Origin of the sequence: Amycolatopsis kentuckyensis (assembly GCF_041679295.1) — a bacterium.
GTDB lineage: Bacteria > Actinomycetota > Actinomycetes > Mycobacteriales > Pseudonocardiaceae > Amycolatopsis > Amycolatopsis kentuckyensis_A.
Genome location: NZ_JBGDMD010000010.1, coordinates 335692 through 420469 on the forward strand (window position 1 = coordinate 335692; position 84778 = coordinate 420469).

Here is an 84778-nt window from a genome sequence, read left to right on the forward strand (position 1 = left end):
TCGGAGAAGGCGCAGGTTGCGGCGTCGAGGGCACTTTCGCCGAGCACGAGGCCGTCGTCAGGGCCAGGACCGCCCCGAGTGCCGCCGTCGCTCTCCCGCGCATCCGGTCAGCTTGACAGAGGCGTCTGTTCGGTACGGAGTCCACCCGTTCCAGTGACACCGTTTTGGGCCCCCTCGGATTAGGGTATTGAGCGCACGTCGTTCACGCACCGGAGTCATCCGGGTGCCCCGCGTGCGCTGTCTCGTGCTGTTTCGAAGAGGGGAAAGTCCCATGTCCGTGAAGTCCCGCCGATCCCTGCTGCTCGCGAGCGGCGCGCTCCTCGCGGTCGCCGCGGTGGCCGTCCCGGTGGTGGTCGGCACGGCGTCGGCGGACCCGTCTTCGGCCAACCAGCCGCGGATCGTGGGCGGTGACAAGGCTTCGCTGTCGGACCACCCCTACGCGGTCTACCTGACCGACGCGGGCGGCAACCAGTTCTGCGGCGCGGTGATCGTCAGCTCGACGGCGGTCGCGACGGCGGCGCACTGCGCCAAGGCGGTCGCGAAGCAGGACGTCCGCGTGGTGGCGGGCCGCGAGGACAAGCGCACGGACGACGGTGACGTCCTGGGCGTCTCGAAGGTCTGGATCAGCAAGGGCTACAGCGACCCGACGCAGGGCGACGACATCGCCGTGCTGACCGTCCGCGGCCAGCTCGGCTACCGGCCCGCGAAGCTGCCCGAAAGCAGTGACCCGGCGTACCGCGAAGGCACGCAGGCGACGGTGCTCGGCTGGGGCCGCGTCGCCGACGGCGGCGACCGGTCCGACTACCTGCGCAGCGCCCAGGTCCCGGTGGTCTCGGACAACACTTGCCGCTCCGACTACTCCGTCTACGACCAGAAGACGATGGTCTGCGCGGGCTACGAGAAGGGCGGCATCGACGCCTGCCAGGGCGACTCGGGCGGCCCGCTCGTGGTGGGCGACACGCTGATCGGGATCGTGTCCTTCGGCGACGGCTGCGGCAAGCCGGGCAAGCCGGGCGTCTACACGCGCGTCTCGGCGTACACGGCCGACATCGAGGCCCAGGCCAAGCCGCGCCTCTTCGGCTGAGCGTGATAGGCAGGGGACATGCCGACCCTGCACGACGCGACCGGGCCCGAACTGACCGCCGCCCAGCTCCACGACATCCTCCGCCTGCGCGTGGACGTGTTCGTGGTGGAGCAGAAGGCCGCGTACCCGGAGCTGGACGGCCGTGACCTCCGGCCGGATACCCGCCACCTGTGGTTTTCGGACGCCGACGGCGTCACGTCGTATCTGCGGGTGCTCACCGACCCGGACGGCGTCCGCCGCATCGGCCGCGTGGTCACGGCGGCCTCCGCCCGTGGCCAGGGCCTGGCGGCCCAGCTGATGGACGCGGCTCTCACGGTCCCCGGCGAGTACGTCCTGGACGCGCAGACGTACGTCCAGGGCTTCTACGCGCGCTACGGCTTCGTCGTGGAAGGCGCGGAGTACACCGACGACGACGGGATCCCGCACATCCGCATGCGCCGCCTGCCGTCCTGACGCCTCCTCGACAGGATCCGGGGTCAGGCCTACTCTCGATACGAGACGGTACCGTTTCGTATCGAGGGGAGAGGCCGTGCCGGGACGACCACGGGACGCCGGTCGTGACGTCGCCATCTTCGACGCGACGCTGAAGCTGCTGATCGACGTCGGCTACGACCGGTTGTCGATCGAAGCTGTCGCGGCGGCGGCCGGGGTGGGAAAGGCGACGATCTACCGCCGCTATCCCGGCAAGGCCGCGCTGGTCGCCGCGGCCGTCGACCACCGCGCGGGCGGGTCACCGCCCGAACCCTCGGCTCGCGACCTCCGCGGCGTGCTCCTGGAGACCGCGCACTGGCTCGCCCGGGAGATCGCCGAACAAGAAGTGGGGCTGCTCGGCGCGCTCTTCGCCGGGATGCGCGGCGATCCGGACCTCGCCGCTGCGATGCGGCGGATCCTGCACCGCGACCAGGCCGCGATGACCCGGCACCCGCTCCTGGACCCGCGCGGTGCGGCGCTGTTCGCCGAGATCGTCCCGGCGCTGCTCGTTCACCGCCTGGTCGTCACCGGCGAGCCCTGCGACGTCCCCTTCGTCGAGCACCTGGTCGACGACATCCTGCTGCCCCTGCTGAAAGAGGAACCCCCGCGATGATCGTGATCACCGGAGCGACCGGCGCCCTCAACGGGGCCACCGTCGAGCACCTGCTGACCCGTGTCCCGGCCGAAGAGATCGGCGTCAGCGTGCGCGACATCGCGAAGGCCCGGTCCTTCGCCGACCGCGGTGTACGGGTGCGCCCCGGCTCTTATGAAGACCCGGCCGCTCTGCGCGAGTCGTTCGAAGGCGCCGACCAGGTGCTGCTGGTGTCGTCCAACGACCCGGCCGCCGACGCCGTCGCCCTGCACCGCACCGCGATCGAGGCCGCCGTCGCCGCGGGTGCCCGGCGGATCCTCTACACCAGCCACCAGAACGTGCGCCCGGACAGCGCGTTCGCCCCGGCGCGCGATCACGCGGCCACCGAAGAGCTCCTCGCCGGGGCCGGCGTGGCCTGGACGTCGTTGCGCAACGGGTTCTACGCCCACAGCCTGGGCTGGCTGCTCGGTCCGTGGCAGGAGACCGGCGAGATCGTCGCGCCCGAAGACGGTCCGGTTTCGTGGACCCACCGCGCGGACGCCGCCGAGGCCGCCGCGGTGCTCCTCGCCGGGCACGCGATCGAAGGCCCGGTCACGCTCACCGCGCCGGCCGCCGTCACCTTCGACGACCTGGCCGCGATCGCCGCCGAGCGCACTGGTCGCGAGGTGAAGCGCGTGGTCGTCGACGATGACCAGTGGGTCGCCGGCCGGATCGCGGCCGGCACGCCCGAGCCCGTGGCCCGGATGCTGCTGACCTTGTTCACCGCCGCGCGGCGGGGCGACTTCGCCGAAACCAGCCCCAGCTTGGGCGCACTGCTCGGCCGAGAGCCGCTGCCGGTGGCGGTCTAGACCGCCGCGCCCCGCGGCGCGGTCGCCGTGATCACCTTCACCGCGCGGTCCACGTCGGCCTCGGTGAGGTCGGCCCGCGCGGTCAGCCGCAGCCGCGAGATGCCGTCCGGCACCGAGGGCGGCCGGAAGCAGCCGACCCGGATCCCGTGCTCCGCGCACGCCGCCGCCCACGCGACCGCCGTCTCCGCGGACGGCGCCTGCACCGAGATCACGGCGGCGTCCGGCAGGCTCGCCTTCAGCCCGGCCGCCTTCAGCGACATCGCCAGGTTGCCGGCGTTCTCGACGACCTTCCCGGCCAGCCCCGGCTCTTCCTTCAGCGCGTGCAGTGCGGCCAACGCGGCCGCGGCGCTCGCCGGCGCCAGCGCGGTGTCGAAGATGAAGCTGCGCGCGGTGTCCACGAGGTGCTTGATCACGCGCCGCGGCCCGACGACAGCCCCGCCCTGGGCGCCGAGCGACTTCGACAGCGTCAACGTCGTGACGACGTCGGGCGCGCCCGACAGCCCGGCCGCGTGCACCGCGCCCCGGCCGCCTTCGCCGAGGACACCGAAGCCGTGCGCGTCGTCGACCAGCAGCGCCGCGCCGTGCTCGCGGCAGATCCCGGCCAGCTCGCCGAGGGGAGCCAGGTCGCCGTCCACCGAGAACACCGAGTCGGTCACCACGAGCGCCCGCGGCTTCCGCCGGGTCGACAGCGCGTGCTTGATCGCCGACGGCGTCGAGTGCGCGACCGCGGCGACGTCGGCGCGCGACAGCCGGCAGCCTTCGATCAGGGAAGCGTGGATGTACTTGTCGGTGACGATCGCCGATTCGGAGCCCGACAGCGCCGTCACCGCGCCGAGGTTGGCGGCGAAACCGGAGGAGAACACCAGCGCCGCCTGCGCGCCGCAGAACCGGGCGAGCTCCAGCTCCAGCTCGGTGTGCAGCTCGGTCGACCCGGTGACCAGCCGCGAGCCGGTCGACCCGGCGCCCCAGCGCAGCGCGGCGGCCGCGGCGGCCCCGGCGACGCGCTTGTCGCGGGCCAGCCCGAGGTAGTCGTTCCCCGCCAGGTCCAGCTCGTCGACCTGCGCCGGACGCGGCCGCAGCTGCCGCACGAGCCCCGCGTTCGCCCGCTTCTCCGCCTCGACGTCGAGCCAGTCGAAAACCTCATCGGGCGGGGGCGTCGGCGGCGTAGTCACGTCCCGCAGTCTCCCATCCGCGGTGCGCCGGGCCGTGAACCAGGGCCCGGAAACGCCGAAAGCCCCGGACCGGAGTCCGGGGCTTCCAGGGGGAATCAGCTGTCGTAGCCGCGACGCGGGCCACGGCTCGGGCGGCCGTAGCCACCGCCGTTGCCCGAGCGGGGCTGCCGGCCGCGGCCGCCGAAGCCGCCGGGACGACCCTCGCGGTCGCCGCCGCGGTAACCGCCACGCTCGCCGCCGCGGTCGCGGTCGCCGCCGTAGCTGCTGCCGCCGTAGCTGCTGCCGCGGTCGCTGTGGGTGCGGTCGCCACCGCGGTAGCCGCCACGGTCACCGCCGCGCCCGCCGCCGAAACCGCGGTCGCCGCGGAAGCCACCGCCGCGACGCGGGTTCTCGCGCCGCCGCTCGACGACCGGCTCGCCGCTGGGCTCCTTGGCGCCGGTGATGCGGGACAGCGCGTCGTCGCCCGGGCGGACCGTCGTCGACTCCGCGCGCACGCCGGCGCGGTCGGTCAGGCGGCGGACCATCCGGCGCTGGTCGTGCGTCGCCAGCGTGACGACGACACCGGACGCCCCGGCGCGGGCCGTGCGGCCGGCGCGGTGCAGGTAGTCCTTGTGGTCGGCCGCCGGGTCGACGTGCAGCACCAGCGAGATGTCGTCGACGTGGATGCCGCGGGCCGCGACGTCCGTGGCGACCAGCACCGGGGTGTGGCCTTCCTTGAAGTCGGCCAGGACGCGGTTGCGCTGCCCCTGCGTCTTGCCACCGTGCAGCGCCGCCGCGTGGACGCCCTGCTCGCGCAGGCGCTCGGTGAGGCGGTCGACGTGGTGCTTGGTGCGCACGAACATGATCGTGCGGCCGTCGCGGGCGCCGATCTGCGTGATGACGTCCTGCTTGTCCTGGTGCGAGACCTGGAGCACGTGGTGGTCCATGGTCGTGACGCTCGCGGTCGACGGCGCGACCGAGTGCGTCACCGGGTCGGTCAGGTACTGCTTGACCAGGCGGTTGACGTCACCGTCGAGCGTCGCCGAGAACAGCAGGCGCTGCCCACCCGGCGGGGTCAGGTCGAGGATCTCGCGGACCTGCGGCATGAAGCCCATGTCGGCCATCTGGTCGGCCTCGTCGAGGGCGATGAAGTTGCAGTCACCCAGCGAAGCGGTGCCCTGGCGGACATGGTCGGACAGCCGGCCCGGCGTGGCGATCAGCAGGTCGACGCCGCGGGAGAGCGCGTCCGCCTGACGGGCGAAGGCCATCCCGCCGACGGCGGTGCGGCACCACAGGCCCAGGGACTTGGCCAGCGGGGTCAGCGAGTCGGCGACCTGCATGGCCAGCTCGCGGGTCGGGACCAGGATCAGCGCGCGGGGGCGCTTCGGCCGGGCCTTGCCGCCGTTGAGCCGGGCCAGCATGGCCAGGCCGAAGGCGAGCGTCTTGCCGGAGCCGGTCTGGGCGCGGCCCAGCACGTCGCGGCCGCTCAGGGCGTCCGGGATGGTCGCGGACTGGATCGGGAACGGGGTCGTGATGCCCGCGTCGGCGAGCGCGCGGAGCAGCGGCTCCGGCAGGCCCAGCTCGGCGAAGGTCTTGGTGGCCACGAGCTCGACGGCGTCGTCGCGCAGCATGTCCCCACCGGCCGCGCGGCGCGGCTTGCGGTCGGGACGGTCCGCGCGCGCGGACGTCGAGGAAGGGCCGGAGTTGAACGTGACGGTCACAAATGCCTCTCGGACATGGTTCGTCACAAGGAGGCCCGGGCTCCCCGCGCGCAGGCAGGGCAAGATGGTGTGCGGTGGGCGTTCACAGGGACGGACCCGGCACACTGTGTCTTGCGCTTTTCCGACACTGCGCGCCGCTTGGGGGTTACGGATCACCGCGAGCCATTCGGTGGCTGTGCTTTCGGTGGCTCTGGAGGCGACGGACACCAACTACATCCACGCCGCCGGTTGCGGTCTGTATCGATAGTACCTGAGGGAGTCCTGGTCCTCCGCATGGAGGTAACCCGTTGTGGGCGGCGTCGCAGGCGTGTTCCGTGCCACACCCGCGACGCCGCCGCGCGGCTACCCGAGCCCGGCCGCGGAAACGAGGTCCGCCAGCAGCCCGTCGGTGTTCGTGACGTGCTCGCCGAGCCCGCGGCCGTGGAACCAGCCGGCGAGGTTGCGCACGTCCCGGGCGAGGAACTCGGCGCCGCCGGGGTTGGCGACGACGTCGACGACCTGGGGCAGGTCGATCACGATCAGCCGGCCGCGGTGCACCAGCAGGTTGTACGCCGAGAGGTCGCCGTGCGCGAGCCCTTCCGACGCGAGCAGCTCGAGCGCCGCCGTCGCCTGGAACCAGAGGTCCTTCAGCTCGTCCGGGTCCGGGCGAACCTGGGCCAGCCGCGGGGCGGCCGTCCCGTCGTCCTCGCCGAGGAACTCCAGCAGCAGTTCGGTGCCGTTGCGCTGCACCGGGTACGGCACGGGCGCACCGAGCGTCCACAAGCGACTCAACGCGGCGAACTCCGCGACGGCCCACTGTTCGGCGATGAGGTTGCGGCCGAACGCGGTGCGGTGCTCGATCGCGCGCATCTCGCGGGACCGGCGCATCCGCCGTCCTTCGAGGTAGCCCGCGTCGCGGTGGAACAGCTTGTGTTCGTCGCTGCGGTAGCGCTTCGCGGCGAGCAGCGTGCCGGGGGTGCCGGGCAGGCCGCGCCGCAGCAGGTGGACGTCGGCCTCCTTGCCGGTCTTGAGGACGCCGAGGTCGGTGTCGACCGCGGCGAGCTCGGTGACGACCCAGTCCGGCCGGGGCCGCGGGCCGTGTTCGGCGTCGTCCCAGGTGGACCAGCGGTCGGCGCCGTCCGGGAGCTGGTTTTCGGTGTAGGCGTCGTCGCGCAGCTTGGCGAGCCGGACGCGTTCGCCTTCGGTGAGCCGCCCGCTGCGGGTGGGCTCGGGGTCGTCGAACCGCCCTTGGCGGCGTGACCGCGCCTGACGGCGGCGGACGGGTTGTTCGTCGAACGAGTCGAAGTCTTCGAAGTCGTGCTGGCGCACTGGTGGGGTTCTCCTTGGTCAGGGATGCCCCACCGGGCGCGTGGTCAGCTCCGGGGGGCGGGTGGGTGAGGGCGCGAAAAGGCCCGGACATCCATCACGACGGCACCTCCCCGCTCTTACCCCGGCTCCCTGCCGGTTGCGCTTCAGCTTGCCGGTTCGGTCACCCTCCGCGCAACCGAATAGCGCGAAAGGACCGTTCGCGACGTTTCCTTGAATTCCGGCGGCGGGCGTGGCCACGATGAACGGGCAGGCGAAACCCGAGGAGGGGCGGATGGATTCCTACGACGTCGTGATCGTCGGAGGCGGGCACAACGGGCTGGTGGCGGCCGCGTACCTGGCGCGGGCGGGCCGGTCGGTGCTCGTGCTCGAACGGCGCGGGGAGACCGGTGGCGCCGCCGTGTCGTTCCGCGCGTTCGACGGCGTGGACGTCCGGCTTTCCCGCTACTCCTACCTCGTCAGCCTGCTGCCGAAGAAGATCGTGGCCGACCTGGGGCTCGACGTCCGGCTGCTGCGGCGCCGGATGTCGTCGTACACGCCCGCCGGCGAGTCGGGTCTCCTTGTCGACACGGGCGACGCCGTCCGGACGGCGGCGTCGTTCCGCGCGGTCACCGGGTCCGAATCGGACTTCGCGGCGTGGCAACGGTTCTACGAGCTGGCCGAAGGCGTCGCCGGGCGCGTCTTCGGCACGCTCACCGAACCATTGCTGTCCGAAGTGGACTTCCGCGCGCGGGTCGGCGACGCCGAGGCGTGGTCGGCGTTGTTCGAGCGGCCGATCGGCGAGACCCTGACGTCGTGGTTCGGCGACGACACGGTCCGCGGCGTCGTGCTCACCGACGCGCTGATCGGCACGTTCGCTCCGGCGGGTGACGAGGACCTGCGGCAGAACCGGTGCCTGCTCTACCACGTGATCGGCAACGGCACCGGCGACTGGGACGTCCCGGTCGGCGGCATGGGCGCGGTCACCGGCTCGCTGGCGGCGGTGGCCGCGGCGGCCGGAGCGCGGCTCGTCACGGGTGCGGAAGTGCTGTCCGTCGCCCCGGACGGGGAAGTGCGGTACCGCCGCGACGACGCGGAGCACGTCGTGCGCGGCGGGCACATCCTCGCGAACGTCGCGCCGGCGACGCTCGCGAGGCTGCTGGGCGAGGAGCCGGCGGATCGCCCGGAGGGCGCGCAGCTGAAGGTGAACATGGTGCTGTCCCGGCTGCCGAAGCTGCGCGACCCGAACGTCGACCCGGCGGAGGCGTTCGGCGGCACGTTCCACGTCAATGAGACCTTCTCGCAGTTGGAGAAGGCCTATCGCGAGGCAGCGGCGGGGAGGATCCCCTCGCTTCCGCCGTGCGAAATCTACTGCCATTCGCTGACGGACCCGTCGATCCTCGGCCCGGCCGAGCGAGCGGCGGGAGCGCAGACGCTGACGCTGTTCGGCCTGCACATGCCGGCCCGCCTCTTCGCGGAGCACAACGAAGAGGCACGCGAAGCGGCGTTGCGCGCGACGCTCGCTTCGCTGAACAGCGTACTGGCCGAGCCCATCGAGGACTGTCTGTTGGTGGGCCCGGACGGCAAGCCGTGCGTGGAGGCGAAGACCCCGCTCGACCTGGAAGCCGAACTGGGGTTGCCGGCCGGCCACATCTTCCACCGCGACCTGGCGTGGCCGTACGCGGAAGACCCGGCCCAGCAAGGCAAGTGGGGCGTGGAGACCGAGCACGAGCGGGTGCTGCTGTGCGGCGCGGGAGCCATGAGGGGAGGTGGTGTGAGCGGCATCCCCGGCCACAACGCGGCAATGGCGGTCCTGGGCGGTTGAGTGGAAGTCGTTGCCTGCGCAGGAGGGCGGTTGTCGGCAGGTCGTCTGTGTGAGCGGACCCATCCCGGTGTGGGTCGGCCCGCGCGGGGGCTGCGCCGGTGGCGGTCTTGGGCGGTTGAGTGGAAGTCGTTGCCTGCGCGGGTAGGCGGTTGTCGGCAGGTCGTCTGTGTGAGCGGACCCATCCCGGTGTGGGTCGGCCCGTGCGGGGGCTGCGCCGGTGGCGGTCTTGGGCGGTTGAGTGGAAGTCGTTGCCTGCGCGGGTAGGCGGTTGTCGGCAGGTCGTCTGTGTGAGCGGACCCATCCCGGTGTGGGTCGGCCCGCGCGGGGCCTGCGCCGATGGCGGTCTTGGGCGGCTGAGTGCGTTGCCTGCGCGGGTAGGCGGTGCCTGTGCGAGCGGACCCATCCCGGTGTGGGTCGGCCCGCGCGGGGCCTGCGCCGATGGCGGGCTTCCGCGGCGAACCCCGGCAGCGAACCCTGCCGGCGGCGAGCCCACCGGTGGCGACGGGCACGCCGCCACCGGTGCTCACCCCCGTGCGGCTGCCTGTGCGTCGTGCTCGGCGCACAGGCAGCCGACCCCCGGGTCGATCCACTCGCGGCCGGCCCACTCCGGATGGCGTTCGACGAGCACCGAACGCACCTCGGCGGCGATCGCCTCCACGCCGAGGCCGGAGCGGCGCCGGTGCCAGGTCTCGTCCCGCAGCTCGCGCAGGTAGGCACGGACGTCGGTGAGCACCGCCACCCCACCGACCTCTCCGTGCCCGGGCACCACCGTTCGCGGTCCGTCCGAAACCAGCCGGTCCAGCACCGAAATCCACCCCACGGCCGTGACGTCCGTGTCGTGCGGCGGGAACCACGGGAGGATCGCGAACTGCCCGGTCTCGGCCAGGTCTCCGGTGAACAGGACACCGGCGTCCGGGACCTCGACGACCTGGTCGCCGGTCGTGTGCCCCCGGCCCGTCGGCCGCAGCCCGACGGTCCGGCCGCCGAGGTCGAGCTTCCGCGCGCCGTCGTACACCTCGTCGGGCACGGGCACCCGGACGTCCTCGAGCCGCGCGGCCACCACCGGGTCGAGGCCGCGGAACATCTCGAGGTAGCCGGCGCCCTTCGTGGCGAGGTCGCCGGCCTGGGCGCGGTTGGCCAGGTACGTCGCCGCGCCCGCGAACACCTGCGCGCCGTACGCGTGCTCGGGGTGGAAGTGGGTCGTCGTCAGGAACAGGCGGCGGCCCGCTGCCACCGACGTCGCGAACGCGAGCACCTCCGCCGCGTTCGCGGTGCCGAGGCCCGTGTCGACGACGAGGACGGCCTCCGTGCCGCCCACGACGCCGATGTTGGGCACGAGGTCGACGCCGTGGTTGGGGATCACCAGCAGGTCCGGCGCGAGTTCGACGGCGTCGGCCACCCGCACGGCGGGATCGGTCAGATCGGTCATGACCCGATTCCACCGCCGGAGGAGAGGAGCCGTCCAAGACCGATCGGGAGGTGCCGATACCGGGAGAACATCGTCGCCGGTCAGCGCTACTGTCGGCGCATGGCAGTCGATCAGGAACTCGTGGACGCGGCGATCGCGCTGGCGCGCAACCGCTTCGGCGGCGTGGCGTGGTCCGGGGCGGCGGCATTGCGCCTCGACGACGGCACCGTGCTGACGAGCACCGCGCCGGACTTCCCGAACCAGGCCGTCAGCCTGTGCCACGAAACCGGCGCCATCTGCGAAGCCTTCAAGCTAGGGCGGCGCGTGACCGGCTCGGTCTGCGTGACCGCGGCCGACGAGGAGCGCGGCTACTGGGTCCTGGCTCCCTGCGGGGTCTGCCAGGAACGGCTCTTCGCCCACGGCCCGGACGTCGAGGTCGCCGTCCCCGAGCCCGCGGACCCGCGCCGGTGGCGGGCGCTGCGGCTGCGGGACGTCCAGCCGCACTGGTTCGCGCGCGTCTTCCCCGACGACGTCTGGCCGTACGAAGCCGAGCGCTGAGGTGGAGCTGCGCACGCTGCGGTACTTCGTGGCTGTCGCCGAAGAACTCCACTTCGGCCGGGCCGCCGCGCGGCTGCACATGAGCCAGCCGCCGCTGAGCCGCGCGGTCAAGCAGCTGGAGGCCGACGTCGGCGCCGTCCTGCTGGTGCGCTCGGCCGCAGGCGTCGCGCTGACGCCTGCCGGCTCCGCGCTGCTCGACGAGGCCCGCGCCCTGCTCGAACAGGCCGACCAGGCGCGGGTGCGCGTGGCGTCGGCGGCCGGGGCCGCGGCGATCACCGTCGGCATCCTGGCCGACAGCGCCGACCCGGACGCGACGCGGCTGGCCGACGCCTACCGGCGGCGGCACCCCGGCGTCGAGGTCCGCGTCCGCGACACGGACCTGACCGACCCGACGTGCGGCCTGCGCGCCGGGCTCGTCGACGTCGCGCTGACCCGCGGGCCGTTCGACGACGCCGGCTTGACCGTGCACCGGCTGCGCGAAGACCCGGTGGGTGCGGTCCTGCGCGCCGACGACCCGCTCGCCCGTCGCGACCACCTGGTGCTCGCGGACCTGGCCGACCGGCGCTGGTTCCGGTTCCCGGACGGCACCGACCCGGTCTGGCAGGCGTACTGGCACGGCGGCGAACCGCGCGACGGACCGGTGGTGCGCGGCGTCCAGGAGTGCCTGCAGGCCGTGCTGTGGAACGGGACCGTCGGCCTGATGCCGCTCGGCCACCGGCCGCCGGGCGATCTGAAGGTCGTGCCGCTCACGGACCTGGCGCCGAACCCGGTGGTCGTCGCCTGGAAGGACGCCGGTCCGCTGGTGCGGTCGTTCGCCGAACTCGCGACCGCCGCCTATCAGACGACGGGCGGCCGACGGACGTCGTAGAGGTCCCAGTCCAGCTGCCAGAACGCGTCGATGCCGTGCTCGCGGATGTACTTGCGTTCGGTGTCGTGCACCGGGTAGCAGCCGGCGATGCTGACCGGCGGACCGCCGATGTCGATCAGCGTGTACTGGTGGGCGTCGAGGCCCGCGGGCGCCGAGACGGCGAACGCCGTCATCGCGGACTCCGGGGCGATCGGCTGGCCGAAGTCGATGGTGTCGCCGTAGACGAACGGGCACGTGCCCCGCAGCTGCTCGGCGAGGTAGCCGATGGCCAGCGCCCAGACGGGGTCGTCGGACCGGACGCTGATCCACAGCTCCGGTCTGACGCCGTGCCACTCGGCGTGGTCGGCGAGCGAGAGACCGTAGGTCGCGCCGGTCATGTATCTCGGCTCGGGTTCGTCGGCGAAGACGAACGCGATGACGTCGTCGAGCCCGGCGTGGGTCGACGGGATCGGCTGCAGCCGGGGCTCGACGTCCCCGGTCAGGGTGTCGAGATGGGCGACATACCGCTCGGCACGGCTCGGCATGGCGCGCAGCATACGACCGGGCACCGTGCGGCGCGGGGGAAGCCCGTTGGCCCGGGCGCGGCACTTTCGGGCAGGGTGGGGGACATGCGAGTGCTCGTGATCGGAAGCGGAATCGGCGGCGCGGCAACGGCGTGGCACCTGGCGGGCCGCGGCGCGGAGGTGGTCGTGGCGGACGCGGGCCACCCCGGGACGGCGACCGAAGCCGGCGCCGGGATCGTCAGCCCGTGGGCGGCGCGCTGGGAGGACACGCTGTACCCGCTCGCGTCGGCGGCCGGCCGGTACTACCGGGACTTCGCCGCGGAGCTGACGGACTCGTCGTTCGAGGTGGTCGGCGGGATGGTGGTCTCGGCCGACGACGCCGAGCTGGCGGAGGCGTACGACCGGCTGACCGAGCGGGCGGCGGACGCGCCCGAGATGGGAGAGGTCAGCCGGCTCGACCCGGCCCAGGCGCGCGAGCTGTTCCCGACGCTGGCGCCGGGATTGGGCGCGGTGCACCTGGCCGGCGCGGGCCGCGTCGACGGTCACCAGCTGCGCCGAGCCCTGCTGCTCGACGCCGGACGCCGGGGCGCGAAGTTCGTCGAAGGTGAGGTGGCGTTCCGCGCCGACGGCACGGTCGCGAGCCCGGACGGCCCCCTGGAAGCGGACAGCGTGGTGGTCGCGGCGGGCGCGTGGAGCCGCGAACTGCTGGCGCCGCTGGGAATCGACCTCCCCGTGACGCCGCACCGTGGCCAGATCAGCCACTTCGACCTGGCGGACACGGAGACGGCGGCGTGGCCGGTGGTGCTGCCCCGCACCAGCCACTACCTGCTGGCGTTCGCGGGCGGCCGCGTGGTGGCGGGCGCGACGCGCGAGGCGGAGGCGGGCTTCGACTACCGCGTGACGGCGGCGGGCCAGCGCGAAGTGCTGGACAACGCGTTGACGGTGGCGCCCGGCCTGGCGAACGCGACCTTGGCGGAGACCCGGGTCGGCTTCCGCCCGGGCACGCCGGACGGGTTGCCGATCCTGGGCCTCCTGAGGCCGGGCTTGGCGGTGTCGACGGGCTTCGGCGCGGGTGGGCTGACGAACGCGCCGTTCGCGGGGAAGCTGGTGGCGTCGGTCGCGCTGGGGGAAGACCCGGGCTTCGACTTGACGCCGTTCGCCCCGGATCGCTTCTGAGCGCTACCCGCGAGCAAGGCGGCTCGGGTAGCGCAAGTGGCCGCGGTGAGGCGGGGCCGCGGGCAGGTCGGTCGCGGTCGGGGGCGTCAGCCGTCCGTGACCAGCTCCAGCGCGTGGTCGCCGGTGCGCTCGACCGTCATGCCCGCCTTGGCTATCACCTTGACCAGATGGTCCACTGTGGACGGTTCCGCTCGCGTCTCCGCCAGCGCCCGCGCCAGGCGGCCCTTGTACGCCTTGTTGAAGTGGCTGACCGTCACGCGCTCGCCACGGGCGTTCTCCGTCACCACGCGGACCGTCACCGCGTCCGGGCGCAGCTTCGCGAACGCCGAGTACGTGCCCGAGCGCAAGTCCACCACCAGGCCCTCGACCTGCTGCAACACCGGCTCCAGGACCGGCTTCCAGTGCCCGCGGATCGTCCCGACCGAAGGCAGCGAGTTTCCACCCGAAAGCCGGTACGCCGGGATCAGGTCGGTCGCCGACACCACGCCGAACAGCGATGACGTCACCGCCAGCCGCCGGTGCGCCTTCTCCAGGCCCGCCTTCGTGAAGCTCTTCACGTCGAGCGCGTCGTACAGGACGCCCGTGTAGCGGCGCAGCGCCGGCATCGTCGGCGACGTCCACAGCTCCGCGTTGCGCGTCACCTCGCCGGCCTGACGTTCGGTGATGCCCAAGGCCGCGATGCTCGCCGGGACGTCGGCGGCCAGCTCGGCGAGCGCGTCGGCGAGCTTCGCGCGCGCCGGGTTCAGCTCGGGGAACGACAGCTTGCCTAGGTCGAGCGGGCCGCCGCGGCCGCCGTCGGCCTTGGTCTCAGAAGGGGGGAGGAGCACCAGCACACTCGGAGCCTAAATCGGGGTGCGTGACCGCCGCCGTGCGGCCTAGCCTCCGGGCATGGACCTCACCTGGCGCCCGCTGACCCTCGACGACGTCCCCGCGCTCACCCGCCTGTACGCCGCCGCCGAGGAGATCGACCGGACGGGTGACCACTTCAGCGACGAAGACCTCCGAGACGAGCTGGTCGCGCCCAACGTCGACCTGCCCCGCGCCACCCTTGGCGCGTTCGCAGGCGACACCCTCGTCGGCTACGGCCTGATCCGCCGTCGCGACGCCGCGAACCCGGTGCACATGATCCGGCTGCAGTCGGTCGTGCACCCGGATCACCGGACCGACGCCGTCGGGACTCACCTGGTCGAGTGGTTGACGCGGACGAGCCGCGAGGTTCACGAGCGTGCCTTCCCAGGCGCGCCGATGGAGCTGCACCACGGCCAGCACCAGAACGAGCAGTGGATCGCCGGCGTCCTCGCCGACGCGGGCTTCACGCACCAGCGGACGATGGTCAACATGCGCGTCGGCCTCGCCGACCTGCCGCCGCAGCCGCCGTTCCCGGACGGCGTCACGGCGGTGCCCTTCGACTTCAAGTACGACCTCGCGGCGCTCGACGCCCGCAACGACGCCTTCGCCGGCCACTGGGGCAGCACCGTCTACGGGCCGGACGCCTGGCACCACCTGGTCACCGGCTCGAAGGACTTCCGCCCGGACCTGTCGTTCCTCGTCCTCGACGACGACAAGGTCCTGGCGTTCGTGCTGAGCCACTTCTACGAGTCCGAAGCCGCGGCGACGGGCATCCGCGAGCACTACGCCACCTGGGTGGGAACGCGCGAGGTGCTGCGCGGCCGCGGCGTGGCGTCGGGGCTGCTCGGGCACACGCTTCTGGCGGCGAAGGCGGCGGGGTTCGACCGGTCGGCCCTGAACGTCGACGTCGACAACGCGCACCGCGCCCTGGGCGTTTACGAACGGTGCGGATTCCGCGTCGACGACGAATGGCACGTGTACGTGCTGTCCTGAACTGTCCGGGAAATGGGACGCCCCACCGCCGATCGGGGAATGGACGCTGTTCGTACCATCGCCCTATGAAGCCGAATTCCGCTTCCCCGGGTGCGAGAGCATTGGCCGCGTCGCTGCGGGAATTGCGCATGGCGCGGGGCAAAGGTCTGCGCGAACTGGCCCGGATGGTGCGGATTCTCCCGCAGTTGCTGTCGGCGTGGGAAAAGGGGCAGCGGGTGGCGTCCCCGGAGGACGTGGCCCGGCTGCTGGGCGCCCTCCGGGTCGACGACGCCACGTACGACCGCATGATGCGCCTGGCCAGGCGCGCCAAGGACGACAACTGGCTCGATTCCAACCCGTCGGACTTACCGCCCGCGCTGATCGGCATCGTCGAGTACGAGCGCACCGCCACCTGCATCACGAATTGGGATCTCGCTATCGTGCCGGGTCTTCTGCAGACCGCGGACTACGCGCGGGCGGTCTTGAGCAATTCGGAGATCGACCTGCAGCAGGCCGATGCGAGGTTGGTTGCTCGGCTGAACCGGCAGCGGATTCTCGACAAACCCGACCCGGTCCGGCTTGTCGCGCTGGTGGGCGAAATGGCGATCCGCGAGGCGATCGATAGTGCCGACGTGATGTCAGATCAGATGGATCACTTGCTCGGTATGATGCAGCGGCCGAACATTTCGCTGCGGATCGTTCCGGCGAACATCGGTTACCACCCCGGATTGATCGGGTCGTTCATCCTCTACGAGTTCGCCGATTTGCCGCCGATCGTGCACCTGGAGAACTCGCACGCCACCGCATTCCTTCACGAGGATGATGTGGTGGGCAGCTACCGGAAACAGGCTAAGATCTTGACTGGCAAGGCACTGAGTGAAGACGACACCCGAGGCCTGCTTCGGGAGGTCGCGCGATAGCCCGGGAGGCCTCGGCGTGAACGACATGGTCTGGCGCAAGTCGAGTTACAGCGGTGGCCAGTCGAACTGCGTTGAAGTCGGGTGGCGCAAGGCGAGCTTCAGCGGTGGCCAGTCCGACTGTGTCGAGGTGCGCCTTGACCGCGCCGTCGGTATTCGGGACACGAAGGCTCGCGAGCAGGGGCAACTGACCGTCACCCCTGCCGCGTGGAGGGCCGTCCTCAGGTCTCTACGAGGTTGAGCAGCTCCTCACCCGCCACGTACCGCCGCACCTGCTCCGCCGCCAGCTTCTTCGCGCGCGGGTAAAACGACGCCGACCCGCCGGCGATGTGCGGGGTGATGACCACCCCTGGCACCGTCCACAGTGGATGGTCGGTGGGCAGTGGCTCCGGATCGACGACGTCCAGGCCCGCGCGCAACCGTCCGGACCGGGTCTCGGCCAGGAGGGCGTCCGTGTCCACCGCCGTGCCGCGGCCGACGTTCACCACCAGCGCGTCGTCCGGCAGTGCCGCGAGGGCCTTCGCGTCGAACAACCCGCGCGTCGCCGGGGTGTCCGGGAGGATCAGCACCACGATGTCGGCGTCCGGCAGCAGCCGGGGCAGCTCGTCGACGCCGTGAACGCCCGGACGCGCGTGGCTCGCCACCCGCGTCACCACGGCCTCCGCCGCCACGAGCTGGCGCTCGATGGCCTGCCCGATCGAGCCGTACCCGACCAGGAGCACCTGGCTGTCGGCCAGCGACCGCGTGTGCTCGCGCGTCCATTCGCCCCGCGTCTGCTGTGCGAACCAGCGCGGCAGGTCCCGCTGCGCCGCGTGGATCAGCGCGAGCGCGTGCTCCGCCACGCTCAGGTCGTGCAAGCCCCTCCCGTTCGCCAGCCGGACGCCGTCGGGCAGCAACGGGACGAGCGCCTCGACGCCGGCCGACAGCGATTGCACCACGCGCAACGCCGGCAGCTCCTTGATCAGCTTCGGCGGCTCGGGCCCGCGGTCGTAGGGCAGCACGTAGAACTCGACGCCGTCCAGCCCGTCCGGCGGCGCCGAGACGCCGTCGTAGTAGGCGGCCTCGACCTCCTCTGGCACGTCGATGTCGGTCCACGGCAGCAGTACGCGAGCGCTCATGCCGCCTTTCTACCGCCGGGCTACCCCGAGACGCAGAACTCGTTGCCCTCCGGATCGGTCAGCACCGTCCACGCCAGCCCCGGCACCGAATGCTCCGCGACCTCCTTCGCACCCAGCCCGACCAGCCGTTTCACCTCCGCCCCGCGATCATCGCCGCCGAAGTCGACGTGCACTCTGTTCTTGCCCGCGCGGGGCTCCGGCACCCGTTGCAGCCCCAGCGGCAGCCCGCCCTCGGGCGGCGCGAGCACCAGGAACTCGCCGCCGTAGTCCTGGGCGACCGTGGTGCCCAGCGCCGCCGTCCAGAACTCCGCCAGACCGCGCGGGTCCGCGCAGTCGATCGTGATCATGCCCATGTGGATCGCCATGCCCCGAAGCTAGCGGTGACCACCGACAAAAACGGGCCGCCGAGTAACCCGTTGGAGTCACGGCCGGGGGAGTGACTACCCTGAGCGGGACTTTCACACCCGCCCGGAGCAGGGAGCCCCGCAGTGATCACCAGGACTTCGTCGTTGTTCCTTCGCACCTTGCGCGAGGACCCGGCGGACGCCGAGGTACCGAGCCACCGGCTCCTGGTACGCGCCGGCTACGTCCGCCGGGTCGCCCCGGGCGGGTACTCGTGGCTGCCGCTGGGCCTGCGCGTGCTGCGCCGCATCGAGAACGTCGTGCGCGACGAGATGAACAAGATCGGCGCGCAGGAGATCCAGTTCCCCGCGCTGCTGCCGAAGGAGCCCTACGACGCCACCGGCCGCTGGACGGAGTACGGCGACAGCCTCTTCCGCCTCAAGGACCGCAAGGGCGCCGACTACCTCCTCGGCCCGACGCACGAAGAGCTCTTCACGCTCACGGTGAAGGGCGAGTACAGCTCGTACCGCGACTACCCGGTCACGCTGTACCAGATCCAGACCAAGTACCGCGACGAAGCGCGCCCCCGCGCCGGCATCCTGCGCGGCCGCGAGTTCGTCATGAAGGACTCCTACTCCTTCGACCTCGATGACGAGGGCCTGGAGCGCTCCTACCAGGCCCACCGCGACGCGTACACGAAGCTGTTCGACCGCCTCGGCCTCGAGTACGTCGTCGTGAAGGCGACGTCGGGCGCGATGGGCGGGTCGGCGTCCGAGGAGTTCCTCGCGGTCGCCGAAACGGGCGAAGACACCTACGTCCGGAGCACCGAGTCGGGCTACGCGGCGAACGTCGAAGCCGTCGTCACGCCCGCGCCGCCCGCGCAGCCCATCGAGGGCCGCCCCGAAGCACAGGTGCACCACACGCCGAACACGCCGACCATCGAGACGCTGGTCAACTTCCTCAACGACGCGAACCTGGGCCGCACGTTCACCGCGGCCGACACGCTGAAGAACGTCATGCTCAAGACGCGTCAGCCGGGCGCGAAGGAGTGGGACCTGGTCTGCGTCGCGGTCCCGGGTGACCGCGAAGTGGACATGAAGCGCCTCGAAGCGTCGCTGGAGCCCGCCGAGGTCGCGCTGCTCGAAGAGGCCGACTTCGCGAAGAACCCGTTCCTGGTCAAGGGCTACATCGGCCCGAAGGCGCTGCAGGACAACGGCGTGCGCTACCTCGCCGACCCCCGGATCGTCCCCGGCACCGCCTGGGTCACCGGGGCCGACAAGGTCGACCACCACGTCGTCGACCTGCTGGCCGGCCGCGACTTCACCCCGGACGGCACGATCGAGGCCGCCGAGGTCCGCGAGGGCGACGCGTCGCCGGACGGCCAGGGCACCCTGGTCGCCGCGCGCGGCATCGAGATCGGGCACATCTTCCAGCTCGGCCGCAAGTACGCGGACGCGTTCGAGCTCGACGCGCTCGGCCCCGACTCCAAGCCGATCCGGATCACGATGGGTTCGTACGGCGTCGGCGTCTCGCGGCTGGTCGGCGTCCTCGCCGAGCAGAACCACGACGACCTCGGCCTGATCTGGCCGCGCGAGGTGTCGCCGTTCGACGTGCACATCGTCATCGCGGGCAAGGACGAGGCCGTCGCGGCGGGCGCCGAGAAGATCGCCGCGGAGCTGGACGCGGCGGGCATCGAGGTCATCCTCGACGACCGCAAGGCCACCCCCGGCGTCAAGTTCGCCGACGCCGAGCTGGTCGGCGTCCCGACCATCCTGGTGGTCGGGCGCGGCCTGGCCAACGGCGTCGTCGAGGTGAAGGACCGGCGGTCGGGCGAGCGCGAGGAGATCGCGGTCGACGCCGTCGTCGAGCACCTGGTCAAACTCGTCCGCTCCTGATGACCCGACGCCCGGACGACCCGACGCCGGGATACGAGGACAACGCGGCGCTCCGCGGGTTCGGCGGCTACGAACCCGCGGACGCGCCGCGTGCGCGACCGAAACGGATCCGCCCCGCCGCGAAGCCGCTGAAGTGGCGGCGGGCGCCGTGGTTCGGGCTGGTGTTCATCGCGTTGGTCGCGGGCGTGCTGAACGCGCTGGGCGTCGGCAAGGCGCGCCCGGCGGCGTCGACGCCACCCGCGCCGTTGGTCGTGACGCCTTCGCCGCGGGTGACAGTGCCTGCTTCGACGAGCGGCTGGCAGTCGGTCGCGGCCCGGGACGGTTCGTACGCCTACGACGTCCCGCCGAACTGGGAACCGGCCCCGACGACGCAACACGGCTGGGACGAGCCGTCGATCCGGCTAATCACCAGCGCGTTCCTGGGCAAGGACTTCTGCGCCCACGACACCCTCGGCGGCGCGGGCGTCACCACCGAACCCGTCGCTGATCCTGAGGCGGCGGCGAGCAAGGCTGCGACAGACCTGGCGAAGGGCGCGTACGGCGGGACGTCCCAGGTGAGTCCGGGTACGGATGTCCAGCTCACGAAGGCCGACGGCACCAAGGCCCCGGCCCGGCTGGTCGTCGCCGACGTGGTTCCGGTGGCAACGGGCGAGTGCGCGGCGAAGCACGCGTTGGTGGTGGCGATGGGCTTCGGGACCGGATCGGGCGCGTCCGGCGTGGTGGTGGCGTACGCGGACAGCGACCGTTCGGGGCCGACGATCCGCGAGGACCTCGTCAAGATCGTGGAGAGCTACCGGTTCGTCCCGGCGGCCGACCGGGGCACGACCACCCCGCCGCCGACCACCTACCGCTGACCGCGGAACTTCGGCAGGCTGTGGTGCCATGACCGGTGATGCGGACAGACGGCTGGACCGGATCCGGACCGGCGCGTTCGGGGTGCTGGCCGTCGGCGGGTTCCTGCTCCTCTTCGGGCCCCTGCTGGCGAAAGCGTGGATCTGGCTCGTCGAACCGCGGAATCCGGACTGGTGGGCCGCCGGTGGGCAGTGGGTCGGCGGAGTCGGCACGATCGGCGCTGTCGTCGTCGCGCTGTGGATCGCCATCCGGGACAACCGCGTGGCGCGCGCGGACCGCGTCAAACGGGACCAGCGGGAACGCCAGGAGCAGGCCGCCAAGGTCACCGCCTGGATCGAAACCACCGAGGCCGGCGGCGTCGACATGATCGTCTCCAACGCGAACGCCGAGGCCGTCAACCACGTCGTCGTCTCGTTCGATCTCGTGCAGCACCTGCCGATGACCGGGTCCACGCTGCACCGCGGGCCGGTCATCGAGGACGACGAGTACCTCTACGCGATCCTGCCGCCCGGAAAGTGGCGGATGCCGATCCGCGAAGGGTGGCAGCGCCCGGACATGACGCCCGGGGTGATGCTCGCCTTCACCGATTCGCGGAACGGCCACTGGCTCCGGCTGACCGACGGCAGGCTGATCGAGAAGGACCAGAACGTCGTCAGCCGCCGGAAGATCCGGTTCCCGCAGCGGATCAGCGTGCCCGAGAGCTACTGACCAGCTTCGCCAGCTCCCGCAGCCGGACGTCCGGCAGGTACGCCCGGCCCAGCGCCAGCCCGATCCGCGGCAGGTCGGCCACATCCCGGTAGGCCAGGTACAACGGCACCCGCCGCGGCTGGAACTTCGCTTTGAACGCGTGCAGCGACCGGAAACCGTAGTACGGCTCCATGACCCGGCCCAGCGACTCCAGCGCCCGGTCCAGCGGGCACGCCGGAGAAGCGCTGCGCGCCAAGGGTGCTCCCGACAGTGACACGAACCGCGCGCCCTCCGCGCGGAACGCCACGCACGCCGACGCGATCAGGAACTCCATCACCGGCCGGAATCCGTGGGCGCTGCGGCGCATGACGTCCAGCGTCCAGCCGCCGACCTGGCCCGCGCCGGTGTACACCGGCAGCCACGACGTCACGCCGTGGACCGTGCCCTCGGCGTCCACCGCCAGGCCGACCCGCGTCGCCGGGTCCATCGCCTCGTCGAGCCCGCCGAGGGTGAAGCCCATCTCCGGCATGCCCTTGTCCGACATCCACTCTTCCGACAGCGCGCGGACCTGGGCCAGGATCGGCTCGGGCTGGTCGGCCAAGCGGACCAGCCGGAACTCGATGTCCTGCTTGCCGGCCTTGTTCAGCGCCGACCGGACGTCCTGCCACGCCTTGCCGCGGAACTCCAGGCCCTCCAGGTCGAGCACGTTGTCCTCGGCGACCTGGACGTGCTGCCAGCCCAGTTCGCGCGTGGCCGCGACCGTCTCCTCCGTCGCGGAGAACACGCACGGCACCAGGCCGGTGTCCTCGCACATCGAGGCGAACTCGGTGACGGTGGCGGCCGCCGTGCCGTCCGGCGCGATCGGGTCGCCGAGCGCGACGGCGACACCCGCGTGCTTGCGGTAGGCGAGGTAGGACCGGCCGTCCTCGCGGACGAAGTACGTGTTGCGCGGCCAGGTCGTCATCCACGACAGCGTGCTGCCGCCGTGCCGGTCGAGCAGCGTGCGAGCCAGCGCCGGCCCGGGACCTTGGGCGTGGCGACGCAGCCGTCGCCGGGACGGGACGCGGAAAGCGTGCTGCGCGGCGATCAGCACGCCCAGCTCGACTGTCCACAAAAGATTGTCCACGAAGAACAGCGGCAGGCCGGTGGTGTCGTACTCCGACCCGAAGACCTCGGCCAGCCCGTAGACCGTGGCCGCGGCGAGCCCCTGCACGGTGACGAACACCGACAGCGCGACCGCCCAGCGCCACGCGACGCGGCCGCCCTTGCGCAGCCCGTTGAGCATCGGCACCACGACCAGCACGAGGAGCGCGAGCTCCGGCGCCGACAGCGAAACCCCTTCGTCGGAGCCGAACGGGCCGTCGCCGGGGACCAGGAACATGACGATCTCGGCGATGGTGAGCAGCAGCAGGCCGGCGACGGTCAGCAGCCGCCATTCCCGCGCGGTCGGGCCCGCCGACGGCACCCGGCGGGAGCCGACGAGCCGGTTGCCGAGCGGGATCGCCAGCAGTAGCGCGAAGAAGTGGACGAGGTCGGCCAGCGTGCCGACGTAGACGATCGCGACCCCGGCGTATACGCAGAGCCCGGCGCGCAGCCGCAGCGCCCACGGCGGCCGCAGCGTCGCGCTGGCGACGGCGACCGCGGCGAGCGCGCCGCCGGAGAACCCGACGTCGAGGCTGCCGCCCATGCGTTCGGCCCACAGCCAGCCGGAATTGCGGCACAGCGCGAGGAACTGCGTCGCGACGAGCACCGAGACGAACTGGCCGCCGATGGTCACGGCCATCGCGCGCCGCGTTCCCAGCTGCCACTCGGCGAAGCCGGCGAAGAGCGCGAAGCTGCCGACCATCGGGAGGTAGAACCACGGGACGACGGCGAAGAACGGCCCGGTGAGCATCGTCCACCACCGGCCCGCCTCCAGCGACGGCAGCCCGTAGGCGATGAACGGGTAGGCCGCGCGGTCCTCGGCGGCGTTCCACAACGCCCCGGTCGCGACGGCCAGCACGAGCATGGCGAGCACGACGGTGCTCGTGAACGGCAGACGCTGTCTGAGCACCGCGGCCACGCCCCGGATGCGTCCCCCTCCGGCGGTCACGGCCGCCGACGCTGCTTCAGTCATGCGGGACAGCATGGCGAGTGCCCGCCCCTACCCACATCGGGCAAACGAAGGAGATTGACCCCTAAGGGGTCGTCCCTTCGAATGAGGGTTGACCCCCTCTGAAGGACGACACTCAGCCGAAAACGGCCGTCCGGACGGCGTCGGTGTCGGCCAGGTCCGGCAGCACGGTGTGGGCGCCGGCCGCCCGCAGTTCCTCCGCGGTGTAGTGCCCGGTCGCCACCGCGACCGAAACCGCGCCGTGGTGCAGCGCGGCTTCGACGTCGTTCGGGGTGTCGCCGATGACGACCACCGCGCCGGCCGCGAACTCCGTGCCGTGCTTGGCGGCGGCGAGCGCCACCGCGTGCGGTACGAGGTCGGGCCGGTGCGCCGACAGCGTGCCGTAGCCGCCGATGTCGAGGTCGAGGTGCTCGTGCAGGCCGAACGCGGCGAGCTTGTGCCGCGAGATCTCCGGCAGGTTGCCGGTGACGAGCGACTGGACGACGCCGTCGTGCCCGGCGAACGCCTTCAGCGCTTCGGCGGCACCCGGCAGCGCGCGGCCGGACGTCGGCAGGTGCTCGACGGCGCGTTCGGACTCCGCGATCAGCGCCAGCCAGAGCGCCTGGAGCAGCTCCTCGGTCGGTTCGAGGCCGTGCGCGGTGAGCAGGTCGGTGCTGATCGCCCGCTCGGTGCGGCCGCCGAAGTCGGGGTAGGAGACCAGCTCGGTCCCGGTCGTCGCGGCGAGCGCCGCCGCGTACCAGGCGGAACCGAGGCCGGTGAAGTCCACCAGCGTGTGGTCGATGTCCCAGAGCACCAGCCGTGTCTTCGTCACGCTGCCGAGGCTACCGGTGACACTATTCAACACGCGTTGACTTTCTCGGGACGTGGTCGTACCTTGGCTATCAATTCAACAAGCGACGAATAACTGGAGCCGGCATGACTCGTCTTGTATCCCTCGCGGCCCTGGCCGGCGCGCTGGTGGCCGTGGTGCTCGGGTTCCTCACCTTCGGCGCGCAGGCCACCGCCGCGCCCGACGGCGTCCCGGTCGCGGTCGCCGGCCCGCCGGAGCTCGCGCAGCGCATCGCCGCGCACGGCGGCGGGCAGCTCGCCTGGACCGTCACGACCCCGGCCGAGGCCCGCCGGCTGCTGGAGGACAAGAAGGTCTACGGCGTGCTCGAACTCGGCTCGCCCGCGACCGTCGTGACGTCGGGGGCGGTCAACCCGGCCGGCACGCAGGTCGCGCAGCAGGCGCTCACCGCCGGGGCGGCCGCGCTGGGCGGCGCGCCGAAGCAGGAGGTGCTGCACCCGGTGAGCGTCGCGGGCCGGACCGCGCCGCTGGCCGCGTCCGCGCTGGCGTGGATCGGCGCGCTGGTCGCGGGACTCGCGCTGACGCAGCTGGCCAAGCGCACCGGCCGCACGATCGGCGCCGGCGCGCGGTTCCTGCAGGTCGTCGGCGTCGGCGTGCTGGTGACGGCGGTCATAGCGGGGTTCTTCGCGCTCTGGGACTCCGCCCTGCCGCTCGACCCTGGTGTCCTCGGGTTCGTCTTCCTCGCCGCGACGGCGTTCGCGGCCGTGCAAGCGGGCCTGCTGCGCCTGCTGGGCCTGCGCGCGATGGCCGTGCTCGGCCCGCTGTACCTGGTCGCGCCCGCGGTCGCCGGGCAGGTGCCCGAGCTGCTGAACCCGGCCTACCGCACGCTGCTGTGGTCGTGGACGCCGTTCCGCTTCTCGACCGAAGGCCTGCGAAGCCTGCTGCAGGGCGTGCCGGACGCGCCCGACGTCACGATCGGCGTCTGGGTGCTCGGCGCCCTGCTGGTCGCGGGCCTGGTGGTGGTGCTGTGGCCGTCAGCCCGCGAGCAGGCTGAACCGCACCTTGCGGACCGGGTTGTCGAGGTTGGTGTCCACTAGGCAGATCGACTGCCAGGTGCCCAGCGCGAGGACACCGCCGAGCACCGGGATCGTCGCGTAGGGCGGCACCAGCGCGGGGAGCACGTGGTCACGGCCGTGGCCCGGGCTGCCGTGCCGGTGCCGCCAGCGGCCGTCGCGGGGGAGCAGTTCGTCGAGCGCGGTCAGCAGGTCTTCGTCGCTGCCCGCGCCGGTCTCGAGGATCGCCAGGCCGGCGGTGGCGTGCGGGACCCAGACGTGCAGCAGGCCGTCCGCCGCGTCGGCGTCGCGCAGGAACTCCTCGGCCTCGTGGGTGAGGTCGTGGACCACGGCTTCGGTGCCGGTGCGGACTTCGATCTCGGTGGAGTACATGGGTTCCAGCCTAGGCTCACGGTTCCAGGTAGCGCAGCACCGCGAGCACCCGGCGATTGTCCCCTTCGGACGGTGGCAGGCCGAGCTTGCCGAAGATCGACGTCACGTACTTCTCGACGGATCCGGCCGAGAGGAACAGTTTCGCGGCGATCGCGGAGTTCGACCGGCCTTCCGCCATCAGGCCCAGGACTTCGCGCTCCCGCGGGGTCAGGCCGCTGAGCGCGTCGGTCCTGCGCGTCGCCGAGAAGAGCTGGCTGACGACTTCGGGGTCGAGGACCGTCTCGCCGTCGGCGACCCGGCGCAGTGCGTCGAGGAAGTCCGAGACCTCGGCGACGCGGTCCTTGAGCAGGTAGCCGACGCCGCCCGCGCGGTCGGCCAGCAGCTGGGCCGCGTACTTCGTCTCGACGTACTGGGAGAACAGCAGGATCGCGTGGCCCGGGGACTCGCGGCGCAGCGCGATCGCGGCCCGCAGGCCCTCGTCGGTGTGCGTCGGCGGCATCCGGATGTCCACAATGGACACATCGGGGGCGTGCTGTCCGACGGCGGTCCGCAGCGCGTCGGCGTCCTTCACCGCGGCGACGACCTCGTGGCCGCGGAAGGTCAGCAGCTCGACGAGGCCCTGGCGCAGGATGGTGGAGTCCTCCGCGATGACGATCCGCATCCCGCGACCCTAGCGGGGCAGCGGCACCCGCGCGGTCACTTCGGTCGGACCACCCGGCGGGCTCGTGACGGCCAGTTCGCCGTCGACGGTCCGCAGCCGTTCGGCGACTCCGGCCAGCCCGCCGCCCGGGAGGAGCCGGGCGCCGCCGGGGCCGCGGTCGCGCACCCGCAGCCAGAGGACGTCCCGCTCCTCGGTGACCTCGACGTGCGTCGTCCCGCCGTGTTTCGCGGCGTTCGTGAGCAGCTCGGCGGCACTGAAGTAGACGATCGTCTCGAGCGACGGCGGCGGGCGGCGCGCCAGGTCGACGGTGACCCGCGCGTCCATGCCGGACGTCGCGACGAGGGTGGCGAGGGCGACGTCGAGCCCGGCGTCGAGGGCGGCGGGGTGGATGCCGCGGGCGAGGTCGCGCAGCTCCGTGAGGGCTTGCTTGGCGTTCGCGTGGGCGGCGGTGACCAGCTGTTCGACCTGAGGCAGGCCGGCGTGCTCGAGTTCGTCCTTGGCCAGCCCGAGCTTCATCGCGAGCGCGACGAGCTGGGCTTGGGCGCCGTCGTGCAGGTCGCGTTCGATGCGCCGCAGCCGCAGCGCGGCGTCTTCGACGGCGGTGGCGCGGCTGGCTTCGAGGTCGCGGACGCGTTCGGACAGCTCCCGCGTGCCGAGCAGGCCGACCACCAGCAGCCGGTCGAGCGAGACGAAGGCGTGCGTGACCCAGGGGAGGGCGACGAGCACCAGGAGCCCGGACGCGGACCAGGCGACCGCACCCGGCCAGTGCTCGGCCCGGATTTCGAAGACCGGCAGGACCCGCTCGCCGAGCGGGAACCAGAAGACGGCGAAGGGGGTCGCGGCCACGGCGTAGAGCGTCCCGGCGGTGATCGCGAACAGCCCGGCGAGGGTGAGGGGCAGGCGCAGGAGCAGGTAGCCGGCGGCGCGCCAGCCGGCGGGGTCGCCGACGCGGGCCTTGACCCAGGCCCAAAGGCCGGGCTTCAGTTCGGGCCGCCGCGGGGCGGGGACGCTGACGCCGAGGAGGGCGCTGGCGAGACGCCGGTGGGCGGTGCCGAGGCCGCGGGCGTAGAGCACCGCCCCGGCGAGGACCAGGAACCCGAGCAGGACGGGCGTCATCCAGACGCCGAGCGCGAGCACGGTCAGGAAGCTGACCAGGGCGAAGACGGTGAGCGGCGCGGAGAGCCAGAGCCAGAGGTACTCGGCCCAGAAGTCCCGCGCGGCGAGCGGCCCGAAGACGCGGCGCAGGGGGTGGTCGGTGCTGGTCACGGATCCAGTCTGGCTCCGGGGTGGCTCGGTGCCCATCCGGTTTTCCCCCGGTCCCGGCCCGGGAAAAGTGCCCGGCTTGCCTCGGGGCCGCAGGGGCGCCCCCCGTTTTCCACACTACCGGCAGGCACCGACAATTCCGGGCCGCGGCAAGCGCCCCAATGTGGCCTTCGGTGCGTCAGACGCACCGAAGGCCACATTGGGTGCGTCAGACGCAACCAAGGCCACATTGGGGCGCTCGTCGCGACCTCGGGTCAGGGGGTGTCCGGGTCGTCCTCCCGGGCCTTCTGCGCCGCTTCCCGCATCTCGATCACGTCGGTGAGCCAGTCGCCCGTCTCGCGGGCGATGTCGCGGATCGCGCCCGTGATGATCGACGCGATGTTGCCGACGTGCGTCGCCGCTGATTCGGTGATCACCTGCAGGGTGTCCTTCTCGCGCTCGAACTGGCCCACCATGTCACCCTCACGCCGCTCGGAGCTGCCGGTCGGGTTCCACGGTAGCCGGGGACGGCGAGGAGGGCAGGGCCAGCTTCACGATCTTCTTCGCCACCGACCACAGCTGCCGGTGCAGCGGTCCCGTGTTGTACGGCAGCCCGTACTTCTCGCAGATCGCGCGCACCTCGCCGGCGATCTGCGGGTAGCGGCGAGCCGGGATGTCCGGGAACAGGTGGTGCTCGATCTGGTGGGACAGGTTGCCGCTCATGATGTGGAACAGCGGGCCGCCCGTGATGTTCGCCGAGCCCAGGATCTGGCGCAGGTACCACTGGCCCCTCGACTCTGAAGACGTCTCCTCTTCGGTGAAACTCTCGACGTCCGCCGGGAAGTGGCCGCAGAAGATGATCGCGAACGCCCACAGGTTGCGGGTCAGGTTCGCCGTCGCGTTGCCCAGGAACGTCAGCGGCGCGAGCGGGCCGGTAAGCAGCGGGAACAGGACGTAGTCCTTGCCGACCTGCCGGGACGCCTTCCGCACGATCTTCTTCAGCACCGGCACGTTGTCGGCCCAGGTCCGCGAACCCTTGACGACGTTCTCGACCTCGAGGTCGTGCAGCATCACGCCCCACTGGAAGAACAGCGCCAGCAGCGTCGCGTACACCGGGTTGCCCAGGTAGTACGGGTGCCACTTCTGCGCGGTGTCCATCCGCAGGATGCCGTAGCCGACGTCGCGGTCCTTGTCGACGATGTTGGTGTACGTGTGGTGGATGTAGTTGTGCGAGTGCCGCCAGTTCTCGGCCGGCGCCACCGTGTCCCACTCGAAGCGCTGCGAGCTCAGCGCCGGGTCGCGCGTCCAGTCGTACTGGCCGTGCATGACGTTGTGGCCGATCTCCATGTTGTCCAGGATCTTGGCCACCGACAGCGCGCCGACGCCGGCGAGCCACGCGGGTGGGAAGAACCCGGCGAACAGCAGCGCCCGGCCGGCCACCTCCAGGCCGCGCTGGGTCTTGATGACGTTGTGGATGTAGTCGACGTCTTCCTGACCGAGGTCGTCGACGATCCGCTGCCGCAGCGCGTCGAGCTCGCGGCCGAACTCCTCGACCTGTTCCGGGGTCAGGCGGTCCTGCAGACCGGTCATGGCACTCTCCTCACGCGTCGATCTCGACGTCCCCGACGGGGACGGAGATGCAGAGCTGGATTTCTTCGTCTTCGTCGCCGGACACCTCGCCGGTGCGGGCGTTGCGGACGCGCCCGGCGGTCTTGAGCTGGGTGCAGGAGAAGCAGATGCCCATCCGGCAGCCGTGTTCCGGCGACAGGCCCGCTTCCTCGGCCTGCTCCAGCAACGGCTTCCCGGAGTTGGCGCACTCCCGCCCGCTGCGCTTGAAGCGCACCCGGCCTTCGGCCGCGGCCGTGTCGAAGGTCAACGCCGGCGGCGTGAACTCTTCGGTGTGCACGCGTTCACCCAACTCGTCGCGGACCGCGTCCATCAGCGGCTTCGGGCCGCAGACGAACGCCTCCGCGTCGCGGTACCAGGGGGCGACCCGCGCGAGGTGCTCCGGCGCGAAGAAGCCGTTCAGGTCGCCGCCCTTCGAGTGGGTGTAGGCGTGCACGACCCGCAGCCCGGGGTGGCGGGCGGCGAGCTCGGCCAGTTCGGTGCGGTACAGCGCGTCGGCCGGCCCGTTCGAGTACTGCACGAACACGATCTCGCCGGCGTGCCCCTCGGCCACCAGCGTGCGGGCCATCGCGAGCACCGGCGTGATGCCACTGCCGCCCGCGATCAGCAGCACGCGGTCCGGCCGGGCGGCGGGCAGCGTGAACCCACCGTCCGGAGTGGACAGGTTGACCACCGAGCCGACGCCGATCGCGCGGTTCAGGTGCCCCGAGACCAGGCCCTGCTCCTTGACCGTGAACTCCAGTTCGCCGTCGTACTGCGAACCGCACGGCGAATAGCAGCGCGTGCGCCGGACGCCGTCGATCTCCACCTGCACGCGGACGTACTGCCCGGCGGTGAAACCGGGCCACGCGCGGCTGGGCTTGACGGTGAGGGTGACGGTGTCCGGCGTCTGCTTCCGCACCGCCGTGACCAGCCCGCGGATCTCGCGGCGGACCAGCATCGGGTCGACGAGCTCCAGGTAGCGGTCCATGCCGTGCGGTGTCAGCAGCGCCTCGGCCAGCGAAGCGAGACTGCGCACCCGCCGGGGGATGAGCGCCGTCATCCGTCCTCCTCGATTACAGTGAACGACTGTACACTGAATAGTGCACTGCACGAGTGGAGCACCTGTCAACGCGAGACCCCGAGGATGTGACGTGAGCAACGCGGTGGACATCCGTACGCTGGACCCCGTGTCCGAAGACCCGCTAGCGCCGGTGAGCCGGCAGGAGCGCAAGCAGCGCACGCGTCAGGCGTTGCTGGACACCGCCCTCGAGCTGCTGGCCGACCGCCCGTTCGCCACGCTCTCCCTGCGCGAGGTCGCGAAGGGCGCCGGCATCGTCCCGACGGCCTTCTACCGGCACTTCGCCTCGATGGAGGAACTCGGCGTCGCGCTCGTCGAAGAAGCGACGCGCACGCTGCGCGGCATGATGCGCTCGGCGCGCACCGACCCGGACACCTACCAGGGGATGATCAGCGCTTCGGTCGCCACGGTGCACCAATTCGTCCGCGCGCACGAGGACCATTTCCGGTTCCTCACGCGCGAGCGCTACGGCGGGGGCCCGCTCGCCCGCTCCATCGCGGTGGAGCTGAAGATGTTTTCCGGCGACCTCGCGATCGACCTCGCGCGGTTCGCGCCGTTGCGCGCGTGGAGCACCGAAGATCTGCACATGCTGGCCGACTTGATCGTTTCCGCGATGATCACGACGACTGTGGAACTGCTGGAAGCCCGCCCAGGTGAAGACCCGAAAATCACCGGAACGGCGGAAAAACGGCTGCGGTTGATCCTGCTCGGGATCCCGCACTGGAAATCCGCCTGAACGTTTCCCGCACCCCACCCGTATTTCCCGGCACAACCCCCGGACTTGCGACCCAGGTCACTGGGGACTGTCGGTCCGGCGTGGTACAACCCTCGGATCGTGCCTCGCCGATGAGGAGGTCGTGTGGCGGACAGCGAACAGCATCAGCAGCTCACCGTGGGTGTGGTGGCCGAGTCACGCCCCGGGGAGCGCCGGGTGGCCATGGTGCCCAAACTGGTCGGGCGGCTCGCGCAGCGCGGGCTGCGCGTCCTGGTCGAACCGGGCGCCGGGTCCGGTGCGCACCTGAGTGACGACGCGTACACCCAAGCGGGCGCCGAGCTCGGCGACGCCTGGGGCGCGTCGATCGTCGTCAAGGTCAACCCACCGAACCCGGCCGAGGTCGCCAAGCTGAGCCGGGGGTCCGTGCTCATCGGCTTCCTCGACCCGCGCGGCAACCCGGACGGGCTCGCGAAGCTCGAAGAAGCGGGCCTGCGCGCGTTCGCGATGGAGGCGGTCCCGCGGATCTCCCGGGCGCAGGCGATGGACGCGCTGTCGTCGCAGGCCAGCATCGGTGGCTACCGCGCCGTGCTGCTCGCGGCGCAGAAGCTCCCGCGCTTCTTCCCGATGCTCACCACCGCGGCGGGCACCGTCCCGCCGGCGAAGGTGCTGGTGCTCGGCGCCGGCGTCGCCGGCCTGCAGGCGCTGGCCACGGCGAAGCGGCTCGGCGCGCAGACCACCGGCTACGACGTCCGGCCCGAGGTCGCCGAGCAGGTCAAGTCGCTCGGCGCGCAGTTCCTCGACCTCGGCATCGAAGCGGTCGGCGAAGGCGGGTACGCCCGCGAGCTGACCGCGGAGGAGCGCGAGGAGCAGCAGCGGCGGCTCACCGAGGCCATCACGAAGTTCGACGTCGTGATCACCACGGCGCTGGTGCCGGGCCGCAAGGCGCCGACGCTGGTCACCGCGGATGCCGTCAAGGGCATGCCCGCCGGGTCGGTCGTGGTCGACCTGGCCGGCGAAACCGGCGGCAACTGCGAGCTGACCAAGCCGGGCGAGGACGTCGTGGAGCACGACGTCACCATTTCGTCGCCGCTGAACCTGCCCGCCGAAATGCCTTCGCACGCCAGCGAGCTGTACGCGCGCAACGTCACCGAGCTGCTGGAGCTGCTCGTGACGAAGGAAGGCGCGCTGGAGCTGAACTTCGAAGACGAGATCGTCGCCGGTGCCTGCGTGGCCGGGCGCGAAGGGAGTGTCGCGTGAGCCCACTCGTGCAGAACCTCGCGGTGCTCGTGCTCGCCGGGTTCGTCGGCTTCGCCGTCATCTCGAAGGTGCCCAACACCCTGCACACGCCGCTGATGTCCGGCACCAACGCCATCCACGGCATCGTGCTGCTCGGCGGGCTGGTCGTGCTCGGCCTCGGCGTCGACGGCGTCTTCAACAAGATCCTGCTGGTGATCGCGATCGCCTTCGGCACGATCAACGTCGTCGGCGGGTTCCTGGTCACCGACCGGATGCTGTCGATGTTCAAGGGCAAGAAACCCGCTCCGGCCGAGGAGGACGAGAAGTGACCGACTTCATCGCGATCCTCTACATCATCGCGTTCGCCCTCTTCATCTACGGCCTGATGGGCCTGACCGGCCCGCGCACCGCCGTCCGCGGCAACTGGATCGCCGCGGTCGGCATGGGCATCGCCGTCATCGCCACCCTGCTCACCCCCGGGATGGGCAACTGGGTGCTGATCGCGCTCGGCGTCGGGATCGGCGTCGTCGTCGGCGTCCCGTCGGCGCGCAAGGTCAAGATGACCGCGATGCCGCAGATGGTGGCGCTGTTCAACGGCGTCGGCGGCGGCGCGGTCGCGCTCATCGCGTGGGTCGAGTTCAACTCCACCGACGGGTACGCGCACGAGCCGGTCTACATCTCGATCGCGTCGCTGTTCGCCGCGATCATCGGGTCGATCTCGTTCTGGGGCTCGAACGTCGCGTTCGGCAAGCTCCAGGAGCTGATCAGCGGCCGCCCGATCACCATGGGCAAGCTGCAGCAGCCGGTGAACGCGCTGCTCCTGCTGGTCGCGGTCGCCTGCGCGGTGATCATCGTCGCGGGCGGCGACAACGAGCTGCTGATCATCGGCCTGCTCGTCGCGGCGGGCATCCTCGGCCTCACCGTCGTGCTGCCGATCGGCGGCGCGGACATGCCGGTCGTCATCTCGCTGCTCAACGCGTTCACCGGCCTCTCGGCCGCGGCGATGGGTCTCGCGCTGGACAACACGGCGCTGATCGTGGCGGGCATGATCGTCGGCGCGTCCGGTTCGATCCTGACCAACCTGATGGCCAAGGCGATGAACCGGTCCATCCCGGCGATCGTCGCGGGCGGCTTCGGCGGCGGTCCCGCGGTGGCGGCCGGCGGCGGGACGAAGGAAGCCCGGCCAGTGCGCTCGACCAGCGCGGCCGACACGGCGATCCAGATGGCGTACGCCAGCAAGGTCGTCGTGGTGCCCGGGTACGGCATGGCCGTGGCGCAGGCGCAGCACACCGTCCGCGAGATGGCGAAGCTGCTGGAGAAGAAGGGCATCACGGTCGCGTACGCGATCCACCCGGTCGCCGGCCGGATGCCGGGGCACATGAACGTGCTGCTCGCCGAGGCCGACGTGCCGTACGAGCAGCTCAAGGAGATGGACGAGATCAACTCCGAGTTCGCCCAGACCGACGTCGCGCTGGTGATCGGCGCGAACGACGTCACGAACCCGGCCGCGCAGACCGACCCGAGCTCGCCGATCTACGGGATGCCGATCCTCAAGGTCAACGAGAGCCGGTCCGTGATCGTCTTGAAACGCGGGATGGCCTCCGGCTTCGCCGGCATCGACAACGACCTGTTCTACGATCCGAAGACCAGCATGCTCTTCGGGGACGCCAAGTCGTCGGTGGGCGAGATCGTGGAGGAACTCAAGGCGCTATGACGACCGGGTCGGATGTGCGTGCCGCGTTCACCGACCCCGTCGAGAACCTCGCGTTCGACGAAGCGCTCATCCGGGTTGCGCCCGAGTCACCGGTGCTGTGGCTCTGGCGCAACCCGGTTTGCGTCGTGGTGGGGCGCGGCCAGCGGATCGCGCGCGAGGTGCGCGTCGCGGAGTGCGAGCGCGACGGCGTCCCGGTGCTGCGGCGGGCCAGCGGCGGCGGCACCGTGTTCCACGACTCGGGCAACCTGAACGTCACGCTGGTCCTGCCGGGGCCCACCGACCGGCCCCTGGAGACGCTCGGCAAGGTGATGAGCGCCGCCGTCGACCAGCTCGGGCTGGTGCCGCGCCTCGGTGACCGCGGCCTGTTCGTCGACGACGCGAAGCTGTGCGGCTTCGCCGTGTTCCGCACCAAGGGCGGCCTGCTGGCCCACTCGACGCTGCTGGTCGAGACGTCGGCGGCGCTGGTCGGGCGCTACCTGACGAGCGCGCCGCCGGACCCGCGGCCGCTCGACTCCCACCGCAGCCCGGTGGCGTCGCTGGCCGAGCACGGGCTGCGGCCCGGGTTCCCGGCGGTCGAGGCGGCCGTGCGGGCGGCGGCGTCGCAGATCCTCGGGACGCTGGTGCCGCGCCCGCCGTCGGCGGCCGAGCTGGCCCGGCAGCGTGCGCTGCTGCACACGCGGTACCGGTACCCGTCTTGGCACGCGGACGGCGCCCAGCGCGCGGCCTGACCCCAGCGCCCCAATGTGGCCTTCGGTGCGTCAGACGCACCGAAGGCCACATTGGGTGCGTGAGACGCAACCAAGGCCACATTGGGGCGCTCGGGGGTCTGTCTACTGTGGACTATTCAGGGGCCGAAAACGTGACGCCGGGGACCTTCCGCGCTGTCGCCCGCGTGGTCTTCTTCGGCTCCGCCGCCTTGCGCGTGCGGGTCGTCTTCGCGGGCTCGGCCTTCGCCTTGGTGGTCTTCTTCGGCTCGGCCTTGGCGGTCACCTTCTTCGGCGCCGCCTTCGCCCGGGGCCGCTTCGCGCCCGGGACGATCCGCGGCCGGCGCTTGCGGCCGCCCGTGCGGCGGCCGGCGTCGGCGTAGCGTTGCAGCAGCTCGCGCAGCGCGTCGGCGTTGGCGAAGGAGAGGTCGATGTCGTAGTCGATGCCGTCCAGCCCGAACCCGACGGTCTCCGCCGCGGGCTCGCCGGTCAGATCATCCAGCACCTGCACAGCCGTGTTCCTGGCCACGACAAACCTCCCGTGCTCCGAACGTGGGTGTTTCGCGCGCACCGGAGCCGACGGCACCCCGGGCCGCCGATACCTTGCAGCTTCGAAGACGAGGATAGCCGCTGGCTTGCGCGAACTCGCGTGGTGGTGTGCGCTGATGCCATGTCCGGACAGACTTTTGACGTAGTGGTGATCGGCGCGGGCCCGGTGGGGGAGGTGGCCGCCGAGCGGGCGGCCCGGGGAGGGCTCGAGGTCGCGCTCGTCGAGCACGAGCTCTTCGGCGGCGAGTGCTCCTATTGGGCCTGCATCCCGAGCAAGGCGTTGCTGCGGCCGGGAAACCTCCTGGCCGCGGCGAAGCGGATCCCCGGCGTGCCGGTCGGCGACCGGCTCGACCCCGCGGCGGTGTTCGCGCGCCGAGACTGGTTCACCGGCAAGGGCGACGACACCGGCCAGGTCGAATGGGCGCGCGGTGCCGGCATCGAGCCGATCCGCGGGCACGGCGTGCTCACCGGTGAGCGGGAGGTCACCCTCGACGGCGACCGCGTGCTGACCGCGCGGCACGCGGTGATCGTGTGCACCGGCAGCGTGCCGAGCAAGCCGTCGATCCCGGGGCTCGACACGATCCGGCCGTGGGGCTCGCGGGAGGCGACGTCGGCGGAGTCGGTGCCGCGGCGCCTCGGCGTCCTCGGCGGCGGGGTGGTCGGCGTCGAGATGGCGCAGGCGTTCGCCACGCTCGGCTCGGAGGTCCACCTGGTGATCACCGGCGAGCGCCCGCTGCCGAAGAACGCCGCGTTCGCCGGCGACCTGGTGCTGCACGGGCTGCGCGAAGCCGGCGTGTACGTGCACACGGAGTCGGGCATCGAGCGGGTCGCCGCCGGTTCCGGTGGTACCGAGCTGACGCTGAAGGACGGCGAGACGGTCGTCGTCGACGAGCTGCTGCTGGCGACGGGCCGGCGTCCCGCGACGGCCGGGCTGGGCCTGGCCGCGTTCGGGGTCGAGGAGGGGCGTGCGCTGGAGGTCGACGACACCGGCCGGGTGTCCGCAGTGGACGGTGGCTGGCTGTACGCGGCGGGCGACGTCACCGGCCGCGCCCCGCTGACCCACCAGGGGAAGTACGGCGCCCGCGCGGCGGGCGACACGGTGGCGGCGCTGGCGGCGGGGACGTTCTCGTCGGCTTCGCCGTGGAGCAGGTTCACGGCGACGGCCGACCACCACGCGGTACCGCAGGTGGTGTTCACCGACCCGGAGGTGGCGGCGGTCGGGCTGGCGGACGCGCGGCCGGGGTCAGCCGACCGAGTCGTCGACATCGACATCGCGGTGGCGGGCTCGTCGCTGCACGCGGACGGCTACACGGGCAAGGCCCGGATCGTCGTCGACACCGAGCGGAACGTCCTGCTGGGTGTGACGTTCGTCGGCCAGGACGTCTCGGAGCTGCTGCACTCGGCGACGATCGCGATCGTCGGGGAGGTGCCGCTGGACCGGCTGTGGCACGCGGTGCCGTCGTTCCCGACGATCAGCGAGGTGTGGCTGCGGCTGCTGGAGGCGTACGGGCTCTGAGGGTCATTGGGCGGGCAGGTCGAGGGCGGCCTGCACGGCCCGGGTGAGGCCGGGATCGTCCGAAGTGGACGGTCCCGGCGTCCAGACGGCTTGGACGAGCCGCACGGAGGTGCCGTCGACCTTGGAGGCGTAGGCGGCGTTCTCGAAGCGCGGAGCGGGCGTGGGGCCCCACTTGCCGGTCTCGGTGGCGAGGTCGAGCACGCCGCCGCCACCGGGTGTGTCGGCAACGGCCTTGAAGGCGGCGGCTTGGGCGGCATCGCCGAACTCGACGATCCCGATGGTGACGGCGGCCGCCCGCCCGTCGATGTTCGCGGCGTAGGAGGCGCGCCGGACCCCGGAGCAGCTGGTCTGCTGCAGGCTGGCTTGGGCATCGCCGAAGGCGTGGGAGGCACAGCGCTGATCGCGATCGGCGGCGCGCAGGGAGAACTGCAGGCTTCGCGCGACGGGGGTGCTGGTCTGCGGTGGCGGCTGGGTGGCGGGGGAGGGCGGGACGGTGGGGGCGGCGGTGTCGGTGTTGCTGTCTGAGGTGGCCACGAGGATGGCGGCGACTACCAGGGCGACCAGGAGTGCGATCGCGGCCAGGGGGATCCAGCGGACGGTTTTCGAGGTGGGGGCGGGTTCGCGCGGGGTTGGGCGCGGGGTGGGGAAGGGGGGCGGTGAGTCCGCTGGGGGCTGTGGGCTGGTGGCCGGTGGCTGTGCGTGGGTGGCTTGGGGGGTGGCCGGTGGGGTGGGTTGGGTCGGCTCGGCTTGGTTGGGCTGCTCGGTCTGGGTGGGTCGCGTTGGCCCGGTCTGGGTGGGCCGCTCGGTTTGGGTGGGTCGCGCTGGTTCGGTGTGGGTAGGTCGCTCGGTCTGGGTGAGTCGGGTCGGCCCGGTGTCGGTGGGCCGCTCGGTCTGGGTGGGTCGGGCCGGCTCGGCTTGGTCGGGCCGCTTTGGCGTGGTCGGCCAAGGGGCGGCGGCCGCCCCGGCTGCGGTGGTGAGGTTCTCGGTTCGCTCGGTGTCGTCGGCAAGAGCACTCGGCTGGGTGGAATCTGCCGGCCGAGGTGGCACGGCACCTGGGAACAGCGGAAGGGCGGGAGCGGCCGGCGCGGGGAGCTTCTCGGTGCGTTCGAAGTCTTCCGGAGACGGGAGCTTTGCGGTGCGTTCGAAGTCTGCCGGAGACGGGAGCTTTTCGGGGTGCTCGGAGTCCGCCGGAGACGGAAGTTTTTCGGTGCGTTCGGAGTCTTCCGGAGGCGGCAACACTTCGGTGTGCTCGGATTCCGTGGCCAAGGCGGATGCCTCGGGGTTCGGCGGAGCCGAGGCGAGCTCAGCTTCCGGCGCAACCAGAGTTCCGGCGGCGACCTCAGAGTCCTCGGCGGGCGATGGCGCCGGTTCGGCTTCGTCGGGGAACGGAGTTTTGGTATGCCATCCGGCGCTGTCCACAGTGGGCGAACTCGGCTCGGCCGCGCCCGTGTCCGGCACAGCGGGAGCTGCAGCCGGGGAATCTTCCGCGGGTGAACTCGGCTCGGCGGTAGGCAAGGTCGGCTTGGTTGCCGGCGACTCGTTGGTGGGTGAACTCGGCTCCGTCGAGCCATTGGCCGGCGAGGTTGGCTCGGGGCCCGCAGACGCACCTTCGGCGGGCGTGCTTGGTTCGGCTGAGCCTGAAGTCGAAGGGGCGGAAGCCGAGCCGGCCGCTGTTGCCGAACCTTGGGCTGGGCTTGCGCTCGTTTCAGCCGAGGTGGCGGAGCCGGTGGCCGGGCCGGAAGCCACAGCCGCCGGGAGGGGCCCGGCCGGGCTTGTGCTCGCCACAGCCGAGCCGGAGGAGTCGGTCGCGACCGCACCCGCCGCGCTCGCTTGGCTCGGGACCGCCGGTCCACTGTCCCAAAGGGACTCCGGCGGTGAATCGTCCGAAAACCGGCTGAATCCCTCCCCCAGCAGCACCTCGTCCGAAAACTCCGGTGCCTCCGGCGCCAACCCCCGGATCAACGCCCGCACCTGGTCCACCGACCGGGGCCGGTGCGCCGTCGCCAACGACACCGTGGCCGCCAGCATCGTCGTCGGTGTCGGGTGCAGCACACGAACCGGTCCCGCCAGGTCCGTTGCCGGCTGGTCGACCGTCTCCACGTACGGTCCTACCGCGACTATCGTCCCCACCGGGCCCGTTCCCGGGACCAGCTCGACTATCCGCTGCTCGCACGCCTGGGAGATGTCCAGTGCTTCCGTCGCCGGGTTGATCGCGTCGTCGTCGGCGACCAGTGGCCAGCCGTCCGCCTTCCATGCGGCTCCGAGGGGGGCCTCCAACCGCAGGGCCGGGTCCGGGAGGTCCACGCCGATCACGATGATCACGCCGTGGGGGAGCAGGACCACCGCCTCGATCGGGCGCTCGGTCACCGAGCCGACGCCCACCAGCGCGATCCCGCCGATCACGGTGCTTCCGCGACCGAGGGACGCCAGCGCCGCCCGGACGTCGTCGGCGACCCGGGACTGCTGCCGCTCCAGGCGCACCAGTCGCACCGAAACCCCTCCCTGCTCGTCGTTCCGGGTCATCACGCTAGCGCGCCCGGCCCAGCGAACCGTGCGACACGGGGAAGACGCGGCCGCGTGCCCTCCGAAAGTGGTGCCCCGGGTGACTTGTGGTGTTCATGTGGCCAAACAGCACGGTTGGGGTGCAGAATGTGCTACAACGCATCGGAGGCGGCATTCGGGAGCCGCGCTGAGGCCGCACCGCAGCTCGAGTCAGGGCGTAGGGGAAGACGTCCCTCGTCGAGCAACAAGCGGAGGTAGCAGTGAGCACCCGTGGCAGCACCCGAGGTGTGGTGTACGTCCACTCGTCGCCGTCTGCGGTGTGTCCGCACGTCGAGTGGGCTATTTCGGGCACCCTGGGTGCCCGCGTTGACCTGAAGTGGACGGCGCAGCCGGCCAGTCCGGGTCAGCTTCGCGCCGAGTGCGGCTGGCGCGCGCCCGCGGGCACCGGCGCCAAACTGGCGGCCGCGCTCAAGGCGTGGCCGATGATTCGGTTCGAGGTGACCGAAGAGCCCAGCGCGGGCGTCGACGGCGAACGGTTCTGCTTCGCGCCCGGCCTCGGCCTGTGGCACGGGCGGACCAGCGCCAACGGCGACATCGTGGTGGGCGAAGACCAGCTGCGCGCCCTCGTCGCCATGACCCGCGGGGGTGAGTCCCTCGCGCACAAGCTCGACGAACTCCTGGCCGCGAGCTGGGACGAGGCGCTCGAGCCCTACCGCCACGCCGGCGACGGCGCGCCGGTGACCTGGCTGCACCAGGTCGGCTAGCCGCGGGACGGGGGCCGGTACGCTCGGCGGCGTGACCACCCCCGCCCCCAGCTCCCGCCAGCGCTGGCTGGTGCCCGTCGTGGTCGTGGTGCTTTCCGTGACCGTCGGCGCGGGCCTGCTCGCGCGCGAGCTCTACCGCCGGCCCGACCAGCCCGCCGGCGAATCCACCGCGGCCTCGTCCACGCCGTCGTCGGCCGGCAACGGCGCGCCGGCCGTGACGGGCGTCATCGGGATGACCGACGACGCGAAGAACCACCCGCAGGCCGACGCCGTGCGCAAGACGCTGGAGACGTACTTCTCGGCCATCAACGACCTCGACTACACCCAATGGCAGACGGTGGTCAGCGAAGCGCGCCGGCGCAGCAAGACCTCGGTGGACTGGAAGAAGGACTTCCAGTCCACAAAAGACAGCGAGATCCTCGTCTACCGCATCGAGCGCGGTGCGGGACAGTCGCTGCGGGTGCTGGTCGCCTTCACCAGCACGCAGGACCTCCAGCACGCCCCGGCGGACCTGCGTGCGACGTGCCTGCACTGGCGGCTGGTCCTGCCCATGGTCGTGGAGGACCAAGCACTCCGGATCGACACCGTGGACCCCGGACCTTCACCCGAGCTCGAAAAGTGCTGAAAAAGGGGCCCGGCCGAAGCCGGGCCCCTTTTCCGTCAACGAGAACTCAGGCCGCCGGGGTGAACAGCAGCGCGGTGTTGTGCCCGCCGAAGCCGAACGAGTTGCTGATCGCCGCGGTCAGCTCCACCTTGCGCGCCTCGCCCGACACGACGTCCAGCTGGACCCGCGGGTCCTGGTCGGTCAGGTTCAGGGTGGCCGGCACGATGCCGTGGTAGAGCGAGAGGATCGTGATGATCCCCTCGACCGCGCCGGCGCCGCCGACGAGGTGACCGAGCGCGCCCTTCGGGGCCGTCACGACCGGGTGATCCCCGACCGCGTTGCGGATCGCCGCGGCCTCGCCGATGTCACCGACCACAGTGGACGTCGCGTGGGCGTTCACGTGCCCGACGTCCGCGGCGGTGACGCCGGCCATCTTCATCGCCGCGCGCATCGCGGCGATCTGGCCGAGACCCTCGGGGTGGTTGCCGGTGATGTGGTAGGCGTCCGAGGTGATGCCGTGCCCGGCGATCGTCGCGTAGATGCGCGCCCCGCGGGCCTTCGCCTGGTCGGCGCGCTCGAGGATGACCACGCCGGAGCCCTCGCCGAGGACGAAGCCGTCCCGGCTCGCGTCGAACGGCCGCGACGCGCTCGCCGGGTCGTCGTTGCGGGTGGACACGGTGCGGGCCTGGGCGAAGCCGGCCAGCGTGATCGGGTGGATGCACGCTTCCGCGCCGCCCGCGATCACGACGTCGGCGCGGCCGGAGCGGATCATCTCCACCCCGCTCGCGATGCCCTCGGCACCCGAAGCGCAGGCCGAGGCCGGGGAGTGCACCCCGGCCCGCGCCTTCAGGTCGATGCCCACGTGCGCGGCCGGGCCGTTCGGCATCAGCATCGGCACGGTCAGCGGCGACACCTTGCGGAGACCCTGCTGGTGCAACAGATCGTTCTGGGTGAGCAGGGTGACCGGACCGCCGACACCCGTGCCGATCGACACGCCGAGGCGGTCGGGGTCGACGTCGGTGTGTTCGTCGGTCGGCTCGGAGTACCCCGCGTCGGCCCACGCCTGGCGGGCGGCGATCAGCGCGACCTGCTCGCAGCGGTCCATCCGGCGGGCCTGGACCCGCGGCAGGACCTCGGCCGGGTCGACGGCCAGCTGACCGCCGATCTTGACCGGCAGCTGCAGCTCCTCGACCCAGTCGGCCTCGATCGTCCGGATCCCGCTCCGTCCGGCCAGCAGACCGTCCCAGGTGGACGTGACGTCCCCGCCGAGCGGTGTGGTGGCGCCGAGACCGGTGATCACGACGTCGATGTTGCTCATGGGAGTCTCCTCAAGGAGGGAAGAGGACTTACTTCGAGTTGGCCGACACGTAGTTCACCGCGTCGCCCACGGTCTTGAGGTTGGCGAGCTCGTCGTCCGGGATCTTGACGCCGAACTTGTCCTCGGCCTGCACGGCGATCTCGACCATCGACAGCGAGTCGATGTCCAGGTCGTCCACGAACGACTTCTCGGCGGTGACGTCGTCCTGAGCCACACCGGCCACCTCTTCGACGATCTCGGCGAGGCCGGCGAGGATCTCAGCGTTGTCAGCCATGGGGTTGTTCCCTTCTCGGTCTTTCTGGGGGTCTGTTGCCCTCGGGCGAATGCCCGCGGGGAGCGTAACGGTGATCAGGGGCAGACGAACGCCTGCCCGGCGTAGGACAGGCCCGCGCCGAACCCGACCGCCAGCACCACGTCGCCCGGCTTCGCCGTCCCGGCCTTGCGCATGTGGTCCAGCGCGAGGGGGATGGACGCCGACGAGGTGTTGCCGGAGTACTTGATGTCGTCGGCGACGACCATGTCGTCGCGGGCACCGTTGGCCCGCAGCTTCTTCGCGATCGCCTCGACGATGCGCAGGTTCGCCTGGTGCGGGATCAGCACGTCCACATCGGACGGCTTGAGCCCGGCGGCCTCCAGCGCCTGCATCGCGATCGGCGCGATCTTCGTGGTCGCCCACCGGAAGACCGACTGGCCCTCCTGGTAGATGTACTTGTCGTCGCGCATGTAGATCAGGTCGACCAGGTCGCCCGCGCTGCCCCAGGTGACCGGGCCGATGCCCGGCTCGTCGGACGCGCCCACGACCGCGGCGCCCGCGCCGTCGGCGAAGATGATCGCGTTGGCCCGGTCGACCGGGTCGACCGAGTCGGTGAGCTTCTCGGCGCCGATGACCAGGACCTTCTTCGCCGAGCCGGCGCGGATGAGGTCGGAGGCGACGCCGAGGCCGTAGCAGAACCCGGCGCACGCGGCGTTGAGGTCGAACGCGCCGGGGCTGGGGATGCCGATCCGCGCCGCGACCTGGGCGGCGGCGTTCGGGATCAGCGTCGGCATGGTGCAGTTCGGCAGGATCACCGTGTCCACTTCGGACGGGTCGACCCCGGCGTCGGCCAGCGCGGCGGTGCCGGCGGCGACGGCCATGTCGGTGAGCAGCTCGTCCTTCTCGGCGAACCGGCGCTCCACGATCCCGACGCGGGTCTGGATCCACTCGTCGTTGGTCTCCATGATCTGCGACAGGTCGTCGTTGGTGACGACCTTTTCGGGCTGGTAGCTGCCGACGCCCAGCACGCGGCTGCCGCGTGAGCCGGCGTTGAGGCTCAGGGTGGGTCGGTCGGTCACGAGGCGTCCTCCTGGCGCAGCGCGGCCAGCTCGGCCGGCGTCTTCAGCGCGGTGGTAGTGGTGACGACACCCTTGAGCTGGCGCTTGACCAGGCCGGTCAGCGTGCCCGCGGGCGCGAGTTCGACGGTGCGGGTGACGCCGAGGGACACCAGGCCGTCCATCGTCAGGTCCCAGCGGACCGACCGGGTGACCTGCGCGACGAGGCGGTCCAGGTACTCGGCCCCGCTGGTGACGACGGCGCCGTCCGCATTGGACAGCAGCGGGCGCGTCGGGTCGGCCGGGGTCAGCTCGGCGGCGTGGGCGCGCAGCGCCTCCTCGGCGGGCGCCATGTACTGCGTGTGGAACGCCCCGGCGACCTTGAGGGCGCGGATCTTCGTGCCTTCCAGGGGCTCGGCGACGATCTTCGCGATGGCGTCGGCGGCACCGGAGGCGACGATCTGCCCCGCTCCGTTGCGGTTCGCGGCGGTCAGGCCCTGTGCTTCCAGCCACGCGACGACCTGCTCGGGGTCACCGAGCATGACCGCGGCCATCGACGTCGGTTCCAGCGCGCACGCCTTCGCCATCTCGGCGCCGCGGACGGCGGCCAGCGCGACGGCGTCTTCGGGCCGCAGCACCCCGGCGATCGCGGCGGCGGCGAGCTCCCCGACGGAGTGCCCGGCGACCGGCGCGTCCGCGGGGACCGGCGCGGTGGCCTGGAGGTGCTCGAAGGTGAGCAGCGACAGCGCGACGATCAGCGGCTGCGCGACGGCGGTGTCCTGGATCTCGTCGGCGTCCGCCTCGGTGCCGAGGCGGAGCAGGTCGAGGCCCGCGCGCTCGGACCAGCGGGCGACGCGCTCGCGCGCGCCGTCGAGGTCGAGCCAGGGCGTGAACATACCGGGGGCCTGGGACCCCTGACCGGGAGCGAGGACTGCTGCTGTCACCCTTCAAGACAACACGGGAGAGGGGCTTTCCCGGGATGCCGACGTTCACAGTGTCTGCCCGGCGTCTTTGTCGGAAACCTCCAAAGACGCGCCGCAGAAGCTCGCGCGTAACCCGGATGCCTTGTCGGGTTCAATCACCTTTCGCTGTTAAGTCCATCACGTGACGGCCGTCTCGGGAAGGGCCGTTCAGCCCAGCTCCTCGGCGAGCGCGACGATGAGGCCCTCGGGGCCGCGGACGTAGGCGAGCCGGTGGCTCTCGCCGTACCGGACCACTTCGCCCAGGAGCTCCGCGCCGGGCGGGCGCAGCCGGGCGAGGACGCCGTCGAGGTCGGCCACGGCGAACATGACGCGGCGGATCCCGAAGGCGTTCACCGGCTGGGCCGGCCCGGCGGCGGGGGAGGCCGGGCTGTGGAACTTCATCAGCTCGAGCCGGCCGTGGCCGTCCGGGGTGCGCACCACGGTCAGGTCGCACCGGACGCCGTCGAGGGCGACGACGGCCGCCAGGTCGTCGACCACGATGCCGACGTTGTCCATCCGCTGGATCGCCACGGTTCACTCCCGTCCCGCGCGGCCCTCGTGGCCGCTTCCGCGCCGGGGACGGAGCCGGTGCCCCGTTCTCGACACGCGCCGGGTCACCAGATCCCGCGGGCCCTCGCGAGCCGTCCGACGGTGAGCGCGATCCGCAGCACCAGCGCGTCCCGCGGGTCGGTCGCTTGGCAGCCGGTCAGGTCCGCCGCCTTCCGCAGCCGGTACCGGACGGTGTTCGGGTGGACGAACAGCGTCTTCGCGCACGTCTCCAGCACGCCGCCGCTCTCGAGGTAGGCCTCGACCGTGCGCTGCAGCGTGGGGCCCGCCTCCTCCAGCGGCCGCGCGATCTTGTCCACCAGCAGGCGTTCCGCCTCCGCGTCGCCGGACAATGCCCGCTCCGGCAGCAGGTCCGCCGACCGGACCGGCCGGGGCGCGCCCGGCCAGCCGACCACCGCGCGCAGCCCCGACAACGCCTCGATCGCGCTGTGGTGCGCCTCGGCCAGGGTCGGCACGGTCGGACCGGCGACCACCGGGCCCTCGGCGAACGCCACCGCCATCCGGGCGAGGATCTCGCGTTCCTTCACGCCGCCGTCGGTCGGGCCGCCGACCACGACCACCAGCCGGGAGCCCTGGACCGACAGCAGCACCGGGCGGCCGACGCGGGCCGCGCGGCTGCGGACCTCGAACACCACCGTCGGCGGGTCCTCCGACGGCGGGTTGCCCACCAGGACCGTCGCGTTCGCCGACGGTTCCCAGCCCAGGGCCGTCGCGCGGGAGAGCACGGACTCCTCGGCGTCGCCACGGACGATCCCGTCGACGACGAGTGCCTCCAGGCGGGCGTCCCACGCGCCGCGCGCTTCGGCCGCCGCCGCGTAGGAGTTGGCCGCCGCGAACGCGATTTCCCGGCCGTAGCGCAGGATTCCCTCGATCAGCGCCGCGCGTTCGGCCTCGTTCGCGGCGAAGTCGGGCAGCTGCTCTTCGAAGACCTCGATGGCCAGGCGCACCATGCCGACCGCCTGGCGCAGGCTGACCCACCGCGACAGCTCGGCCGGCGCGTCGCGGAACGCCTCGGTCGTCAGCTTCAGGGCCTCCTTCGAGTCCCGCAGCCAGTCGACGAAGCCCGCGGCGCCCGCCTGGGTGATCAGCAGCACGCTCGCGCGCTGGTCGGCGGGCAGCCGGGCGAACCACGGCAGCCGCCGCTCCATCACCGCGATGCTCGCGCTCGCCAGGCTGCCGGACGCGTGCTCCAGCCGCCGAAGCGTCTTCGCGGAGAGTCCGTGGTGCTTCGGCACCCGGCGCGGGGAGGTGGTTCCATCCATGGCGGACGCGATCCTACGTGCTTCGCAACTTTCGTAGCCGCAGGTGGCAACGCCCGGCGGTGGGCAGTGCGTGTACGGGGTGCCTAGGATCACGGGCGGGGGAACAGGGATGGAAACGGGGGAACCGGAATGACCGGTTTAGAGATCGACAGGGTCTCCAAACGCTACGGCGACGTGGTCGCTTTGCGGGAAATGACGTTCGATGTCCGGCCCGGCGAGCTTTTCGGTTTCGTCGGGAGCAACGGCGCCGGAAAAACGACGACCATGCGCATCGCGCTGGGCGTGCTTTCCGCCGACGGCGGCGAAGTCCGCTACGACGGCGAGCCGGTGACGCACGAAACGCGCCGCCACATCGGGTACATGCCCGAGGAACGCGGCCTCTACCCGCGGATGAAGGTCGCCGAGCAGCTGACCTACCTCGCGCGGCTGCACGGCATGCCCGCCGCCGACGCGCGGAAGTCGGCGGAGAAGTGGACCGAACGGCTCGGCGTGGCCGGCCGCCGCGACGACGAGGTGCAGAAGCTGTCGCTGGGCAACCAGCAGCGCGTCCAGCTGGCCGCGGCGCTGGTGCACGAACCGCGGATCCTGGTGCTCGACGAGCCGTTCTCCGGCCTCGACCCGGTCGCGGTCGACGTGATGAGCCAGGTGCTCAAGGAAAAGGCCGCCGAGGGCGTGCCGGTCGTGTTCTCCAGCCACCAGCTCGACCTCGTGGAGCGGCTGTGCGACCGGGTCGGCATCGTCCGGAGTGGACAGATGGTCGCCAAGGGGACGGTGGACGAGCTGCGGGCCGGCGGTGCGGTGCGGTTGCGGGTCGACGCGCCCGAGGCCGCCGACGGCTGGGCCGACGGCCTGGCCGGGGTGAAGGTGCTCGGCCGGACGGGCCCGGTGACCGAGCTCGAGCTGGGCGACGGCGCCGACGACCAGGCCGTGCTCAAGGCCGCGCTGGCCACCGGGCCGGTGCGCGAGTTCGCGCGCGAGCAGCCTTCGCTGACCGAGCTGTTCCGTTCCGTCGTGACGACCGAGGAGGTCCCGGCGTGAGTACCCCCGTTCCGGACGTCCGGATGAGCCCGACCGCCGCCGTCGGCCTGGTCGCCTCGCGCGAGATCAGCACCCGCGTGCAGTCGAAGGCCTTCCGCGTCGCCACCGTCGTCATGCTGCTGCTGATCGTGGTCGGCATCGTGCTGCTCAAGCTGATCTCCGGCGGGAGCGACGCCGACGCGAAGGTCGGCTACACCGCGGCCACCGCCGGGTTCTCGGCGCCGCTGAAGGCGTCCGGGCAGGCCGTCGACGAGAACATCGAAACCACGCAGGTCGCCGACGAGGCCGCCGGGCGCGCGAAGCTGGCCGACGGCTCGCTCGACGCGCTGCTCACCGGCGACGGCAGGAGCGTGCACGTCCAGGTCAAGAAGGACCTCGACGGCAAGCTCGCGAACGTCCTGCAGCTGGTGGCCCGCCAGGTCGCGCTCGACCAGCAGATCACCGCGCTCGGCGGGAACCCGGCGCAGTTCGAGGGCGCCGTCGCGAGCGCGAAGTTCGTCGAGGACCCGCCGCTGGAGGAGCCCTACGACTACAACGGCCAGCAGCTCGTGCTGGGCATCGTGGCCGGCATCCTGATCTACCTCTCGCTGATGATCAACGGCCAGACCGTCGCGCAGGGCGTCGTCGAGGAGAAGACGTCCCGGGTGGTGGAGCTGCTGCTCTCGACGATCAAGCCGTGGCAGCTGATGGCCGGGAAGGTGCTCGGCATCGGCGTGGTCGGGCTCATCCAGATGCTGGTGATCGGGGTCGGCGGCGTGGTCACCGGCCTGGCGACCGGCACGCTGACCATCTCCGTCTCGGCGGCCGTGGGCACGGTCGTCTGGCTGGTCGTGTGGTACCTGCTCGGGTTCTTCATGTACTCGATCGTGTTCGCCGCGCTCGGAGCGCTGGTTTCGCGGCAGGAGGACGTCGGCGGCGCGACGATGCCCGCGTTGATGTTCGTGATCGCCGGGTACGTGATCGGCATTTCCGTGCTGCCGTCGGATCCGGGCAACACGTTCGTCGAAGTGCTTTCCGTGATCCCGGTCTTTTCGCCGACGCTGATGCCGATGCGGCTGGCGATGGGCGGGGTGCCGGTGTGGGAAGCGGTGGTGTCGGTGGGGCTGGTGGTGCTGATGATTCCGGGCCTGATCTGGCTGGCCGCGCGGATCTACCGGAATGCGGTCATGCGCACCGGCGCGAAGGTGAAACTGCGCGACGCGCTGCGCGCCGCCTGACGTTCGCCGAACGTTCACCCGGCCCTCGGACACCCCGTGTCCGGGGGCCGGTCCGTTGTTCCCGGTAAATGCTCGAGGCCGCCCGGCGCTCGCGGTTTTCGCTGCGCCGGACGGCCTCGTCTCCCCGGTCCCCACCGGTGAAACCAGTATGGCCACGGGTGATCTTCGCGCGCCAGTCGTCTCACTCGATCGTGGGGCGCACGAGTTGCCGCCCCTGGGTACTTGATCGACGATCCGGTGCAAATCCGTGGAGGGAGTCGTATGGGCGAGCAACTGAAGGACGGGCTCGGGCAGGCGTGGAACATGGTGGCCACGTTCGTCCCGAAACTCGTGGGATTCTTGATCATCCTGCTGATCGGCTGGTTGATCGCGAAAGCCGTCTCGAAAGGGCTGGCGCTCGTGCTCGGGAAAGCCGGTTTCGGGAAACTGGTCGAGCGGACCGGGCTGAGCGGGAAGATCGGGCAGCAGAAGATCGACGCGACGGGGATCCTCGTCAAATTGGTCTACTACTTCATCCTGCTGATCGCGCTGCAGCTGGCGTTCGGGGTGTTCGGGCCGACCAACCCGGTGAGCCAATTGCTCAACGACATCATCGCGTTCCTGCCGCGGATCGTGGTCGCGCTGGTGCTCGTCGTGGTCGCCGCGGCCATCGCGAAGGTCGTGCGTGACGTCGTCGCGTCGGCGCTGTCCGGCCGCGGCGCGGCCCGGCCGCTGTCGCTGGGCGCCTACTGGCTGATCATGGCGTTCGGCATCATCGCGGCGCTCGGCCAGGTGAACATCGCGACGGCGATCACCGGCCCGGTGCTGATCGCGGTGCTCGCGACGATCGGCGGCGTGATCGTCGTCGGCTTCGGCGGCGGCCTGATCAAGCCGGCCCAGGACCGCTGGCGCGGCTGGATGGCGAACATGGAGCACCAGCTGGAGACGCCGAAGCAGCGCACCGGCGAGATGGGCACCGCCGAGCGGCCCCGGACACCGGTGGGGGCGGACAACACCCCGACGCCGCCGGCGGGCACCCCGCGTCCCCAGATCTGAGCCGGGACGCGAGCGCGGCCGGGCCCGGCGGACGAGGAAGCCGCCGGGCCCGGCCCGCGTTCCGGAGGTCTTGAATGAGTCATTCAGGACCTCCGGAGACCTGAATGACTCATTCAAGACGTGTCGGCGGGCCGTTACGCTGGTCCGATGGGGGTCGTGGCGGCGCTGTGGCGCTATCCGGTGAAGTCGATGGCGGGCGAGCGGCTGACCGAGGTGGCCGTCGGCGAGCGCGGTCTCGACGGCGACCGCCTCTACGCCGTCCACGACGCCGACGGCAAGTTCGGCAGCGGCAAGAACTCCCGCCGGTTCCGGCGGATGCCCGGTCTGCACGAGTTCGCCGCGCGCTACGACGGTGACGTCCCGGTGGTGACCCTCCCCGACGGCCGCGAGGTCCGCGGCGGCACCGCGAGCGCGGAAATCGCCGCCGCGCTGGGCCTCCCGGGGGTCGAGCTGGCGAAGGAAGCCGACGTCCCGCACCACGACGAAGCACCCCTGCACCTGGTCACGACGTCGTCGCTGGCGTGGCTGGCCGAGCGCGCGCCCGGTGTCGCGCTCGACGAACGGCGGTTCCGGGCCAACGTCCTGCTCGACACCGGTTCGGCCCCCGAGCTCACCGAAGAGGCCTGGGTGGGCGAGCGGATCCGGCTCGGCGAGGTCGAGCTGGAGGTCCTCCGCAAGGCCGTCCGCTGCGTGATGGTCGGGCTGCCGGCCGACGGGCTGCCGGCCGCGCCCGGGTTGCTCAAGACGATTTCCGACGTCAACGACGTCACTTTCGGCGTCCAGACCCGCGTCGTCCGCGGCGGGACGCTGCGGCTCGGCGACGTCCACGAAGTGGGATGTTCCGCGCCTCACAGTCTCTAGGGAATTCACCCCCCGCGGAGCATGTTTGATGCGGTAGGACGAAAGGGGCGTCAGGTGGATTTCCTGCTGCACCACGGAATCACGGTGCTCGGTCAGTGGATCTCGATCGCGGAGCTCGCCGGGCAGGTGTTCGCGCTGGCGGTCGTGTTCCTCGCGCAGCGTCGCACCTTGTGGACGTGGCCCGTGCAGGTCGGGGCCACCGTGCTGCTCTTCGCCGTCTACGCCTCCGCGCACCTCGGCGGGCTCGCCGCCCGCCAGGTCGCCATCCTGGCCATCTCCGTCTACGGCTGGTGGGCCTGGACCCGCCGCCAGGACCCCGTCTTCGGCGTGGTCGTCCGGCAGGGCCGGCTCGTCGAACGGCTGGCCATGCTCGGCGCCTTCGTCGCCGGCACCACCGTGATGGCCCTGGTCCTCGACGCGCTGAACGCGTCCTGGGCGCCCTGGCCGGACGCCGCCATCTTCGTCGGCACGCTCGTCGCCTTCGGGGCGCAGGGCGCCGGGCTGGTCGAGTTCTGGCTGGTCTGGCTGGTCGTCGACGCGATCGGCGTGCCGCTGCAGATCTCGTCCGGGCTGTACTTCTCGGCCGCGATCTACATCGTTTTCGCCGGGCTGGTCATCCACGGCTGGTGGAGCTGGAACCGCTCGGCCAAGCGCGTCGCCGGACGTCAGGTCATGGCAGCATCCAGCTGAGCACCGCCGTGCTCTGGCCGAGCACGATCAGGCACATCACCAGCAGCAGTCCGACGCTCCACGGCAGCACCTTCCGCAGCAGCTTGCCCTCCTCACCGGGCAGGTTCGCCGCCACGCAGGCGATCGTGAGGTTCTGCGGGGAGACCATCTTGCCGAGGACGCCGCCGGAGCTGTTGGCCGCGGCCAGCAGGTCGGCGGCCAGGCCCGTCTTGTTCGCCGCCGTCACCTGCAGCGCGCCGAAGAGCGCGTTGGCCGAGGTGTCCGAGCCCGAGACGGCGACGCCGAACCAGCCCAGCACCGGCGACAGGAACGCCAATCCGGCGCCGGCGGCCGCGATGAACGTGCCGATCGTCGTCGTCTGGCCGGACAGGTTCATCACGTAGGCCAGCGCGAGCACCCCGGTCACGGTGAGGATCGCGAACCGCAGTTCCTTCACCGTGGCCAGCCACTCCTGCGCGGTGCCGCTCGCCGAGACGGCCAGGATCGCGGCCGTGATGAGGCCGGCGAGCAGCACGAGCGTGCCGCCGGTGTTGAGGAACGGCAGCGAGAACGTGTTGCCGGACACGGGTTTCCCGTTCGGCCCGGCGACGTTCAGGCCCGGCCAGTGGAACTTCCAGGTCGCCTTGTCCAGCAGCTTCTTGATCGGCGGCAGCACGGCGAGGGAGAAGATCACGATGATCAGCGCGTAGGGCAGGTACGCCTTGACGACGTCGTTGCGCGAGTCTTCCGGCGGTGCTTCTTCGGTCGCCGTCCCGCCGGTGCCGATGCTGATCCGGACGGCTTCGGGCACCGGGCGGCGGCTCTGGGGGAGCGCGACCAGCGCGGCGGCGCCGGCGAGCGCGGCGCCGATGTCGGCCAGCTGCGGTGCCACGTAGTTGGACGCGAGGAACTGCACGAGCCCGAACGCGATGCCGCAGACCAGCGCGGGCAGCCAGGTGTCCTTCAGGCCGCGCTTGCCGTCGACGATGATCACCAGCAGCAGCGGGACGACCAGCGCGAGCAGCGGCGTCTGGCGGCCGACGATCGAGGAGACGTCCTGCAGCGGCAGGCCGGTGACCTGCGCGAGCGTGACGACGGGCGTGCCCATCGCGCCGAACGCGACCGGCGCGGTGTTCGCGACGAGCGCGACGACCGCGGCCTTCACCGGGTGGAAGCCGACGGCGACCAGCATGACGGCGCTGATCGCGACCGGCGCCCCGAAGCCGGCGAGGGCCTCCATGAGCGCGCCGAAGCAGAAGGCGATGATCAGCGCCTGGATCCGCGGATCGTCGGAGACGCGGCCGAACGAGCGGCGCAGGACGTCGAAGTGCCCGGTCCGCACGGTGAGCCGGTAGATCCACAGCGCGTTGACGACGATCCACATGATCGGCCACAGCCCGAACGCGGCGCCCTGCAGCGCGCCGGAGACGGCTTGGACGATCGGCATGCCGTAGGCGGCGATCCCGACGACGAGCGCGACGAGCAGCCCGATCAGGGCGGCGTGGTGCGCCCGCATCCGGACGGCGCCGAGGAGCACGAGGACGGTGGCGAGCGGCAGCACGGCGACGAGCGCCGACAGGCCGAGCGAACCGAGGGGAGTCACGTCTTGGGTGTACACGGCCTGCACGAACACGGGCGACCTCCGTTTTCCACGATGCGAAAACGGCCTTTCGGCGAGTGCCCGAGATCTTCGTCACAAACCAGGCGGTCCGTCAAGAAGTTGAGACCGGTTGGCCCAACGGGTCAGGAACTGACCGGCAGCACGGCCAGGGCGGTCTCGGCGATGCCGCGCAGGTCGGCCTGGTCGCAGCCGCCCTTGCCCAGGGCCTCGATGCCGCGCATGGTTGCCAGCAGGAGGCCGGCCAGCCGGGCCGGTTCGTGGCCCTCGGCGATGTCGCCCGCGCGCTGAGCGGCCGCGACGCAGGACGTCAGCAGGCTGTTCAGCTCGCGGAACGCCTGGCGGGCGCGGGCCGCGATCTCGGGGTCGTGCTCGGCGCACTCGGCGGCCGCTTTCGCGATGAGGCAGCCCCGGTGGATGTCGTCCGCGGCGACGGATTCGGCGTCGGCCAGGACGTAGTCGCGGAGCCGCTGGTAGGCCTCGTCGTCGGGGCCTTCGAGCTTGCGGCGCGCGCCCTCGACCGCCGTGGTGCAGTGGTCGTCGAAGACGCGCACGAACAGGGCGTGCTTGTCGCCGAAGGCGCCGTAGAGGCTGCCTTTGCCGAGCCCGGTCGCGGCGGCGATGTCGTCGATCTTCGTGCCCGCGTAGCCGGTCGACCAGAACCGGTCCCGCGCGGTGCGCAGGACCGCGCCTTCGTCGAAGCTCCGCGGTCTCGCCATGGCTCCAGGATAGGCATTCTTGACTATCTCGTCCAGAACGGCGTAGGTTCTGGACGAGATAGTCAAGAACTCGGAGGGCATCGTGAACCTGGAGAGCAAGACAGCGCTCGTGACCGGCGGCGGAACCGGGATCGGTCTGGGCATCGCCAAGCGCTTCGCGGCGGAGGGCGCCCATGTCGTCATCACCGGGCGGCGCAAAGAAGTGCTCGACGACGCCGTCGCCGAGATCGGCGGCTCGGTGCAGGCGATCCGCGCCGACTCCTCGAACCTCGCCGACCTCGACGAGGTCTACCGCGCGATCGCCGAGCGCGGCCGTGGCCTGGACGTCGTGGTGGCCAACTCCGGCGGGGGCGTTTCAGCTCCGCTGGGCGAGATCACCGAGGAGCAGTTCGACGCGACCTTCGGCACGAACGTCAAGGGCGTGCTGTTCACCGTGCAGAAAGCCTTGCCGCTGTTGAACGAGAAGGCGTCGATCATCATCACCGGCTCGACGACGTCGACGCGCGTGGCGCCGGGCATGAGCCTCTACGCCTCGACGAAGGCCGCCGTACGCAACTTCGCGCGCACGTGGGCGCTCGACCTGCAGGGTCGCGGGGTGCGTGTCAACGTCCTGAGCCCCGGGCCGACGCTCACCCCGGGCCTGCTCGGCCTGGCCGAGCCCGGCGCGCAGCAGGCGATGGTGGAGCGGATGGCGAGCGCGGTCCCGCTGGGCCGGCTCGGCGACCCGGCGGAGATCGCGGCCGCCGCGCTGTTCCTGGCCACCGACGAGGCGAGCTTCGTCAACGGCGTCGAGTTCTTCGTCGACGGTGGCCAGGCGCAGGTTTAACGCAAGGTCGCGTGCGAGGGCGTCAGGTCCTTGAGCGTCCGGACGCCCAGCAGCTGCATCGTGCGGACCATCTCCGTCCGGAGGATGTCGACGCACCGCTGGACCCCGCGCTCGCCGCCGGCCATCAGGCCGTACAGGAACGCGCGGCCGACCAGCACCGCGTCCGCGCCGCGCGCGATCGCCGCGACGATGTCGCCGCCGGACAGGATGCCCGTGTCGATCCAGACCTCGGCGCCGCCCTGGACCTCGTCCAGCACCGCGGGCAGCAGCTCCAGCGGCGTCGGGGCGCGGTCGAGCTGGCGGCCACCGTGGTTCGAGATGAGCACCGCGTCGGCGCCGTGCTTCACGACGTCGCGGGCGTCGTCGACGTTCTGCACGCCCTTGACGACCAGCTTCCCGGGCCAGGTCTGGCGGACCCAGTCGAGGTCGTCGAAGTTCAGCGTCGGGTCGAAGAGCTTGTTCAGCAGCTCGGCGACGGTGCCGTCGAAGTGGCTGAGCGAGGCGAAGTTCAGCGGCTCGGTGGTGAGCAGGTTGAACCACCACGCCGGGTGCGTCGCGCCGTCGAGGAACGTCTTGAGCGTCAGCGCCGGCGGGATCGTCAGGCCGTTGCGGACGTCGCGCAGGCGCGCGCCGCCGACCGGGGTGTCCACGGTCAGCATCAGCGTGTCGAAGCCGTTTTCCCACGCCCGATTCATCAGATCTTCGCCGGCGCCGTGGTCGCGCCAGACGTAGAGCTGGAACCACTTGCGGGCCCCCGGCGCGGCCGCCGCCAGGTCTTCGATCGACGTCGTCGCCATCGTCGAGAGGCCCATCGGGATGCCGTTGCGCTCGGCGACGCGGGCCACCGCGATCTCGCCTTCGTGCTGCATCATCCGCGTGAACCCGGTGGGGGCGAAGGCGAACGGCAGGGCCGAGGTCTTGCCCAGGATCTCGCGGGTCGTGTCCACATCGGACACCCCGCGCAGGACGTTCGGGTGGAACTCCACCCGGCGGTACGCCTGCCGCGCGCGGCGCAGGCTGTCCTCGAGCTCGGCCGCGCCGTCGGTGTAGTCGAAGGCCGCCCGCGGGGTGCGCTTGCGCGCGGCCATCCGCAGGTCGGCGATGGTGTGCGCGTTCGCCAGCCGCCGTTCGGTCGGGTTCAGCACGATCGGCTTCGGCCGCAGGATCTGCTTCAGCTCATCCGGTTTGGGCAGCCGGCGCTTCGTCACCTTCATCAACTCCTCAGCGAGCGGGACCCGGCAGACATCAGATGTCTGCCGGGTCCTTTCTAGCACCAGGTCACGCGTTCCCGGCGTCCGACGTCTGCGGCCCGGCGGCCGCGATGTCGTCGAGCCGGTACTTCGTGGCCGCTTCGAGCACCTTCGCCTGGTCGACCTCGCCGCGCTTGGCGAGGATCGACAGGGCGCCGACCGTGATCGACTCGGCGTCGATCAGGAACTTCCGCCGCGCGGCGGGGCGGGTGTCGGAGAAGCCGAAGCCGTCCGTGCCGAGCGTCAGCATGTCGGTCGGGACGTACGGGCGGATCAGGTCCGGCACCGCGCGCATCCAGTCCGACACCGCCACGACCGGCCCGTTCGCGCCCTTCAGCGCCTCGGTGACGTACGGCACGCGCGGCTCGCTGCCCGGGTAGAGCAGGTTGTCGTGGTCGATCTCGACGGCCTCGCGCCGCAGCTCGGTCCACGACGTCGCCGACCACACCGCGGCCCGCACGCCCCACTCCTCGGCCAGCAGCTTCTGCGCCTTGAGCGCGTCCGGCATCGTGACGCCCGAGACCAGGATCTGCACCTCGGGACCGTCGCCTTCGGGGGCGTCGGCGTACTTGTACAGACCCTTCAGCAGGCCGTCGACGTCGAGGTTCTCCGGCTCGGCGGGCTGCTGGTACGGCTCGTTGTAGATCGTCATGTAGTAGAAGACGTTCTCGCCGTTGCCGTCCGGGCCCGTCTCGCCGTACATCCGGCGCAGGCCGTCCTTGATGATGTGCGCGATCTCGAACGACCACGCCGGGTCGTACGCGACCGCGGCCGGGTTGGTCGCCGCCAGCAGCAGCGAGTGCCCGTCCGCGTGCTGCAGGCCCTCGCCGGTCAGCGTGGTGCGGCCGGCGGTGGCGCCGAGGACGAACCCGCGGGCCATCTGGTCGGCGGCGGCGTAGAGGCCGTCACCGGTCCGCTGGAACCCGAACATCGAGTAGAAGATGTAGATCGGGATCATCGGCTCGCCGTGCGTCGCGTACGACGTGCCGACGGCGGTGAACGACGCGGTCGAGCCGGCCTCGTTGATGCCCTCGTGCAGCAGCTGGCCCTTCTCGGACTCCTTGTAGGCCAGCATCAGGCTCGCGTCGACCGACGTGTACGTCTGGCCGTGCGGGTTGTAGATCTTGGCCGTCGGGAACATCGAGTCGAGGCCGAACGTGCGGGCCTCGTCCGGGATGATCGGGACGACGCGCTTGCCGATCTCGGAGTCCTTCGCCAGCTCGCGGACCAGCCGGACGAACGCCATCGTCGTGGCGACCTCCTGCTTGCCGGAGCCCTTCCGGATGCCCTCGTAGACCTTGTCGCCGGGCAGGACGAGCGCCTTGGCGGCCTTCGGGCGGCGTTCCGGCAGGAAGCCGCCGAGCGCCTTGCGGCGGCCGATCAGGTACTCGATCTCGGGCGAGTTGGCGCCCGGGTGGTAGTACGGCGGCAGCTTCGGGTCGCGCTCGAGCTCTTCGTCGCTGATCGGGATCCGCTGGGAGTCGCGGAACAGCTTCAGGTCGTCGAGGGTGAGCTTCTTCATCTGGTGCGTGGCGTTGCGGCCCTCGAACGCCGGGCCCAGGCCGTAGCCCTTGATGGTGTGGGCCAGGATCACCGTCGGCTGGCCGTGGTGCTCCAGCGCCGCCTTGTAGGCCGCGTAAACCTTGCGGTAGTCGTGGCCGCCGCGCTTGAGGTTCCAGATGTCGGCGTCGGAGAGGTCCTTGACCAGGTCCTTCGTCCGCGGGTCGCGGCCGAAGAAGTGCTCCCGGACGAAGGCACCGTCGTTGGCCTTGTACGTCTGGTAGTCGCCGTCCGGCGTCACGTTCATCAGGTTGACCAGGGCGCCGTCGCGGTCGGCGTGCAGCAGCGAGTCCCACTCGCGGCCCCAGATGACCTTGATGACGTTCCAGCCGGCGCCGCGGAAGTACGACTCCAGCTCCTGGATGATCTTGCCGTTGCCGCGCACCGGGCCGTCGAGCCGCTGCAGGTTGCAGTTGATCACGAAGGTCAGGTTGTCGAGGCCCTCGCCGGCCGCGACGTGGATGAGGCCGCGGGACTCGGCCTCGTCCATCTCGCCGTCGCCGAGGAACGCCCAGACGTGCTGGTCGTCGGTGTTCTTGATGCCGCGGTCGCGCAGGTAGCGGTTGAACCGGGCCTGGTAGATGGCGTTCATCGGGCCGAGGCCCATGGACACCGTCGGGTTCTCCCAGAACTCCGGCATCAGCCGCGGGTGCGGGTACGACGGCAGGCCGCCGCCCTCGCCGGCGTGGCTGTACTCCTGGCGGAAGCCGTCGAGCTGCTGCTCGCTCAGGCGGCCCTCGAGGAACGCGCGGGCGTAGATGCCGGGGGAGGCGTGGCCCTGGATGTAGATCTGGTCGCCGCCGCCGGAGTGGTCCTTGCCGCGGAAGAAGTGGTTGAAGCCCACTTCGTAGAGCGCGGCGGAGGAGGCGTAGGTCGAGATGTGGCCGCCGACACCGACGCCGGGGCGCTGCGCGCGGTGCACCATGATCGCCGCGTTCCACCGGATCCACGCGCGGTAGCGGCGCTCGATGTCCTCGTCACCGGGGAACCAGGGTTCGTTCTCGGTGGGGATGGTGTTGACGTAGTCCGTCGAGGTCAGCGCGGGGACGCCGACGTTCCGCTCGCGGGCCCGCTCGAGGATGCGCAGCATCAGGTACCTGGCCCGCTGCTGCCCGCCCCTCGCCAGAGCCTCGTCGAAGGAGTCCAGCCACTCGGCGGTCTCCTCCGGGTCGATGTCGGGCAGGTGCGCCGCCAATCCGTCACGGATGACGCGTACGCGTGCCGGGGTCTCCTTGCCGGAGGCGCCGTCGTTCTGCGGGGCCAAGGGGTCTCCTTGCGAAAAGTTGTAGCCGGTGGTGCTCGTCCTCGGGGGTGTACGACTCTCCATCGTCGTCTTCCGTCCCGGCTTCCGCACCGCTACTTGGCGGTAACATCGGCCGACCCGGTCGAGCCACTCCCCGCGCGCGGTGTATCGCGCGCGCGTTTTCTTCTCCACCACCCTAGGGGACGGCACCCGATGGGGTGGCACACCGGTCGCGCGAGGTACCCGAAACGCTCTCGCGGAGGCCCGGTCGCGGGCCGTATCCTGCGACACGAGTTGTCAAAGATCCGGTGTGGACGGTTGCGCGCGGAGCCCTACCAGTGTTCGCTATCGGCAACCGGGTCGCCGAGTGTGGCGCCGCCGTACCCTCTCCAGGGGTGCCGGACGCCACACTCCGTCGTAGTTGGAGGAGTGAAAGCAGTGGTCGCCGCGGGAGACGCTGATCAGAGCAGCGTCGCCGAGAGGCTCGGCATCAAGCCCGAGATGGTGGTCCAGGAGATCGGCTGGGACGAGGACGTCGACGACGACCTCCGCGCGGCGATCGAGGAGCAGATCGGCGGGGACATCCTCGACGAGGACGCCGACGAGGTCATCGACGTGGTGCTGCTGTGGTGGCGCGAAGACGACGGCGACCTGGGCGACGCGCTCATCGACGCCAGGGGCCCCCTGGAGGAGACCGGCGTCATCTGGGTGCTGACCCCCAAGACGGGGCAGCCGGGACACGTCGAACCGAGCGAGATCGCCGAAGCCGTGCCGGCCGTCGGGCTGGCCCAGACCGCCAACATGAGCGTCGGGGCGAACTGGATCGGGACTCGCCTGGTCTCCCCGAAGTCGAAGTCCAAGCAGCGCTGAACCGGTCCCGCCCGGCTGACACGATAGGGTTGTCGTCGCAGGCACGTGTCCGTACGGGAGAGGAAACGCGGTATGACCGTCGAGGTCGGTTCTGAGGCCCCTGACTTCACGCTCAACGACTACAACAAGCAGCCGGTGCAGCTGTCGTCCTTCCGGGGTGACAAGCCGGTCCTGCTGGTCTTCTACCCGTTCGCGTTCAGCGGCATCTGCACCGGCGAGCTGTGCCAGCTCCGCGACGAGTTCGCGGACTACGACAACAAGGGCGTCCAGGTGCTGGGCGTCTCGGTCGACACGCCGTTTTCGCTGAAGGCGTGGGCCGAGAAGGAGGGCTACCAGTTCCCGCTGCTGTCCGACTTCTGGCCGCACGGCGAGGTGGCCCAGGCGTACGGGGTGTTCAACGACGCCGCCGGCCTGGCGGTCCGCGGGACGTTCCTGATCGACACGTCCGGCGTGGTGCGGTTCGCCGAGGTCAACGCCCCGGGTGAGGCGCGCGACCAGCAGGGCTGGAAGAAGGCCGTGGCCGAACTGGCTTGATTTCTCCCGGGCGGCGGTCCCTCTTCGGGGCCGCCGTCCGAGGGGCGCATAGCTCAGCGGAAGAGCACTCGGCTTACACCCGAGCGGTCGCAGGTTCGAACCCTGCTGCGCCCACGGTTCTCGGGGTGAGGTGTGTTCGCGGAACGCGCGAACCGGCTCGCCCCGTCGTGTCTCCTGGGGGTGCAACCCCCAGACCCCGCCCGGGGGCAAGCCCCCGGACCCCCGCCGTGGTTGCGTTGGGGACGAAGGGCTCGCTTGGGTGTCGGTTTGCATAGGCCTCGGCCTGGCCCACCGGCAGTTAGTCCGATCGTGTGAGCTTCGGTCGAACCATCAACCGCTCTCCGGTTCAGGCGTGAGCCACCCGCCGGATGTGGCGGCGCGGGTGGGAAGCGCACGTCACCGTTCGGCAAGGGCACTGCGTCGGCAGTTGTCCTCGCGCGCGAACGAGAGCGAGAAACGCATGCGATCGACGAGGTTCACGAAGCGCCGCGGCGGGGTCGTCGCCGTGGTGCTGATGGCGCTGCTCACGCTGGTGCTGACGGCGCCGTCGGCCTCCGCGGCGGTGCGGAGCTGGTCGCCGGATCCCTTTCCGACCCCCTCCAACTGGTACTGCGCGGACAAGTCGCGCGAGGTGTACTCGTGCCTGATCAACTCGAGCGACGGCACCCAGTCGGTCTACAAGGCGGTGCTGGTCGTCACCAACTACACCTCGGTCGGCTACCAGATGAGCGCGCCGGTGGCCAACATCTGGAGCACGCCCAGCCCGGCGCAGCTGATCCAGGGCGACTCCTGCTACGCCAGCGCGTTGTCCGCCGGCTACACGGCGGCCTGCTACGGCAGCTGGGTGAAGCGTTCGACCGTCTGCGCGACCCGCCCGAACGCGGCCACCATCACCGCCAACGTCGCCGTTTCCTACGGTGGGGTCCGGACCACGGTCGTGAGTCCGGCGTTGGCCGTGAACTGCTGATTCCCCCGGTCACCCCGCTGCCGGAGGCTGCGTCGCCGGCGGCTGGGGTGGCGGCGGCTGCGCTGTCGGCGAGGGACACGCTCCAGCGGATGTCACGGGCCAGGCCGGCCCAGCCCAGCACCCGCACGCCGGCGTGGAGCGGCCCCGCGCCGAGCACGACCCAGGTCGTGAAGTTGGCGTCGAGGACGTGAAGATCGACACCAACGGCACCGCCGTCATACCGCGGCAGCTTGCCACTCGTGCGCCGCGAAGGCCTCGTCCAGTGGTGCGCCCGTCAAGCGGTTCGCGAACGTCGACAGCGTGTACGTCCCGATGCCCAGCACCACCTCCAGGGCGTTCCGGGTCGTGTACCCGGCCTCGGTGAACGCCGCCAGCTCCGACGGCGGGACGTCGCCCGTCGTGTTCAGCACCGACACCACGAACCGCCGCAGCGCCTCCAGCCGCGGCGAAGGCAAGGCCGACTCTGCCCGCAACGCCGCAACCAGCTCCGGTGCGGCCGACATACCCGTCAGGGAAGCCGTGTGCATCGCCACGCACAGGTGACACCCGTTGCGGGCCGCCACCGTCATGATCAGGACTTCGCGGTCCAGCGCCGGCAGCGTCGACGACTCGAAGATCGCGTTGAGCTTGAGGAAGCCGTTCAGCAGCTCCGGTGACGTCGCCAGGCGCGCGACGGCGGCCGGGACGCGGCCGAACTTCTTCGCCGTGGCCGCCATCGCCGGGCGGGCGGCCGGGGGTGCAGACTCCGGGGTGTGATCGGGGAACAAGACGTCTCCAGACGTAGGATCGACAACGTGGTTGTCGAAACCGTAAACCTGGTTGTCGAAAAGGGCAAGGGGCAATGACCGACACGCCCGGCTACGAGCTGCCCTTCCTGCTCTTCGGGGGCTTCCGCACGCTCATCGACCGCCTCCACGCCGAACTTGCACGCCGTGGGCACCCCGACGTGCGGCCGTCGTACGGCTTCGCCATGCAGGCCATCGGCGTCGCGGGCGCGACGGCGTCGGAGATCGGCCGCCGCCTCGGCGTTTCCAAGCAGGCGGCGGGCAAGACGGTCGAGCGGCTCGAGGCGCTCGGGTACGCCGAACGCGCCGACGACCCGGACGACGCGCGCCGCAAGATCGTGCGGCTCACCGCCCACGGCGTCGACGCGCTCACGAAGTCCGCGGAAATCTTCGACGACCTGCGCAACGACTGGGCCCGCGCGGTCGGCGCCGAGCGGATCGGCGCGCTCGAGGCCGACCTGCGGAAGGTCGTCGGGCCCGCGGCCTACCGGCTGGACGCCGCGGGGTGGTTCTCGAGCTAGAAGCCGCAGCCCGGGTCCGGCGCGTCCTCCGACAGCGGGCTGCCGGCGGGGAGCACGTACAGGACTTCGAGCACCAGCGGCGTCGACCCGAGGTTGCGGCCGATGTGCACCTGGTCGGGCTTCTCCGTGAACGCGCGCCCGGTGCCGAAGATGCCGTCGATGCTGCAGTCGGCGAGGTTGTGCGTCAGCGTCCCGGACTTCACGTACGCGTAGAGCGTGCCGTCGTGGAAGTGCCAGCCGGTGTAGCCGCCGGGCTGGACGGTGATCTCCCGCAGCGTGTAGTCGGTGTGGCCGATGGTCTTCTGGGCCAGGATCGTGCCGGTGACGCCGCTGCCGGGGGTCGCCGACGCGGTTCCGGAAGCGAGCGTGACGGCGAAGGCGGTGGCGGCGAAGATCGTGACGGTCTTGCGCATCGGGCAGTTCTCCTCACGATGAGCGCAGGGTGCGCCGCACCATCTTGCCCGATTCGGTGCGCGGCAGGCGATCGGTGAAGTCGAACCGCTTCGGCGTCTTGAACCCGGCCAGTGCCGCCCGGCAGTGCTCGGCGAGCCGCGCGGCCAGGTCGTCGTCCGGGGACACGCCCGGCACCGGCTCGACGACGGCGACGACCCGCTGCCCCCACTCCTCGTCCGGCTCGCCGATCACCGCGACGTCGGCGACGGCCGGGTGCGCGAGCAGCCGCGCCTCGATCTCGGCCGGGTAGATGTTGACGCCGCCGGAGAGGATCAGGTCGGTCCGGCGGTCGAGCAGGAAGACGCGGCCTTCGGCGTCGCGGTAGCCGAAGTCGCCGACGGTGATGAACTCGCCGGATCGGGCGGCCGCGGTCTTCTCCGGGTCGCCGAGGTAGTCGATCGCCGTGTGGGCCGAGCTGAAGTAGATCGTGCCCGGTTCGCCGGCCGGCACGGCCACGCCGTCGTCGTCGAGGATCTTCAGCCGCACGCCGGTCAGCGGCCGGCCCACCGTGCCCGGCGCCGCCAGCCACTCCGAAGCCGTGACGCCGCAGATCAGTCCTTCGGAGGCGCCGTAGTACTCGTGCACGACGGGGCCCAGCCAGGCGATCATCCGTTCCTTGACCTCGCGCGGGCACGGCGCCGCGCCGTGGATGACGCTGGTCAGGCTCGACGTGTCGTACCGCGCGCGGACGTCCTCGGGCAGCCGCAGCATCCGGTGGAACATCGTCGGCACGAGGTGGGTGTCCGTGACGCGGTGCTCCTCGATGAGCCGCAACGTCTCTTCGGCGTCGAAGCGGTCCATCAGCACCGCGCTGTGCCCGAGGTGCATCGCGTTGACGGCGAACGAACCGGGCGCCGCGTGGTAAAGCGGGCACGCCACCAGGTGCACCCCCGGTCCCGGGAGAACGCCGAACGAAGCCAGCAGATCGCGGTGGATCGGGTGCAGCGACGGCGGTTTCCCGCTCAGCGCGCGCCGGACGCCCTTCGGTCGGCCGGTCGTCCCCGACGTGTAGAGCATCGTCTGGCCCGCGGTCCTGGGCTCCGGCGGCGTCGACGGCTCGTCCTCGCCCCAGGTCGCGTAGTCGCCCCAGCCCTCGGCCGGGCCGACCGAGAACCGCGGCAGGTCGAGGTCGCATTCCCGCGCGATGTCCGCGTCCGCGACCACCACGCGGGCGCCGCTGTTCGCCACCACATAGGCGATCTCCGCGGCGGAGGACCGGTAGTTCACCGGCGTGAAGTACATCCCCGCCTGCAGCGTGGCGAACAGCAGCTCGAAGTAGGGGAGTCCGTTGTGGACGATCGCGACGACGCCGTCGCCCTCCCCGAGCCCCAGCCGGTGCAGCGCGTGCGTCAGCCGGTTCGCCCGGGCGGCCAGCTCGCCGAAGGTCGCGGCCGTCCCGTCCGGCGCGAGCACCGCGAGCCGGTCCGGGTGCTGCTCGGCGACGTCGAAGAAGGTGCTCACGGCTCGCACGCTACCGGGTACCGTGCGACGCATGGACGCGGAGCTTTTCGGGCAGGTTCTCGGCGCGGTGCGGGACTTCGTGCGCAAGGAGGTCGTGCCGCGCGAGGCGGAGATCGACGAGCGCGACGAGATCCCGGCCGAGATCCGGGAAAAGGCCGCCGAGCTGGGCCTGTTCGGCTGGGCGCTGCCCGAGGAGTACGGCGGGCTCGGCCTCGGCATGGCCGAGGACGTCCGGCTGGCGATCGAGCTCGGCCACACGACCCCCGCGTTCCGGTCGCTGTTCGGCACCAACAACGGCATCGCCGGCCAGGCGATCGTGCACTACGGGACGCCGGACCAGCGCACCCGCTGGCTGCCCCGGCTGGCGGCCGGGCAGGCGATCGCGTCCTTCGCGCTCACCGAAGCCGAGGCCGGCTCCGACCCGGGCGGGCTGACCAGCCGCGCGGTCCGCGACGGCGACCGCTACCGGCTGTCGGGCACCAAGCGGTTCATCACGAACGCGCCGCTGGCCGAGGTCTTCGTCGCGTTCGCGCGCACGGACCTCGACAGCACCGGCAGCCGCGGCATTTCGGCGTTCCTGGTGCCCGCGGGCGCGGCCGGCGTCACGGTCGGGCCGCACGACGCCAAGATGGGCCAGGCCGGCGCGTGGACGTCGGAAGTGGTCTTCGACGACGTCGAGCTGCCGGCCGACGCGCTGGTCGGCGAGGAGGGCAAGGGCTTCGGCATCGCGATGGCCTCGCTCGCCCGCGGCCGGCTGCACATCGCGGCCCTGTGCGTCGGCATGGCGGAACGCGCGCTCGCCGAAGCCGTCGAGTACGCGCGGACGGCCCGCCAGGGCGGCCGCGTGATCGGCGAGTACCAGCTCGTCCAGGCGCTGCTCGCCGAGTCGCACGCGGAACTCGCGGCCGGCCGCGCGATGGTCCACGAGGCCGCCGCGAAGTACGACTCGGGCGAGGACCGCAAGCTCGGCCCGTCGTCGGCGAAGCTGTTCTGCACCGAGATGCTCGGCCGGGTCGCCGACCGGGCGGTCCAGGTGCACGGCGGGATGGGGTACGTCCGCGGCGTCACGGTCGAGCGGATCTACCGCGACGCCAGGCTGTTCCGCATCTACGAGGGCACCAGCGAAATCCAGAAGCTCGTCATCGCGCGGCAGTTGCTCAAGGACTGAACTTGCGCTGGAGTCCACTCCAGGACTTAGCGTCGGGTCATGACCACTCCACAGCACAAGATCGGCTCGGGGTTCGGGGCCGGGACCACCGCGGCCGAAGCCGTGGCGGGGATCGACCTGACCGGCAAGCTCGCCATCGTCACCGGCGGCTACTCCGGCATCGGCCTCGAAACCACCAGGGCGCTGACCGCCGCGGGCGCGCACGTCGTCGTCCCGGCCCGCCGCCGCGCCACGGCCGAAGAAGCCCTGCGGGGCTTCGGAAACGTCGAGATCGACGAGCTGGACCTCGGCGACCTCGACAGCGTCCGCGCGTTCGCCGAGCGGTTCCTCGCGTCGGGCCGCGGGATCGACGTCTTCATCGGCAGCGCCGGGATCATGGCGCTGCCCGAGACGCGCGTCGGGCCCGGCTGGGAAGCGCAGTTCGCGACCAACCACCTCGGCCACTTCGCCCTGGTGAACCGGCTTTGGCCGGCCTTCAACGCCGGCGCCCGCGTCGTTTCGGTGTCCTCGCGCGGCCACCACTACGGCCCGGTCCGCTTCGACGACCTCGACTTCCGGCAGGGCTACGACAAGTGGCTCGCCTACGGCCAGGCGAAGACGGCGAACGTCCTCTTCGCCGTCCACCTCGACCGGCTGGCGCGCGACCGCGGCGTCCGCGCGTTCGCCCTGCACCCGGGCCGGATCCTCACCGAACTCGTGCGCCACCTGGACCGCCAGGAGCTCGTCGACGCCGGCATGCTCGACGAGGCCGGCCGGGTCACCGGCGGCGCGAAGACGCCGGAGCAGGGCGCCGCGACCCAGGTCTGGGCGGCGACGTCCCCGCAGCTCGACGGACTCGGTGGCGTCTACCTCGAGGACTGCGACATCGCCGAGCCCGCGCCCGCCGACGGCACCCGCACCGGCGTCAAGGACTACGCGATCGACCCGGTGCTCGCCGAGCGGCTCTGGACGGTGTCGGCCGAGCTGACCGGGGTGACCGCCTTCTAGAGCTTGCCCACCAGCAGGTCGATCTCGTCTTCGGTGTTGTAGTAGTGCACCGACGCCCGGACCAGGTCCGGCAGGTCGCGCGCGGTGAAGTCGTACTGGGCCGACGTCCGCGACGACACCGACGTGTTGATGCCCGCCTCGGCGAGCCGGGCCTTGATCTCCGCGGCCGGGGTGCCGTCGAGGCTGAACGTGACGATGCCGCACTTGCGGGCGCCGACGTCGTGCACGCGCGCCCCGGCTTCGGCGAGCCGGCCGCGCAGCGTGGCCGCCAGGGAAGCGACGCGCTCTTCGATGGCGGCCAGGCCCCAATCGAGCGCGTAGTCGATCGCCGCGCCGAGGCCGAACACCGCCGCGAAGTCGCGTTCCCACACCTCGAAGCGCTTGGCGGTCGGGTCGACGACGTACTCCGTCGGCGACTCCCAGCTCGCCGAATGCAGGTCGAGCATCGCCGGCTCCAGGCGGTCGCGCAGCCGCGGGTGCACGTAGAGGAATCCGGTGCCGCGCGGGCCGCGCAGGTACTTGCGGCCGGTCGTCGACAGCGCGTCGCACTTCAGGCGCGAGACGTCGAGGTCGAGCTGGCCGGCGGACTGGCACGCGTCGAGCAGGAACGGGATGCCGGCCGCCTCGGCGACCGCGCCGATCTCCTCGGCCGGGTTGACCAGCCCGCCCTGGGTGGGCACGTGGCTGACGGCGATCAGCTTGACGTCGCCGTCGACGCGCCGCTTCAGGTCTTCGACGTCCAGCTGCCCGGACTCGTCGTCGCCGACCACCTCGACGACCGCGCCGGTCCGCTGGGCGACCTGCAGGTAGGCGATGGCGTTGCTGGCGTACTCCGCGCGCGAGGTGAGGATCCGGTCGCCGGCTTTGAAGGGCAGCGCGTAGAAGATCGCCTGCCACGACCGGGTCGCGTTGTCGGTGAGCGCGATGTCGTCGGGTCCGCCGCCGACGAGCCGCGCTGCCGAGGCGTACACCGCGGCGAGCCGGTCGGCGGCCTCCGCGGCCGCTTCGTAGCCGCCGACCAGCGCTTCGTGGCGCAGGTACTCGACGACGGTGTCGGTCACGACGGCCGGCGGGAGCGCCGAACCGGCGTTGTTGAAGTGGACCACTTCGGCGCAGCCGGGCGTTTCACGGCGGGCGCGGTCGACGTCGAAGGTCATGTGAACTGAATACAGTAGCTCTCTTCTGTATGCAATACTGCCCGGCATGGCCCGGACCCCGTTGCGCAGCGACCTCATCGAGGAGATCACCACCCGCGTGCTGGACGGGCGGCTCGCCGCCGGCGCCCGCGTCAACGAGGTGCACCTGGCCCGCGAACTGGGCGTCAGCCGGACGCCCCTGCGAGAGGCGCTGATCGGGCTCGCCGACCGCGGCCTGCTCGTCTCCGCGCCGGGCCGGGGGTTCCTGGTGCCCCCGTTCGACCCCGACGAGGCCCGCCGCCTCTACCCGCTGATCGCCGAGCTCGAAGCGCTCGCCCTGCGCTGGACGTCGCCGCTGGAGCTGGCCGGGCTGCCGGACGCGCTCGACGCCGTCGCCGACGAAATGGCGGCGGCGCTGGAGTCCGGCGCCGACCTGTCCGATGTGGACGAACGGTGGCACGCCCTGCTGCTGTCGCGCTGCCCCAACCCGCACCTGCTGCGGCTGATCGGGCAGACCAAGCCGCTGCTGAAGCGGTACGAATCGTGCTACTTCGGCGGAGCCGGCCGCGCCGGGGAGAGCATCGGCGAGCACCGCCGGATCGCCGCCGCGCTGCGCGACGGCGACCTGCCGACCGCATCCGCGGTGCTCGTCCGCAACTGGGTGAAAGCGCTGGCGTACCTGGGGAAGGACGAACGATGATCATCGCGCACCTGAGCGACCTGCACCTCGACGGCGACCCGCGGGCCGAAGACCGGGTCGCCGCGGTGGTGGGCTACCTGGCGGACCTCCCGGTCGCCGCCGTCGTCGTCACCGGCGACATCGCCGACCGCGGCGCGGCGGCCGAGTACGCGCGCGCCGCCGAACTGCTCAAGCACCCGGCGCCCGTGCTGGTGTGCCCGGGCAACCACGACGTCCGTTCGGAGTTCCGCACGGGCTTGCTGGGGCAGCCTGCTTCGGACGACCCGATCAACCTCGCCCAGGAGGTCGACGGCGTCCTGTTCGCGCTGTGCGACTCGACGATTCCGGGCCGGGGCGCGGGCTTTCTGGCCGACGCGACCCTGGACTGGCTCGACGAAGTGCTGTCCGGCGGCGACGGCCCGGCGTTCGTCGCGTTCCACCACCCACCCGTCGAAGTGGGGGTGGCGCTGGTCGACGCGATCCGCCAGTCCGGCGAAGACCGGCTGGCGGCGGTGCTGGGCCGCCACCCCCGGGTCAAGGCGCTCCTGGCCGGGCACGTGCACACGGGCGCGTCGACGACGTTCGCCGGCGTGCCGCTGCGCATCGCGCCCGGTGTCGTTTCGCAGTCGCTCCTGCCGGTCGAGCCGGGTGCGGACCGCGGCTGGGACGAAGGCGGCCCGCTGGACTACGAGCGGCCGCCTTCGCTGCTGCTGCACGTCCTGCACGACGACGGCCGGGTGACCAGCCATCACCGCATCGTCTCCGCCTGAGGAGCTCAGCCGGAGATCTTCGCGTCGTAGGTCGTGCTGGGGCAGAAGGCGCCGCCGTAGCCGGTGACTTCGATGCTGCCGGAGACGTCGCCGTCGTCGATCGTCACGCGCAGCCGTCCCGAAACCGGGTAGTACGGGCAGGCGGCGATGCTCGACGACGCCGTGAAGACGTTCCCGCCGGTGGCGGCGATGTTCTCCACGGGCTCGACGGTGATCGAGCCGCCGTCGGCCTCGACGCTCGCCAGGTCGAGGTCCGCGGCGCCGGAACCGGGGAGGCAGCCGGAGTTGGAGCCGAACCGGATCGCGCCGGGCTGCGGCTGGGCGGCGGGGTTGCCGGAAACCAGGCACACGTCGACCGGGTTGACGTCGTTCGTGCTGCCGCTCGAGGAGATCGTGCCGACGACCCGCAGGGTTGCGGACCGGCGGAACGAGTGGCCGGAGACCGAGCCGGAGATCGTGACGTCGTAGGAGCCGGACGCGGTCGAGCGCGCCTCCTCGGTCTCCGAGGTCGTGGTTTCTTCCTCGGTCGTGGTTTCCGGCGTGCTCGTCTCGGAGGTTTCGGTCGTTTCGGTGGTCGTGGGCGTGTCCGTCGTCGGTTCGGTCGTGGTGGTCGGCGTGTCCGTCGTCGACACCGGGCTCGCGACCTGCTCGACGCCGCCGCAGCCGGCGGTGAGCAGTACACCGGCGGCCAGCACGGCGATGATCTTTCGGTTGCTGATCAAAGGAAATCCTGACCTGGGCGGCGTGTCACGGCGTAGGTCGGCGGCGGCCGCGGAGACGTTACGGCCGGTTTGTAACGGCTTCGCCCCCGACGGCGACTCCCGGACGGACACCCGGCCGGGTGTCCGTCCACTGTGGAGGATCAGGTGCCGGGCGTCGTCCGTCGCGCGGGCTCGCGCGCGCTCGCGGTGGTCGCGATCACCGCGCTGCTCGGCTTCGGCATCCACCTGAGCCGGCCGGCCGAACCGGTGCTCGCTCCCGCCGCTCCGTCCCTGGCGGACGTCCCGGCGTCGGGGACCGACCGGCAGTGGGAGCTGCGCGGCGCCCGGGTCGGTGACGACGGCACCGGGTTCTTCACCGGCGAGATCACGGTGACCAACCAGGCTTTTCGGGCGCGGACGGGATTGTTCCGGCTGACCTTGTCGGTCGGCGGGACGAAGGTGGCGGACCTGTTCGGTCAGGTGCGGTCGGCGGTCGCCCCGGGCGAGACGGTGGTCGTCGAGCTGGGTCTCGGCGGCGCGTTCGTGCCAGGCCCGTACGAGGTGGAGTTCCACGAGGCGTTCGCGTAGGAAGGCGGAGCGGGTGAGCGACGAGGTCATCGGCTGGGCGGTGCGCCTGGCGGAGGGGGTGGCGCCGGACGAGGCGGAGCTGGTCCCGGAGCTGACGGTGGCGTACCTGACGGGCGGGGCGGCCCGGCGGGAACTGTTCGCCCGCGCGAACTCCGTCCCGGGCGGCTTCGACGTGACCGCGCCGATCGTGCTGTTCCCGCACGTGCTGGCGGCGGTGTCGCTGGCGGCCCCGGCGATCTGGGCGGCGCTCGGCGGGAACCTGAGCAGCGTTTCGACGCTGCTGAAGAACCTGGGGGAGCTGTGGGACCGCCGCCGCGCGAAGGCGGTGCCCGCGGAGCCGCCGCTGCCGGAGCTGAACCGCCTGATCGACGCGATCAGCACGGAACTGACGGCGGCGGGGATCCCGCCGATCGAGAGCGAGGTGCTGACGTTCCGCATAGTCCGGGCGTTGATCAACGACGGCGCGGGCACCCGGGCGTTCTTGGCGGCGGCGCCCGCGGAGGAGCGGAAGGGGTGACGATCGGCGGGCCCGAGGTCCCGGCCGCGGGTGGGCTGGGGATTCCCGGCGCGGGGTCGGCCGGCGGGCGGGTGCCGGATGGGCTTGGGTTCCCGGCTGGTGCCCCGGCCGCGGGCCCGGTTCCGGGCGGGCTTCCGGCCGGCGCCGCCCGCGGACCCGGGCCGGGCGGCACGCCCGGTTCACCTCCGACGCGAGCCGCTCAGCCGGCACTCCCTCTCTCCCCGGCCCCGCCCTGGCTGCTCTTCTGGTTCCTCACCGCCGTCTGCTGGACCGCACCCCGCCGATTCCCCTTCTGGCGGGACACCCTCCTCGACCTCGTGGGCGCCACCCCGAACCCGGCCGCGACCGTCCCCGGCAGCGACCTCCTGCGCGTCGCCGGGCTGGTCGACCTCGTGCCCGCCTTCGTCCTCCTCGCCGCCGTCGTCACCGTTGCCGGGGCCGGCCTTCGCGGGCGGCTCGTCGAACGCCGGTACCGGCTGGGCGATCCGCGCACCCCGACCCTCGCCGCCATCGCCGGGTACGCGAAAGCCTGCTTACCCGGCGTCGAAGTGCGGGCGAACCCCACCCGGACCGACCTGCTCGCCTTCGCCTACCTCCGCCGCCCGCGCCGGCCGCGGCTCGCCGTCTTCGCGCCGCTCGTCGTCCTCTGGCGGCGTGACCGCGTCGCCGCCGAAGCCGTCGTCCGGCACGAACTGGCGCACTGCCGGCAGGGCGACACGCTCCTCGCCGGCGCCACCAGCCCGCTGGCCTTCGTCGTCCGGCACTGGTTCGGCCTCTTCGTCTGGACAGCCGTGGTCCCCGTCGGGGCGGTCTGGTTCGCCGACGTCCTCGACGGCGCCGGGCAATCCGGCCTGCCGATCGTCACCGGACTCGGCCTGATGCTGCTCACCGCGCTCGGCTCGCTGCTGGCCGCCGTCACCTTGCCCGTCGCCGGGGCGTGGAGCGCGGAGATCGCCGCCGATCACGTCGCCGGCGCCGCGGCGGCCACCCGGCTCGCCGCGCCGAAGACCCGCCGCGTGACGGCGCGGCTCACCCACCCGCCGATGGCCCTGCGCCGCCTTCTCCTCGACGCGGGCCCGCGCGCCACCGCGCTGGCCGCGATCGCGTGCTACCCGGTGGGGTGGCTGGTCCAGCTCGGCTGGCTGCTGCTCGCCGCGAACACCGCCTGGCTGCAGCTCGGCGAGTCCGGCACCGCGCGCGCGATCGGGCTCTGGGCGGCGGCCGGCTGGCCGGTCTGGACGGCGGCCGCCCTCTTCCTCGCGGTCTGGCCGCTGCTCCGGCGGCCGTGGTCCCGCCTGGTCAGCCGCCGAACACCGGCAGCGTGATCTTCGACGGCCGGGCCGCGTCGTGGAACACCTCGAAGCGGTTCGGCTTCCCGTTCACCGCCGACGTGACCGGCTCGTCGGTCCCGTGGTTGCGCGCGAACCGCGGGAACGCCCCGCCCGCCACCTGGACGCGCAGCCGGTGGCCGCGGCGGAAGCGGTAGGCCGTCGGGTCGAGCGTCACCTCCGCCGTCACGACGCCGTCGCCGCCGGCTGCCGGGAAACCGGGGCGCAGCCGCAGGATCCCGTCGGTGACGTTGCGGGAGACGCCGTTCGTGTCGACGTCGCAGAGCCGCACGTAGACGTCGGCGTGGCCGAGCTCGGTGCGCACGTGCACGGTCGCCGACACCTCGCCGATGATGTCCAGCTCCGCCGGCAGCGGCTCGCCGGTGAACACGAGCACGTCCGGCCGGGCCTCGACCGCCTGGTTGTCGCGCTGCTTCCACTCGCCGGTCAGCAGCGGACCGCCGACCGCCGGCGTCGGGTCCGCCGGGTCGTAGGTGAACGTCGTCGGCCGCGCCTCGCCGGCGACGGTCTCGCCGAGCCCGCCGATCGGGCGCAGGTGCGACGCGGTCGCCGTCGCGGGCGGCGGCCAGGACTCGAAGTCGAGCCACGTGCCCGCGCCCTGCAGGAAGAGCCGGACCGGCGAGCGCTGCAGCTGCGTCCGGTCGCCGAGCAGGTGCGCCCGCAGGAACCCGAGCTGGTCCCGGATCATCGGGCCCATGCTCGCCGGCTCGCCGTGCGCCCACGGCCCGATCGTGAGCCGCGGCGCCTTGCCCGCCTCGGCGAGGGTCCGGAAGTCGCGCAGCTGGGAGCCGATGAACAGGTCGTACCAGCCGGTCACCATCGACACCGGGACGTCGAGCTTGGCGACTTCGGCGCTGTGGTCGGACATCGCCCAGTAGTCGTCGTCGGGGACGAAGTGCTCGGTGATGTCCTGGAGGAACTGCACGGGCTTGCCGATCGCGGCGACGTCGGCGCGGCTCAGCGGCAGGAACGACATCGCCTTGCGCGTCCTGCGCTTCTGCAGCGGGTTCGGCAGTGCGGCGAAGCGCTCTTCCTGGCGGCCGATCATCGCCGACCACGAGACCATGTTGTCCGCGGCGAGCACGCCGCCGGGGTAGAACGTCGAGACGAACTCCGACGCCGTCACGCCGAGGCACATCGCCTTCAGGGGCGGGTCGAGGTACGGCCCGACGGCCCACTGCGTGTGGCCGAGGTAGCTGGCGCCCGCCATGGCGATGTCGCCGTCGCACCACGGCTGCGCGCGCAGCCATTCGGCGGTCGCGACGCCGTCCTCGCGTTCGAGGTGGAACGGCCGGAACTCGCCGCCGGAGCCGAACGAGCCGCGCGTGCTCTGGATGACCGTCTGCAGGCCGTGCCGCGCGAAGGTGTCGCCGAAGAGCTTCGACAGGATGCCCGCGCGCCCGTACGGCGTGCGGATCAGCACCACCGGCGCCGACGTCGTCCCGGCGGGCGCGTACCGGTCGGCGAGCAGCGTGACGCCGTCGGGCATCGGCACGGTGAGGTCGCGCGTCACCACGGGCTTCGGGCCTTCGGGGCGGGGGAGTCCGAGCAGCCTGTCGACAAGTCGGTCCAGCACGGGCGCCCGCCTTCCGAAGTGGAGTGAACCCTTCCGGATCCGACCGTACCTCAGTTCGCGCGCGCGAGCGTTTCCGGACGCAGCAGCCGGGCCAGCTCCTCGGCGGGGATCAGGCCCTTCTCGGCGACGAGCTCGGCGACGCCCCGCCCGGTGGCGAGAGCTTCCTTGGCGATCTCCGTCGCGGCCGCGTAGCCGATGCTCGGGTTGAGCGCGGTGACCAGCCCGATCGAGTTCTCGACGTAGGCGCGCAGCACGTCGACGTTCGCGGTGATCCCTTCGACGCACTTCGACGCCAGCGTCCGGCAGGCCGCGCCGAGGTGGGTGATGCTCTCCGACAGCGCGTGCAGGATGATCGGCTCGAAGGCGTTGAGCTGCAGCTGCCCGGCCTCGGCGGCCATCGTCACGGTGACGTCGTTGCCGATCACCTCGAACGCGACCTGGTTCACCACCTCGGGGATCACCGGGTTGATCTTGCCGGGCATGATCGACGACCCGGCCTGCACCGGCGGCAGGTTGATCTCGTTCAGCCCGGCGCGCGGACCCGAGGACAGCAGCCGCAGGTCGTTGCAGCTCTTCGAGAGCTTGACGGCGATCCGCTTGAGCACGCCAGAAAGGTGCACGAACGCGCCGCAGTCCTGAGTCGCCTCGACCAGGTCGGCCGCGGTGACGACGGGCAGTCCGGTGATCTCGCGCAGGTGCCGGCACGCGGCTTCGGCGTAGCCCGGCGCGGCGTTGAGGCCGGTGCCGATCGCGGTCGCGCCGAGGTTGATCTCGTGCAGCAGCGCGACGGCCTCGTTCAGCCGCAGCCGGTCCTCGCCGAGCATCACCGCGTAGGTGCCGAACTCCTGGCCGAGCGTCATCGGGACGGCGTCCTGCAGCTGCGTCCGGCCCATCTTGAGGACGTCGTGGAACTCGACGGCCTTGGCGGCGAACGCCTTCTCCAGCACGATCATGGCTTCGGACAGCTCGCGCACGGCGATGATCGTCGCGACGTTGACCGCGGTCGGGTAGGCGTCGTTCGTCGACTGCCCGAGGTTGACGTGCTCGTTCGGGTGCACGACGTGGTAGTCGCCCTTGGCGTGCCCGAGCAGCTCGAGGGCGCGGTTGGCGATCACCTCGTTGGCGTTCATGTTGGTGGACGTCCCGGCGCCGCCCTGGATGACGTCGACGACGAACTCGCCATGCAGCGCGCCTTCGCGGATCTCGCGGCAGGCTTCGCGGATGGCGTCGGCGATTTCGGGCTTCAGCAGCCCGAGTTCGGCGTTGGCGCGCGCGGCGGCTTCCTTCACCGCGGCCAGCGCCTCGATCAGGTGCGGGTACCCGGCGATGGTCGTGCCCGTGATGGGGAAGTTCTCGCGGGCGCGGGCGGTGTGCACGCCCCAGTAGGCGCCGGCGGGGACGTCCTTGTCGCCCAGCAGGTCGTGTTCGCGGCGGGTGGTCATCGCAGGCTCCCCACAGAAGCGGCCAGTTTTCCGGTGACGCGCAGGTTGTCCGGTCCGTCCGGGACCTCGATCCCGCACAGCTTCAGCGCGGCGGCCAGCACGGGGTACCGCGCCCGGTCCCCGCCGTCGGCGATCTTGAACGCGATCGCCGTGCCGTCCGGCAGCGCGGCGACCTGGACGGCCTCGAAGCCGTCCTTGGCGATCAGTCCCGGCACCGCGCGCATGACGGCGGTGACGTCGCGGCGGCTGCCGCCGACCAGCTCCGGGTGCCGGCGGATCCCGTCGGCGACCAGGTGCTCCGGCGTGCCGGGCGCGGCCGTGGCGATCTTCGAGACGGCTGTCGCGAGGCCGCGCAGCGTCGTCGCGAACAGCGGCGCGCCGCAGCCGTCGACCGCCACGCGCTCGATGCCGTGCCCGGTGAGGTCCTCGACGGTGGCGGCGATCGCGCGCTGCAGCGGGTGCGCCGGGTCGAGGTAGCCGTCGGTGGGCCAGCCGTTCAGGTCGCAGGTCGCGAGCATCGCCGCGTGCTTGCCGGCGCAGTTCTGCGCCAGCCGGCTCGGCGCCCGGCCCTCGGCGAGCCAGCGGTCCCGTTCGACCGGGTCGTACGGGTAGTCCGCGGGGTTGCCGAGCGCGTCGGGGGAGCGGCCGTCGAGCACGTCGAGGGCGGCGTCGAGGTGCATCGGCTCGCCGGAGTGGCTGGCCGCCGCGATGGCGAACCCGGCGGGGGACAGGCGCAGCCCGAGCCGCGCCATCGCCGTGGCCTGCAGCGGTTTCGCCGTCGACCGCGGGTACATCGCGGCGTCCGGGTCGCCCGCGGCGAACAGCGTCTCCCCGTCCGGGGCGAGCACGATCGCGGCGCCGTGGTGGCCACCCTCGACCATGCCGTCGCGGATCAGCTCGACCAGGGGTTCGGTGGTCACAGGCCCTCCTCGTCGAACGCGCGCATGTCGATCCGCCTGCGGGCGGCGAACCAGCCCGCGACCAGCGCGACGGCGATCGCGGGCAGCGCCAGCAAGGTGATCCGGCCGGTCTCGTCGAAGCCCATCAGCACGACAACCGCGGCGAGGAACACCAGCGTCGCGATCTCGGTGTACGGCGAGAACGGCAGCCGGAACGCGGGCCGTTCGAGCCCGTCGCGCTCGGCCTTGCGGACGAAGAGCAGGTGGCAGAGCACGATGATCGCCCAGGTCGCCAGGATGCCGATCGCGGCGAAGTTGAGGACGATGTCGAAGGCTTCCTTCGGCACCAGGTAGTTGAGCCCGACGCCCAGCACGCAGACCGACGCGGTGAGCAGGATGCCGCCGTAGGGCACCTGGTTGCGGTTCATCACGCCGGTGAACTTCGGGGCCGAGCCCGCCTTGGCCATCGACCGCAGGATCCGGCCGGTCGAGTAGAGGCCGGAGTTGAGGCTGGACAGCGCCGCGGTGAGCACGACCAGGTTCATCACGCTGTCCGCGGCCGGCACGCCCAGGTGCGAGAGGACGGTGACGAACGGGCTCTGGTCCTTCGAGTAGGAGCTCCAGGGCAGCAGCATCGCCAGCAGCACGACCGAGCCGACGTAGAAGACGAGGATCCGCCACATGATGGAGTTGATCGCCTTCGGCATGATCTTCTCCGGGTTCTCGGTCTCGCCGGCGGCGACGCCGACCAGCTCGACCGAGGCGTAGGCGAACACGACGCCCTGCACGATCAGCACCATCGGCAGCAGCCCGGTCGGGAAGATCCCGCCGTGCTCGGTGATCAGCTGCGGGCCGGGCACGCTGCCGTCGATCGGCGTCCGCGTCACCAGCAGGAAGATCCCGATCACCATGAACAGCACGAGCGCGGCGACCTTGACGATGGCGAACCAGAACTCCATCTCGCCGAACAGCTTCACCGAGACGAGGTTGAGCGTCAGGACGACGGCCAGCGCGATCAGCGCGAGCACCCACTGCGGGACCGGCGAAAAGAACGACCAGAAGTGCGCGTAGAGCGCGATGGCCGTGATGTCGGCGATGCCGGTGGTGGACCAGTTGAGGAAGTGCATCCAGCCGGCGACGTACGCGCCCTTCTCACCCATGAACTCGCGCGCGTAGGAGACGAAGGCGCCGCTGGAGGGCCGGTAGAGGATGAGCTCGCCGAGCGCGCGGACGACGAAGAAGGCGAAGAGCCCGCAGACGGCGTAGACGATGGCGAGCGCGGGCCCGGCCTGGGCGAGCCGCCCGCCGGCGCCGAGGAAGAGGCCGGTGCCGATCGCGCCGCCGATGGCGATCATGTTCACGTGCCGCGGCTTGAGGGCCTTGCGGTAGCCGGCGTCGCCCGCGTCCGCGGTGCCGGCGGGGGCCGTGTGGGTCTGCTCGGTCACTGGTCCCCGTTCACGATGCTGGTGAGAGTGGCTTCGACGTGGGTGAGGTGCGCGGTCATGGCTTCGACGGCTCGCTCTTCTTCGCCGCTCGCGATGGCCGTGACGATCTCGCGGTGCTCGATGTTCGACTGCCGCCGCCGGTCGCCGAGCTGGTTGAGGAAGGCGGACTGGCGGGCCAGCGCGTCCCGGATCTCTTCGATCACCTTCCCGAAGACGGGGTTGCCCGAGGCCTGGGCGATGGTGATGTGGAAGAGCGAGTCGAGCGCGACCCAGGCGGTGTTGTCGGTCTCGGCGTCCATCCGGTCGAGGAGGTGGCCGAGCAGGTCGAGGTCGTCCTGGCTGCGTCGCGTGGCGGCGTAGCCGGCGACGGGGATCTCGACGTGCCGGCGGACTTCGATGAGGTCGCGGGCGGAGTAGGGCCCGAAGGTGGGGTTGCCGTCGGGCCCGGTGGCGGTGACGAAGGTGCCCTTGCCGGTCTTGGACTCGGTCATGCCGAGGGCTTGCAGGCCGCGCAGGGCTTCCCGGATGACCGAGCGGCTGACCTCGAACTCCCGGCTCAGGGCCGCTTCGGAGGGAAGCTTGGCGCCGACGGGGTAGTCGCCGCGCTCGATCAGCTGCCGCAGGTGCGCCAGGACGGCTTCCATGGCGCTGACCCGCCGGGGACCACCTTGTCCGGCTGTCTGGCTGTCAGACAGGTTCATGAGGGGAATGCTCGGTGGCGGGGGACCGGCTGTCAACGCGGGGGTCGGTGGCTGTGGCTCACCTCACCGCCGCGCCCGCCGCAACTCCGGCGCACCCACTCGTCACCGCCCCCGGCTCCTCCCCGCCGCGTCTTGAATGACTCATTCATGTCCTATGACGACATGAATGAGTCATTCAAGACATCCGCCGAGCCCGCCCGCCGGACAGCCGCCCCGGCCGCCGGACCCGCGTCCCCGCGTGACCACCCGGCAGCACCGCGTGCCCGTGCTCACCACCGCCCCAAAAGGTGGCGCGTCGCAGCGGCGGAACACCTCCGGCGAGGAGCAGAATCGACCCCGGCGAGCGCGTGCGCGCCCGGCGAGAGCCACGGGTTAGGGTGAGGGACCCGGGCGCAGCCGGTCCCATTCACCTAGGGGAGGTTTTCGCTGGTGTCGAACGATTCCTTCGTCCACCTGCACGTCCACACCGAGTACTCGATGCTCGACGGTGCGGCGAAGATCGCTCCTCTCTTCGCGGAGGCGGCGCGCCTCGGCATGCCCGCGGTCGGCATGACCGACCACGGCAACATGTACGGCGGCGACGAGTTCTACCAGCAGTCGAAGAAGCACGGCCTCAAACCGATCATCGGCATCGAGGCCTACATCGCGCCGGAGAGCCGGTTCCACAAGAAGCCCGTCTTCTGGGGACAGTCGAACCAGCGCGGCTCCGACGAGCTGGGCGAGGGCGGCGACGTCTCGGGCGCCGGCGCGTACACCCACATGACGATGCTCGCGCAGAACGCCACCGGCCTGCGGAACCTCTTCAAGCTGTCCTCGCTGGCCAGCATGCAGGGCTACTACCGCAAGCCCCGGATGGACCGCGAGCTCATCTCCGAAAACCACGACGGGATCATCGCCACCACCGGCTGCCCGTCCGGCGAGGTGCAGACCCGGCTGCGGCTGGGCCAGAAGGAAGCGGCGATCCAGGCCGCGTCCGACTACAAGGACATCTTCGGCGCCGACAACTTCTTCCTCGAGCTGATGGACCACGGCCTGCCGATCGAGCGGTCGGTCCGCGAAGGCCTCCTCGAGGTCGGCCGGCTGCTCGACCTCAAGCCGCTCGCCACGAACGACTCGCACTACGTCACCAAGGACCAGGCCGACACGCACTCCGCGCTGCTGTGCGTCCAGGCCGGCAAGACCCTCAACGACCCGACCCGGTTCAAGTTCGACGGCGACGGCTACTACCTCAAGTCCGCCGCCGAGATGCGCGAGTACTGGGACAAAGAAGTCCCCGGCGCCGCCGACACGACGCTGATGATCGCCGAGCGCATCGAGTCCTACGAAGACGTCTACGCGCACAAGGACCGGCTGCCGTTCTTCGAGGTGCCGGAGGGCTACGACCAGGGCGGCTGGCTGCGCGAAGAGGTCGCGAAGGGCCTGAAGTGGCGCTTCCCGGACGGCCCGCCCGAGGGCTACGACGAGCGCATCGAGAAGGAGCTCGACGTCATCATCGGGAAGGGCTTCCCGGCCTACTTCCTGATCGTCGCCGACCTCATCAGCTACGCCCGCCGCGTCGGCATCCGGGTCGGCCCGGGCCGTGGTTCGGCCGCCGGCTCGCTCGTCGCGTACGTCCTCGGCATCACGAACCTGGACCCGATCCCGCAGAAGCTGCTGTTCGAGCGGTTCCTGAACCCCGAGCGCGTCTCGATGCCCGATATCGACATCGACTTCGACGACCGCCGGCGCGGCGAGATGATCCGGTACGCGACCGAGAAGTACGGCTCGGACAAGGTCGCCCAGGTCATCACGTTCGGCACTATTAAGACCAAGGCCGCGATCAAGGACTCCGCGCGCGTCCACTTCGGCCAGCCCGGCTACGCGATCGCCGACAAGATCTCCAAGGCGCTGCCCCCGCCGATCATGGCGAAGGACATCCCGCTTTCGGGCATCGTCGACTCGAAGCACGAGCGCTACGGCGAAGCCGCCGAGGTCCGCGCGCTGGTCGAGACCGACGAAGAGTGCAAGACGATCTTCGAGACCGCCCGCGGCCTCGAAGGCCTGATCCGCAACGCGGGCGTGCACGCCTGCGCGGTCATCATGTCGTGCGACCCGCTGACCGACGCGATCCCGCTCTGGCAGCGCGACGACGGCTCGATCATCACCGGCTGGGACTACCCGTCGTGCGAGGCCATCGGCCTGCTGAAGATGGACTTCCTGGGCCTGCGGAACCTCACGGTCATCGGGGACGCGATCGACAACATCAAGGCCAACCGCGGGATCGACATCGACCTCGACACCCTGGGCGTCGAGGATCCGGAGACCTACAAGCTGCTCGCCCGCGGCGATACGCTCGGCGTGTTCCAGCTGGACGGTGGCCCCATGCGCGACCTGCTTCGCCGCATGGAGCCCACGGTGTTCGACGACATCGTCGCGGTCGGCGCGCTCTACCGCCCCGGCCCGATGGGCATGAACGCGCACAACGACTACGCGGACCGGAAGAACAACCGGCAGAAGGTCAAGCCGATCCACCCGGAGCTCGACGAGCCGCTGCGGGAGATCCTGGCCGACACCTACGGCCTGATCGTGTACCAAGAGCAGATCATGCACATCGGCCAGAAGGTGGCCGGGTACACCATGGGGCGCGCGGACGTGCTCCGCCGCGCGATGGGCAAGAAGAAGAAGGAAGTCCTCGACCTCGAGTACGAGGGCTTCGAAGCCGGCATGAAGGCCAGCGACCTGGTCCCCGGCGGCTTCTCCGCCGAGGCCGTCAAGGCGCTTTGGGACACGATCCTCCCGTTCGCCGGCTACGCGTTCAACAAGAGCCACGCGGCCGCGTACGGCCTGGTCTCCTACTGGACCGCGTACCTCAAGGCGAACTTCACCGCCGAGTACATGGCCGCCCTGCTCACGTCGGTCGGTGACAACAAGGACAAGTCGGCGGTCTACCTGTCCGAGTGCCGCCGCCTCGGCATCAAGGTGCTGCCGCCGGACGTCAACGAGTCGGCCCTGCGGTTCGCGGCCGTCGGGGACGACATCCGCTTCGGCATGGGTGCCGTCCGCAACGTCGGCGCGAACGTCGTCGAGTCGATCATCAAGACGCGCGCGGAGAAGGGCAAGTACGCCTCCTTCACCGACTTCCTCGACAAGTCCGAGCTCGTGGTCTGCAACAAGCGGGTCATCGAGTCGCTGATCAAGGCGGGCGGGTTCGACTCGCTCGGCCACACGCGGCTGTCGATGATCCAGGTCCACGAGGACGCGGTGGAAGCCGTCGTCCCGCTCAAGCGCCAGGAGGCGATGGGCCAGTTCGACCTCTTCGGCTTCGGCGGCGACGAGGGCGAGGCGGCTCCGTCGTCGTCGCCGCTCGCGCACCTGAAGTTCGGCGAGGAGGAGTACCCGCGCAAGCAGCTGCTGGCCTACGAGCGCGAGATGCTCGGCCTGTACGTCTCGGCCCACCCGCTGGACGGCGCCGAGCGGATCCTGCGCAAGCACGCCCCGAAGCCGATCGCCGGCATCCTCGCCGATCCGCCCAAGGAAGGCGAAATCGTCATCTCCGGGCTGATCACGTCGCTGGAGCGGCGGGTCAACAAGAAGGGCGAGCCCTGGGCGATCTGCACGGTCGAGGACATGGACGCCTCCCTCGAGGTGCTCTTCTTCCCGAAGTCGTACGCGCTCTTCTCGGGTGAGCTGATCGAGGACAACGCGGTGCTGGTCAAGGGCCGGGTCAACTGGCGCGAAGACAAGATGTCGATCTTCGGCGGCGGCCTCGCGACGCTGGACCTGTCCGAGGTCGGCACCGGCAACGGCGACGACGAGCCCCCGCTGGTCCTGCTCGCCGCGGCCGAGAAGATCGACCAGTCGGTGGTCAGCGAGCTGCGGTCCACGCTGCTCGCCCACAAGGGGGAAACCCCGGTGCACCTCAAACTGGTCGGGCGGAACCAGACGGTCTTCGCGCTCTACGACTACCCGGTCAAGGTCAGCTCCATGCTGATCGGCGAGCTCAAGGGCATCCGGGGCATCACGGCTTCCACGTGACGTTTCGGGAGGCGGGATCGGTGCGCACAACGCGCGCGGATCCCGCCTTTCGTGTTTGCTGGACGGGATGACTTACGAACCCGATCCCCGTCGCTGGAAAGCGCTTGCCGTCTCGCTGACGGCCGGGTTCATGGGGCTGCTCGACGTCAGCATCGTCAACGTCGCGCTCCCGTCGATGCAGTCCGGGCTGCACGCGACCAGCGGCGGCATCCGCTGGGTCGTCTCCGGCTACGCGCTGGCGTTCGGCCTGGTCCTGGTCACCGGCGGCCGGCTCGGCGACGCGTTCGGCCGCCGGAACATGTTCCTCGGCGCCCTCGCCGCGTTCGTCATCACCAGCGCCCTGGCCGGCGCGGCCCCGAACGAGACGACGCTGGTGATCGCGCGGCTCGCCCAGGGCGTCGCGGCGGGCATGCTCACCCCGCAGAACACCGGCCTGATCCAGGACCTCTTCCGCGGCGCCGAGCGCGGCCGCGCGTTCGGCATGTTCGGCGCCGTCGTCGGGATCTCGACGGCCGTCGGACCGATCCTCGGCGGCGCGATCCTCGCCGTGTTCGGCGCCCAGGACGGCTGGCGCTGGGTGTTCTACGTCAACGTCCCGATCGGCGTCCTCGCGTTCGCGCTGGCCCTGCGGCTGCTGCCGCGCAGTGAGAAGAAGAAGATCAAGGTCGGCCAGGAGATCGACTTCGCCGGCATCGTCCTGCTCGCGGTCGCCGTGCTCGGCGTGCTGTTGCCCGTGATCGAGTCCGACAACGGCGGACTGGCGCGGCTGTGGTGGCTGTTCCTCGTCGCGCTGGTGGTCGGGGTGGTGTTCGTGCGCTGGGAGCGTTCCGTCGTCCGGCGCGGCCGGTCGCCGCTGCTGGACACCCGGCTGTTCACCGGCACGCCGGGCTACGCCTCGGGTGCCGCCGTCGGCGCGCTCTACTTCTGCGGGTTCGCCGGGATCTGGCTGGTCTTCGCGATGTTCTTCCAGCAGGGTCTCGGCTACACGCCGCTGCAGTCGGGCCTGTCGGTGACGCCGTTCGCGCTGGGCTCGGCGGTGTCCGCGGCCGTCGCCGGGCGGCTCGTGCCGACGTACGGCCGGCGGCTGACCGTCACCGGCCTGGCCATGGTCGCGCTGGGCCTGCTCGCGGTGGCGTTGCTCGCCGAGTTCGTCCCGCCGGCGGCGTCCGGGTGGGCGTTCGCGCTGCCGCTGCTGTTCGCGGGGGTGGGCGGCGGCATGGTGATCTCGCCGAACACGACGCTGACGCTGGAGTGCGTGCCGGTCCGGATGGCGGGCGTCGCGGGCGGCGCGCTGCAGACCGGGCAGCGGATCGGCACGGCCATCGGCACCGCCGTGCTCGCGTCGGTGTTCGGCACGGTCGTCGGCTCCGCGAAGGACTACCCGCTCGCGCTCACCGTCGCGCTGTGCTGCGCGGCCGGCCTGACGTGCGCCGCGCTGGCCCTCGCGATCGCCGAACTCCGGGCGCGGCGCCACCGTGCGCAGACCGCGGAGCACGAAAGGGACGAGCGACGGGCCGAGACGTCCGCCGCGGACGTCCAGCGGGGCTGAGACACTACTTTCCGCAGATTAGCGATGCTCCATCCGGGTGACGAGCGCGGAAAGGCACTGGTGCTACACAGAGCGACCGGGTAGATCTTATGGAGCCTTCACTGCGCGGCTTCGGCTACCGACAGTGGCAATCGGTCGGCCACCCGGGGATGGGGTGACCGGCCCGAGCGATCGAGGCGTCCGGAGTACGAGGGAATGGACACACTCGGTCACCTTCCATCCAGTGAGTTGTCGGCGTCCGCGGGGGACCGTCCGGCACTCGAGGAAGGGATGCCCATCGGCAGCCGCCGGCGCGTGACGGCAGCGGGTGGGCCCGGGTGAGGGGGAACCGGGCCCGCCCGTTCTTCGTGTCGTGCTTCCACCCCGCTCGTGATCATGTTGGGATGACCGCGTCCGACAGGCACGACACCGGGAGCTCCGATGACCCAGCAGCCGTCGCGGCCGGAGAGCCGGCTCCGGGTGTGGTACCGGCCGATGCGCTCGCGCGACAGCGGTGAACACCACCGCGTCGCGACGCCCTTGGAACTGCTGTTCGACCTCTGTTTCGTGGTCGCCGTCGGCCAGGCCGCGGCTTCGCTGCACCACGCGCTGGCCGAAGGCCACGCCGCCCACGGCGTCTCGTCGTTCGCGATGGTCTTCTTCGCGATCTGGTGGGGCTGGCTGAACTTCAGCTGGTTCGCCTCGGCGTTCGACACCGACGACGTCCCGTACCGGCTGGCCACGCTCGTGCAGATCGCCGGCGGGCTGACCGTCGCGGCGGCCGTGCCGAGCGCGTTCGAAGGCGACTTCCGGCTGATGGTCGCCGGGTACGTCCTGATGCGTCTCGCGCTCGTGTTCCAGTGGCTGCGGGCCGCGCGGTCGGACCCGGGCTGCCGGCCGGCCGCGCTGCGGTACGCCGCCGGCATCGCGGTCGTCCAGCTGCTGTGGGTTTCCTACCTGTGGCTGCCGCACGGGGTGCAGGTGGTGGCCTTCGTGGTGCTCGCCGTCCTGGAGATGGCGGTGCCGGTGTGGGCGGAACGGCGCCACGGCACCACGTGGCACCCGCACCACATCGCCGAGCGGTACGGCCTGTTCACCCTGATCGTGCTCGGCGAGGTGATCCTCAGCGCGACGAACGCGATCAAGGAAGGCACGGCGGAGCCGGGGCACACCGGCGCGCTGGTCTCGCTGGCCGCGGCCGGGCTGGTGCTCGTGTTCTCCATGTGGTGGCTGTACTTCGACCGCCCGGGACACGTGCGGCTCGTCCGGCGCCCGACGATGTTCACGTCGATGAGCTGGGGTTACGGGCACTACTTCATCTTCGCTTCCGTCGCGGCCGTCGGCGCCGGGCTCGAAGTGGCGGTCGCGTACGACACGGGGACGCTGCACGGTCTCGGCGGCGTGGCCGCCGCGTTGCCGACCACGATCCCGGTCGCGGTCTTCCTGCTGGGCGTGTGGCTGCTGCACATCGGGCCGACCAACGAGTGCCGGCCGATCGCCATCGGCTTCCCGGTGACGGCGGTGCTCGTCCTGGCGGCGTCGTTCACGCCGGCGCCGATCCACGTCGCCGCGGTTCTGACGGCCGCACTCGTCGCGCTGACGGTCATCGCGACCCACGGGGAGCCCCAGCCGGCCTGAGCGCGAATCGGTGCAGGTCAGCGGCCTGGCGCGCTAAAAGGGACCCCCCTGTGCGAGGGGGTTTCGGGGGCATGTAAAGTTCTCCAAGTCGCCAGGGAAACCGGGTGGCCGCCGGGAACACGAACCAAGCTCCCACGATCGTGGTAGAGTGGGTGGTCCCGAACCAGGGTGGTATCCCTGGAACAAAGCTTGAAACAAAAGCCGAAGACCAAGGCGCTTCGCGGCGCGGCGGTCCGA

The 84778-nt window shown here is 71.4% G+C and carries 82 protein-coding genes and 1 tRNA gene (1 of these 83 cut by a window edge); 44 read left to right on the plus strand and 39 right to left on the minus strand.

Features of this window, described 5'->3' with window-relative positions:
• Positions 1 to 103, minus strand: partial view of a M15 family metallopeptidase gene (locus tag ACERZO_RS37965; RefSeq protein WP_372670769.1) — the 5' portion only. 767 nt of this gene lie to the left of the window's left edge; 103 of the gene's 870 nt are visible here — the first part of the coding sequence; the start codon lies at positions 101 to 103; the stop codon falls past the left edge of the window.
• Positions 104 to 271: 168 nt separating this feature from the next.
• On the opposite strand from ACERZO_RS37965, the gene ACERZO_RS37970 reads away from it, so the two are divergent.
• The 4 genes from ACERZO_RS37970 to ACERZO_RS37985 all read left to right on the plus strand — a co-directional run bounded on the left by ACERZO_RS37970 (position 272) and on the right by ACERZO_RS37985 (position 2995).
• Positions 272 to 1084 carry a S1 family peptidase gene (locus ACERZO_RS37970; RefSeq protein WP_372670771.1) on the plus strand — a complete coding sequence of 271 codons (813 nt, stop codon included), beginning with the start codon at positions 272 to 274 and terminating at the stop codon, positions 1082 to 1084.
• A gap of 18 nt (positions 1085 to 1102) precedes the next feature.
• Positions 1103 to 1537, plus strand: coding sequence for a GNAT family N-acetyltransferase (locus ACERZO_RS37975; RefSeq protein ID WP_372670773.1), 435 nt, complete (start codon positions 1103 to 1105; stop codon positions 1535 to 1537).
• Between the two features lie 76 nt (positions 1538 to 1613).
• On the plus strand, positions 1614 to 2168 hold the full coding sequence (locus ACERZO_RS37980) for a TetR/AcrR family transcriptional regulator (protein ID WP_372670775.1): 555 nt from the start codon (positions 1614 to 1616) through the stop codon (positions 2166 to 2168).
• The gene (locus ACERZO_RS37985) at positions 2165 to 2995 is read left to right on the plus strand and encodes an NAD(P)H-binding protein (RefSeq protein ID WP_372670776.1); all 831 of its coding nucleotides are present in this window, start codon (positions 2165 to 2167) and stop codon (positions 2993 to 2995) included. The genes ACERZO_RS37980 and ACERZO_RS37985 overlap by 4 nt, the downstream gene beginning before the upstream one ends.
• Here the strand turns inward: ACERZO_RS37985 and ACERZO_RS37990 are convergent.
• From ACERZO_RS37990 to ACERZO_RS38000, 3 genes are all read right to left on the minus strand, one after another.
• On the minus strand, positions 2992 to 4167 hold the full coding sequence (locus ACERZO_RS37990) for an 8-amino-7-oxononanoate synthase (protein WP_372670778.1): 1176 nt from the start codon (positions 4165 to 4167) through the stop codon (positions 2992 to 2994). The genes ACERZO_RS37985 and ACERZO_RS37990 overlap by 4 nt on opposite strands.
• Positions 4168 to 4262: 95 nt before the next feature.
• Positions 4263 to 5867: a DEAD/DEAH box helicase gene (locus ACERZO_RS37995; protein ID WP_372670780.1), complete on the minus strand. Its 1605-nt coding sequence runs from the start codon at positions 5865 to 5867 to the stop codon at positions 4263 to 4265.
• 342 nt (positions 5868 to 6209) lie between these two features.
• Positions 6210 to 7175 (minus strand): serine protein kinase RIO, encoded by a 966-nt coding sequence (locus tag ACERZO_RS38000; protein ID WP_372670781.1) that lies wholly within the window; start codon positions 7173 to 7175, stop codon positions 6210 to 6212.
• 271 nt (positions 7176 to 7446) lie between these two features.
• Here ACERZO_RS38000 and ACERZO_RS38005 point away from each other — a divergent pair, with 271 nt between their 5' ends.
• Positions 7447 to 8976 (plus strand): phytoene desaturase family protein, encoded by a 1530-nt coding sequence (locus ACERZO_RS38005; RefSeq protein ID WP_372670783.1) that lies wholly within the window; start codon positions 7447 to 7449, stop codon positions 8974 to 8976.
• A 523-nt stretch (positions 8977 to 9499) separates the two neighbouring features.
• On the opposite strand, the gene ACERZO_RS38010 is transcribed toward ACERZO_RS38005, so the two are convergent.
• Complete coding sequence (locus ACERZO_RS38010) at positions 9500 to 10405, minus strand: MBL fold metallo-hydrolase (protein WP_372670784.1); 906 nt, start codon at positions 10403 to 10405, stop codon at positions 9500 to 9502.
• A gap of 99 nt (positions 10406 to 10504) precedes the next feature.
• Here ACERZO_RS38010 and ACERZO_RS38015 point away from each other — a divergent pair, with 99 nt between their 5' ends.
• Both ACERZO_RS38015 and ACERZO_RS38020 read left to right on the plus strand, forming a co-directional pair.
• On the plus strand, positions 10505 to 10942 hold the full coding sequence (locus ACERZO_RS38015) for a cytidine deaminase (RefSeq protein ID WP_372670786.1): 438 nt from the start codon (positions 10505 to 10507) through the stop codon (positions 10940 to 10942).
• 1 nt (position 10943) lies between these two features.
• Entirely contained in the window at positions 10944 to 11810 is an 867-nt protein-coding gene (locus ACERZO_RS38020; RefSeq protein ID WP_372670787.1) for a LysR family transcriptional regulator, read from the plus strand.
• Here ACERZO_RS38020 and ACERZO_RS38025 read toward each other — a convergent pair.
• Positions 11780 to 12334, minus strand: coding sequence for a suppressor of fused domain protein (locus ACERZO_RS38025; protein WP_372670789.1), 555 nt, complete (start codon positions 12332 to 12334; stop codon positions 11780 to 11782). The genes ACERZO_RS38020 and ACERZO_RS38025 overlap by 31 nt on opposite strands.
• Before the next feature lie 84 nt (positions 12335 to 12418).
• On the opposite strand from ACERZO_RS38025, the gene ACERZO_RS38030 reads away from it, so the two are divergent.
• On the plus strand, positions 12419 to 13489 hold the full coding sequence (locus ACERZO_RS38030) for an NAD(P)/FAD-dependent oxidoreductase (RefSeq protein WP_372670791.1): 1071 nt from the start codon (positions 12419 to 12421) through the stop codon (positions 13487 to 13489).
• Between the two features lie 86 nt (positions 13490 to 13575).
• On the opposite strand, the gene yaaA is transcribed toward ACERZO_RS38030, so the two are convergent.
• A complete protein-coding gene (gene yaaA / locus ACERZO_RS38035; RefSeq protein ID WP_372670792.1) occupies positions 13576 to 14322 on the minus strand; it encodes a peroxide stress protein YaaA in 747 nt (248 codons plus the stop codon).
• Between the two features lie 55 nt (positions 14323 to 14377).
• On the opposite strand from yaaA, the gene ACERZO_RS38040 reads away from it, so the two are divergent.
• The 3 genes from ACERZO_RS38040 (at position 14378) to ACERZO_RS38050 (ending at position 16468) form a co-directional block, all read left to right on the plus strand.
• The gene (locus ACERZO_RS38040) at positions 14378 to 15331 is read left to right on the plus strand and encodes a GNAT family N-acetyltransferase (RefSeq protein ID WP_372670794.1); all 954 of its coding nucleotides are present in this window, start codon (positions 14378 to 14380) and stop codon (positions 15329 to 15331) included.
• Positions 15332 to 15396: 65 nt separating this feature from the next.
• Positions 15397 to 16230: a helix-turn-helix domain-containing protein gene (locus ACERZO_RS38045; protein ID WP_372670795.1), complete on the plus strand. Its 834-nt coding sequence runs from the start codon at positions 15397 to 15399 to the stop codon at positions 16228 to 16230.
• Between the two features lie 25 nt (positions 16231 to 16255).
• Positions 16256 to 16468, plus strand: coding sequence for a DUF397 domain-containing protein (locus tag ACERZO_RS38050; protein ID WP_372670908.1), 213 nt, complete (start codon positions 16256 to 16258; stop codon positions 16466 to 16468).
• Here the strand turns inward: ACERZO_RS38050 and ACERZO_RS38055 are convergent.
• Positions 16449 to 17345: a 2-hydroxyacid dehydrogenase gene (locus ACERZO_RS38055; protein WP_372670797.1), complete on the minus strand. Its 897-nt coding sequence runs from the start codon at positions 17343 to 17345 to the stop codon at positions 16449 to 16451. The genes ACERZO_RS38050 and ACERZO_RS38055 overlap by 20 nt on opposite strands.
• A gap of 20 nt (positions 17346 to 17365) precedes the next feature.
• Complete coding sequence (locus tag ACERZO_RS38060) at positions 17366 to 17710, minus strand: VOC family protein (RefSeq protein WP_372670799.1); 345 nt, start codon at positions 17708 to 17710, stop codon at positions 17366 to 17368.
• A gap of 123 nt (positions 17711 to 17833) precedes the next feature.
• Here ACERZO_RS38060 and ACERZO_RS38065 point away from each other — a divergent pair, with 123 nt between their 5' ends.
• From ACERZO_RS38065 to ACERZO_RS38075, 3 genes are read left to right on the plus strand one after another with little or no spacing between them, the layout of a single operon-like run.
• A complete protein-coding gene (locus ACERZO_RS38065; RefSeq protein WP_372670800.1) occupies positions 17834 to 19582 on the plus strand; it encodes a proline--tRNA ligase in 1749 nt (582 codons plus the stop codon).
• Complete coding sequence (locus ACERZO_RS38070; protein ID WP_372670802.1) at positions 19582 to 20436, plus strand: hypothetical protein; 855 nt, start codon at positions 19582 to 19584, stop codon at positions 20434 to 20436. The genes ACERZO_RS38065 and ACERZO_RS38070 overlap by 1 nt, the downstream gene beginning before the upstream one ends.
• A gap of 28 nt (positions 20437 to 20464) precedes the next feature.
• Positions 20465 to 21142: a hypothetical protein gene (locus tag ACERZO_RS38075; RefSeq protein ID WP_372670804.1), complete on the plus strand. Its 678-nt coding sequence runs from the start codon at positions 20465 to 20467 to the stop codon at positions 21140 to 21142.
• Here ACERZO_RS38075 and ACERZO_RS38080 read toward each other — a convergent pair.
• Both ACERZO_RS38080 and ACERZO_RS38085 read right to left on the minus strand, forming a co-directional pair.
• Positions 21120 to 23237, minus strand: a complete 2118-nt coding sequence (locus ACERZO_RS38080) for a bifunctional lysylphosphatidylglycerol flippase/synthetase MprF (protein ID WP_372670806.1) — start codon at positions 23235 to 23237, stop codon at positions 21120 to 21122. The two genes, ACERZO_RS38075 and ACERZO_RS38080, sit on opposite strands and share 23 nt — an antisense overlap.
• A 112-nt stretch (positions 23238 to 23349) precedes the next feature.
• The gene (locus ACERZO_RS38085) at positions 23350 to 24045 is read right to left on the minus strand and encodes a haloacid dehalogenase-like hydrolase (protein WP_372670808.1); all 696 of its coding nucleotides are present in this window, start codon (positions 24043 to 24045) and stop codon (positions 23350 to 23352) included.
• Positions 24046 to 24149: 104 nt separating this feature from the next.
• Here ACERZO_RS38085 and ACERZO_RS38090 point away from each other — a divergent pair, with 104 nt between their 5' ends.
• Complete coding sequence (locus tag ACERZO_RS38090; RefSeq protein ID WP_372670810.1) at positions 24150 to 25118, plus strand: ABC transporter permease; 969 nt, start codon at positions 24150 to 24152, stop codon at positions 25116 to 25118.
• Here the strand turns inward: ACERZO_RS38090 and ACERZO_RS38095 are convergent.
• The 6 genes from ACERZO_RS38095 to ACERZO_RS38120 form a co-directional block, all read right to left on the minus strand.
• Positions 25056 to 25466: a secondary thiamine-phosphate synthase enzyme YjbQ gene (locus ACERZO_RS38095; protein ID WP_372670812.1), complete on the minus strand. Its 411-nt coding sequence runs from the start codon at positions 25464 to 25466 to the stop codon at positions 25056 to 25058. The genes ACERZO_RS38090 and ACERZO_RS38095 overlap by 63 nt on opposite strands.
• A gap of 16 nt (positions 25467 to 25482) precedes the next feature.
• Complete coding sequence (locus ACERZO_RS38100; protein WP_372670814.1) at positions 25483 to 26127, minus strand: response regulator; 645 nt, start codon at positions 26125 to 26127, stop codon at positions 25483 to 25485.
• Positions 26128 to 26136: 9 nt separating this feature from the next.
• Positions 26137 to 27429: a sensor histidine kinase gene (locus tag ACERZO_RS38105; RefSeq protein WP_372670816.1), complete on the minus strand. Its 1293-nt coding sequence runs from the start codon at positions 27427 to 27429 to the stop codon at positions 26137 to 26139.
• Between the two features lie 215 nt (positions 27430 to 27644).
• Positions 27645 to 27845, minus strand: coding sequence for a hypothetical protein (locus ACERZO_RS38110; protein WP_086680004.1), 201 nt, complete (start codon positions 27843 to 27845; stop codon positions 27645 to 27647).
• A 7-nt stretch (positions 27846 to 27852) separates the two neighbouring features.
• Positions 27853 to 28959 (minus strand): fatty acid desaturase family protein, encoded by a 1107-nt coding sequence (locus ACERZO_RS38115; protein ID WP_372670818.1) that lies wholly within the window; start codon positions 28957 to 28959, stop codon positions 27853 to 27855.
• Between the two features lie 10 nt (positions 28960 to 28969).
• A complete protein-coding gene (locus ACERZO_RS38120) occupies positions 28970 to 30037 on the minus strand; it encodes a ferredoxin reductase (protein ID WP_372670820.1) in 1068 nt (355 codons plus the stop codon).
• Positions 30038 to 30128: 91 nt separating this feature from the next.
• On the opposite strand from ACERZO_RS38120, the gene ACERZO_RS38125 reads away from it, so the two are divergent.
• From ACERZO_RS38125 to ACERZO_RS38145, 5 genes are all read left to right on the plus strand, one after another.
• Entirely contained in the window at positions 30129 to 30791 is a 663-nt protein-coding gene (locus ACERZO_RS38125) for a TetR family transcriptional regulator (RefSeq protein WP_372670821.1), read from the plus strand.
• 123 nt (positions 30792 to 30914) lie between these two features.
• Positions 30915 to 32027 (plus strand): Re/Si-specific NAD(P)(+) transhydrogenase subunit alpha, encoded by a 1113-nt coding sequence (locus ACERZO_RS38130; protein WP_372670823.1) that lies wholly within the window; start codon positions 30915 to 30917, stop codon positions 32025 to 32027.
• Entirely contained in the window at positions 32024 to 32335 is a 312-nt protein-coding gene (locus ACERZO_RS38135) for an NAD(P) transhydrogenase subunit alpha (protein ID WP_329050201.1), read from the plus strand. Before ACERZO_RS38130 ends, ACERZO_RS38135 begins: the two co-directional genes overlap by 4 nt.
• Complete coding sequence (locus ACERZO_RS38140; protein ID WP_372670825.1) at positions 32332 to 33720, plus strand: NAD(P)(+) transhydrogenase (Re/Si-specific) subunit beta; 1389 nt, start codon at positions 32332 to 32334, stop codon at positions 33718 to 33720. Before ACERZO_RS38135 ends, ACERZO_RS38140 begins: the two co-directional genes overlap by 4 nt.
• Positions 33717 to 34448, plus strand: a complete 732-nt coding sequence (locus ACERZO_RS38145) for a lipoate--protein ligase family protein (protein WP_372670827.1) — start codon at positions 33717 to 33719, stop codon at positions 34446 to 34448. Before ACERZO_RS38140 ends, ACERZO_RS38145 begins: the two co-directional genes overlap by 4 nt.
• A 112-nt stretch (positions 34449 to 34560) precedes the next feature.
• On the opposite strand, the gene ACERZO_RS38150 is transcribed toward ACERZO_RS38145, so the two are convergent.
• Positions 34561 to 34953, minus strand: coding sequence for an Lsr2 dimerization domain-containing protein (locus ACERZO_RS38150; RefSeq protein WP_372670829.1), 393 nt, complete (start codon positions 34951 to 34953; stop codon positions 34561 to 34563).
• A gap of 141 nt (positions 34954 to 35094) precedes the next feature.
• On the opposite strand from ACERZO_RS38150, the gene ACERZO_RS38155 reads away from it, so the two are divergent.
• Complete coding sequence (locus ACERZO_RS38155; protein WP_372670831.1) at positions 35095 to 36489, plus strand: dihydrolipoyl dehydrogenase family protein; 1395 nt, start codon at positions 35095 to 35097, stop codon at positions 36487 to 36489.
• 3 nt (positions 36490 to 36492) lie between these two features.
• Here ACERZO_RS38155 and ACERZO_RS38160 read toward each other — a convergent pair whose 3' ends face one another.
• Positions 36493 to 39012, minus strand: coding sequence for a hypothetical protein (locus ACERZO_RS38160; protein ID WP_372670833.1), 2520 nt, complete (start codon positions 39010 to 39012; stop codon positions 36493 to 36495).
• A 239-nt stretch (positions 39013 to 39251) separates the two neighbouring features.
• Between ACERZO_RS38160 and ACERZO_RS38165 the strand changes: the two genes are divergently transcribed.
• Positions 39252 to 39755 carry a DUF3145 domain-containing protein gene (locus tag ACERZO_RS38165; protein WP_143168778.1) on the plus strand — a complete coding sequence of 168 codons (504 nt, stop codon included), beginning with the start codon at positions 39252 to 39254 and terminating at the stop codon, positions 39753 to 39755.
• A 31-nt stretch (positions 39756 to 39786) separates the two neighbouring features.
• Positions 39787 to 40380 (plus strand): hypothetical protein, encoded by a 594-nt coding sequence (locus ACERZO_RS38170; RefSeq protein WP_372670835.1) that lies wholly within the window; start codon positions 39787 to 39789, stop codon positions 40378 to 40380.
• Between the two features lie 46 nt (positions 40381 to 40426).
• Here the strand turns inward: ACERZO_RS38170 and ACERZO_RS38175 are convergent, their stop codons facing one another.
• The 6 genes from ACERZO_RS38175 to ACERZO_RS38200 form a co-directional block, all read right to left on the minus strand.
• Entirely contained in the window at positions 40427 to 41677 is a 1251-nt protein-coding gene (locus ACERZO_RS38175) for a beta-ketoacyl-[acyl-carrier-protein] synthase family protein (protein ID WP_372670837.1), read from the minus strand.
• A 28-nt stretch (positions 41678 to 41705) separates the two neighbouring features.
• Entirely contained in the window at positions 41706 to 41951 is a 246-nt protein-coding gene (locus ACERZO_RS38180) for an acyl carrier protein (protein WP_004559006.1), read from the minus strand.
• 74 nt (positions 41952 to 42025) lie between these two features.
• Positions 42026 to 43009, minus strand: coding sequence for a beta-ketoacyl-ACP synthase III (locus ACERZO_RS38185; protein WP_372670839.1), 984 nt, complete (start codon positions 43007 to 43009; stop codon positions 42026 to 42028).
• Positions 43006 to 43929 (minus strand): ACP S-malonyltransferase, encoded by a 924-nt coding sequence (locus tag ACERZO_RS38190; RefSeq protein WP_372670841.1) that lies wholly within the window; start codon positions 43927 to 43929, stop codon positions 43006 to 43008. Before ACERZO_RS38190 ends, ACERZO_RS38185 begins: the two co-directional genes overlap by 4 nt.
• Positions 43930 to 44115: 186 nt before the next feature.
• A complete protein-coding gene (locus ACERZO_RS38195; protein WP_372670843.1) occupies positions 44116 to 44478 on the minus strand; it encodes a VOC family protein in 363 nt (120 codons plus the stop codon).
• 83 nt (positions 44479 to 44561) lie between these two features.
• Positions 44562 to 45776 (minus strand): PucR family transcriptional regulator, encoded by a 1215-nt coding sequence (locus tag ACERZO_RS38200; protein ID WP_372670845.1) that lies wholly within the window; start codon positions 45774 to 45776, stop codon positions 44562 to 44564.
• Between the two features lie 129 nt (positions 45777 to 45905).
• Here ACERZO_RS38200 and ACERZO_RS38205 point away from each other — a divergent pair, with 129 nt between their 5' ends.
• The 5 genes from ACERZO_RS38205 to ACERZO_RS38225 all read left to right on the plus strand — a co-directional run bounded on the left by ACERZO_RS38205 (position 45906) and on the right by ACERZO_RS38225 (position 50617).
• A complete protein-coding gene (locus ACERZO_RS38205) occupies positions 45906 to 46814 on the plus strand; it encodes an ABC transporter ATP-binding protein (RefSeq protein WP_372670847.1) in 909 nt (302 codons plus the stop codon).
• Positions 46815 to 46837: 23 nt separating this feature from the next.
• Complete coding sequence (locus tag ACERZO_RS38210) at positions 46838 to 48031, plus strand: ABC transporter permease (RefSeq protein ID WP_372670909.1); 1194 nt, start codon at positions 46838 to 46840, stop codon at positions 48029 to 48031.
• A gap of 261 nt (positions 48032 to 48292) precedes the next feature.
• Positions 48293 to 49066, plus strand: a complete 774-nt coding sequence (locus ACERZO_RS38215; RefSeq protein ID WP_372670849.1) for a mechanosensitive ion channel family protein — start codon at positions 48293 to 48295, stop codon at positions 49064 to 49066.
• A 147-nt stretch (positions 49067 to 49213) separates the two neighbouring features.
• Complete coding sequence (locus ACERZO_RS38220; RefSeq protein WP_372670851.1) at positions 49214 to 49927, plus strand: MOSC domain-containing protein; 714 nt, start codon at positions 49214 to 49216, stop codon at positions 49925 to 49927.
• A gap of 54 nt (positions 49928 to 49981) precedes the next feature.
• Positions 49982 to 50617 (plus strand): nicotinamide mononucleotide transporter family protein, encoded by a 636-nt coding sequence (locus tag ACERZO_RS38225; RefSeq protein ID WP_372670853.1) that lies wholly within the window; start codon positions 49982 to 49984, stop codon positions 50615 to 50617.
• On the opposite strand, the gene ACERZO_RS38230 is transcribed toward ACERZO_RS38225, so the two are convergent.
• Both ACERZO_RS38230 and ACERZO_RS38235 read right to left on the minus strand, forming a co-directional pair.
• A complete protein-coding gene (locus tag ACERZO_RS38230) occupies positions 50598 to 52214 on the minus strand; it encodes an L-lactate permease (protein WP_372670910.1) in 1617 nt (538 codons plus the stop codon). The two genes, ACERZO_RS38225 and ACERZO_RS38230, sit on opposite strands and share 20 nt — an antisense overlap.
• A 125-nt stretch (positions 52215 to 52339) precedes the next feature.
• A complete protein-coding gene (locus ACERZO_RS38235) occupies positions 52340 to 52933 on the minus strand; it encodes a TetR/AcrR family transcriptional regulator (protein ID WP_372670855.1) in 594 nt (197 codons plus the stop codon).
• 82 nt (positions 52934 to 53015) lie between these two features.
• Between ACERZO_RS38235 and ACERZO_RS38240 the strand changes: the two genes are divergently transcribed.
• Positions 53016 to 53759 (plus strand): SDR family oxidoreductase, encoded by a 744-nt coding sequence (locus ACERZO_RS38240; protein WP_372670857.1) that lies wholly within the window; start codon positions 53016 to 53018, stop codon positions 53757 to 53759.
• On the opposite strand, the gene ACERZO_RS38245 is transcribed toward ACERZO_RS38240, so the two are convergent.
• Positions 53756 to 54967, minus strand: a complete 1212-nt coding sequence (locus ACERZO_RS38245; RefSeq protein ID WP_372670911.1) for an alpha-hydroxy acid oxidase — start codon at positions 54965 to 54967, stop codon at positions 53756 to 53758. The two genes, ACERZO_RS38240 and ACERZO_RS38245, sit on opposite strands and share 4 nt — an antisense overlap.
• A 70-nt stretch (positions 54968 to 55037) precedes the next feature.
• Positions 55038 to 57833: a pyruvate dehydrogenase (acetyl-transferring), homodimeric type gene (gene aceE / locus ACERZO_RS38250; RefSeq protein WP_372670859.1), complete on the minus strand. Its 2796-nt coding sequence runs from the start codon at positions 57831 to 57833 to the stop codon at positions 55038 to 55040.
• A 417-nt stretch (positions 57834 to 58250) separates the two neighbouring features.
• Here aceE and ACERZO_RS38255 point away from each other — a divergent pair, with 417 nt between their 5' ends.
• From ACERZO_RS38255 to ACERZO_RS38270, 4 genes are all read left to right on the plus strand, one after another.
• Entirely contained in the window at positions 58251 to 58682 is a 432-nt protein-coding gene (locus ACERZO_RS38255) for a DUF3052 domain-containing protein (protein ID WP_086672523.1), read from the plus strand.
• A gap of 72 nt (positions 58683 to 58754) precedes the next feature.
• On the plus strand, positions 58755 to 59216 hold the full coding sequence (locus ACERZO_RS38260; RefSeq protein WP_372670860.1) for a peroxiredoxin: 462 nt from the start codon (positions 58755 to 58757) through the stop codon (positions 59214 to 59216).
• A 42-nt stretch (positions 59217 to 59258) separates the two neighbouring features.
• Positions 59259 to 59330 (plus strand) — tRNA-Val (locus ACERZO_RS38265).
• Between the two features lie 346 nt (positions 59331 to 59676).
• Entirely contained in the window at positions 59677 to 60183 is a 507-nt protein-coding gene (locus ACERZO_RS38270; protein ID WP_372670861.1) for a hypothetical protein, read from the plus strand.
• A 215-nt stretch (positions 60184 to 60398) separates the two neighbouring features.
• Here the strand turns inward: ACERZO_RS38270 and ACERZO_RS38275 are convergent, their stop codons facing one another.
• Positions 60399 to 60899, minus strand: coding sequence for a carboxymuconolactone decarboxylase family protein (locus ACERZO_RS38275; protein WP_372670912.1), 501 nt, complete (start codon positions 60897 to 60899; stop codon positions 60399 to 60401).
• A 125-nt stretch (positions 60900 to 61024) separates the two neighbouring features.
• Between ACERZO_RS38275 and ACERZO_RS38280 the strand changes: the two genes are divergently transcribed.
• Positions 61025 to 61489, plus strand: a complete 465-nt coding sequence (locus ACERZO_RS38280) for a MarR family winged helix-turn-helix transcriptional regulator (protein WP_372670863.1) — start codon at positions 61025 to 61027, stop codon at positions 61487 to 61489.
• Here ACERZO_RS38280 and ACERZO_RS38285 read toward each other — a convergent pair.
• On the minus strand, positions 61486 to 61902 hold the full coding sequence (locus tag ACERZO_RS38285) for a cupin domain-containing protein (protein WP_372670865.1): 417 nt from the start codon (positions 61900 to 61902) through the stop codon (positions 61486 to 61488). The genes ACERZO_RS38280 and ACERZO_RS38285 overlap by 4 nt on opposite strands.
• 13 nt (positions 61903 to 61915) lie before the next feature.
• Positions 61916 to 63403, minus strand: a complete 1488-nt coding sequence (locus ACERZO_RS38290) for an AMP-binding protein (RefSeq protein ID WP_372670866.1) — start codon at positions 63401 to 63403, stop codon at positions 61916 to 61918.
• Between the two features lie 31 nt (positions 63404 to 63434).
• On the opposite strand from ACERZO_RS38290, the gene ACERZO_RS38295 reads away from it, so the two are divergent.
• Positions 63435 to 64571: an acyl-CoA dehydrogenase family protein gene (locus ACERZO_RS38295; protein WP_372670868.1), complete on the plus strand. Its 1137-nt coding sequence runs from the start codon at positions 63435 to 63437 to the stop codon at positions 64569 to 64571.
• Positions 64572 to 64610: 39 nt separating this feature from the next.
• Positions 64611 to 65558, plus strand: coding sequence for an SDR family NAD(P)-dependent oxidoreductase (locus tag ACERZO_RS38300; protein ID WP_372670870.1), 948 nt, complete (start codon positions 64611 to 64613; stop codon positions 65556 to 65558).
• Here ACERZO_RS38300 and ACERZO_RS38305 read toward each other — a convergent pair.
• Complete coding sequence (locus ACERZO_RS38305; protein WP_372670872.1) at positions 65555 to 66715, minus strand: aminotransferase class V-fold PLP-dependent enzyme; 1161 nt, start codon at positions 66713 to 66715, stop codon at positions 65555 to 65557. The genes ACERZO_RS38300 and ACERZO_RS38305 overlap by 4 nt on opposite strands.
• A gap of 46 nt (positions 66716 to 66761) precedes the next feature.
• On the opposite strand from ACERZO_RS38305, the gene ACERZO_RS38310 reads away from it, so the two are divergent.
• Both ACERZO_RS38310 and ACERZO_RS38315 read left to right on the plus strand, forming a co-directional pair.
• Positions 66762 to 67394, plus strand: a complete 633-nt coding sequence (locus ACERZO_RS38310) for a GntR family transcriptional regulator (RefSeq protein ID WP_372670874.1) — start codon at positions 66762 to 66764, stop codon at positions 67392 to 67394.
• Positions 67391 to 68143: a metallophosphoesterase gene (locus ACERZO_RS38315; RefSeq protein WP_372670876.1), complete on the plus strand. Its 753-nt coding sequence runs from the start codon at positions 67391 to 67393 to the stop codon at positions 68141 to 68143. Before ACERZO_RS38310 ends, ACERZO_RS38315 begins: the two co-directional genes overlap by 4 nt.
• Before the next feature lie 5 nt (positions 68144 to 68148).
• On the opposite strand, the gene ACERZO_RS38320 is transcribed toward ACERZO_RS38315, so the two are convergent.
• Positions 68149 to 68865 carry a hypothetical protein gene (locus ACERZO_RS38320; RefSeq protein ID WP_372670877.1) on the minus strand — a complete coding sequence of 239 codons (717 nt, stop codon included), beginning with the start codon at positions 68863 to 68865 and terminating at the stop codon, positions 68149 to 68151.
• Positions 68866 to 69009: 144 nt separating this feature from the next.
• On the opposite strand from ACERZO_RS38320, the gene ACERZO_RS38325 reads away from it, so the two are divergent.
• The 3 genes from ACERZO_RS38325 to ACERZO_RS38335 all read left to right on the plus strand — a co-directional run bounded on the left by ACERZO_RS38325 (position 69010) and on the right by ACERZO_RS38335 (position 71274).
• Positions 69010 to 69432, plus strand: a complete 423-nt coding sequence (locus ACERZO_RS38325; RefSeq protein WP_372670879.1) for a hypothetical protein — start codon at positions 69010 to 69012, stop codon at positions 69430 to 69432.
• Positions 69433 to 69445: 13 nt separating this feature from the next.
• Positions 69446 to 69949: a hypothetical protein gene (locus ACERZO_RS38330; protein ID WP_372670881.1), complete on the plus strand. Its 504-nt coding sequence runs from the start codon at positions 69446 to 69448 to the stop codon at positions 69947 to 69949.
• A 317-nt stretch (positions 69950 to 70266) separates the two neighbouring features.
• Positions 70267 to 71274, plus strand: coding sequence for a hypothetical protein (locus ACERZO_RS38335; RefSeq protein ID WP_372670883.1), 1008 nt, complete (start codon positions 70267 to 70269; stop codon positions 71272 to 71274).
• Here ACERZO_RS38335 and ACERZO_RS38340 read toward each other — a convergent pair.
• Genes ACERZO_RS38340 through ACERZO_RS38360 form a run of 5 tightly spaced genes read right to left on the minus strand, consistent with a single transcriptional unit; the run spans position 71249 to position 77304 of the window.
• Positions 71249 to 72874 carry a CocE/NonD family hydrolase gene (locus ACERZO_RS38340; protein WP_372670885.1) on the minus strand — a complete coding sequence of 542 codons (1626 nt, stop codon included), beginning with the start codon at positions 72872 to 72874 and terminating at the stop codon, positions 71249 to 71251. The genes ACERZO_RS38335 and ACERZO_RS38340 overlap by 26 nt on opposite strands.
• 50 nt (positions 72875 to 72924) lie before the next feature.
• Positions 72925 to 74316 (minus strand): aspartate ammonia-lyase, encoded by a 1392-nt coding sequence (locus ACERZO_RS38345; RefSeq protein ID WP_372670887.1) that lies wholly within the window; start codon positions 74314 to 74316, stop codon positions 72925 to 72927.
• Positions 74313 to 75236, minus strand: a complete 924-nt coding sequence (locus tag ACERZO_RS38350; protein ID WP_372670888.1) for an asparaginase — start codon at positions 75234 to 75236, stop codon at positions 74313 to 74315. Before ACERZO_RS38350 ends, ACERZO_RS38345 begins: the two co-directional genes overlap by 4 nt.
• Positions 75233 to 76660 (minus strand): amino acid permease, encoded by a 1428-nt coding sequence (locus ACERZO_RS38355; RefSeq protein ID WP_372670889.1) that lies wholly within the window; start codon positions 76658 to 76660, stop codon positions 75233 to 75235. Before ACERZO_RS38355 ends, ACERZO_RS38350 begins: the two co-directional genes overlap by 4 nt.
• A complete protein-coding gene (locus tag ACERZO_RS38360) occupies positions 76657 to 77304 on the minus strand; it encodes a FadR/GntR family transcriptional regulator (protein WP_372670890.1) in 648 nt (215 codons plus the stop codon). Before ACERZO_RS38360 ends, ACERZO_RS38355 begins: the two co-directional genes overlap by 4 nt.
• A gap of 486 nt (positions 77305 to 77790) precedes the next feature.
• On the opposite strand from ACERZO_RS38360, the gene dnaE reads away from it, so the two are divergent.
• The 3 genes from dnaE to ACERZO_RS38375 all read left to right on the plus strand — a co-directional run bounded on the left by dnaE (position 77791) and on the right by ACERZO_RS38375 (position 84541).
• Positions 77791 to 81375 (plus strand): DNA polymerase III subunit alpha, encoded by a 3585-nt coding sequence (dnaE, locus tag ACERZO_RS38365; protein ID WP_372670891.1) that lies wholly within the window; start codon positions 77791 to 77793, stop codon positions 81373 to 81375.
• Positions 81376 to 81442: 67 nt separating this feature from the next.
• The gene (locus ACERZO_RS38370) at positions 81443 to 82924 is read left to right on the plus strand and encodes an MFS transporter (RefSeq protein WP_372670892.1); all 1482 of its coding nucleotides are present in this window, start codon (positions 81443 to 81445) and stop codon (positions 82922 to 82924) included.
• Positions 82925 to 83344: 420 nt separating this feature from the next.
• Entirely contained in the window at positions 83345 to 84541 is a 1197-nt protein-coding gene (locus tag ACERZO_RS38375) for a low temperature requirement protein A (RefSeq protein ID WP_372670893.1), read from the plus strand.
• Positions 84542 to 84778: the final 237 nt, after the last annotated feature.

Coding starts and splice junctions, on each gene's coding strand:
- ACERZO_RS37970 (WP_372670771.1), top strand. CDS start 272: ATGTCCGTGAAGTCCCGCCGATCCCTGCTGCTCGCGAGCGGCGCGCTC.
- ACERZO_RS37975 (WP_372670773.1), top strand. CDS start 1,103: ATGCCGACCCTGCACGACGCGACCGGGCCCGAACTGACCGCCGCCCAG.
- ACERZO_RS37985 (WP_372670776.1), top strand. CDS start 2,165: ATGATCGTGATCACCGGAGCGACCGGCGCCCTCAACGGGGCCACCGTC.
- ACERZO_RS38005 (WP_372670783.1), top strand. CDS start 7,447: ATGGATTCCTACGACGTCGTGATCGTCGGAGGCGGGCACAACGGGCTG.
- ACERZO_RS38010 (WP_372670784.1), bottom strand. CDS start 10,405: ATGACCGATCTGACCGATCCCGCCGTGCGGGTGGCCGACGCCGTCGAA.
- ACERZO_RS38015 (WP_372670786.1), top strand. CDS start 10,505: ATGGCAGTCGATCAGGAACTCGTGGACGCGGCGATCGCGCTGGCGCGC.
- ACERZO_RS38025 (WP_372670789.1), bottom strand. CDS start 12,334: ATGCCGAGCCGTGCCGAGCGGTATGTCGCCCATCTCGACACCCTGACC.
- ACERZO_RS38030 (WP_372670791.1), top strand. CDS start 12,419: ATGCGAGTGCTCGTGATCGGAAGCGGAATCGGCGGCGCGGCAACGGCG.
- ACERZO_RS38040 (WP_372670794.1), top strand. CDS start 14,378: ATGGACCTCACCTGGCGCCCGCTGACCCTCGACGACGTCCCCGCGCTC.
- ACERZO_RS38045 (WP_372670795.1), top strand. CDS start 15,397: ATGAAGCCGAATTCCGCTTCCCCGGGTGCGAGAGCATTGGCCGCGTCG.
- ACERZO_RS38050 (WP_372670908.1), top strand. CDS start 16,256: ATGGTCTGGCGCAAGTCGAGTTACAGCGGTGGCCAGTCGAACTGCGTT.
- ACERZO_RS38055 (WP_372670797.1), bottom strand. CDS start 17,345: ATGAGCGCTCGCGTACTGCTGCCGTGGACCGACATCGACGTGCCAGAG.
- ACERZO_RS38060 (WP_372670799.1), bottom strand. CDS start 17,710: ATGGCGATCCACATGGGCATGATCACGATCGACTGCGCGGACCCGCGC.
- ACERZO_RS38070 (WP_372670802.1), top strand. CDS start 19,582: ATGACCCGACGCCCGGACGACCCGACGCCGGGATACGAGGACAACGCG.
- ACERZO_RS38075 (WP_372670804.1), top strand. CDS start 20,465: ATGACCGGTGATGCGGACAGACGGCTGGACCGGATCCGGACCGGCGCG.
- ACERZO_RS38080 (WP_372670806.1), bottom strand. CDS start 23,237: ATGACTGAAGCAGCGTCGGCGGCCGTGACCGCCGGAGGGGGACGCATC.
- ACERZO_RS38090 (WP_372670810.1), top strand. CDS start 24,150: ATGACTCGTCTTGTATCCCTCGCGGCCCTGGCCGGCGCGCTGGTGGCC.
- ACERZO_RS38095 (WP_372670812.1), bottom strand. CDS start 25,466: ATGTACTCCACCGAGATCGAAGTCCGCACCGGCACCGAAGCCGTGGTC.
- ACERZO_RS38100 (WP_372670814.1), bottom strand. CDS start 26,127: ATGCGGATCGTCATCGCGGAGGACTCCACCATCCTGCGCCAGGGCCTC.
- ACERZO_RS38105 (WP_372670816.1), bottom strand. CDS start 27,429: ATGGGCACCGAGCCACCCCGGAGCCAGACTGGATCCGTGACCAGCACC.
- ACERZO_RS38110 (WP_086680004.1), bottom strand. CDS start 27,845: ATGGTGGGCCAGTTCGAGCGCGAGAAGGACACCCTGCAGGTGATCACC.
- ACERZO_RS38115 (WP_372670818.1), bottom strand. CDS start 28,959: ATGACCGGTCTGCAGGACCGCCTGACCCCGGAACAGGTCGAGGAGTTC.
- ACERZO_RS38120 (WP_372670820.1), bottom strand. CDS start 30,037: ATGACGGCGCTCATCCCCCGGCGGGTGCGCAGTCTCGCTTCGCTGGCC.
- ACERZO_RS38145 (WP_372670827.1), top strand. CDS start 33,717: ATGACGACCGGGTCGGATGTGCGTGCCGCGTTCACCGACCCCGTCGAG.
- ACERZO_RS38155 (WP_372670831.1), top strand. CDS start 35,095: ATGTCCGGACAGACTTTTGACGTAGTGGTGATCGGCGCGGGCCCGGTG.
- ACERZO_RS38160 (WP_372670833.1), bottom strand. CDS start 39,012: ATGACCCGGAACGACGAGCAGGGAGGGGTTTCGGTGCGACTGGTGCGC.
- ACERZO_RS38175 (WP_372670837.1), bottom strand. CDS start 41,677: ATGAGCAACATCGACGTCGTGATCACCGGTCTCGGCGCCACCACACCG.
- ACERZO_RS38180 (WP_004559006.1), bottom strand. CDS start 41,951: ATGGCTGACAACGCTGAGATCCTCGCCGGCCTCGCCGAGATCGTCGAA.
- ACERZO_RS38200 (WP_372670845.1), bottom strand. CDS start 45,776: ATGGATGGAACCACCTCCCCGCGCCGGGTGCCGAAGCACCACGGACTC.
- ACERZO_RS38205 (WP_372670847.1), top strand. CDS start 45,906: ATGACCGGTTTAGAGATCGACAGGGTCTCCAAACGCTACGGCGACGTG.
- ACERZO_RS38210 (WP_372670909.1), top strand. CDS start 46,838: ATGAGCCCGACCGCCGCCGTCGGCCTGGTCGCCTCGCGCGAGATCAGC.
- ACERZO_RS38215 (WP_372670849.1), top strand. CDS start 48,293: ATGGGCGAGCAACTGAAGGACGGGCTCGGGCAGGCGTGGAACATGGTG.
- ACERZO_RS38220 (WP_372670851.1), top strand. CDS start 49,214: ATGGGGGTCGTGGCGGCGCTGTGGCGCTATCCGGTGAAGTCGATGGCG.
- ACERZO_RS38235 (WP_372670855.1), bottom strand. CDS start 52,933: ATGGCGAGACCGCGGAGCTTCGACGAAGGCGCGGTCCTGCGCACCGCG.
- ACERZO_RS38260 (WP_372670860.1), top strand. CDS start 58,755: ATGACCGTCGAGGTCGGTTCTGAGGCCCCTGACTTCACGCTCAACGAC.
- ACERZO_RS38270 (WP_372670861.1), top strand. CDS start 59,677: ATGCGATCGACGAGGTTCACGAAGCGCCGCGGCGGGGTCGTCGCCGTG.
- ACERZO_RS38275 (WP_372670912.1), bottom strand. CDS start 60,899: ATGGCGGCCACGGCGAAGAAGTTCGGCCGCGTCCCGGCCGCCGTCGCG.
- ACERZO_RS38280 (WP_372670863.1), top strand. CDS start 61,025: ATGACCGACACGCCCGGCTACGAGCTGCCCTTCCTGCTCTTCGGGGGC.
- ACERZO_RS38285 (WP_372670865.1), bottom strand. CDS start 61,902: ATGCGCAAGACCGTCACGATCTTCGCCGCCACCGCCTTCGCCGTCACG.
- ACERZO_RS38295 (WP_372670868.1), top strand. CDS start 63,435: ATGGACGCGGAGCTTTTCGGGCAGGTTCTCGGCGCGGTGCGGGACTTC.
- ACERZO_RS38300 (WP_372670870.1), top strand. CDS start 64,611: ATGACCACTCCACAGCACAAGATCGGCTCGGGGTTCGGGGCCGGGACC.
- ACERZO_RS38305 (WP_372670872.1), bottom strand. CDS start 66,715: ATGACCTTCGACGTCGACCGCGCCCGCCGTGAAACGCCCGGCTGCGCC.
- ACERZO_RS38310 (WP_372670874.1), top strand. CDS start 66,762: ATGGCCCGGACCCCGTTGCGCAGCGACCTCATCGAGGAGATCACCACC.
- ACERZO_RS38315 (WP_372670876.1), top strand. CDS start 67,391: ATGATCATCGCGCACCTGAGCGACCTGCACCTCGACGGCGACCCGCGG.
- ACERZO_RS38345 (WP_372670887.1), bottom strand. CDS start 74,316: ATGACCACCCGCCGCGAACACGACCTGCTGGGCGACAAGGACGTCCCC.
- ACERZO_RS38360 (WP_372670890.1), bottom strand. CDS start 77,304: ATGGAAGCCGTCCTGGCGCACCTGCGGCAGCTGATCGAGCGCGGCGAC.
- ACERZO_RS38370 (WP_372670892.1), top strand. CDS start 81,443: ATGACTTACGAACCCGATCCCCGTCGCTGGAAAGCGCTTGCCGTCTCG.
- ACERZO_RS38375 (WP_372670893.1), top strand. CDS start 83,345: ATGACCCAGCAGCCGTCGCGGCCGGAGAGCCGGCTCCGGGTGTGGTAC.